General features: G+C 69.2%; 91 protein-coding genes and 1 pseudogene. 54 read left to right on the plus strand and 38 right to left on the minus strand.

Features of this window, described 5'->3' with window-relative positions; translation table 11 throughout:
• Positions 1-1866, plus strand: a 1866-nt coding sequence (locus tag KY661_RS28935; protein ID WP_225413297.1) for a HEAT repeat domain-containing protein, incomplete at its 5' end; no start/stop codon positions are given.
• 30 nt (positions 1867-1896) lie between these two features.
• Here KY661_RS28935 and KY661_RS28940 read toward each other — a convergent pair.
• Entirely contained in the window at positions 1897-3084 is a 1188-nt protein-coding gene (locus tag KY661_RS28940; RefSeq protein ID WP_225413298.1) for an arabinose transporter, read from the minus strand.
• 293 nt (positions 3085-3377) lie between these two features.
• On the opposite strand from KY661_RS28940, the gene KY661_RS28945 reads away from it, so the two are divergent.
• Both KY661_RS28945 and KY661_RS28950 read left to right on the plus strand, forming a co-directional pair.
• Complete coding sequence (locus KY661_RS28945; RefSeq protein WP_225413299.1) at positions 3378-4904, plus strand: sensor histidine kinase; 1527 nt, start codon at positions 3378-3380, stop codon at positions 4902-4904.
• The gene (locus KY661_RS28950) at positions 4901-6283 is read left to right on the plus strand and encodes a sigma-54-dependent transcriptional regulator (RefSeq protein WP_225413300.1); all 1383 of its coding nucleotides are present in this window, start codon (positions 4901-4903) and stop codon (positions 6281-6283) included. The genes KY661_RS28945 and KY661_RS28950 overlap by 4 nt, the downstream gene beginning before the upstream one ends.
• A 4-nt stretch (positions 6284-6287) precedes the next feature.
• Here KY661_RS28950 and KY661_RS28955 read toward each other — a convergent pair whose 3' ends face one another.
• The 3 genes from KY661_RS28955 to KY661_RS28965 all read right to left on the minus strand — a co-directional run bounded on the left by KY661_RS28955 (position 6288) and on the right by KY661_RS28965 (position 11897).
• Positions 6288-9620: a hypothetical protein gene (locus tag KY661_RS28955; RefSeq protein WP_225413301.1), complete on the minus strand. Its 3333-nt coding sequence runs from the start codon at positions 9618-9620 to the stop codon at positions 6288-6290.
• Between the two features lie 99 nt (positions 9621-9719).
• Complete coding sequence (locus tag KY661_RS28960) at positions 9720-11105, minus strand: WS/DGAT/MGAT family O-acyltransferase (protein WP_225413302.1); 1386 nt, start codon at positions 11103-11105, stop codon at positions 9720-9722.
• Between the two features lie 39 nt (positions 11106-11144).
• Positions 11145-11897 carry a hypothetical protein gene (locus KY661_RS28965; protein ID WP_317987312.1) on the minus strand — a complete coding sequence of 251 codons (753 nt, stop codon included), beginning with the start codon at positions 11895-11897 and terminating at the stop codon, positions 11145-11147.
• A gap of 337 nt (positions 11898-12234) precedes the next feature.
• Here KY661_RS28965 and KY661_RS28970 point away from each other — a divergent pair, with 337 nt between their 5' ends.
• Positions 12235-12438, plus strand: coding sequence for a hypothetical protein (locus tag KY661_RS28970; protein ID WP_225413304.1), 204 nt, complete (start codon positions 12235-12237; stop codon positions 12436-12438).
• Between the two features lie 50 nt (positions 12439-12488).
• A complete protein-coding gene (locus tag KY661_RS28975) occupies positions 12489-12851 on the plus strand; it encodes a cupin domain-containing protein (RefSeq protein WP_225413305.1) in 363 nt (120 codons plus the stop codon).
• Here KY661_RS28975 and KY661_RS37795 read toward each other — a convergent pair.
• On the minus strand, positions 12848-12991 hold the full coding sequence (locus KY661_RS37795; protein ID WP_398577253.1) for a hypothetical protein: 144 nt from the start codon (positions 12989-12991) through the stop codon (positions 12848-12850). The two genes, KY661_RS28975 and KY661_RS37795, sit on opposite strands and share 4 nt — an antisense overlap.
• A gap of 472 nt (positions 12992-13463) precedes the next feature.
• Here KY661_RS37795 and KY661_RS28985 point away from each other — a divergent pair, with 472 nt between their 5' ends.
• Both KY661_RS28985 and KY661_RS28990 read left to right on the plus strand, forming a co-directional pair.
• The gene (locus KY661_RS28985) at positions 13464-14396 is read left to right on the plus strand and encodes a three-Cys-motif partner protein TcmP (RefSeq protein WP_225413306.1); all 933 of its coding nucleotides are present in this window, start codon (positions 13464-13466) and stop codon (positions 14394-14396) included.
• On the plus strand, positions 14396-15163 hold the full coding sequence (locus KY661_RS28990) for a DUF5131 family protein (RefSeq protein ID WP_225413307.1): 768 nt from the start codon (positions 14396-14398) through the stop codon (positions 15161-15163). The genes KY661_RS28985 and KY661_RS28990 overlap by 1 nt, the downstream gene beginning before the upstream one ends.
• A gap of 84 nt (positions 15164-15247) precedes the next feature.
• Here KY661_RS28990 and KY661_RS28995 read toward each other — a convergent pair whose 3' ends face one another.
• The 4 genes from KY661_RS28995 to KY661_RS29010 all read right to left on the minus strand — a co-directional run bounded on the left by KY661_RS28995 (position 15248) and on the right by KY661_RS29010 (position 20579).
• Complete coding sequence (locus KY661_RS28995; RefSeq protein ID WP_225413308.1) at positions 15248-16453, minus strand: polysaccharide deacetylase family protein; 1206 nt, start codon at positions 16451-16453, stop codon at positions 15248-15250.
• Between the two features lie 287 nt (positions 16454-16740).
• Positions 16741-17685, minus strand: a complete 945-nt coding sequence (locus KY661_RS29000) for a fatty acid desaturase (RefSeq protein ID WP_225413309.1) — start codon at positions 17683-17685, stop codon at positions 16741-16743.
• A gap of 198 nt (positions 17686-17883) precedes the next feature.
• Entirely contained in the window at positions 17884-18417 is a 534-nt protein-coding gene (locus KY661_RS29005; RefSeq protein ID WP_225413310.1) for a hypothetical protein, read from the minus strand.
• A 248-nt stretch (positions 18418-18665) separates the two neighbouring features.
• Positions 18666-20579: a PKD domain-containing protein gene (locus tag KY661_RS29010; RefSeq protein ID WP_225413311.1), complete on the minus strand. Its 1914-nt coding sequence runs from the start codon at positions 20577-20579 to the stop codon at positions 18666-18668.
• Between the two features lie 328 nt (positions 20580-20907).
• Between KY661_RS29010 and KY661_RS29015 the strand changes: the two genes are divergently transcribed.
• From KY661_RS29015 to KY661_RS29040, 6 genes and pseudogenes are all read left to right on the plus strand, one after another.
• The gene (locus tag KY661_RS29015) at positions 20908-21318 is read left to right on the plus strand and encodes a DUF932 domain-containing protein (RefSeq protein ID WP_225413312.1); all 411 of its coding nucleotides are present in this window, start codon (positions 20908-20910) and stop codon (positions 21316-21318) included.
• Between the two features lie 351 nt (positions 21319-21669).
• Complete coding sequence (locus KY661_RS37800; protein WP_225413313.1) at positions 21670-21882, plus strand: MerR family DNA-binding transcriptional regulator; 213 nt, start codon at positions 21670-21672, stop codon at positions 21880-21882.
• The gene (locus tag KY661_RS29025; protein ID WP_225413314.1) at positions 21879-22862 is read left to right on the plus strand and encodes an AAA family ATPase; all 984 of its coding nucleotides are present in this window, start codon (positions 21879-21881) and stop codon (positions 22860-22862) included. Before KY661_RS37800 ends, KY661_RS29025 begins: the two co-directional genes overlap by 4 nt.
• 4 nt (positions 22863-22866) lie before the next feature.
• Positions 22867-25386 carry a S8 family peptidase gene (locus tag KY661_RS29030; protein WP_225413315.1) on the plus strand — a complete coding sequence of 840 codons (2520 nt, stop codon included), beginning with the start codon at positions 22867-22869 and terminating at the stop codon, positions 25384-25386.
• A gap of 1004 nt (positions 25387-26390) precedes the next feature.
• Positions 26391-27053, plus strand: a pseudogene (locus tag KY661_RS29035) (AHH domain-containing protein); the annotation flags it as partial.
• A gap of 21 nt (positions 27054-27074) precedes the next feature.
• Positions 27075-27638 (plus strand): imm11 family protein, encoded by a 564-nt coding sequence (locus KY661_RS29040; protein ID WP_225413317.1) that lies wholly within the window; start codon positions 27075-27077, stop codon positions 27636-27638.
• 56 nt (positions 27639-27694) lie between these two features.
• Here KY661_RS29040 and map read toward each other — a convergent pair whose 3' ends face one another.
• Positions 27695-28462, minus strand: a complete 768-nt coding sequence (gene map, locus KY661_RS29045) for a type I methionyl aminopeptidase (RefSeq protein WP_225413318.1) — start codon at positions 28460-28462, stop codon at positions 27695-27697.
• An 89-nt stretch (positions 28463-28551) separates the two neighbouring features.
• Here map and KY661_RS29050 point away from each other — a divergent pair, with 89 nt between their 5' ends.
• On the plus strand, positions 28552-28821 hold the full coding sequence (locus tag KY661_RS29050; protein WP_225413319.1) for a LysR family transcriptional regulator: 270 nt from the start codon (positions 28552-28554) through the stop codon (positions 28819-28821).
• Positions 28822-28827: 6 nt separating this feature from the next.
• Here KY661_RS29050 and KY661_RS29055 read toward each other — a convergent pair whose 3' ends face one another.
• Positions 28828-30282, minus strand: coding sequence for an FAD-binding protein (locus KY661_RS29055; protein WP_225413320.1), 1455 nt, complete (start codon positions 30280-30282; stop codon positions 28828-28830).
• 135 nt (positions 30283-30417) lie between these two features.
• Entirely contained in the window at positions 30418-31326 is a 909-nt protein-coding gene (locus tag KY661_RS29060; RefSeq protein ID WP_225413321.1) for an ROK family protein, read from the minus strand.
• An 84-nt stretch (positions 31327-31410) separates the two neighbouring features.
• On the opposite strand from KY661_RS29060, the gene KY661_RS29065 reads away from it, so the two are divergent.
• From KY661_RS29065 to KY661_RS29080, 4 genes are all read left to right on the plus strand, one after another.
• Positions 31411-32802, plus strand: coding sequence for a hypothetical protein (locus KY661_RS29065; protein ID WP_225413322.1), 1392 nt, complete (start codon positions 31411-31413; stop codon positions 32800-32802).
• A 241-nt stretch (positions 32803-33043) separates the two neighbouring features.
• A complete protein-coding gene (locus tag KY661_RS29070) occupies positions 33044-34849 on the plus strand; it encodes a M4 family metallopeptidase (RefSeq protein ID WP_225413323.1) in 1806 nt (601 codons plus the stop codon).
• Positions 34850-34962: 113 nt separating this feature from the next.
• Entirely contained in the window at positions 34963-36525 is a 1563-nt protein-coding gene (locus KY661_RS29075; RefSeq protein ID WP_225413372.1) for an acyl-CoA carboxylase subunit beta, read from the plus strand.
• 99 nt (positions 36526-36624) lie between these two features.
• Complete coding sequence (locus KY661_RS29080) at positions 36625-37236, plus strand: hypothetical protein (protein WP_075007774.1); 612 nt, start codon at positions 36625-36627, stop codon at positions 37234-37236.
• Positions 37237-37297: 61 nt separating this feature from the next.
• Here the strand turns inward: KY661_RS29080 and KY661_RS29085 are convergent, their stop codons facing one another.
• Complete coding sequence (locus KY661_RS29085) at positions 37298-39883, minus strand: hypothetical protein (protein WP_225413324.1); 2586 nt, start codon at positions 39881-39883, stop codon at positions 37298-37300.
• Between the two features lie 162 nt (positions 39884-40045).
• Positions 40046-41194 (minus strand): aromatic ring-hydroxylating oxygenase subunit alpha, encoded by a 1149-nt coding sequence (locus tag KY661_RS29090; protein ID WP_225413325.1) that lies wholly within the window; start codon positions 41192-41194, stop codon positions 40046-40048.
• 145 nt (positions 41195-41339) lie between these two features.
• Here KY661_RS29090 and KY661_RS29095 point away from each other — a divergent pair, with 145 nt between their 5' ends.
• From KY661_RS29095 to KY661_RS29120, 5 genes are read left to right on the plus strand one after another with little or no spacing between them, the layout of a single operon-like run.
• Positions 41340-42203, plus strand: a complete 864-nt coding sequence (locus tag KY661_RS29095) for a TauD/TfdA dioxygenase family protein (protein WP_225413326.1) — start codon at positions 41340-41342, stop codon at positions 42201-42203.
• A complete protein-coding gene (locus tag KY661_RS29100; RefSeq protein ID WP_225413327.1) occupies positions 42200-42775 on the plus strand; it encodes an FcoT family thioesterase in 576 nt (191 codons plus the stop codon). The genes KY661_RS29095 and KY661_RS29100 overlap by 4 nt, the downstream gene beginning before the upstream one ends.
• A gap of 31 nt (positions 42776-42806) precedes the next feature.
• Positions 42807-43262 carry an acyl carrier protein gene (locus tag KY661_RS29105; RefSeq protein WP_225413328.1) on the plus strand — a complete coding sequence of 152 codons (456 nt, stop codon included), beginning with the start codon at positions 42807-42809 and terminating at the stop codon, positions 43260-43262.
• A gap of 15 nt (positions 43263-43277) precedes the next feature.
• Positions 43278-49847: a type I polyketide synthase gene (locus KY661_RS29115; protein ID WP_263437458.1), complete on the plus strand. Its 6570-nt coding sequence runs from the start codon at positions 43278-43280 to the stop codon at positions 49845-49847.
• 20 nt (positions 49848-49867) lie between these two features.
• Positions 49868-51445 carry a long-chain-fatty-acid--CoA ligase gene (locus KY661_RS29120; RefSeq protein ID WP_225413329.1) on the plus strand — a complete coding sequence of 526 codons (1578 nt, stop codon included), beginning with the start codon at positions 49868-49870 and terminating at the stop codon, positions 51443-51445.
• A gap of 6 nt (positions 51446-51451) precedes the next feature.
• Here KY661_RS29120 and KY661_RS29125 read toward each other — a convergent pair whose 3' ends face one another.
• From KY661_RS29125 to KY661_RS29135, 3 genes are all read right to left on the minus strand, one after another.
• Positions 51452-51877 carry a thiol-disulfide oxidoreductase DCC family protein gene (locus KY661_RS29125; RefSeq protein ID WP_075007768.1) on the minus strand — a complete coding sequence of 142 codons (426 nt, stop codon included), beginning with the start codon at positions 51875-51877 and terminating at the stop codon, positions 51452-51454.
• 137 nt (positions 51878-52014) lie between these two features.
• Positions 52015-53331, minus strand: a complete 1317-nt coding sequence (locus tag KY661_RS29130; protein ID WP_225413330.1) for a dicarboxylate/amino acid:cation symporter — start codon at positions 53329-53331, stop codon at positions 52015-52017.
• A gap of 1 nt (position 53332) precedes the next feature.
• On the minus strand, positions 53333-54484 hold the full coding sequence (locus KY661_RS29135; RefSeq protein ID WP_225413331.1) for a hypothetical protein: 1152 nt from the start codon (positions 54482-54484) through the stop codon (positions 53333-53335).
• Positions 54485-54609: 125 nt separating this feature from the next.
• Here KY661_RS29135 and accC point away from each other — a divergent pair, with 125 nt between their 5' ends.
• From accC to KY661_RS29160, 5 genes are all read left to right on the plus strand, one after another.
• Positions 54610-56115 (plus strand): acetyl-CoA carboxylase biotin carboxylase subunit, encoded by a 1506-nt coding sequence (gene accC, locus KY661_RS29140; protein ID WP_075007765.1) that lies wholly within the window; start codon positions 54610-54612, stop codon positions 56113-56115.
• A gap of 40 nt (positions 56116-56155) precedes the next feature.
• On the plus strand, positions 56156-56665 hold the full coding sequence (locus tag KY661_RS29145; protein ID WP_075007764.1) for a biotin/lipoyl-containing protein: 510 nt from the start codon (positions 56156-56158) through the stop codon (positions 56663-56665).
• 12 nt (positions 56666-56677) lie between these two features.
• Entirely contained in the window at positions 56678-58339 is a 1662-nt protein-coding gene (locus KY661_RS29150) for an acyl-CoA mutase large subunit family protein (protein ID WP_225413332.1), read from the plus strand.
• A 92-nt stretch (positions 58340-58431) separates the two neighbouring features.
• Positions 58432-59121: an MXAN_6652 family MXYO-CTERM-anchored protein gene (locus KY661_RS29155; RefSeq protein WP_225413333.1), complete on the plus strand. Its 690-nt coding sequence runs from the start codon at positions 58432-58434 to the stop codon at positions 59119-59121.
• Between the two features lie 78 nt (positions 59122-59199).
• The gene (locus KY661_RS29160; RefSeq protein WP_225413334.1) at positions 59200-59715 is read left to right on the plus strand and encodes a YfbM family protein; all 516 of its coding nucleotides are present in this window, start codon (positions 59200-59202) and stop codon (positions 59713-59715) included.
• 12 nt (positions 59716-59727) lie between these two features.
• Here the strand turns inward: KY661_RS29160 and KY661_RS29165 are convergent, their stop codons facing one another.
• Positions 59728-60495: a sulfite exporter TauE/SafE family protein gene (locus KY661_RS29165; protein WP_225413374.1), complete on the minus strand. Its 768-nt coding sequence runs from the start codon at positions 60493-60495 to the stop codon at positions 59728-59730.
• A gap of 118 nt (positions 60496-60613) precedes the next feature.
• Here KY661_RS29165 and KY661_RS29170 point away from each other — a divergent pair, with 118 nt between their 5' ends.
• The 3 genes from KY661_RS29170 to yhbY all read left to right on the plus strand — a co-directional run bounded on the left by KY661_RS29170 (position 60614) and on the right by yhbY (position 64375).
• Entirely contained in the window at positions 60614-61417 is an 804-nt protein-coding gene (locus tag KY661_RS29170) for a hypothetical protein (protein WP_225413335.1), read from the plus strand.
• Positions 61418-61489: 72 nt separating this feature from the next.
• Entirely contained in the window at positions 61490-64027 is a 2538-nt protein-coding gene (locus KY661_RS29175; protein WP_225413336.1) for a DnaJ domain-containing protein, read from the plus strand.
• Between the two features lie 57 nt (positions 64028-64084).
• Positions 64085-64375 (plus strand): ribosome assembly RNA-binding protein YhbY, encoded by a 291-nt coding sequence (gene yhbY, locus KY661_RS29180; RefSeq protein WP_075007758.1) that lies wholly within the window; start codon positions 64085-64087, stop codon positions 64373-64375.
• A 6-nt stretch (positions 64376-64381) separates the two neighbouring features.
• Here yhbY and KY661_RS29185 read toward each other — a convergent pair whose 3' ends face one another.
• On the minus strand, positions 64382-65692 hold the full coding sequence (locus tag KY661_RS29185; protein WP_225413337.1) for a hypothetical protein: 1311 nt from the start codon (positions 65690-65692) through the stop codon (positions 64382-64384).
• A 182-nt stretch (positions 65693-65874) separates the two neighbouring features.
• Between KY661_RS29185 and purF the strand changes: the two genes are divergently transcribed.
• Positions 65875-67323 carry an amidophosphoribosyltransferase gene (gene purF, locus KY661_RS29190; protein WP_225413338.1) on the plus strand — a complete coding sequence of 483 codons (1449 nt, stop codon included), beginning with the start codon at positions 65875-65877 and terminating at the stop codon, positions 67321-67323.
• A 5-nt stretch (positions 67324-67328) separates the two neighbouring features.
• Here the strand turns inward: purF and KY661_RS29195 are convergent, their stop codons facing one another.
• Positions 67329-68363, minus strand: a complete 1035-nt coding sequence (locus KY661_RS29195) for an RluA family pseudouridine synthase (RefSeq protein WP_225413339.1) — start codon at positions 68361-68363, stop codon at positions 67329-67331.
• Positions 68364-68493: 130 nt separating this feature from the next.
• Here KY661_RS29195 and KY661_RS29200 point away from each other — a divergent pair, with 130 nt between their 5' ends.
• The gene (locus KY661_RS29200) at positions 68494-70545 is read left to right on the plus strand and encodes a PAS domain-containing sensor histidine kinase (RefSeq protein WP_225413340.1); all 2052 of its coding nucleotides are present in this window, start codon (positions 68494-68496) and stop codon (positions 70543-70545) included.
• Between the two features lie 22 nt (positions 70546-70567).
• Here KY661_RS29200 and wecB read toward each other — a convergent pair whose 3' ends face one another.
• The gene (gene wecB / locus KY661_RS29205; protein WP_075007753.1) at positions 70568-71695 is read right to left on the minus strand and encodes a non-hydrolyzing UDP-N-acetylglucosamine 2-epimerase; all 1128 of its coding nucleotides are present in this window, start codon (positions 71693-71695) and stop codon (positions 70568-70570) included.
• A 93-nt stretch (positions 71696-71788) separates the two neighbouring features.
• Here wecB and kdsB point away from each other — a divergent pair, with 93 nt between their 5' ends.
• Entirely contained in the window at positions 71789-72541 is a 753-nt protein-coding gene (kdsB, locus tag KY661_RS29210; protein WP_225413375.1) for a 3-deoxy-manno-octulosonate cytidylyltransferase, read from the plus strand.
• Here kdsB and KY661_RS29215 read toward each other — a convergent pair.
• Positions 72531-74342, minus strand: coding sequence for a CBM96 family carbohydrate-binding protein (locus KY661_RS29215; protein WP_225413341.1), 1812 nt, complete (start codon positions 74340-74342; stop codon positions 72531-72533). The genes kdsB and KY661_RS29215 overlap by 11 nt on opposite strands.
• A 54-nt stretch (positions 74343-74396) precedes the next feature.
• On the opposite strand from KY661_RS29215, the gene KY661_RS29220 reads away from it, so the two are divergent.
• Genes KY661_RS29220 through KY661_RS29230 form a run of 3 tightly spaced genes read left to right on the plus strand, consistent with a single transcriptional unit; the run spans position 74397 to position 78537 of the window.
• Positions 74397-75116, plus strand: a complete 720-nt coding sequence (locus tag KY661_RS29220) for a dienelactone hydrolase family protein (RefSeq protein ID WP_225413342.1) — start codon at positions 74397-74399, stop codon at positions 75114-75116.
• Between the two features lie 41 nt (positions 75117-75157).
• Positions 75158-77368 (plus strand): TOMM precursor leader peptide-binding protein, encoded by a 2211-nt coding sequence (locus KY661_RS29225; RefSeq protein ID WP_225413343.1) that lies wholly within the window; start codon positions 75158-75160, stop codon positions 77366-77368.
• 11 nt (positions 77369-77379) lie between these two features.
• Positions 77380-78537, plus strand: coding sequence for an amidohydrolase family protein (locus tag KY661_RS29230; protein WP_225413344.1), 1158 nt, complete (start codon positions 77380-77382; stop codon positions 78535-78537).
• 13 nt (positions 78538-78550) lie between these two features.
• On the opposite strand, the gene KY661_RS29235 is transcribed toward KY661_RS29230, so the two are convergent.
• The 3 genes from KY661_RS29235 to KY661_RS29245 form a co-directional block, all read right to left on the minus strand.
• On the minus strand, positions 78551-78883 hold the full coding sequence (locus tag KY661_RS29235) for a hypothetical protein (RefSeq protein ID WP_225413345.1): 333 nt from the start codon (positions 78881-78883) through the stop codon (positions 78551-78553).
• A 113-nt stretch (positions 78884-78996) separates the two neighbouring features.
• Complete coding sequence (locus KY661_RS29240) at positions 78997-82995, minus strand: TOMM system kinase/cyclase fusion protein (RefSeq protein ID WP_225413346.1); 3999 nt, start codon at positions 82993-82995, stop codon at positions 78997-78999.
• 96 nt (positions 82996-83091) lie between these two features.
• Positions 83092-84540, minus strand: a complete 1449-nt coding sequence (locus tag KY661_RS29245) for an amidase (protein ID WP_225413347.1) — start codon at positions 84538-84540, stop codon at positions 83092-83094.
• A 207-nt stretch (positions 84541-84747) separates the two neighbouring features.
• Between KY661_RS29245 and KY661_RS29250 the strand changes: the two genes are divergently transcribed.
• Positions 84748-85614 carry an AAA family ATPase gene (locus KY661_RS29250; protein WP_225413348.1) on the plus strand — a complete coding sequence of 289 codons (867 nt, stop codon included), beginning with the start codon at positions 84748-84750 and terminating at the stop codon, positions 85612-85614.
• Between the two features lies 1 nt (position 85615).
• Here the strand turns inward: KY661_RS29250 and KY661_RS29255 are convergent, their stop codons facing one another.
• Positions 85616-86464: an aldo/keto reductase gene (locus KY661_RS29255; protein WP_225413349.1), complete on the minus strand. Its 849-nt coding sequence runs from the start codon at positions 86462-86464 to the stop codon at positions 85616-85618.
• Between the two features lie 115 nt (positions 86465-86579).
• Here KY661_RS29255 and KY661_RS29260 point away from each other — a divergent pair, with 115 nt between their 5' ends.
• The 6 genes from KY661_RS29260 to KY661_RS29285 all read left to right on the plus strand — a co-directional run bounded on the left by KY661_RS29260 (position 86580) and on the right by KY661_RS29285 (position 92715).
• On the plus strand, positions 86580-88343 hold the full coding sequence (locus KY661_RS29260; protein ID WP_225413350.1) for an ABC transporter ATP-binding protein: 1764 nt from the start codon (positions 86580-86582) through the stop codon (positions 88341-88343).
• Between the two features lie 354 nt (positions 88344-88697).
• On the plus strand, positions 88698-88931 hold the full coding sequence (locus KY661_RS29265; protein ID WP_075007741.1) for a hypothetical protein: 234 nt from the start codon (positions 88698-88700) through the stop codon (positions 88929-88931).
• A gap of 48 nt (positions 88932-88979) precedes the next feature.
• On the plus strand, positions 88980-90620 hold the full coding sequence (locus KY661_RS29270; RefSeq protein ID WP_225413351.1) for a CTP synthase: 1641 nt from the start codon (positions 88980-88982) through the stop codon (positions 90618-90620).
• Complete coding sequence (kdsA, locus tag KY661_RS29275) at positions 90617-91441, plus strand: 3-deoxy-8-phosphooctulonate synthase (protein ID WP_225413352.1); 825 nt, start codon at positions 90617-90619, stop codon at positions 91439-91441. Before KY661_RS29270 ends, kdsA begins: the two co-directional genes overlap by 4 nt.
• Positions 91442-91472: 31 nt before the next feature.
• Entirely contained in the window at positions 91473-92051 is a 579-nt protein-coding gene (locus tag KY661_RS29280; RefSeq protein ID WP_225413353.1) for a KdsC family phosphatase, read from the plus strand.
• 34 nt (positions 92052-92085) lie between these two features.
• Positions 92086-92715 carry a response regulator gene (locus tag KY661_RS29285; protein WP_075007738.1) on the plus strand — a complete coding sequence of 210 codons (630 nt, stop codon included), beginning with the start codon at positions 92086-92088 and terminating at the stop codon, positions 92713-92715.
• Positions 92716-92795: 80 nt separating this feature from the next.
• Here the strand turns inward: KY661_RS29285 and KY661_RS29290 are convergent, their stop codons facing one another.
• Together KY661_RS29290 and KY661_RS29295 are read right to left on the minus strand one after the other, a co-directional pair.
• Positions 92796-93245, minus strand: a complete 450-nt coding sequence (locus tag KY661_RS29290; protein ID WP_075007737.1) for an Hsp20/alpha crystallin family protein — start codon at positions 93243-93245, stop codon at positions 92796-92798.
• Between the two features lie 148 nt (positions 93246-93393).
• On the minus strand, positions 93394-93588 hold the full coding sequence (locus tag KY661_RS29295) for a CPXCG motif-containing cysteine-rich protein (protein ID WP_225413354.1): 195 nt from the start codon (positions 93586-93588) through the stop codon (positions 93394-93396).
• 164 nt (positions 93589-93752) lie between these two features.
• Between KY661_RS29295 and KY661_RS29300 the strand changes: the two genes are divergently transcribed.
• Positions 93753-94568, plus strand: coding sequence for a GspE/PulE/PilB domain-containing protein (locus tag KY661_RS29300; protein WP_225413355.1), 816 nt, complete (start codon positions 93753-93755; stop codon positions 94566-94568).
• A gap of 42 nt (positions 94569-94610) precedes the next feature.
• Here the strand turns inward: KY661_RS29300 and KY661_RS29305 are convergent, their stop codons facing one another.
• Together KY661_RS29305 and KY661_RS29310 are read right to left on the minus strand one after the other, a co-directional pair.
• Complete coding sequence (locus KY661_RS29305; RefSeq protein ID WP_225413356.1) at positions 94611-96170, minus strand: serine/threonine protein kinase; 1560 nt, start codon at positions 96168-96170, stop codon at positions 94611-94613.
• 60 nt (positions 96171-96230) lie between these two features.
• The gene (locus KY661_RS29310) at positions 96231-96683 is read right to left on the minus strand and encodes a response regulator (RefSeq protein WP_225413357.1); all 453 of its coding nucleotides are present in this window, start codon (positions 96681-96683) and stop codon (positions 96231-96233) included.
• A gap of 316 nt (positions 96684-96999) precedes the next feature.
• Between KY661_RS29310 and KY661_RS29315 the strand changes: the two genes are divergently transcribed.
• The 7 genes from KY661_RS29315 (at position 97000) to KY661_RS29345 (ending at position 104463) form a co-directional block, all read left to right on the plus strand.
• Positions 97000-97488: an NADH-quinone oxidoreductase subunit NuoE family protein gene (locus tag KY661_RS29315; RefSeq protein ID WP_075007733.1), complete on the plus strand. Its 489-nt coding sequence runs from the start codon at positions 97000-97002 to the stop codon at positions 97486-97488.
• A 37-nt stretch (positions 97489-97525) separates the two neighbouring features.
• Positions 97526-98863: an NADH-quinone oxidoreductase subunit NuoF gene (gene nuoF / locus KY661_RS29320; RefSeq protein WP_263437460.1), complete on the plus strand. Its 1338-nt coding sequence runs from the start codon at positions 97526-97528 to the stop codon at positions 98861-98863.
• The gene (locus KY661_RS29325) at positions 98860-99363 is read left to right on the plus strand and encodes an NADH-quinone oxidoreductase subunit J family protein (protein ID WP_075007731.1); all 504 of its coding nucleotides are present in this window, start codon (positions 98860-98862) and stop codon (positions 99361-99363) included. The genes nuoF and KY661_RS29325 overlap by 4 nt, the downstream gene beginning before the upstream one ends.
• Positions 99364-99387: 24 nt before the next feature.
• A complete protein-coding gene (gene nuoK, locus KY661_RS29330; RefSeq protein WP_075007730.1) occupies positions 99388-99690 on the plus strand; it encodes an NADH-quinone oxidoreductase subunit NuoK in 303 nt (100 codons plus the stop codon).
• Between the two features lie 29 nt (positions 99691-99719).
• Positions 99720-101948 carry an NADH-quinone oxidoreductase subunit L gene (locus KY661_RS29335; protein WP_225413358.1) on the plus strand — a complete coding sequence of 743 codons (2229 nt, stop codon included), beginning with the start codon at positions 99720-99722 and terminating at the stop codon, positions 101946-101948.
• Between the two features lie 52 nt (positions 101949-102000).
• The gene (locus KY661_RS29340) at positions 102001-103560 is read left to right on the plus strand and encodes an NADH-quinone oxidoreductase subunit N (protein WP_225413359.1); all 1560 of its coding nucleotides are present in this window, start codon (positions 102001-102003) and stop codon (positions 103558-103560) included.
• Between the two features lie 162 nt (positions 103561-103722).
• Positions 103723-104463 carry a hypothetical protein gene (locus KY661_RS29345; protein WP_225413360.1) on the plus strand — a complete coding sequence of 247 codons (741 nt, stop codon included), beginning with the start codon at positions 103723-103725 and terminating at the stop codon, positions 104461-104463.
• A 495-nt stretch (positions 104464-104958) separates the two neighbouring features.
• On the opposite strand, the gene KY661_RS29350 is transcribed toward KY661_RS29345, so the two are convergent.
• The 5 genes from KY661_RS29350 to hslO are packed head-to-tail and all read right to left on the minus strand — an operon-like array spanning position 104959 to position 112436.
• Positions 104959-106344 (minus strand): sigma-54-dependent transcriptional regulator, encoded by a 1386-nt coding sequence (locus KY661_RS29350; RefSeq protein WP_398577257.1) that lies wholly within the window; start codon positions 106342-106344, stop codon positions 104959-104961.
• Positions 106345-106385: 41 nt separating this feature from the next.
• Positions 106386-108896, minus strand: coding sequence for an ATP-binding protein (locus tag KY661_RS29355; protein ID WP_225413362.1), 2511 nt, complete (start codon positions 108894-108896; stop codon positions 106386-106388).
• Complete coding sequence (selB, locus tag KY661_RS29360; RefSeq protein WP_225413363.1) at positions 108893-110809, minus strand: selenocysteine-specific translation elongation factor; 1917 nt, start codon at positions 110807-110809, stop codon at positions 108893-108895. The genes KY661_RS29355 and selB overlap by 4 nt, the downstream gene beginning before the upstream one ends.
• A gap of 16 nt (positions 110810-110825) precedes the next feature.
• Complete coding sequence (locus tag KY661_RS29365; protein WP_225413364.1) at positions 110826-111485, minus strand: phosphoribosyltransferase; 660 nt, start codon at positions 111483-111485, stop codon at positions 110826-110828.
• Positions 111486-111542: 57 nt separating this feature from the next.
• Entirely contained in the window at positions 111543-112436 is an 894-nt protein-coding gene (hslO, locus tag KY661_RS29370) for an Hsp33 family molecular chaperone HslO (protein WP_225413365.1), read from the minus strand.
• A 235-nt stretch (positions 112437-112671) separates the two neighbouring features.
• Between hslO and KY661_RS29375 the strand changes: the two genes are divergently transcribed.
• Positions 112672-113343 (plus strand): succinate dehydrogenase, encoded by a 672-nt coding sequence (locus tag KY661_RS29375; protein WP_225413366.1) that lies wholly within the window; start codon positions 112672-112674, stop codon positions 113341-113343.
• Positions 113344-113365: 22 nt separating this feature from the next.
• Here the strand turns inward: KY661_RS29375 and KY661_RS29380 are convergent, their stop codons facing one another.
• Genes KY661_RS29380 through KY661_RS29390 form a run of 3 tightly spaced genes read right to left on the minus strand, consistent with a single transcriptional unit; the run spans position 113366 to position 113985 of the window.
• The gene (locus KY661_RS29380; RefSeq protein ID WP_225413367.1) at positions 113366-113530 is read right to left on the minus strand and encodes a type 2 periplasmic-binding domain-containing protein; all 165 of its coding nucleotides are present in this window, start codon (positions 113528-113530) and stop codon (positions 113366-113368) included.
• Positions 113527-113700, minus strand: a complete 174-nt coding sequence (locus KY661_RS29385) for a type 2 periplasmic-binding domain-containing protein (protein WP_225413368.1) — start codon at positions 113698-113700, stop codon at positions 113527-113529. Before KY661_RS29385 ends, KY661_RS29380 begins: the two co-directional genes overlap by 4 nt.
• Complete coding sequence (locus KY661_RS29390; protein ID WP_263437461.1) at positions 113701-113985, minus strand: LysR family transcriptional regulator; 285 nt, start codon at positions 113983-113985, stop codon at positions 113701-113703.
• On the opposite strand from KY661_RS29390, the gene KY661_RS29395 reads away from it, so the two are divergent.
• Positions 113977-114870, plus strand: a complete 894-nt coding sequence (locus tag KY661_RS29395; protein ID WP_225413369.1) for an SDR family NAD(P)-dependent oxidoreductase — start codon at positions 113977-113979, stop codon at positions 114868-114870. The two genes, KY661_RS29390 and KY661_RS29395, sit on opposite strands and share 9 nt — an antisense overlap.
• Positions 114871-115106: the final 236 nt, after the last annotated feature.

Consider the following 115106-nt stretch of genomic DNA (forward strand, 5'->3'; position numbering starts at 1 on the left):
GCCCCGCCGCCGGCGTACACGCGTGAGCCGCTGCGCCTCAACATGCCGGCCCACCCGGGCGTGGCCCCCACGCCGGCGCCCCGGCCCTCCGCGCCCCCGGCTCCCACGCCCACGGGCGGGCCCGGTCCCACGACGCTGGTGCCGCTGGCGTCCCCGCCGGCCACCCCGGTCCCCGCGCAGACGCTGCCCCGGCCCACCGAGCCCCAGTTCCTCGTCTTCAGCAACCCCACCCCCGCCGCGCCTGCGGGCCGCCCGCGGATGCTTCCCCCGGAGGCCCCCGCGGCCCCTGCCGCCGCCCCTGCGCAGCCCGGGGCCGTGGCGCAGGACGTGCCGGACTGGACGCTGGCCCAGGCCCGGGCGGCCCTGAAGGAAGCCACCCGGGAGCGGGAGAAGCTCATCGACGTGGCGCTGCGCTTTGGCCGCCGCACGTTCGACTACGTGGCCGCCTTCGCCGTGCTGCGGGGCACCGCCATGGGCTGGGAGTCCCGGGGCGACGGCCTGCAAGCCGAGGCGCTCTCGCAGGTGTCCATTCCGCTGGATGCGGGCAGCGTGTTCCGCACCATCGCCGTCACGCGCGGCAGCTATGCCGGTCCGCTGCCCCCGGACGCGCTGACGCGGCACTACCTGGAGCTGTTCGGGCGGCAGACGCCTCGCGCCGTGTTCCTCTACCCCGTGGAGGTGCGCGGCCGGCTCGTGGCGCTGCTGTACGGCGACTGCGGGCAGAAGCCCGTGAGCCAGCGGCGGCTCTCCGACTACATCCTCTTCTGCCAGGACCTGCCGAGCGCCTTCCAGGAGCTCATCCTCTTCCGCAAGCAGCGGCTCACGGAGCTGCGCGCCCCGGACACCGGCGGCGACGACCCCCTGCCCACGGGCGCCGCTGCGCCCGTGCCTGCCCCCGCGGTGGTGGCGGGGCTTGGCTGGAGCCCCTTCTTCGGCCGCGCGAGCGGCACCCTGGGCCGCGCGGCGACGATGCCACCGCGGGTAATGAGCGAGGAGCGTCCGCCGCCGGACTTCGCGCCGTTGCTGCGGCGCCTCACGGGCCCGGATGCCGCCCAGCGCGCCAACGCCATGGCGGAGCTGGCCCGCACGCCGGAGGCCAGCGCGCGGGTGCTCGCCGCGAGCTTCCCGGGCCCCTCGGCCTGGAGCCGCCTGCCCGTGGTGGAGCTGCCCGAGGCGGACGAGCTGGGGCCCATCCCCGCCGCGCTGTCGCGGCTCGGCCGGCCCGCGGCCCAGGCGCTCTCGCCGCTGCTGGACTCGCAGGACGCGGACACGCGCTACCTGGCGCTGCTCACGGCCGGCAACCTGCCCTACGTGGAGCTGGTGGACGGGGTGCTGCGGGGCCTGTTCGACCTCGAGCCGGACATCTCCAGCGCCGCGCGCGTGGCCGCCTCCGCCCTCAAGCACCTGCCCCGCTTCGACGGGGCGATGAAGGAGCTGCGCCAGGAGCTGAGCAACCGCGATCCGCTGCGGCGCTCGTTGGCGGCCCGGGCCCTGGGCGCGCTGCACGACCGGGATGCCATCGAGGGGCTCATCCACCTCACCGGGGGCGATGACGAGATGTGCGCCCAGGCGGCCGCCGAGGCACTGCGGGAAGTCACCCGCGCCACGTTCGGCCTCAACCCCCGCCAGTGGATGGCGTGGTGGGTGGAGAACCGCACCCGGCGCCGGGCGGACTGGCTCGTCGCGGCCCTGCGGCACCGGGAGCTGGACGTGCGGCTGGCCGCCATCGAGGAGCTGAGCCGCGCGCTCAACGACACGCTGGGCTACTACGCGGACGCGCCCGAGGCCGAGCGCGAGGCCGCCGTGCGCCGCTGGGAAGCCACGGCGGTGGATGCGGCGCGGGCCCGGCGGCTGGGCGTCCTCTAGCGGCTGGGCGTCCTCTAAAAGAGGGCCGCCTCAGGTGGTGGCGGGCGCGCGCACGCGCCCGAGCGCGACGGCCGCGGAGCAGAACACGGCCACCGTGCTGGCGAAGAACACCGCGCTCAGGCCGGCCTGGCTCGCCACCAGGCCCAGCACGGGGCTGGAGAGGCCGAGCGAGAGGTCGAGGAACGCGGTGTACGCGCCCATGGCGAGGCCCCGGCTCTGCGGCGGGGCGCGGCGCATGGCCTCCACACCGAAGCCCGGGAAGACGAGCGAGTAGCCGAGACCGGTGAGGGTGACACCGGCCAGCACCAGCGCGGACGAGTCCGCGAGCCAGATGAACGCCTGGCCCACCGCCTCGATGAGCACGCACACCAGCGCGACGCGGGCCCCGCCCAGCCGGTCCGGCAGGTGGCCGAAGAACAGGCGCCCGGCCATGAAGGAGGCACACAGGACGGTCAACGCGAGCCAGGCGGGGCTCCACCCCCGCTCCGCGAAGAGCAAGGCGATGAAGGTGGTGATGGCCCCAAAGCCGACGCCGCTCAGCGCGAGGCCAAAGCCCGGTCCCCAGACGATGCCGGCCACCTCCGTGAACGAAGCCCGGGCGCGGGCGGGGACGGGCTGAACGGCCCGGAGCGGCAACACCAGGGCCAGGGTGGCCAGGGGAAGCACCAGCGTCGCGAGCGCGATGGCCAGGAAGCCCTGGCGCGCGTAGAGGGCCGTGCCCGCCGGTGCACCGGCCGCGAACGCCGCGTAGAGCGCCGTGCCGATCCAGGCCATGACCTTGCCGGTGTGCTGCGGCCCGAGGATGGCGACTCCCCAGCTGAGCGCGCCCGTGACGATGAAGCTCCCCGCGACGCCCAGCAGGGCCCGGCCCAGCAGGAGAATCAAGACGGAGCGCTGCGGCTCATGGGCGAAGCGAAGCGAAAGCAGATGGAGCAGTCCTGAACCCGCGGCAAGCAGCAGGCCCGTGGCGACGGCGTGCTTGGGTCCCCGGCGGTCCGCGTGCTGGCCCGCGAACATCCGCGACAGGAGCGCCGCGGCGAATTGGATCCCGGCGACAAGGCCCACCACGAAGGTGCTCTGGTGCAGGCCTTCATGCACGTGAAGCGGGAGCACCGGCATCGCGAGGCCGATGACGAGGTAGGCGGTGAAGACCCCCGCGATGAGCGGCAACAGCACCACCGGGCCACGGGACGCTGCATCAGGCGGCGAGGAAGTCATAGACAGGGTCCATCCCTCTCGAACGAGGCCGTGGGACACCCAGAGGTAGGCCCCCGTGAGGCAGGGCACCAGCGGCCCAGCGGCTCAGGGGCTGTTCAGCAGCGTCCAACCGGATGTCCCTCCTTCCCCGGGCAGACAGGAGCCCTGCCCTGGAGCCCAGGGTGCGGCAGCGAGGGAAGGCCCCCAGGCGGTATATAGGGGCACGCCGCAACCCCTGGACCGATTGAGCTCCAAGACATGTCACCGCTCCCTTCCCTCCGAAGCGCGCCAGCCTCTGCCCGGGAGCACGGGACATGAGCGGATGGGCCTGGTTGAGCCTGGGGGCCTGCGCGGGGCAGCTCGCCCTGGCGGGGCTGGCGCTGGCCCGGGTGGGCCGAAGCCCGCTGGCCCTGCCGCTGTCGCTGCTGTCCATCGCCCTGTCCATGTGGAACTTCGCCAACTTCGCCTTCGCCGTCTCCGGCGAGGCCGGGTGGCGGCTCGTCAACCTCGGGGCCACCGTGCTGGCCGCTCCCTGCGCGGTGCACTTCATCCTGTCGTTCACCGGCCTGCGCCGCCGGTTCTCGGGCGGGCTCATCGCCGCGTACCTCGTCTACTGCGCCCTGGCCCTGCTGGCCTTCTCGGCGCTGGGCTCTGCCTGGGTTGCCTCGCGCGCCACCTCGCCCGCCTTCGCCCACCTCGCGCTGGCGCTCGTGGCCCTGTTGCTGGCCGCCGGGTGGGGGCTGCTGCTCTTGCACCTGCGGCGCGCGGTGCGGCTGGAGGAGCGCCTGCGCACGGGCCTCCTGCTGCTGGGCCTGGTGCTGCTGGTGGCCCTGCCCGGCACGGACCTGATGGCGGAGCTGGGGCTGAGCGTGCCCCGGCTGGGGACGCTGGGCACCCTGCTCGGCCTGCCGGTGATGGCCACCGTGGCCCTGCGCTTCCACCTCTTTGGCCGGGACATGTCCCTGAGCGCGGCCCTGTACGCGGCGGCACTCGCCGTCTTGGGAGTGCTCGCCTACCTCGTCGTCTTCCGCCTCTTCGCCGCCGAGCAGGGGGCGCTTATCGCGGCCACCACCGCCATCACCCTGGCGCTCCTGGCCGCCACGCGCCGGGCGGTGAGCACGTGGGTGCTCCAGCGCGAGCGCCTGGAGCAGCTCGCCACCCTGGGCCGCTTCTCGGCGCAGATGGCGCACGACCTGAAGAACCCCATCGCCGCGCTCAAGGGGGCCGCGCAGTTCCTCAAGGAGGAGCACGCGCAGGGCCACTCGTGGCAGGACAAGGGGGAGTTCCTGGACCTGCTGCTGGAGCAGGTGGAGCGGCTGGACCGGGTGGTGACCACCTACCAGCGGCTGGGCCGGGTGGAGCCGCTGAAGCACCCCCTGGACATGAACCGGCTGGTGGAGGATGTGCTGGGGCTCCAGGCCTTCGCGGGCTTCCCCCACGTGACGCTGGAGCGCGCCCTGGCGAGGGACTTGCCCCCATGCGAGGGGGACCACGACTTGCTGGCCAACGCGCTGGAGAACCTGGTGCGCAATGCGTACGAGGCCATGCCCCAGGGCGGCACCCTCACGGTGCGCACCCGGCGCGAGGAGCCCGGGGACCACAACGTGGTGCTGTGCGTGGAGGACACGGGCGAGGGCATGGACGCGCGCACGCGCGAGCGGGCCTTCGACGAGTTCTACACCACGAAGGCCTCGGGCAGCGGGCTGGGCCTGGCCTTCGTGCGCCGGGTGGTGGAGGCCCACGGCGGCGAGGTGTCCCTGGCGAGCCGCGAGGGGCACGGTACCATCATCCTCCTGCGCCTGCCCACGCGGCAGGAGTCCCCTGGAGCCAGAGCCCCGTGAGCGAGCCGCTGAAGGGAAACGTGTTGCTGGTGGATGACGACCGGGCCGTGGCCAAGGTGCTCGGGGCGCTGCTGGCGCAAGCGGGGCTCACGGTCCACACCGCCGGGAGCGGCGAGGAGGCGCTCACCCTGCTGCGGCGGATGCCCATCGACGTGGTGGTGAGCGACGTGCGGATGCCGGGCATGAGCGGCCTGGAGCTGCTCACCGAGGTGACGCGCCTGTGCCCGGAAGTCCCCGTCGTGCTGATGACGGCGCACGGCACGGTGCCCATGGCGGTGGAGGCCATGCGGGCGGGCGCGGCGGACTTCATCCTCAAGCCGTTCGACCGGCAGGAGATCCTCTTCACCCTGCGGAAGACCCTGCTGCGGACCCAGGATGAGCCGCTGCCCGTCCTGAGGACCGGGGCCTTCGTGGGCCGGAGCGCCGCGATGGCGCAGGTGGAGGCGCTGCTGACGCGCGCGGCGGCGGGCACCGCGACGGTGCTGCTCCGGGGCGAGTCCGGCACGGGCAAGGAGCTGGCGGCCCGGGCGCTGCACGACGCGAGCCCCCGCCGGAGCGGGCCCTTCGTGAAGCTGCACTGCGCGGCCCTGCCGGAGACGCTCCTGGAGAGCGAGCTGTTCGGCTACGAGAAGGGCGCCTTCACCGGCGCGGCGGCGCGCAAGCCCGGGCGGGTGGAGCTGGCCCAGGGCGGCACCCTCTTCCTGGACGAGATTGGCGACATCTCCCTCTCGGTGCAGGTGAAGCTCTTGCGGCTGCTCCAGGAGCGCGAGTTCGAACGGCTGGGCGGCACGCAGACGCTGAAGGTGGACGTGCGCTTCGTGGCGGCCACCCACCGCCCCCTGGAGGAGATGGTGAAGCGGGGCGAGTTCCGGGAGGACCTCTTCTACCGCCTCAACGTCGTGCCGGTGGGACTGCCCCCGCTCCGGGCACGCCCCGAGGACCTCGAACCGCTGGCGCGGCACTTCCTGGAGGTGCACGCCAAGACCAACGGACGGCCGCCCTTCACGCTGGCACCGGACGCGCTCCAGGCGCTCCAGGCGCAGCCCTGGCCGGGCAACGTGCGGCAGCTTCAGAACTTCATGGAGCGGCTGGTGGTGCTCTCGGATGGGCCGCTCCTCACGGCGGAGGACGTGGCGCGCGAGCTGGCACGCCAGACCGGGCTGATGCCCGCCCCAGCCCCGGTGAGTCCACCGCCTGCGCCCGCCGCGGCCCCCAGCGGCGAGCCCGGCACTCTGGACACGCAGCGCCGGGAAACCGAGCGGCAGGCCCTGCTGGATGCCCTCCAGCGAGCCGGGGACAACCGGACGCTCGCCGCGCGCCTGCTCGGCGTCAGCCGCCGCACCCTCTACAACAAGCTCGAGGAGCACGGCCTGCGCTGAGGGCCTACTCGTTCGCGGTGACGACGGAATGCGCGGCCGCCCGGACGGCGGCGGAGGGGTGCCGCCGCAAGGCGCGCAGGCGCAGCGCCGCGTCTTCCCGCCAGTGGAGGCGCTGGCCCGCGGCGGAGATGAGCTCCAGCGAGACCAGCGGAAGCGCGTTCCCCAATCGGTCCACGATGTCCAGCAGCAGCTCGGGCGTCCACTCCGCCTGAGGGTTGTTCACCGCCTCCGAAACCACGAAGGAAAAGCCGGAGGCGAACAGGGGCTCCGCGCGGATCTCCTCCCCCAGCGCGAGCAGCACTTCCGCGGCGCGGGGGGCCTCGTTCCACTCCAGGCTGGCCAGCCGGATCGAAGCACGCAGGGACCACAACGCGGCATCCTGGGACAGGACCTGGGCCACGTTCTCCAGCTCGGCCCGTAGCCGCAGGCGCACCGGCCGGGGCAGCTCGAGCAGCGCCTGAATGAGCCCCTTCAGCCGCTGGAGCGCGGGCACATCGCGCTCCGGCGTGGCGTCCTCCGCCACCGGGGCGGAGACGAGCTTCGAGACGCAGGCCACCACATGCTCGAAGGCCGTGCCCTCCCGGGTGGCCTCCACCAGCGCCTGGGTGGCCTCGCGCCACTCCGCCCCCGAGGCCAGGTCGAGAATCCTGCCCGAGGCCTCCCGCGCCACCGGCCCCTCCATCCCCACGGACCAGGCTGGGAGGGCCGTGAACGCCTGGCGGCGCACGGTGAGGTCCGGATGGCGGGAGACGTGCAACACGAGCGCCGCGTAGCGCGGCCGGAGCGTGACGGGAATCGCCGCGGAGTTCTGCTCGAGCAGGCTCGTGGCCACGGCGGTGTCGGGGCTCTGGGCCATCTCCTCCAGCAGCGTCCAGGCCTCCGGATCATCGAGCAGTTGGCGCGCGGCATGCCCCACGGCGATGCGCACATCCCGGTGCAGCTCGGGCCGGCGCCACTGCTGACGCAGCAGGGCCATGCTCTGGGGCGAGCGGAAGGCGCCCAGCAGCCGCAGGGCCTCCTTGGCGACCGTGACCTTGAGCCGCTCGCGCGACAGCAGCGAGCCGAGGGCCGCGGACAGCGTCTCCGGGGAGACGAACTTCGCCACCCGGGGAACGGCGTACATGGCCACCCGGGCCTGGTCCCCATCCAGGGACTCCAGGAGCAGCGGCAGGGAGGGCTCCGGACGGTCCAGCCACACCAGGGCGCCGAGCGCGGCCTCCCGGATGGGCACCTCGGGCGATTGGAGGAAGGGCCTCAAGGTCTCCACATCCACCACCTGAAGGGCGGGAAGGACGCGCAGCCCCCCCGCCCGCTCCCAGGCACTGCGGGAGGTGTCCTGGGCGATGTGCAGCAGCACGTCCCGGAAGGTGCGCTGCTGGCGCGGCAGCCAGCGGTGGAACCCGCGCTGGACCGGAGGCACCCAGCCCGTCTTGCCCGTGGTGAAGCGGCCCCGGAACGCCCGGCCCTGAATGTACGGGTCCAGCCACTCCTGCCTGCGCCGGTGCAGGTGCTCGAAGACCCACGGAAGCGTGACGGCGCTCTCGTCGCGGTCGAGCAGCTTGCGGACCCGCGCATCCCGGGTCCGGGGCGGGGCCAGCCAGAGCTGGAGGGCGGTCTGCGCGAGCCAGTCGGGCTTGGCCTCGGTGATGGGCTCCAGCATCTGCTGGAGCATGTCCATGTCCCACGCGCGCCGCCCCAGCGCCTTCGCCAGGGCGAGGATGAGGCCATACCCCTCGCGCTGGCCCGCGGCGCGGATCATCGGAAGCAGGGCCGCGAAGATGGAGTGCTCGGCGCCTCGCGGGAGGTCCTTCTCCAGGGACGGGATGACGAGCGTGCCGGACTGCCCCGCGAGCCGCTTCAGCGTGGCCAGGGCGAAGCGGAAGAAGGGCCCCTCGGGCTCCGTGGCATGGGCCTGGATGAACCGGAAGGCCAGTTGCTGGAACGCCCCCTGCGTCCCCATGGAGGTATCCCGGGCCTCGACGGCATAGGTCAACAGCGCTTCGAGGGCGGGCAGGTGCTCGGGCTTGAAGACGGCCACGGGCACCTGGACCAGGGCGTTCATCACCGCGAGGCGGACGGGGTCCTGCTCGTTCTTCAGCCGGGACAGGTGCGCGAGCGTCTCGGTCATGCCCCGGCGGGACAGCCCCGTGCAGGACACGAGCAGCACGAGCGCCCGGGCGCGATCCTCGGCCTTGCTGGCGAAGGCCGCCTTCTGGAGCGGCTCGCGCGCAGCGTCGATGGAGCGAAGGGCCTGCAGGGCGAGCTGTTGATTCCGGTCCTCCTGCACCTCGCGCAGCTCCAGCTGGCGCGACGCCTCGGCATCCCGCGCGGCGTGGGGCAGCGCGGAGACCAGCGCCCCGGGCAGCACCCGGGGCGAGGTGCCCACGAAGGCCACGGTGAAGAGCGGGCCCCGCTCGGAGGGCGCAAAGGCCTCCAGGAAGCGGGCCAGCTGGTACGGCGCCTCCGCCAGGGCCTGGGCCAGGGAGAGCCGCTGCTCCAAGGTGAAGACTTTGACTTGCCGCAACAGGCCGTTGGACAGCCCCTGGGCGTGCAGGTTCGCCCGGAAGGCCGGGCGCAGCAGGAGCGCGAGCACCGGGCCCGGATGGCGCCGCACGAGGCTCGGCAGGAACTGCACGAAGAAGCCCGGCAGGACCTCCGGCGCACTGAACTCCTGGACCAGCCGGAGCAGGGCATCGGGCCGCAGGGGCGTCAGCGCCGCCAGCGGGCTCGCATAGAGGGAAAAGAGCCAGGCGCGCTGGCGCTCCGGGGCCTGGAGAAACCGCGCGTGGAGGAACGCCAGCACCACATCCGGATGGCGATGCACCAGCGTGCGCCAGGAGCGCACGGCGTGCTCCAGCGCCGGAAGAAACCGGGCCACCCCGGCCGTATCGAGCGCGGACAGGAGCAGGGCGGCCTCCGCGGCCCCGTGGCGGGTGAACACGGTGGGCAGCAACCGGGCCGCGAGCGCGCCCCGCCGGGCCTTCGCCACGCTCTTGAGGACGAGGCGGCGCGTGGCGGGCGCCAGCCGGGGCAGCACTGCCTCGATGGCGCCGTCGTCCGGAACGAAGCGGCCCACGGCGGAGGCCGCGTGCCCGCGCACGAGCCCGGAGGGATGGGTCAGCCCCCGGAGGACGAGCTCCCCGGCCCCCGCGCCCTGGGCCAGCTCGATGGCCAGCAAGCCCTCGTACGCATCCCCGGCGAAGAGCGTGTCCATGAGCGGCCGCAGACCGGGCTGATCCCGTCCGCCCCGTCCCAGCGCCGCCGCCCGGGCCACGCGGGCCCCATACCCCAGGGGCTCCAGCTCCGAGAGGAACGCTTCGCGGGACGGTATCTTCATGAGGGCAGGCTCCAGGAGGGCGATGGCCGAGTGTGCAGGGGAAGGCCACGCCCGGCAACGGAGGCCGGGCGAATGTCCCCTGGGACGGCCTCCGCCGGCCTACCTGACAGCCGGGGGCACGTCCTCGCGGGCCAGCGCCCGGAGCTCGTCGTGGAAGGCCTCCACCATCCGGTGCGGGTCGGGCACGAGCGCCGCGTCCACGGACACCCCCACCGTCACCTGCCCCGCGTAGCTGAAGATGCTCACCCCCAGGCCCAGCTGGCCCGCCTGCGGCACCCAGAACATCAACCCCGCGAGCTGCGTGCCCGCCAGGAACACCGGGTGCCGGGGGCCCGGCACGTTCGTCATGACGAGCGTGGCCCGCCGCGTCACCACATCCATGGCCCGCCGCTCCACCGCGGAGGGCGCCATGCCCAGCACGTTCAGCGCGCCGAACGTCACCACCGCCTCGGGCGAGCGCTTCAGCACATCCATGCGCCGCTTGAGCTCCTGCAGCCGCCGCAGGGGCTCCTCCCGGCGCACCGGCAGCTCCAGGAACACGATCCCGAAGCGGTTGCCCAGCTCCCGGGGAAGCGGCTCGTCCATGGGCCGCAGGTTCACCGGCACCAGGGCCCGCAGGTCCTCCACGGGCCCGCCCCGCGACACCAGGTAGCGGCGCAGCGCGCCGGTGAGCGCCGTGAGCAACACATCGTTCACGGTGCTGCCGGTGGCCTCGCTGAGGGCCTTCACCTCGTCCAAGGGAATGGGCTTCGACCACACGGCCCGCTTCTGCGTGCCCAGCTCCCCGCGCAGCACCGTCGGCGGCTCGGAGGTCATCACCGTCAGCCGGCCCACGGCGCTCACCCCCCGCGCGCCCGCGCGCACCAGGTCTCCCACCTGGATGGGCTCGGAGATCAGCTCCGCGCCGCGCTTCAACGCCGCGCGCGAGCCCATCACCACGGCGCGAGCCCCCCGCAGCAGCCTCATCCACCCGGGAACCGCCCCGCCCGGGGAGGGCTCGGCCTCCGGCAGGAAGTGGTCCTCGGCGCCCTCGTCCATGAGCGAGAGCAGCACCCGCGCCAGCGAGATGCCATCCGCCAGCGAGTGGTGGATGCGCACCAGCAGCGCGCTGCCCTGGCCGAACCCCTCCAGCACGTGGAGCTGCCACAGCGGACGCGAGCGCTCCAGCGGCGTGCTCATCCACTGGCTCACCAGCGCCTCCAGCGCGGCGTGGTCCCCGGGTGCGCCAAGCACCAGGTGCCCCACGTGCGCCTCCAGGTCGAAGGCCGGGTCGTCCTGCCAGTGCAGCGAGGCCCACTCGCCACGAGGCTCCGCCACGCGCTGCCGGAAGCGCGGGAAGCGCTCCACCAGCCGCTCCCGCACCACCTGCCTCAGCCGGGCGGTGTCCAGCGGTGCGTCGAACCAGAGCACCGCCGTAATCATCATCAGGTTGGTGGGCGTCTCCATTCGGAGCCACGCCGCATCCACACTCGACATCCGTTCCATCGTCCCGCCCGGTGTAGCAGAGCCCTCCCCCGCCGGGGGCTATTCCTTCGGCGGCTCGGGGGTCTCCACGCGCTGGAACTGGAAGGCGCGCTTGGACGGGTCATCGAGCGTGAGGGTGAGCGTGTCGCCCTCCACCTGGTACTTGTAGCGCGGCCCGCGGAACTTCCCCTTGGACAGCGGAATGACGCGGGGCTTGCCGCAGACGGGGCCCGTGGCCTGCCCGTCCTTGGCCTGCAAGGTCACCTTGTCGTCCTTGGCCACCGCGAAGAGGCCCCAGGCGCGCACCTCCAACTGGTTGCCGCGCCCCAGCGTGGCGTCCTTGAGCTGCGTGGACAGCACGAAACAGCCGTTGGGTTGAACCTCCAGGCTCCGCACGAAGTCGGGCCGGGGCTGAGGGTCGGCCCGCGCGGGCGTGCCGGGGGGCTCCGGCTTCAAGGTGGCGGCGGCCAGCTCCCACCGGCCCACCACATCCTTGGGAACTTCGGCACCCGACGCCTGGACGCTCGCACAGGGATCCTGCTGTTCCTTCTCGGGACTGGGCGGCGCGGGCTCGAAGGCCTTCTGGCACACCTGTCCACAGGTGCGCGTGGGGCACGAGGTGTCGTCCGGAGCACACCCAGCCTTCTCCGTGCAGGACTGGAGCTTGTCAAGCGACGTCTCACAGCCCTGCCGGAGACATTGGTCCACGCACGCCGCGTCGATGCACTCGGCGACACAGACCCAGTTGGCCGCCCCACACACGCCCGCGACGGTGCGGGGACGGCGGGACGGCGCCTGGGCCGAGGCGGACAAGGCCCCCCCCAGGAGCATCACAGCGGCGAGAAGAGCACGAGAGGACATGGCCCGGCAGAAGTTAGTCCTCGTCCCCCGAAGCGCCAGCGCAGGCCACGCCAGCCGGGACCGTTGACAGTTCGATGACGCCCCCCTCCCCACACGGAGGGAGTGCATCCTCCCGATCACTCCCGAGCTTCCCTGAAATCACCGGTATTCATTGGATAAATCCAATCCCGTACCCAGGAGGCACCGATGCCGTCCCGCCTTCTATCGGTGCCCAGCGCGCGGGCTCGGGCGGGACGAGGGGGGCTGCCATGTCACTCCAGCTTCACGCAGGGTTGAAGAAGGGGCGGCGATGACGGCCCTCCTCCCGCCGGATTCGCAGCGGCCCCCGGCCGATGACGCCCTCCGCCCCAGCGGACTGCGGACCGTGAGCGAGCGGCCCCGGAGCCCCTGGGGACGCCCCCCAGGCATGCGCGTGCGGCACCGGCCGGCCCAGGAGCGGAAGGGCCCGCATGAGCGGCGGCTGCCGCGGTGGTTCATCCGCCGGGGCAAATGACGGGCGCGCTGCTAGCCTGAGGCCTCACCCTCGTTGCCGTGGAGCGCGCCATGCCGGTCCTCATCCCCACCCCCACCCGCGTGGAAGCCGCGGGGAACAAGCCGAAGCTCATCGACGAGTACGTGGGGAGGGTGAACTCGAAGACGGGGGAGCTCAGCGTGGCCCACATGCGCAGCCCCGGGGGCTGGGTCGAGCCCGGGCAGACGCCCGCCTTCCGCGAGTACACGGTGGTGCTCAAGGGATGGCTGCGCGTGGAGCACCACGGCGGCGCACTGGACGTTCGCGCGGGCCAGGGCGTGGTGTGCGAGCCCGGAGAATGGGTGCGCTACAGCACCCCCGGCGAGGAGGGAGCCGAATACATCGCCATCTGCCTGCCGGCCTTCTCCCCCGAGACAGTCCACCGCGATCCCTAAACGCGGCCCCCCCTCCACGTGGGCCAGTTCCTGGATGGCGGCGCCAATGTCCCCAGCTCCGCGCCATGGCGTACCACCGCCATGCCCGCGTCCCGGCACCGCCTCGCCACGTCCACCACGTGCCGGGCCTCCGGCGACACCTCGCCAATGAAGAACGTGGAGGAGGTGTCTCAATGGAGCCCATTCAGACACGTCGTCACGTCCACGTTGACGATGTCCCCGGGCGCTAGGCGCTCGTCCGGCAGGGGGATGCCGTGGCAGACCACCTGCTTGAGCTTCAACCCCCGCAGCCTGGGGGGGTCCTCGCGTCGGGGCCAGCCTTACACCCCACTCGCGGCGTCCTCTGCTTCATCGGTTCCTTGCTCGCCGCTGCCCTAATCCTCGCGCTCGCTTCCTCCGCACCCGCTTGGGGGAGCGTCCAGCTCGTGCAGGTTCGCGTCGAGCAAGATTCAGCCGTGCAGACGCTTCGTGTGCAATTACGCGAGCATCACGCTGACACCATTGTGGAAATCGCCCCACCCGACTTCTAGTGCGGTGTTCTCGTGGCCTCATGTACCCTGCGGCGAGGTTGGCGCTCTCGATTTTTGCTGAACAAGGGAGCAGTATTGGTGCATGGCACGTGAGCGAGCGACATCCAAGGGCAAGGCCCACCGCTTCGGAGGGGACTGGACCCAGAAGAAGCTGGACGTGCTCAAGGAATATCTTGCGGCATACACGAAGGCGCTTAAGGACAAGCCGTCTGCCGACAACACGTTCCGCAAGGCGTACATCGACGCGTTCGCGGGTACCGGCACGCGCACAGCGCGTGAGCGCGACACGAGCAGCGCGCCGGGCACGTTGCTCTTCCCCGACCTCAACGAGCCCGCGCCACGAAAGCTCCTCGAAGGTTCAGCGAAGCTAGCGCTGCAGGTCGAGCCTCGGTTTGAGAGGTACATCTTCATTGAGCGAAGCCCAGAGCGCTGTCAGCAACTCGAGTCCCTGAAGCAGGAGTTCCCCGCGCTCGCCGACGACATTGACGTTCGGCAGGGCGAAGCGAACGAAGTGATCCAAAAACTTTGCGCACCGCTCGACAAGTGGAAGTCGCGACGCGCGGTGCTGTTCCTCGATCCCTACGGCATGCAGGTCGAGTGGAAGACGATTGAGGCCGTCGCGGCGACAAAGGCCATCGATCTATGGCTGCTCGTACCGCTGGGCATGGGGATGAACCGGCTTGCGCCGAAGTCGGGCAAGCTCCCCGACTCGTGGCGCCAGCGCATGGACGCCTTCCTCGGCACGACGGACTGGTACGACGAGTTCTACAAGGTTGAGACAAAGCCTACGCTATTCGGTGACTCCCAAGTCCAGGTCAAGGCGTCGATGGACGTCATGGCCCGCTACTTCAACAACCGATTGAAGCAGGTATTCGCGGGCGTTGCGGAGGAACCGGGCGTGCTCTGGAACTCGGCGAACAATCCGCTGTACCTCCTCTGCTTCGCGGTCGGCAATGAGCGCGGCAAGGACATCGCGTTGCGCATTGCCAATCACCTACTCAAGGAGGTGCGCTGATGGCACTCGGATCCGGCATCGAGTGGACCGAGTCCACATGGAACCCTGTGACGGGGTGTAACAAGATCAGCCCCGGCTGCAAGTACTGCTACGCGGAGCGCATGGCAAAAAGGCTGCAAGCGATGGGGCAGCCAAACTACAAGGACGGATTCAAGCTCACGCTGCAACCGAAGATGCTGGAGCTGCCTCTCCGGTGGAAGAAGCCGCAAACGATCTTCGTGAACTCGATGAGCGACTTGTTCCACAAGGACGTGCCGATTGAGTACATCCAGCGCGTCTTCGACGTCATGCGCCGCGCCTACTGGCATCGCTTCCAGGTGCTCACAAAGCGTGCCGATCGCCTAGCGGAGCTGAGCCCAGAGATCGACTGGCCCAAGAACGTGTGGATGGGCGTGAGCGTCGAGAACGCGACTTATGTCGATCGCATCGACGACCTGCGCTCGACAGGAGCACATGTGAAGTTCCTGTCACTCGAACCGCTTCTTGGTCCGCTGCCGAAGCTGAAACTCAAGAACATCGATTGGGTCATCGTCGGCGGCGAGTCGGGCCAGAGCGCGCGTCCGATGGACCCAGCGTGGGCAATAGACATTCGCGACCAGTGCGCTCACGCGGATGTCGCGTTCTTCTTCAAGCAGTGGGGTGGCAAGAATAAGAAGAAGGCGGGGCGCATACTCGACGGTCGCACCTACGACGAGATGCCGGAGACGACTCCGCTTTCCGTTGTGCGAGTACCACGCGCCGCGCGCTCCTTACTAGTTATGGGCTGATACGACTCGGTCAGTTCCCCAGGGGCGCTGCGGATCTCCGAGGAGAAATCCTCCTCGGAGGGCGCCCGAAGTGACCGGGTGGAACTAGTGGCATTCCATCGCAGCGGGGCTGCGCATCCAGTCGAGGATCTCCTTGTGGGAGCGGACCCGGACTTCTGGCTTGCTGAGCGCGTAATCGAGGAACTCCTCGATCGCGGCCCGGCGCTCAGCGTTGGTGATGCGGGGCGCATACGTAAACTCGGGCGAGTAGTAGTCCGAGTGCAAGGTGATGAGGAAGGGCGCGCGGTTGCCCCGGAGCCTCTGATCCAGCGTGTATTTGAGCGTCGCCAGGAACTCTGCCTTGTTCATCTGGAACATGGCGTGGGTGAGCAGGTTGAAGTCGAAGCCAGTGATCTTTCCGCTCCTCTCGTCGAACCAGTTCACGCGGTATTTGAGCGCCGCCCGGATCTCCGGCGGGGTGATGACGGTGTAGACCGGCAGCTCCCAGAGGCCCGCATGCCGGGTGATGGGGGCCTTCGAGTCCTGGGCGCCCCGCGCCGCCAGGAACGCGTCCCCCGGAGAGCCGCTGTCCAGCGTGTAGGGCCAGAGGAAGTTGGTCCCGTCCTGGTCGTCCTGGAAGCCTTCCTCCAGGCTGGAGTCGTACCAGATCCCGTGGGCCTTCAGGACGGGCATGAGCAGATCGTTCGTCGCGAGCAACGGCGTGCGCCAGCCGACCAGCTGCTCTCTCGGGAGCCCCGGGCCGCTCTTCAGCGACGTGTCCCAGCGCTCCTCGTTCGCGTCGTAGGCCTTCGTGAGCGCGTCAAGGGTGCCGGTGAGCTCTTCGGTCCAGCGTTTCGTGTCCGCGCTCTTGCTCGTCTCGTGGGTCACGCTGTGGAGCGCCACCTCGTGGCCCGCGGCCAGGGCCTCGCGCCAGCTCTTCTTGAGCGCCCTCGGATCGGTGATGGCGTCCCAAGCGATGAACTTCGTGGTCATGAAGAACGTCATGTTCACGGGAGTCCCATCCCGGTTCTTCCGCGCCGCGGCCAGCTCGAGCGCCCACGCCATGCCATCCTCGCGGCTGTTGTCGTCCCAGCTGATGCCCACGAACTGTGGCACCTGGCTGGGCTGGAGCCCTCGCGGCGGGTTGGCGGAAGGTGCCACGTTGTCGGTGAAGGCATAGGCCGTGGTGGGAGGGGCGAGCGTGTTCCCGCACCGGGTGCCGTCTTGGGAGCCGCTGCTGCACGCCAGGAGCAGGGCGGGAGCCAGGAGGAACAGGGCAAGCGAGTACGGCGCTCCAGGGGTGGAGGTCATGGGACAGGGTCCTTGGGGGAGGCTGCGGGCCCACGCTGTTCGCGGGCGCAGCGGCAGGTGAGCGTCATCGATGCATCCAGTGGATGTGATGCTACCCGAGGGGAAGACGATCCAGGTTGGACGGGGAGGGGGAGCATGTTCCCACCGTCCACTCGCGGCGTCCTCTCCTGCCCGAGGGTGCTGGCGTATCGCGAGAGTGATGGCTCCCGGCGCGAGGGCGCCATGGCGAGGAGGCTCCACGCTTGCCAGGCCGCCCTCCCATCAGGTGAGCGGCAGGAGTCTAGGCGCTAGTCTCGCCGCCGCTCCACGCGCCGCTTGATGCGGCTGTAACCGCCCAGGCTGGGGCGCATGACGAAGTTCCAAAGCGTCGCCGTCCACGATCGGTGCGACATAAGACCGTCGTAAAATTCCGGCGCCATCGCTCGTAGCTTCGGCAGGCGCGAGCCAGGAACGTAGGGGAAGTCGTGGTGCTCGTTGTGGTAGCCGACATTGAACGCGAGCACGTTGAGCGGCCCGTAGTACGAGTAGGTCTCCTGCCCTTCGCGGAAGACGTAGTGCTCCGAGATGTAGTGTCCGGCAATGGGATGGAGCCCCATGACGATCAGTGAACTGATCGGCAGGTAGGCAAGCGCTTTGCCGCCCCAGAAATGGAACACGGCCACGCTGAACGCGACCTGCACGAGGAGGTTCGCGATCTCAGAAGCTGCCGGCTTCTTGGGATCCACGAACAGCGGGCGGAGCGCGTAGGCAAAGCCTTGGCAAGAGAGCCAGAGCAGTTTGCTGACGCGATGGCGCAGCAAGCGCGCCTCGAACTCCGTCGGTATATCCGTGTCGAGCCGCTCGTCACCCTGATGGCTGTGATGGCGCAGGTGGTAGTAGCGGAATGTTTCTGAGACCGGCACACCCACGGGCAGATTGATGAAGACGCCGAACACGCGATTGTGCCAGGGCTTGCGGAACGCAAGATTGTGAGAGATCTCGTGAATGGCCAGGAGTAGCGCCTGGTTGATCACTCCGCCCACCGCATAGGCGACCAGAACAATCAGCCACCAGGGCGCGTCACGCAGCAGGAAGGCGAGCGACAGCTGCAGCCCGACGAGCAGCGTGCAGACGTACTTCGTGCGCGAGCACGGGCCGTAGAGTTCCTTGATCTCGGGATGCGTGCGAAGCAGCTCGCGCCGCCGCGCGGCGTGCGGTTCGTCCGCGCTGGACCAGATGAAGCCGTTGGACATGGCGCCAACGGTACCTCAGCACCCAGGGGATAGGCACATATACCGCGCTGTGCGCTCGGGTGCGCTACCGCCGCCCCCTTGCCGACCGGGCGAAGTCCCGCTCCACGTACCGGGCAGGCCGCACCCCACCTCGCTCGCCTCCAAGCAGAATGAGCCGGTAACAGCGCGTCCTGGAAGGGGCCCCGTGGTCCGCGGGGCTCAGACCAGGGCGTAGGCGCCGCGCAGGGCCCTGCCGTAGCCTTCAATTTCCAGGCCGCTGCGCGTCGTGCTGGGCCGCTTCTTCCCGTAATGGTCGACGAACCCGTCCGAGGCGAAGACCGCGTGGCGGCTCGAGGCACCGACCACGGCCGTGTAGCGGTGGATGTCGTTGGGGTTGATCTTCCGGACGTGCTTCTGGAGCCCCAGCCAGCGAGGCCCCTCCAGGTAGCTCTCCCCATCATTCAAGGATTGGCACGCCCGCTCGAACGACATGTTCTTCCGGCCGTCGTTCCCTTCGAGCTGAGCGCGGTTGGCCATCGCCGCGTACATCAACACCGCATCGCGGACCAGCTTGGGGTCACGCCCGGAAATGCGAGAGAGGCGGCTGGCGGTGGCCAGTTCCGCGTCACTGACCCGCACCTTCACGCCATCGCGCATCGTGACGTCGTAGCCCTGACCGGAGCGCTTCACGCTCTTGAAGACCTGGTCAGGGCCGAACTTGGCCATCGCCGCCTTGATGGCGGCAACGCTCACGCAGTTGCCAGTTCCGCCTTGCTTGAAACCTGTGAAGTAGCGGTCGCGGGCAGGCAGGGACGGCGCAGGGCTGGGGGCGGCTCGGAGTGAACCCGGCGAAGCGCGGGTGACAGGCGGCATAGAGAGGGCTTCCCGTGGACGAAGGCACTCGGCGCGGAGGGCCGTGTCTTCATTCTCGGGAGTGTCCGGGAAATGTTTCGAGGGAGGAGGGGAAAGGTCCCCTCCTCACGCGCGTTTCCCTCCGAGGGTCACTCGGGCAGAGGGGACATCGGGGAGCGTCGCCGGCGGCTCAGCAGCGCGCCCCCCAGCAGCAGCAGCGGCATCAGCGGGCCCGCGGCCGAGCGCCCCGACGAGCAGCCACAGCCGCCCCCGGGGTCTTCTGGGTGCTGCTTCTCCGTCACCGTGATCGACACGGTGTCTTCGGCGCTCAGCGCCGTTGCCTCCATTCCCTGCGGCCTGGAGCGGCGGAACGACGCCGGGAAGGTTCCTTCCCCCTTCACGTCTGTCACCGTCAGCGTGAAGGTCAGCACGGTGTCCTGCCGCACGTGCGGCGCTTGGAACGAGGGCTTCTCGGCCGTGGCGCTGCTGAGTGCCACCGTGGGTCCCGCCGTCTGGGTCCACGCATAGGTCAGCGCATCTCCGTCTGGATCCGTCCCGCTGCCGTCCAGCACGACCGTCGAGTGCTCAGCCACCGTCTGGTCTTCACCCGCGTGGGCCGTGGGCTCCCGGTTCACGTCGCGGACAGTGACGTTCACCGTGCCCGAGGCGGCCCCCTCGTTGGCCACGGGCCCGAGATTCCGGTTCTTGACCGTGATGTTCATCGAGTCCGAGACGGTGTTGACACCGTCGCTCGCCGTGAGCATGAACGTGAACACCGTGGTCTCTGTGACCTCTGGCAGGAAGAAGATGTAAGGCTGTGGATGACCGGTGGGGTTGATCCGCGCAGGGGGCCCCACCGTCTGTGTCCACTGATACATCAACCGTGTTCCGTCCGGATCATACCCTCCTGAGTCAAACAGGAGGACGGTGCTGCCTTCCTCGACGAACAGGTCATTGCCCGCGCTGATGATCGGCGGCCGGTTCAGGCGCACGGTGATGCTCGTGATGGCCCCTTCGCTGAGGGTTGTCCCGTCGCTCACCGTGAGCTGGAAGCGGAGAAGCGTGAAGGGGGTGTAAGCCGTGGGAGCCGTGAAGGTGATCTGGGCCGTGTTGGCTCCGGTGAGTTCTTCCTGCGGGCCGGCTAACTGCACCCACGAGAACGTCAGCGGATCGCCATCCGGATCCATTGATTCGCTGCCGTCCAGCGTCACCAGTTGCCCCGCCGACACTTCCTCCGGTTCCGGATCCGCGATGATGGCGACAGGGGAGCCCGGGTGGTTCCGGACAATGACAGTCACTTTGTCCGAGGCAGTGAATTCGCCATCGCTCACCGTGACGGTATACACGACATACTGCTCATAGCTTGTACTCGGTGCATGGAGGATAGGCTTTGCGGTCGTGGCGCCGATCAGATCAAGGGATGAGTGATAGGTCTGCGTCCACAAGTATGTCAGCGCATCTCCGTCGGGATCCGAGGACAGCGTGCCGTCCAGTTCCAAAGAGGAGAGCTCGAGCACGGCCGCGTCCTCGCCCGCCTGGGCCACGGGCGGCTGGTTCACGGCTTTTTCCGTGATGCCCTCGAAGTGGAGCGCGTCGATGTCCCAGCCGCAGAGGGCCGTGTCATCCTCGGAGCTGACGCGGAAGCGCACCCACACGGTCTGCCCCTGGTACGCCGTCCCCAGGTCGACGGTCACGGGTATCCAAGAGGGATATCCCTCGCTCACGTCACCATAGGCGCGCCGGTCCTGCAGAGGGTTCGCTTCCCCTGCGGAGATCGTCGTGTTGTAGCCCGGCAACGCGGTGGCGCCGATGTCTTCCCACGTCTGGCCCCGGTCCGAGGAGAGCTCCATGACGCCGCCCTCCGGGCCGGAGGGGCCGCCAGGGGTGAGCGCCTGCTCGAAGGTGAAGCGGTGAAGGAAGGTGAAGCCAAAGCGCCCCGTGGGCGCCACCTGCACCACCGGCGTGTGGAGGCAGATGTTTTCCAGGGCGGGCGCGTTCTCTCCCGCCTCTGCCGCCGAGACGACCCCTACGAGACTTATAAAGACCCAGACCCATCGGTTCACGGTGCCCCCTCTATAGAGAAGACGGGGCGCCACCTTCCTCCCCCTCCCCGCCAAGCGGCCCGGCCTGGATGTCCAAGCGCTGGGACTCTACCTACACAAAGAGAGGTATTTCTGGGAGGAATTGAGACAAGACAGACCGATGGGCGTTGCCCACCGTGGCTGTCCCATGCTCACACCGCGAGCGTGGATGTCATTCCTTGACTACGCGCCCGGCTCTTCAGCCAGAGCGAATGTGGTGAGCGTATAGGCGAGGAGATAGAGGCCATGTGGAGGGTGAGGGCTGGAGCGGAGGTGCCGAGGAGGGCCGCCGACGGGGGCCGCCCGAGCCGTGAGCCAAGCGGGTGGAGAAGCCGCGCGCTACGAGCACTTCGCCGCACTGGCCAACCACCTGACGATGACGCGCTTCAGCGAGCACCAGTTGCGCAACGTGCTCAACCTCGTGCTGCCGCTTCCGCAGGACGACGCCGAGCACCCGAAGCTGCTCACGGCTCGCGGCAAGGTCATCGAACTGTTCCATTCCGGCACTGGCATCGAAGGGCCCATCCGCAGTACCGCCTGGGGAGCGCTCCAGGCGTTCAGCGAGTACGCCGACCACCACAAGGGTATCCGGGCCACCAAGGGCAAGTCCGCTGGCGCTGCCCGCCTTGAGTCCATCTGGATGGGTAGCGCGGCCAGCCTGAAGCACCTGGCACTCACCGCCATCGCGGACCAAGCCCAGGTGCAGCTGGCAGCGGCGTAGGGGGACTTCACCATGGACTGGTTCCTGAGGACCTTCCGTTCACGCGCCATCCAGGAAGCGCTGGCCGCCTTCCTGGCAGCATTGGCCGCAGTCCTGGGACGGCGTGAGCGCCACGCGCGCTGATTCCAAGAAGCGGGCGTCGCTACACGTGGCGTCCGCTTTTTTTTGAATGGTACTGTCTGAGGCCTCGCGGAGCTGACTTCTCCACAGGCACGGGTACCATTAGGTCAAAGATTCGAGTCTCCATTCCCGAGCTACTTGGGCCTGCGCGCGAGCATGCATCCGGCCGTACAGCTGAACGCCGACAGACAGAAGCTTGTCCCCATGATCAAGGTTGTCTAAGCTTGGCCAGTGGGCGCAACCGACAGTGGCGACGATGAGGTCCTGACCATCAAGGCGGCCGCCGAGGTCCTCCACGTGAGCGAGCAGACCCTCCGGCGGTGGGACAAGGCCGGCAAACTGCGGGCGAAACGTCACCCGATGAACGGCTACCGGCTGTACCCTCGCCGCCAAGTTCTGGAACTACGGAGGCAGATCTTCTCGGGATCCGAATCAGCGTCATGAAGGCCGACATCCTCAAGCTGCTGCTGCAGTCTCACGCCGAGGGCGACGAGTCGTCGTTCCGCAAGGCGGCGCTGCAGCTTGCGGCGGCCGAGAGCAGCGCCGGCCACGTGCGCGTCGCCGAGGAGATCCGGTCGATCATCGCGAAGATGCCGGCAACGAGCATTCGCAAGCAGGGACCCGTCGTCGACATCGCTACGCCCCGCGGCGAGCTCGCGGACATGCTTGAGGGTGGTCACCGCGACGAGCGCCTCCGCGACATCGTCTTGCGCCCCGAGACTCACGAGACGCTCTTGCGGGTGATCTCCGAGAACCGGTCGCGTGCACGGCTCGAGCGGTTCGGCGTTTCGCCGCGCCGTCGCTTGCTCTTCCACGGTCCGCCAGGATGCGGAAAAACCCTCGCTGCGGCTGTGCTCGCGGGCGAGATGGGGCTTCCGCTGATGACGGTGCGCTTCGACGCGCTCTTCTCGCGATTCCTTGGCGCGACGGCAGTGCAGCTCCGAGCGATCTTCTCGGAGATGCCTCGCCGGCCGGGCGTGTACTTGTTCGACGAGTTCGACTCGGTGGCAAAGGCGCGTGGCGACTCGCAGGACGTTGGCGAGATGAACCGCGTCGTCACGGCGTTCCTTCAGCTCGTCGACGCCGACATGAGCGGCAGCATCCTCGTCGCCGCGACGAATCACGTCGAGCTCTTGGACCGCGCCGTGTTCCGTCGCTTCGACGTGATCGTGCCGTTCGACAAGCCCTCGCGCGAGCAGCTCGCCGACCTCCTGAAGCTCCGGCTCTCAACCGTGGGGCTCATTTCGGAGGCCGCCGAGCAGCTCGCCGGGCATGCCGAGGGCTGGAGCTTTGCGGACGTGGCTCGCGCCTGTGATGATGCGGTGCGTACGATGGCGCTCGATGATCGCGAAGAGATCTCCGAGCGTGATGTTGTCCTGGCGTTGGAGGAGCTAAAGCGACGCAACGTACCGGTCAGGAGCTAATCAAATGGCCGACAAGCGGCTCCCCCTTCTCCGAGGACGAATCACCTCGGTGGACACCTACGAAGCGCCACAGGGCGGCGGCACGCCGCCCAAGATGCCGTCGCTCGATCCGAAGACGCACCGAACGACCCTCCTGCAACAGCTCGATGCCATCACGCAGCAGGTGAAGGCTCGCGCCGAAACTGCGCGTGACGAACTGGCGAAGCGCGAGATCGTCGCCGTGCGACCTGCCGCCAATGCGCAGCTTGCCCTAGACCAGCTCGACGACGCCCGTAGTGATGCTCGGCTTGTCGGCGTAATGCCAGAGGGCACTGTGGTTCTCGACGTTGCCAACGCGGATCTCGAGTACCTGCGGAAGAAGCTCGACGCGTTCGCTGACGACGCGAAGGTGGAGACGAAGACCACAAAGGATGGGACGGTCACAACCCACCGGGACAAGGAGCGAGCGATCGCACCGGTGGGGAGCATTGGCCTCGCGGAGCTCAAGGACCTCGGCGGTGCGCAGCTTCGTGCTGATGCGCTGCCCGACGATCGCCCGTTCTGGTTCGAGATCGGCTGCCGTGGCGGCTATCGCAACCCCGTCGACGACACAACCAGGAGTCGGGCACAGATTGCTCGGCAACTCCACCGCCTCGGAGTGAACCAGAAGCTCGACGAGTTCCTTGGCCCCGAGCAAGTCTACTTCTTTGTGCGCGTGACCCGCGCCCAGCTCGATGCGCTTCGCGCCGCGACCGACTGCATCTATGAGGTCGAGCTGGCTCCACAGCCGCTGCGCGATCTCAAGCTGCTCGACGACGTGTCGATGAAAGACCTCGCCGAATTTGCACTCGTCCAACCACACGAAGATGCGCCGTCAGTCGTGGTGCTGGACACGGGCATCGCCACCGGGCACCCGCTCCTCAAGTCGGCGATCCTTACCGCGACGACAGCCGGTCCTGAGATCCCGTCGCCTGAGGACACCTACGGCCACGGCACGAAGATGGCGGGCTTGGCGCTGTACCACGACGTCGGCGCAGCCATAGAACGCGGAAGCGCCGAGGCTCAGCACTGGCTGCAGAGCAGTCGCCTCCTGATCGCGCCGGGCTACGGCACCGCTGCCGATGAGAACTACGAGAAGTGGCCGGTGCTCACGGAGCGCGCTGTTCGCTCCGCAGAAGAAGCCGACGCTCGGATACGAAACCGCGCTTTCGTGCTCGCGATCACACGGACGATGCAGGACCCGCCGCTCGAAGGGCTCGCGCCGACGCTTTGGAGTCAGGCGGTTGACCAGCTCTCGTTCCGCGACGGGCACGGTCGACTGATGATCGTTTCGGCAGGCAACGCGCGTGATAACCAGTGGCTCAAGCTTGCGGAGCTACACCCGCAGCTACAGCTCTCGGAGAAGATTCACCAGCCTGCACAGGCCTCCAATGCGCTCACCGTTGGTGCGTTCACTGCGCGCGTCGAGTTGCCGAACGACAAGGACTACGCCGAGGCCCGTGTTGTTGCGACAAAGCTGGGCGGGATCTCGCCGTACACCAGCACCGGCCTCGTCGGGAACGAGTGGCCCATCAAGCCCGACGTGGTGCTCGAGGGGGGCAACCTGGCGATCTCCGGCACGCTCACCGACCCGACCGTGCCCACGTTGTCGGCGCTCACGACGAGCCATCGTCACGCGCATGGGCGCCCGATGGGGCTGATGTCGATGACCAGCGAGGCCAGCGCGCGCGCTGCGCATCTCGCCGCTCGCATTTGGACGCTTGAGCCGAAGCTTCATCCCGAGACCGTGCGCGGATTGATCGTCCACTCCGCAAGCTGGTCGAAAGCAATGCTCAAGGACTTCCCCGGCCTGAGCGACCGGCTCCAAGCCTGTGGCTATGGCGTACCGAACGAACGGCTCGCCTCGGAATGCGCGCAAGGTGTCGCGACGATCGTCGTCGAGGACAGGATGCCGAACGCGGTCATCGAGGAGGAGCCGAAGAAGACGCCGCCCAAGAAGGCCACGACGAAGGCGACGGAACCGAAGGTTCGCCGCAAGACGAAGCTCTACCGGCTGCCGCTGCCCGAGAGTCTACTGAGCGTCTTCGACCCCGACGTCGAGCTGCGCGTGACGCTCTCGTACTTTGCCGAGCCCAACAAGTTCGGCCGGCGCACGTACCACGGGCTCGATCTGAAGTGGGACATGCAGGGCCCGCAGGAGTCAAACGACGCGTTCCTTCAGCGCATCAACGTGCTGAAGCGCACGCTGGGCGCCGACGGCAAGCGCGTGAAGCCCAATAAGACCAAGTCGTTCGACTGGGACGTCGGCATCCAGGCTCGAAGCCGAGGTACCGTCCAGAGCGACCGCTGGCGCGGGAAGATGTCTGAGCTAGTCGGCGACAAGCTCATCGCGATCGTCCCGGTACTTGGCTGGTGGGACCAGCGCAAGCCGCTGCGGACGCAGGAAATGAATTTCTCGCTCGTCGTCTCCGTGTTTGGGCCGGGTGTCTACGCGGCCATCAAGCTGCGGGTCGAGGCCGAAGCGACGATCACGATCGACGTGTAAGCGTCCCCCACGCTGCCCGCTGCTCGACCCACGTCCCGGCGTGCGCAGCGGCGCGGAGCGTCCGATTGGCCATCGGTTCGGCGCCGACGGCGGCTTCGAGCGCCAGGACGGCAACTTGGAGGTCTAGCGCGAGCAGCAACAGGTCGAGCAACTGCGTCACCCGCTCTCGTGTCAGCCCAGCCGCCAAGCCACCATGGCTCGGTTCGGCACGAGCCCCGGTCGATGGCACCTTGGAGGTGGTGCGCCAAAGCGAGCATCCGGGCCATGTGCGCCAACCGAGAGATGGGGCCCAAGAGGGACTTGAGAAGTCTCGCGGCAGACCTTGCTACGATGCCGGCCCTACATCCCCCCTACGCAAGCTGAAGTCCGTCTACCGCAACAGAGACTATGCGATGGCCCGCTCACCGTCGCGGCCGGTTCGAATACCGATGGCTCAGTTCGTCGGCGACGTCCTTCTCGTACCTTCCATCAAGCCTGCCGCTCGTGTCCAAGTATGTAACGAGTTCGAAGAACGAACGTCGCGACTCGAGCCCAAGCAGTACCGCGGATTGGTGGTCATGGAACAACGCCTCCAGCTGGAGCTCCGCGCCATGTATTCGTTCGGAGAAATTTAACCCGTGCTCCAGTAACTCCGCACCCTCCTTCATCATCTGTTCTCGATCTGCACGATGAACGGGCGCCCATGCAGCGTCACACGCCTGGAGGTAGCGTCGGTGATAGCCACGGTGCTCGCGTGCTTCGTCTGGCTCATCCTTCGAATAATGAAAATCATATATTCGACAGCGCCCGTACCAGCTCGTGATTTCGATGAAATTGCTAGGCATGAGCGTCGCCTCCGTTAACTACTGGTGCCAGCTCAGTGCAATGCTTATTCCTGCCTCGCCAGCGCAGGCATTTAGAGCAGCCCCAGCCCAGCCACATCCCCACGCCGAGGGTGTTCACCCGTGCGCCACAGCCAAGCCGCGGGCAGCGGAAGAAGACGCGTTCTCCGCCATGGCAGGTAGGGCTGGGCCGAGTTGACTGGGACGGCGAAGGTCGCCACCACCTTCGAGGAGATCCGTGAGGCAGGCGAGCGCTTCGGGAGGACCATCGGGCGAGAGTCCGCGCGCGCATTCGCCCTACTGCTGGTGGCGGCCATTGGCGCGACGGTGCAACGGTTCGCGGCGAAGGTGCCGACGCTGCCCGGTTCAGCACAGGTGGCCATGCAGGCCGAGGGTGAGGCAGGAATCTGGCTGCCCGCGCTGGGGACGGTGGAGGAGATCGCAGTCAGTGCCGAGGGCGTCAGCATCACGCTTCCCGCAAACGCGGTGGCCATGGCGGCACGTCCCAGTCGCGGTAAAGGCCCCTGCGTCGAGACGCACCACATCGCCACCATCTGCAACGACAAGGACACCAAGCGCGGTGGCCCGTGGACGCCGAGGTTCCGGGAGATCTTCGCCAAGGCGGGCATGTCGATGGAGGACCCGGCGAACAAGATGCCTCTGCCGGGGCATTACGGACCACACCCAGAGCGGTATCACCAGATCGTCATGGACGCGCTCAGCGATGCAACGGCGACCTGTCGCAGCGTCGTCGAGTGCCGCGCGGCCCTGACCGACGAACTCCGCAGACTGGCCAAGCAGATCGCCACCCCGGGAACAAAACTGAACCAACTCGTCACCCGGTAGCAACCGCGCTAAGTGGAGTCCATGTCCCACCGTTTCTTCAGACTCTCCGACGATGTGAACGTCCCGCACCGCTGGCATCTGGCGATGCCCAGGGACCGCCAGGGCGTCAAAGTGGATGACGGGCAGTTCAGGCTTGGGCTTCCCGTCTCCACCACGGGCCGTTTGAGAATCCCCGTCGAGGTTGCGGGCAAGCCGCTGGACTACACGGAGGCCGGCATCATGATCCCGGTGGTCCATGTCCGGGTCGCGTCCATGTTCGCAGAACTGGCCCCGGATGATGCGCAACTCATCCCTATAGACGTGGAGGGCCAATCGGATCAGTACCTCATCCTCGTGGCCACACGCCTCATCAACTGCATCGACGAAAATGCTTCCCAGTTCGATCGTTGGACACCCGAGGAGGGAGTGCTTCACAGGCTCAGGCGGTATTCCATCATGTACGAACTGCACATCGACAAGGCCAAGGTGGGCAGCGCCAAAGTGTTGCGGTGCGAGGGATGGACGGGCCCGCTGATCATCTCCGGGGAAATCAAGGACGCATTGGAGCGCATGGGGGCCACAGGCACAAGATTCGAAGAGGTCTAGCGGGTGTCCGGCAACATCGAGCGGGAAACGTGGTGTGGAGCCCAGTTTGTGAGCGCCTAGACGACGGGCGGACACACGGGGGTAAGCACCTCACAGCCCTCGCGCGTGACGACCACGGTGTGCTCGAACTGGGCCGAGAGGCTGCCGTCTGCCGTCACCACCGTCCACCCATCCGGCAGGAGGCGGATCTCGGGGCGTCCCAGGTTCACCATGGGCTCGACGGTGAGCACCATGCCCGAGCGCAGGGTGATGCCCGTGCCCTTGCGCCCCACGTGGGGCACATGCGGCGGCCCGTGCATGCTGCGGCCGATGCCATGGCCTCCGAACTCCTCCACCACGCTGCACCCCTCCGCGTGGGCCAGTTCCTGGATGGCGGCGCCAATGTCCCCCAGCTTCGCGCCATGCCGCACCACCGCGATGCCCGCGTCCCTGCACCGCCGAGCCACGTCCACCACGTGCCGGGCCTCTGGCGACACCTCGCCAATGAAGAACGTGGCGGAGGTGTCCCCATGGAACCCATTCAGACACGTCGTCACGTCCACGTTGACGATGTCCCCGGGCGCCAGGCGCTCGTCCGGCCGGGGGATGCCGTGGCAGACCACCTGATTGCGGCTGGTGCACACCGTGGCGGGGAAGCCCTTGTAGCCCAGCTGGCTGGGCGTGCCCCCGCGCCGCGCCGTGTCCTCCCTCACCCACGCATCGATGTCCGCCGTGGAGATGCCCGCGGTCAGGCGCGAGGCGATGTGTGCCAGCGTGCCCGCCGCCGCCTGCCCCGCCAGGCGGAGGCGATCGATTTCGGTGCCCTTCAGCAATGGAATGCCCATGGCGGGCAAGGTGGCACCCGGGTTCGGGGAGCGTCCAATGCTGTCTTGGCATAACGCCCACCACACGGGATGCGGTAGACTCACGCACCGTGAGTCTCACGCACATCCAGTCCTTCGTCGCAGTGGCCGAGGAAGGCCACGTGGGCCGGGCCGCCCGCCGGCTGCACCTCACCCAACCGCCCTTGAGCCGCCACATCCTCGCGCTGGAGGATGAGCTCGGCACGCCGCTCTTCGAGCGGACGGCACGGGGCATGCGCCTGCTGCCCGCGGGCGAGGCCTTCCTGAGCCACGCCCGGCGCATCCTCGCCGAGGTGGACGCCGCGGTGCACACCGTGCGCGGCGTTACCCCCAGGCACTGAAGCCGCTCAGAAGATGCGCTGGCCCGGCGTGAGGACGTTGTCCGGGTCGAAGAGCACCTTGGCCGCCTGGAAGGCGGGCCACAGCGGCTCGAAGTGCTCGCGCCAGCCCCCAGGGCCCGGGGGCGCGGAGCCGATGGCATACCGCCGCCCGCCCACCCGCATGAGCTGCTCCACGAAGAGCTGATTCTTGGCCACCAGCGCCGCCACGTTCTCCTCGGTGGGAGGCACGGCGGTGCGCAGCAGCGAGAACAGGAACGCATGCCGGCCGGGGGGCACGCGCACGAACGGGGCCGTGAGCTTGTCGAGCCGGAAAGGGTACAAGAGGATGGGTCCGCCACCCGTCTCGGCCTCGGGCGTCTGGTCCAGCACCTGCTTCACGAACGGGGCCGCCGCGGTGCCCGGCACGAACATGTCCAGCCACGGGTGCGGGTACTCCCAGAGCCCACTGCTCTGCAGGAACGCGATCAGCGGGGCCAGCCGGTTGGTGAAGTCGTAGTAGCTGCTGTCCGCCACCTGCAGCGTGCCGGGCTGATACGACAGCCCCGCCAGCAGGGCCGCGTCGCTGGGCTCCGCGCCGGGCGTGAAATACTTCACCGCCTCGAGCTGGAAGCTCCGGCCCCCATTGGCGATGGAGACCGAGCCCTCGACATAATCGAACCGGCCACTCTCGATGAGCAGGATCTGATCCGCCAGGAAGCGGGGCAGATCCGTGTACACGGCCGTATAGGTCCGGGCCCGGGGCGGCACCGCCACGAGCCGGATCCGCGCGCGCACGATGATGCCGAACTGGCCCAGCCCGCCCCGGACGGCATCGAACAGCGGCCGGTGAATCAGGCGGGAGCACCGCACGAGCTCGCCCCGTCCGGTGACGACGTCCAGTTCCAGGACATTGTCCACCTGCAGGCCATGGCGGAACACCTGGCCGCCAATGCCTCCCACCGACAGCGTGCCGCCCACGCTCAAATCAATGTAGTCGGTGAGGGTCGGCGGGCTCTTGCCCAGCGGCACCGTGGCTTGCAGCAAGGCATTCCACCGCACGCCCGCATCCACCCAGACGCTCGCGGCGCCAATCTCGTGAATGGTGGACAGGGCGGACATGTCGATGACGATGCCGCCCTCCACCTGCGCCTGGCCGTGGGTGCTGTGGCTCTCGCCGATTCCGCGGGTGCCCGCCACCTTCAGGTGGTGCGCCCGCGCGAAGCGGACCCCCTTCACGATGTCCTCCACCGAGCCCGGGACGAGCACGGCCCAGGGGGTGCGGTGGACGATGTGGCCGAAGTCATCCGCCGCCGAGGCGCGCGTCCCGGCATCCAGCAGCAACTGCCCATCGAAGTCCGGAAGGTGCAACGTCCCCGGCTCGGCGGTGGCGGCCCAGCTCCGGCTCAGGGGATTGAACGCCACCGCGGCCACCGCCAACGCTCCCTGGAGCATCTTTCGGCGGGGGTGAACCGGGCTCGACATGGGCATCTCGCTTTCATGTGAACGGATGAGACATCTGTTCACTTTTTTGCAGAACTCTCGGCCAGCGCCGTTGCCCTTGTCGATGACCTTTCGTGAGAAAAAGATCAGGTCTGTTTTCACCCTTCAGGTCTGTTTTCACCCGCCCCCTTCCAGCGCGCGCTGCGCCAGGACCAGCGCGCCCGCGGCCCCGGACAAACCTCCCAGCGCCGGCGGAACGATGTACGCGTCCATCCGCTCCAGGATGGAGGGCGCCTGGATATAGCCATTGAGCAGGCGACGCACCTCGTCACGAACCAACGGGTAGAGGTGCTTTTGTTCCATCACCCCGCCGCCCAGGATGATCCGCTGAGGTGACAGCGTGGCGATGAAGTTGGAGATCGCCAGCGAGATGTAGTGCGCCTCCAGCGCCCAGGCCGGGTGGTGCTCGGGCAGGGTCTCGGCCTGCCCCCCCCAACGGCGGTGGAGCGCGGGCCCCGAGGCCAGGCCCTCGAAACACCCGCCGTGGTAGGGGCACACGCCCTGGAACGAGGGCACCTCGTCCGGACTGCGCGGCAGCCAGATGTGGCCCATCTCCGGGTGAATCAGGCCGTGCATCCGCTGGTGGTTGATGACGCCGCCCCCGCCGATGCCCGTGCCCACCGTGAGGTAGACGAACGTGTCCAGCCCCCGGGCCGCGCCCCAGCGCCCCTCGCCCAGGGCCGCCCCGTTCACGTCCGTGTCGAAACCTACGGGGATGTCCAGCGCCCGCCGGAACGCGCCCACCACATCCACGTTCTTCCAGCCCGGCTTGGCGGTGGTGGTGATGAAGCCATACGTGGGCGAGTCCGGGTGCAGGTCCAGGGGACCGAAGGACGCGATGCCCAGCGCCCCGAGCCGCCCGCCCTGGAGGCCCTGCTCCTGGAAGAACGCCTGGGCCGCGCCCAGCGTGGCCTCCGGCGTCGTGGTGGGGATGCGCACCTGGGCGTGGATGTCCTCCGGCCCGGTGCCCACCACGCAGACAAACTTGGTTCCTCCAGCCTCGATACCGCCCACCCGTGTCGTCATCGCGTCTTCCTGCCCGAACCCGCCCCAAAGCGGAAGCGGTCCGGCTTGACAGGGTATAGGAGACGGGCTGCTGTCTGGTGCCTCATGCTCCCGTTCCTTCTGGCCACCGCGCTCGCCGCAACCCCCGCCCCCCGTGCCGCGCCCAGCGCGGACACCGTTGTCCACATTCCCCGCCTGGATGCCCTCAAGGGCCTGTACGGCTTCATGGCCCGCGCGGGCATGCAGTCCGTCATGATGCGGCCCGCCAACTGGAACGCCGAGCTGCACCCCTTTCTCACCGTGGACCCCTCACGGCCCGAGACGCTCACCTCCGTGGGCATGGACCCGGCGGGCGCCGCCACCGTCTCCTTTGTCCGGCGGGGCAAGGTGTCCTGCACCCGGCTCGCCGAGCCCAAGGCCTTCCAGGCCCGGGCCGACGAGGCCCTGAAGACCGAGGGGGAGCTGAAGACCGCCACCACACAGGGCATGACGACGGTGATGGCCCCTCGCGGCCCCGGCCGGGCGGGCTATGTCCTCAAAGGCTCCGAGGCGTGTGCCTTCGCCTCGCTCTATGACGATGACGACCTGCTCAAGGCCACGGTGAAGCTGATGGCCAAGGCCCCCACGCCGGATGCGCGGCTGGGCAAGCTGCCCGGAGTGGTCTTCATCCTCCAGGGCGGAAACGTGGTGGGCCTGCAGGGCACGCACAACGGGCTCCAGGCCGAGGGCACCGCCGCGAAGCTGCCCCTGCCCCCCTTCAAGGCCGCGGGCACCAGCCCCTACGGCGCGATGAAGCCCGAGGGGCTCCTCTTCTCCCGGGCCCAGGTGGCGCCCGCGGGCCTGTCCCAGGCCGTGAACTCCGTGCGGAGCACTCTCCAGCAACTGTGCACCGGCTGTCCGCCCGCGCAGGTGGAGGCGGTGACCCGGGCCCTCACCCCGCAGCTCACCGGCCAGGTGGTGCTCCAGGTGGACAGCGTGAAGGTGACGGGCTCCCTGCGCACGCCCGAGGGGCGCTTCTTCGCGCCCCGCCAGGCGCTCGCCGCGGAGGTGAAAGATGCGGCGGCGGTGAAGGCCGCGCTCGCCCCCCTGGCCCAGTTCCCCGGCGCCCAGGTACTGCCGGATGGCCACGCGCTGACGCTCAAGGGCGGCCGTGTCTTCCTCCGCCAGAAGGGCTCGCAGCTCGTGGTGGGCAATGACGAGGCGGTGGTGCAGCACCTGCTCGCCGCGCTGCCCACGCAGGGCGCGAAGCTGCCGCGCGCGGTGGACTTCACGGCGGATCCGAAGCGGATGGCGGCGGCGCTCTCCCAGGTCTCGCTGATGGACATCGTGTCGGATCAGCAGCTCGCCGCCCTCTTCGCCGTGAGCACGGAGCTGGGCCCCCTGCTCGCGGGCAGCGAGCGCCTCACGGGGTGGCTCGACAGCGCCACGGGAGGCACCCACCGCTTCGCGCTCTCCTGGGAGCTACCCGCCATGGCCGAGAGCCCCCTGCCCCCGTAAGCCCGTCTGAAACACATGTTTCAGCTTCGCGCGGCTCTTGGTCTCCCTATTGTAATTTTCCAAAATCCCTTCAACACTTTGTCCCTCCAGGACTGGGCAACACCGCGTTCTCCCTTTCCCATCGAGTGAGACAACAGGAGTGCTGCACCTACCTCCACCTATTTAATCCCACGAAGCAACACCTTCACCTCCACCCCGATAATACATGTATCTCATCCCCCATTAATCACCGAGGCACCCCGTGAGCATTCGCCGCCTGGATGGCCAGCCCCCCGCTGCTTCCGCGTCCCGCACCGCCGCCACCCCCGCCGCTGCCCCGGCGGCCCCCAACACGCTGAAGACGCCCGTGGCGTCCGCGCGCCCGGGCGCCTCGGAACAGTCCTCCTTCACCCCCGCCCGCCGCGCCCCCACCGAGCTGACGGGAGCCTCCGCGCGCGAGACGCCCATCCCCGGCCCGGTCGCCGTGAACAGCCGCGAGGGCCAGGCCGCCGTCCAGTCCACGCTGAGCTTCATCTCCCAGCAGAAGAGCCCCCCGGGCGCGAGCCTCATCGGCCCCCGGTTCGACGCCTCCAAGGCCTTCACCCCTCGCGCCATCGAGCGCGACGAGCTGGGCATGACGCACGTGCGCATGGACCGCGTCCACGAGGGTGTGAAGGTCTTCGGCGAGCAGGTGATTGGCCACCTGGACGCAGACGGGAAGTTCGCGGGCCTCACCGGTGAGACGTCCTCCCTGCCCACGGGGCTCGGCACCACCCAGCCGAAGCTCACCGAGAAGGACGCGCTGGCCATCGCCCAGAAGCAGTTCGGCGGCCCGGCGGACCGCGCCCCCCAGGTGGAGCGCGTGCTCTACCAGGACGCCAAGGGCGAGTATCAGTCCGCGTACCGCGTGGAGCTGTCCAACCTCGGCGGCGACGCGCAGCCGCGCCGGATGAACTACCTGCTCGACGCGAACAGCGGCAAGCTCTTCGAGTCCTTCAACCAGCTCGGCGGCATCGAGCGTCCCCACGCCCAGCCCGGCACCTCCACGCCCAAGGCCGAGAAGCCCCAGCCCCCCGCCCCGCCCACGAGCGGCACGGTGGATGACACCACGCTCTACAGCGGCAAGGTGGACCTCGCCACGAAGAAGAACGCGGACGGCACCTACAGCCTGGAGGACAGCACGCGCGGCAAGGGCGTGGTGACGCTGGACGCCCAGGGCAAGGAGGAGGCGCAGAACCCCGTGGCCATCCAGGACAACAACAACGTCTGGGGCGAGGCCACGGACCCGTCGCGCAACAAGGCCGCGGTGGACGCGCACTACGGCGCGCAGATGACCTACGACATGCTCAAGAACGTCCTCGGCCGCGACTCGCTGGACGGCAAGGGCGAGAAGCTCATCTCCAACATCCACATCGGCAAGGACTTCGTGAACGCGTACTGGGACGGCACCCAGATGAACTACGGCGACGGAAACGGCAAGGACGCAGGCCCCCTCACCACGCTGGACATCGCCGGCCATGAAATCGCCCACGGCCTCACCGAGCGCACCGCGGGCCTGCTCTACCGCAACGAGTCCGGCGGCCTGAACGAGGCCTTCAGCGACATCATCGGCACCGGCGTGGAGTGGTACGCCTCGCAGCAGAACCAGGCGGTGCAGTTCGACTGGGCCGTGGGCGAGGACGCCTGGACGCCCACCAATGGCGACGCCACTGACGCGCTGCGCTACATGGACGACCCGACGAAGGACGGCTACTCGGTCGACCACTACAAGAACTACCCGAAGCAGACCGAGGTGCACGGCTCCAGCGGCATCGCCAACAACGCCTTCTACCTGCTGGCCAACGGAGGCACCAACCGCACCTCCAAGGCCACGGTGCAGGACGGCATCGGCATGGAGAAGGGCTTGAAGATCTACTACCGCGCCCTGGCCCACTACATGACGCCGAGCACCACCTTCGCCCAGGCCCGCGAGGCCACGGTGAAGGCGGCCACGGACCTGTACGGCGCAGGCTCCACCGAGGCCAAGAAGGTCGCCGAGAGCTGGGCGGCGGTGGGCGTGGGCAAGTAGCCCCGCTTCCCCCCGCCTGAAGGCGGGCGTCCACCGCTGGACGCCGGATGCCCGCCCCCGCACCGCGGCCCCCCGTCCCGCCCTCGATCGTGCTAGAGGGCGGCCCCATGTCCATGGACGGAACCTCCGAGAAAGATCCTTTGCGCGCACGGCTCCAGCAGATGGAAAAGCAGGCGGAGCTCGGTGGCGGCGCGGACCGCATCGCCAAGCAGCACGAGGCGGGCAAGCTCACCGCGCGCGAGCGCATCGACTTGCTGCTGGACCCCGGCTCCTTCTGCGAGCTGGACAAGTTCGTCACCCACCGCTCGAGCGACTTCGGCATGGGGGACAAGAAGATCCTCGGCGACGGCGTCGTCACCGGCTACGGCACCGTGGAGGGCCGGCAGGTGTTCGTCTTCGCCCAGGACTTCACCGTCTTCGGTGGCTCGCTGTCCGGCGCGTACGCGCAGAAGATCTGCAAGATCATGGACATGGCCACCCGCGTGGGCGCGCCCGTCATCGGCCTGAACGATTCGGGCGGCGCGCGCATCCAGGAGGGCGTGGAGAGCCTCGCCGGCTACGCGGACATCTTCCTGCGCAATACCCTGGCCTCGGGCGTGGTGCCCCAGCTGTCGCTCATCCTGGGCCCGTGCGCGGGCGGCGCCGTGTACTCGCCGGCCATCACCGACTTCATCCTCATGGTGAAGGACACCTCCTACATGTTCATCACCGGCCCGGACGTCATCAAGACGGTGACGCACGAGGAGGTGACGAAGGAGGCGCTGGGTGGCGCGCTCGCGCACAACCAGAAGTCCGGCGTGGCGCACTTCGCCGCGGACAACGAGCAGGCCGCCATCCTGATGACGCGCGAGCTGCTCTCGTTCCTGCCCTCCAACAACCAGGAGGATCCGCCCGCCCAGCCGTGTGAAGACGACGTGTTCCGCGCCGAGGAGAGCCTCAAGACGCTCGTCCCCAGCAACCCCAACAAGCCCTACGACATCAAGGAAATCATCCGGGCCATCGTCGACCACAAGCACTTCTTCGAGGTGCAGGAGCACTTCGCCCGGAACATCGTCATCGGCTTCGCGCGCATGAACGGCCGGCCCGTGGGCATCGTCGCCAACCAGCCCGCGGTGCTCGCCGGCTGCCTGGACATCGACGCCTCGGTGAAGGCGGCGCGCTTCGTGCGCTTCTGCGACTGCTTCAACATCCCGCTCGTCACGCTGGTGGACGTGCCCGGCTTCCTGCCCGGCACCGAGCAGGAGTGGGGCGGCATCATCACCCACGGCGCCAAGCTGCTCTACGCCTTCGCCGAGGCCACGGTACCCAAGGTGACGCTCATCACCCGCAAGGCGTACGGCGGGGCGTATGACGTCATGGCCTCCAAGCACATCCGCGCGGACATCAACTACGCCTACCCCACCGCGGAGATCGCCGTGATGGGCCCCGAGGGCGCGGTGAACATCATCTTCCGCAACGAGCTGGCCAAGGCATCGGACGCCAACGCCGAGCGCACCCGCCAGGTGAACGAGTACCGCGAGAAGTTCGCCAACCCCTTCAAGGCGGCGGAGCTGGGCTACATCGACGAGGTGATCCGCCCCGAGGAGACGCGCGCCAAGGTCATCCGGGCGCTGGAGATGCTCAAGAACAAGCGGCAGGAGAACCCGCCCCGCAAGCACGGGAACATCCCCCTGTAAGGCCGGCTGCTCTCCAGCGGGACAGGCAGGCGCGCGGCGAAACGGAAATTATGGATCGCCGCGCGGCCTTTGAAAGAGGCTCACTTTTAGGAGACCTGCTTGTCCCACCCGCGCCTCATCCTCTTCCTCTCCGACGTCGAAGGAAACCTCACCGCGCTGCGCCAGACGCTGCGTCGCGTCTGTGAGGAGGTAGGTCAGCCCACGCCAGAAGTGAAGTGGTCGCAGTCCGCCAGCGCGCTGACCGACGCGGGCTGGCATGTCGCCGAGGTGCAGGGAATGCAGCCCTCCGCGGGCCGCAAGGGCAAGGAGGGCCTGCTGGAGGAGCACCTGGACAAGGTGGTGCAGGCGCTCGCGCAGGACTTCCGGGACCGCGTGCTGGGCCTCTTCGCGGACCGGGACAACAGCTATGCCCGCGTCTGCTTCAGCGGCCCGGGCCGCCCCCCCAAGGCGCTGGAGGGTGAGTTCCTCGATGTGCTGCGCCAGTCGGCGAAGTGGCTCGAGGTGGAGACCACGGTGCTGGCCCGCCTGCTGGGCAACAACCCCGCGCGCAACCTGCTGGCCGCCGCGGTGGACTTCGGTGACGAGGTGGGCAAGGGCACCGAGAAGCCCGCCCCCCCGCCGGAGCCGGACGAGGATGACCGCTTCGTCGAGGCCAAGCTCAGCGAGGCGCGCGCGCTGATGCAGCAGTACCTCAGCCTCCAGCGCAAGTAAGCCCCCCGAAGGCAGAGGCCCCCCGAGGGGCCTCCCACCCCGGGCGAGCGGGCCCGGGGGCTCAGCCGATCTGCAGCTCGGCGATCTTGTGCTTCTTGTCGCTGATGAGGTCCATCAGCTTGCCGAAGCCGAAGGTCAACAGCCCCACCCCGAGCCCTACCGCCATGCCCAGGGGGCCGCCGATGGCACCCGCCGCGATGGCGCCGCCGAGGCTGCCCGCGACCCCCACGGCGCCCTTGGCGATCTGCGCGCCGTCCTTGCTCTGGGCGCCGCCGACGATGTCCATGATGCCCAGGCCCGTGCCCACCGCCGCGCCGGCCACGTTCATGAAGCCGCCCATGCTCTTGAGCGCGCTCAGCCCCTTGGCGCCCAGCTCCGCCGCGGCGCCGGCCACCTTGCCCAGGCCGCCCATGCCCTTCACGGAGTTGAGCACGGTGGAGCTCACCGCCCCGGCCACCTTCGCGTTGCCCAGCACGCTGGCCCAGTTGCCCATGCCCTTGGCCACGGTGCCCGACGCGTCCGCGGCCGTGTCCGTGACGCCCTTGATGGCATCGAAGAAGGCCTTGCCGCCCTGGTACATGTTGGTGAGGCCCATGCCGGTGTCGAACAGGCCCTTGAAGATGTCCGGCACGTTCTTCTTGCGGATGCCCTCGGCCAGCTCCATGCCGCCGGCCACCGCGCCCGCCACGCCTCCCAGCGCGGCCATGCCCCCGCGCGCGCCCTCCAGCCCCTTCAGGAGCGTATCGTTGCCGAGCACCTTCGAGGCCAGCGCCGGCAGCCGGTGCGCGTCCTGGCCCAGGTTGCTCAGCATCTCCAGCGAGCGGGCCCCGCCGTTGTTCAGGTACGAGCTGACGGTGCTGGAGGTGGAGATGCCCGCCTGGAGCAGCAGTTCCTTGCCGGTGGGGTCATCGCCGAGCGTCTCTGGATCCGCGATGTCGCGCGGGTCCGCGCCCCCGGGGCCGGAGAGCGACATCCGCTCGCCACCCTGGCCCAGCTCGTGGACGGCCTGGCGCCCGTCGGCGTCGGTCACGGTGTTGCGGGAGTTGACGAGCTGCGCGCCCTGGCCGGACAGCAGCGAGATGTCCTCGCGCAGCGATGCGCTCGTCTTGCCGTCCACGGTGCGCTGGGTCTCCAGGGACTCGCTCAGCTCCAGCCCCGCGCCGGTGGCCTGGCGGCTGCTGTTGTAGTGCTGCTCCGTCGTGGAGCCGTCCGCCTCGGTGCTCGTGGCGTCCATCTTCTCCAGGGAGCCATCCTGCGCGTACGTGCGGGCGGACTCGCCCTTCACGTCCGCCAGCTTCCCCGACTCGTCGGGCTTGAAGGTCTTCCCCTCGTAGCTCTCGCGCACGGTGCTGCCCTCGCGCGACTTCGTCGTCTTGATGGTGGCCGCAGGCGTGCCCTCGATGAAGGTCTGCGACTGCATCTGATCCGGGCCCTTCTGGATCTCCATCAACCAGCGCTTGGGCGGCTTGCCCTCGTTGGCGTCATAGTCCTCGCCGCCGTGCTTGCCGTACTCATCCCGCACGCGGTCCGCGTCCTCGCGGTTGTGGGGCCCCTCTCCCGCGTACTGCGTGTGCCCGTCCAGCTCACGGTCCACGTAGGAGGTGGCCTGCACGCCGTCCTGGGAGAACGTCTGCGTGCGGTTGTACTGGGGGTGGCCCTGGGAGCCATCCTCGCCCGGGGGCGGAATCTTGTACGTATAGGTATCGGTCCGCTCCACCGGCTTGTCGTAGTCAAAGGGCTTGTCCAGCTTGTTGTCGATGCCCTTGTCGCCCTTCTGCTCGTAGAAGCTCGTGCGGCTGCCGGTAATCCCGCCATCGGCCTGGGCGTACTCGTCCACCTTGAGCCGGCCGTCCTCGTAGCGCACGTCATTGCTCGTGTAGGTGAGGTTGCGGTCGCGCGCCTTCTCGATGTCCTCGAAGGACTTGGGCTGGGCCACCTCGTTCGTCTCGGACGCCCACTCGGCGCGCTGCACGCGCGAGCTGCCATCGGGCTTGGTGGCCACCCGGTCCCGCCGGTTGACGCCATCCTCATAAGAGGACGTGTCCAGGGCCACCGCCCCATCCGCGCCCCGGCTGGCCACGGTGCGCTCGACCATGCCGCCGTTGTCATCGCGGCGCACCAGCTCCGCCTCGGAGTCGGAGAGCTTGTTCACCTCGGTGTTCAAGTCCACCGGCGCCGTGCCCTCGGCCTGGGCGAAGAGCTCCTCCGTCTTCTTCGTGGTCTCCTCGTGCAGCTTGCGCTGCGTGTCCTCGATGTCCTTGCGGCGGTCCCCCACCGTCTTCACGTCCACTTCCTGCTTCGCGAACTCCTCCCCGGAGACGCTCTCCGGCTGGACCGGCTGAGGAGGAGGGTTTGCGCGGGTGGCCTCCAACAGCTCCGCCCCGGCGGCCATCGTCCCCTGGATGCGCTCGACGTCCGCCGCGGGGGTGTCCTTGGGAAGGACGATCATACTGTGCGCCTTCGCCGCTACCGCCCCCGCCGGCTCGAACGCGTCCCCCGCCGGATTCAGCGGGGCCTGGGCCTGCTTCGGCGCGGGAGGGGGAACCACCGGCTCCAGCTTCTTCTCGTTCTTCTCGACAGCGCTCGCGCGCTCAACGGGGGGCTGAGGGACAACCGGCTTCCGGGACGAGATGGGGGCAAGGGCCATGAAAGCCCCTTCCTGCGATGGCCGTGCCATGTACGCAGAAATCAAGAAACGTGCGTGCCCCTCGGTTTTCAGGGGTTTATCTCCCCCTCAAACCTTCAGTGCCCTTCATCTCCGGGGGGCGAGGGGTGGTGACCGTGGTCACCAGGATGACAACAGTTGTCATCACCCCTGGCGCAGCAGGCGCTCCAGCACCGCGTGGAAGTGCGTGTCCGCCACGGACTCGAATCCTCCCAGGAGCAGTTCCCGGTTGGCGCCCGAACCGAATCCCGCCTGGATGCTCTCGGTGACCGAGATGTCCTCCAGGATGGTGGCCCAGTACTGGCCGTACTCCTGCTGGAGCGCGGCTTGGGCCTCCGCGTCGACGGGGCCGTCCAACCGGAGCGAGGCGCCCTGGACCCGGCAGTGGCCCTCGTCCAGGGGGAACATCGACAGGAAGTGAGCGAACGCGCCCGAGAAGAGAATCACGCTGTTGGGGAACATCCAGTAGAGCGGGCTCGCGTACTGAAGGAGGCTGCCCGGCGCCACCTCCTCCGGCCGCTGGAGGCCTCGCAGCGGCAGCACGAAGCGGCCGTGGGGAGGCGTGGACTCATCGAACAGCACCAGGTTCTCCTCGAAGGCGAGCCCCCCGGTTTTCCGGTGCAACACCGAGATGTGGTACGCCTCAAGCACCGTCTCCACCATCAGCTTCCAGTTGCAGGCCACGGTCCGCACCGAGGACTCGAAGACCACGCGGCGCGAGAAGCCATACGACTCCAGCTCCTCGAACACCGGCCCCAGGAACGCTTCCAGCTCCAGCGGCTCCCCGGGCGTGGGCCGGACGAAGACGAGGCCATGCCGCTCGGCCACCGGAAGCGGCACGAGCCCCCGCTCCTCCCGGTTGAGGTCCGGGAAACTCTTCAGGCCCGGCACGGCGCGCAGCTTGCCATCCAGCCCGTAGCGCCAGCCGTGATACCGGCACGCGAGCACGGTGCGGCCCGAGCCGCACGCCTCCCCGGCCAGCTTCGCGCCCCGGTGCCTGCACACGTTGAGGAAGGCCCGGAGGACCCCCGAGGTATCGCGCGTCACCACGATGGGGACACCCGAGGCGTCGTGGGTGAAGAAGCTCCCGGGCTCACGGACCTGGGTGCTGAAACCGGCCACCAGGGGGAAGCGCTCGAACACGTGGCGCCGCTCCAATTCCAATCGTTCGCGCGAGCGGTAGTGCTCCACCGGGATGGGCGCCATGCGCGCGGCCAGGGGCTGAGCGCGGGTCTCCACCAGGGTCACGAGCCGCTCAACGACATCCTTCTCCCAGCCGTTTCGATTGCTCATGTCATCAAGACATAGCGCGGACGTCTGACAGACCTGTGCCGCCTGTCTGGTTTTTCGAGCATGTCAGACCCCTCCCTCACAGTGCTCGAATCACAACACAGACACCATTCCCGGGGGGCATTGCCTCCCACGCGAGGCTTGCCCCATGAAAATCCAACCCCTCTCACCGGGTCAGATTGGCGCGGAGATCTCTCAATTGGATCTCCGGGCCACGACCGCCGAGGATGCCAAGCGCATCCGCCAGGCGATCTACGAACACAAGCTCGTCATCTTCCATGGGCAGAGCCCCTCGCCCGAGGAATACATCGAGTTCTCCCGGAAGATCGGCAGGCCCCAGGTCTATTTTCAGCAGAACTACCACCACCCCAAGTACCCCGAACTCTTCGTCTCCTCCAACGTGCTTGAGGATGGCAAGAAGGTGGGCGTCTCGGGAACGGGCCGCTACTGGCACACGGACTACCAGTTCTTCCAGGAGCCGCTGCCGCTCGTCATGGTCTATCCGCAGGTCCTGCCCAAGGCGAAGCGGGAGACCTACTTCATCGACATGCAGCGCGTGTACGAAGCGCTGCCCGCCGAACTGAGAAACCTGGTGGAGGGCCGCCGCGCCATCCAGGAGGGCAAGTGGCGCTACAAAATCACGCCCGAGGACATCGACAAGGCGCTCGTCGACATCGTCGCCGCGGTGGAGAAGCAGGTGCCCGCCATCACCCACCCGGCGGTCATCGAGCACCCGCTGACGGGCCGCAAGAGCCTCTATGTGAGCAGTGGTTTCACCACGGGCCTCGAAGGCCTGTCTCACGAGGAGAACCGCGCGCTGATGGCGAAACTGTTTGCCTTCATCGAGCAGGATGCCCACGTGCAGAGTTATTCCTACCAGCCCGGTGACGTCCTGCTCTGGGAGAACCGGGCCTTGTTGCACAAGGCCTCCGACAACCCGCTGGGGGAGCCGAGCAAGAGCTACCGCATCGGCATCTACGACGAGCTGCCCTTCTACAAGAGCCAACCATGAGCGCCATCGAGCCCAAGGCCTCCCCCCTCATCGTGGAAGATCCGGCCCTGCTCCAGCAGGTGCTGCTCCCCTACAAAACACACTGCCGCTACCTGCTGCGCGCGCACCTGGAGCACGAAGGTGCGCTGCCGCCGGAGAGCCGCTCCCGGGCCGTCCGGGCGGCGGCCGTGGGAGAGTTCTCCATTCCGGAGTCCTGCTACATCGCGGACACGGGGCACTTCAACGCCGTTGAATTCAACATTTGTTACAACCAGCTCGCCTACTACCTGCTGGCCACCTGCGCGCACCGCCAGCTGGAGCCCCTGGCCTCCTGGAACATCGAGGAGTACCGCCGCCGGCAGCTCTCGGACTTCCTCATCGTCCAGTTCTCCAGCTCGTTCCGCCGGCAGATGAAGTCCGCGCACTTCACCGGGCGGGTGGAGATCAGCAAGGTGATGAGCCGGGGCAAGTCCATGTTCCTCAAGACGTACTGCCGCTTCGAGGATGACCACGGGGGCATGAGCGAAGGCGAGCCGCTGATTGCCATCACGGGCGAGTCCGACGCCCCGCCCGCCGCTTCCCCCGGGGCCTGAGCGCCCGCCGTTCCCCTTCAAGGAGAATCCCGTGACACACCCACAAGGCCTGCCCCCCGGGGCAGGCAAGGAACGTCTCATTGCCTCGCTGCGGGCCGCCTCCCCCCAGCGCCGGGCCCGGCTGCTCATGGACTTCCTCCAGGAGCAGCTCGGTCCCCGGCTGGGCATGGAGCCCGCGGAGATTGGCCCGCGCGACAACCTCATGGAGCTGGGCGTGGACTCGCTCAAGGCCGTCGAACTCAAGGGCCTGCTGGAGCAGGAGCTGGAGCTGGAGCTCAACAGCTCCCTCGCCTTTGATCAGCCCAACCTCGAGGCCCTGACGGGCTTCCTGCTGGAAGCCGCGCGGCTCAAGGCCCCCGGGCCCGCGGCGCCCCCGCCCCCGGCGCCCCGCCCTCCCCCTCCCCCCTCCGGCGAAGAGCCAGCCCTGTCCGAGGAGCAGCTCGCGGAGCTGCTCGCGGCGGAGCTGCAGGCGCTGAAAAACCCTTAATCCCGAGAACCGGCCATGCCCCCCCCCTCCCCGCCCAACTATCCCAAGCTGCTCAACGAGGCGCTCCTCGCCCTCAAGGCCATGCGCCTCAAACTGGAGGCGGCGGAGGCCGCGAAGACGGCGAACGGCGAGCCCATCGCCGTGGTGGGCATGGCGTGCCGCTTGCCCGGAGGCATCCAGACGCCGGAGGAGTTCTGGGCGCTGCTGGAGTCCGGCCGCGACGCCATCTCCCCCATCCCCGGGGACCGCTGGGATTCGGACAAGTACTATGATCCGGATCCCGACGCGCCCGGGAAGATCTGCACCCGCGAGGGCGGCTTCATGAGCGGGCACACGGTCTTCGACGCGCAGTTCTTCCGCATCTCGCCGCGCGAGGCCATGTACATGGACCCGCAGCAGCGGCTGATTCTGGAAGTGGCGTGGGAGGCGCTGGAGCGGGCCTGCATTCCGCCCAGCTCGCTGTACGGCAGCGAGACGGGCGTCTACGTGGGGCTCACCTGCACGGACTACGCGGCGCTCATGGCCCAGTGCGTGCCGGAAGAGGAGGCCGACCCCACCGCCAGCACGGGCAGCGCCCACAGCCCCGCCTCGGGGCGGCTGTCCTATGTGCTGGGCCTGCATGGCCCCAGCATGACGCTCGACACGGCGTGCTCGTCCGCGCTCGTCGCCGTGCACCTGGCCTGCGAGAGCCTGCGGCGGCGGGAGACGGACGCGGCGCTGGCCGGCGGCGTCAACCTCATGCTCGCGCCGCTGGGCCACGTGCTGCTGTCGCGTGCGCACATGCTCTCGCCCGAGGGCCGCTGCAAGACCTTCGATGATTCCGCCAATGGGTACGTGCGCAGCGAGGGCGTGGGCATGGTCGTCCTCAAGCGCCTGGCCGACGCGAAGCGGGACAAGGACCCCATCCTCGCGGTCATCCGCGGCAGCGCCGTCAACCAGGACGGGCCGAGCGGCGGGCTGACCGCGCCCAGCGGGCCCGCCCAGCGCCAGGTCATCCGCAAGGCCCTGGAGAACGCCGGCCTGGAGCCCTCCGCCGTGGACTACATCGAGGCGCACGGCACCGGGACCGCCCTGGGAGACCCCATCGAGATGAACGCCCTGGGCGAAGTCTTCGCCGGCAACCACGGCGCGGACCGGCCGCTGTGGGTGGGCTCGGCCAAGACGAACATCGGGCACATGGAGTCCGCGGCCGGCATCGGCGGGCTCATCAAGGTCATCCTGCAGCTCACCCACGGCGCCATCGCGCCAAACCTGCACCTGCAGAAGCCCAGCTCCCGCATCCCCTGGAACAAGCTGCCCTTCCGGGTGCCCACAAGCCTCACGCCGTGGCCGGCGTCCGAGCGCAAGCGCGTGGCCGGCGTCAGCTCCTTCGGCTTCAGCGGGACCAACTCGCACCTGGTGGTGGAAGAGCCGCCCCGGCAGGAGCCGGCTTCCCAGCCGGTGGAGCGGCCCCGGCACCTGCTCGCGCTCTCGGCGAAGACCGAAGGCGCGCTGGAGGCGCTGGTGGAGGCCTATGTGGCGCTGCTGGAGAAGCACCCGGAACTGCCGCTGGCGGACGTGTGCCACTCGGCGAACGCGGGGCGCTCGCACTTCTCGCACCGGTTGGCCCTTCAGGCGGGCTCACAGCAGGAGCTGCTCGCGCGGCTGAAGGCCGCACGCCAGGGCCAGACGCCGCCTGGAAGCTCGCGGGGGCTGGTGCGCAACCGTCCCCCCAGCGTGGGCTTCCTCTTCACCGGCCAGGGCTCCCAGCTCCTGGGCATGGGGCGAGAGCTGTACGCCACCCAACCCACTTTCCAGAAGACCCTGGACGCGTGCGACGCCCTCCTCGCCGCCGAGGTGGGCTGGTCTTTGAAGGAGGTGCTGTATGGCCCGGAGGCCGAGGCCGCGCGGATCCACCGGACGGAGTACGCGCAGCCCTTGCTCTTCGCGCTCGAGTACGCGCTGGCCATGCTCTGGCAGTCCTGGGGCGTGCAGCCCGCGGCCGTGATGGGCCACAGCCTGGGCGAGTATGTCGCGGCGTGTATCGCCGGTGTCTTCAGCCTGGAGGATGGGCTGAAGCTCGTCGCGGCGCGGGGCCGGTTGATGGGCGTCCTCCCGGAGGGCGGGGCCATGATGGCCTTCGCGGCCGATGAGGAGATCGTCCGGCAGCTCATCGCCCCCTTCCCGGACGAGGTCTCCCTGGCCGCCGTCAACGGTCCCCGGCAGGTGATCCTCTCGGGCTCCCGGCAGCGGCTGCAGGCGCTGGCCGCGGCGTTCGCCCAGAACAGCCCCGCCCCGAAGGCGCTGGAAGTCTCCCACGCCTTCCACTCGCCCCTGATGCGGCCGATGCTGGAGGCCTTTGCCCAGGTGGCCCAGCGGGTGCACTACGCCCCGCCGAAGCTGGAGTTCATCTCCAACCTCACCGGCACCTCGCTCTCGGAGGAGGTGGCCCAGGCGGACTATTGGGTCCGCCACGTGAGCGAGCCGGTGCGCTTCCACGCCGGCCTCGAGGCGATGCACCGCCTGGGTTGCCGCCACTTCCTGGAGATCGGCCCCCGGCCTACGCTGGTGGCCCTGGGCCGCCACGGCCTTTCGGATCCCGAGCTGAAGTGGTTGCCCAGCCTCACCGCGGTGCCGCGCGACTGGGAGCAGATGCTGGCCAGCCTGGCCGAGCTGTACACTGCGGGAGCCCCCGTGGACTGGGTGGCGGTGGACCGGGATTACCCCGGGCGCAAGCTGGACGTGCTGCCCACCTATCCCTTCCAGCGGGAGCACTACTGGTTCCCGGCCTACGCCGTCGCGCAGCCGGGCGCGCAGCCCTCGGCGGCCCCCGTTCACCCGCTGCTCGGGCGCCGCGTGGCGGCCCGAAGCTCCCGGGATGAGGCCTATGTCTTCGAGGCCGAGCTGGATGAGGCCCACCCCGGCTACCTCACGGATCACCGGGTGTTTGGCCACGCGCTCGTCCCGGCCGCGGGCTTCCTGGAACTGGCTCTCGCCGCGGGGACGATTGCCCTGCCGAACGCCCGGCCCACCGTGAAGAACGTGGCCATCCGCGCCGCCCTGGCCTTGTCCGCGGACACGAAGACGCGCGTCCGCACCACCCTCAAACCGCACACCTCCGGCGGGTTCGCGTTTCAGATCACCAGTCAGAGCGCCGCGAGCGAAGGCGACTCGGTTCCCTGGAAGCTCCACGTGCAGGGACTGATCGCCGGGGAGCCACTGGACGCCCCGGTGCCGCCGCTCCCCGAGTCCTTCTCGCAGGAGCTGCCCCTGGGTCTGGAGCCCCAGGCGTTCTACGAGCGCATGCGCCAGCGCGGGCTGGCCTATGGGCCCACCTTCCAGGGGCTGAAGGAACTCCGGGCCCGTGACGGGCAGGTGCTCGGCCGCGTGGAGCTGACCGAGGCCCTCCGCGACGCGAGCGCCCCGTATTGCCTGCACCCCGCGCTCCTGGACTCGGCCTTCCAGGCGATGGCGCTCGCGTTCCTCGACGGCAACACCACCTACCTGCCCACGGGCATCGAGGCACTGCACTGGTGGAAGAAGCCCGAGGGCCGGTGCCAGGCCTATATCGTCCGGCGTCCCTCCGAGGGCGAGGACTCCCGGGTCGCCCGGGCCGATGTCCACCTGCTGGACGGCACCGGCCAGCGCATCGCGCTCGTCCTGGGCTTGCAGGTGCTGCAAACCCATGAAGCCTCCCTGCGGCGCATCCTCGAAGGCGACCCGGCGGAGTTCCTCTATTCCTTCCTGTGGCCCCAGCGAGCCCTCGGGACGGGAGGCGCCGCCGTCTCCAACGCCTCCACCGCCCCGAACCGGTGGCTGATCTTCGCGGACCAGGCGGGCGTGGGGCTCGCGGTGGCGCGCGCCCTGGAAGAGGCCCAGGCCGGGTGCATCCTCGTGCATCCCGCCCCGGGCAGCCAGGCGCTGCGCCAGGACAGCGGGCACTACCATCTGGACCCCGCCCACCCCGAGCACTTCACCGCCTTGATGGAAGCGGTGTGTGCCCCGGCCGCCCCCGGCGCGGCACGCCGCGACCCGCCCGGGGTGCTCTACTTCTGGGGGTTGGATCTCGTGGGGGACACCCCCGAGCCCGCCCAGGCGTTGGAGTCCGCGCAAGCGCTCGGCTGCGGCCCGCTGCTGCGCCTCATCCAGGCCCTGGGCCCGTTCCGGGAGCTGACGGTGCACCTCGTCACCCGGGGCGCCTTCTCGCCCGGTGAGCGCCCCGCCCCCGTCCACGTCGAGCAGTCCGCCCTGCTGGGCCTGTTCAACACGTTCCGGATGGAGCGCCCCGCCTTCCGCTGCCTCCACATGGACCTGGAGCCCGGCGTCCGGCGCGCTCCGCTGGAGCTGGAGGTGCGGCAGCTCGCGCAAGAGGTGCTCGCCCACGAGGCCGAGGAGCAGGTCGCCTTCCGGCGGGGCCTGCGGTTCATCGCCCGCTGGGAGCGGATGAAGGACGCGCTGCCTTCCGGCGAGCCCTCCCAGGCCCCGTCCTTCCAGTTGACCTTGGATCCCTCCGGGGCCCTGGAGCGCCTGAGCCAAGCCCCGGTGGAGCGCCGCCCGCCCGGACCCGGAGAGGCCGAGGTGGAGGTGCGAGCCTCCGCCCTCAACTTCAAGGACGTGCTCTTCGCCCTGGCCATGCTGAAGAAACCCGACGGCTCGCGGACGCTGGGCCTGGAGTGCGCGGGCACCATCACCCGCGTGGGCCCGGGCGTCCCGGCGTCGCGGATCGGCGAGCGCGTGGTGGCCATCGGCGACGCGTGTCTGGCCAGCCACGTCACGCTTCCCATCGAGGATCTCATTCCGATGCCGGAAGGGCTGAGCTTCCTGGATGCCTCGGCGGCACCCTCGGTGTTCATGACCGCGTGGCACTCGCTCGTCTCGCTGGCGCGAATCCGCCCGGGAGACCGGGTGCTGATCCACGCGGCGGCGGGGGGCGTGGGCCAGGCGGCGCTGCGGCTCTGCCAGCGCCTGGGCGCCGAGGTGCTGGCCACCGCCAGTCCTCCCAAGTGGTCCTTCCTCCAGGCCCAGGGCGTGCGCCACGTCATGAACTCGCGCTCGCTGCACTTCCAGGAGCAGGTGCTGGAAGCCACCGGAGGGCGCGGCGTCGACGTGGTGCTCAACTCGCTCAACGGTGACTTCATCCCCGCGAACCTGAAGGTCCTCGCCCAGGGGGGGCGCTTCATCGAGATTGGCAAGCTGGGCATCTGGACGCCCGAGCAGGTCGCCGCCGTGCGGCCGGACATCACCTACCACGCGTTCGACCTGAGCGAGGCCTCCGCCGAGGTCCGCAGTGGGCTGAGGAAGTCGCTGGCCGAGGTGCTCGGGTGGATGGCCCTGGGAAGCGTGGAGCCCCTGCCCGTCGAGCGCTACCCGCTGAGCAATGTGCAGACGGCGTTCCGGCACCTTTCGCAGGCGAAGAACATCGGAAAGGTCGTCATCGAGCTGCCGCGCCGGGAGGCGGCGGACGAGCGGCCGGTGATTCGCCCCGAGGGCACCTACCTGCTCACGGGCGGACTGGGCGCGCTTGGCCTGGAAGTCACACAGTGGCTCGTGAGGCAGGGCGCGCGCTCGCTGATCCTGCTGGGCCGCCGGGGCCCAGGCGCCGAGGCCCAGGCCCTCTTGGAGCGCCTGCGCGCCACGGGGGTGCGCGTGGAGGTGCTCCAGGCGGATGTCACCGAGCTGGCGCAGCTCACCCAGGTGATGGAGCACCTCCGCACCGCGGGCTTCGCCCCACTCGCGGGCGTCATCCACGCCGCGGGACTGCTGGATGACGGAACCCTGCAGGAGCTGACCGAAGAGCGCTTCCGGAAGGTGATGAAGCCCAAGGTGCAGGGGACGTGGAACCTGCACCTCGTGACGAAGGACCTGCCCCTGGACTTCTTCGTCTGCTTCTCCTCCATGTCCTCCGCGCTGGGCTCGCTGGGCCAGGCCAACTACGCGGCGGCCAACGCCTTCATGGATGCGCTCATGCACCAGCGCAGGGCCCAGGGCCTGCCGGGCCTGAGCATCAACTGGGGCTCCTGGGCCTCGGTGGGCATGGCGGCCACCTTGGATCCGCAGCAGCGCAAGCAGGCCGCGGCGCGTGGCATCCACACGCTGCCCACCCCGCTGGCGCTGGCGGCCCTGGGCCTCCTGCTGCGCGGGGACCTGCCCCAGGCGGGCGTGGCGGCCATCGACTGGGAGCGGTTCATCCGCCAGGTGCGCCTGGGCACGCCCCTGAAGCTCGTCGAGTCCCTGATGACCGGCGCCGCACGCGGGAAGAGCACCACCCCCGCCGAGCCCCCCGAGCTCTTCCGGGCCCGGCTGCGCGAGGCCTCGCCCCTCCAGCGCCGGGAGCTGCTGCTGGGCTTCTCGCGTGGCCTGCTGGCACGCATGCTGGGCTTCTCCTCACCCGAGAAGATCGATCCCCACCACCGGCTGGTGGAGCTGGGCATCGACTCGCTCTCGTCCGTCGAGCTGAAGAACCACCTGGAAATCACCCTCGGCTGCTCCCTGCCCGCGGCGCTGCTGTTCGACTTCCCCACCCTGGACGCCCTCACCCAGCACCTGCACGACGAGGTGCTGGGCTACGGGCGGGCGGACGTGGGGCCCACGAAGGCCACGGGATGAGCGGCCAGGAGATGAACGCCATGAGCGGGATTCGCGAAGTCACCACGCTCGCCACGCTGCCGGCCCTCCGCAGCCAGCGCCTGGGGCCGAAGGCCGCCCTCATCGTGAGGAACGAGCCCTTGAGCTACGACGCGCTGGAGCGCCGCTCCAACCAGGCGGCGCATGCCCTGCGCCGGGAGGGCATCCACCCGGGAGCACGGGTGGCGGTGCTTGGCCGGGAGTCGCTCGACTCGCTCGTGCTGCTGTTCGGGGTGGCCAAGGCCCGCGCCGTCTACGTGGGCCTGAACTGGCGGCTCGCCCCGGAGGAGCTGGCCTACATCCTCGAGGATTCGGGGGCCCAGCTGCTCTTCGTGGACGAGGAGTCTGCGGCCCTGGTGCCGCGGGTGTTCGAGAAGATGCGAGGCCCGCTGCCCGTGGTCCGGGTGGGCGCGCCCCTGAGCGCCCCGGGAGCGTTCGCCCGCTGGTGCGAAGGGGCGGCCCCCACGCCCCTGGACATGGCCTATGACCCGGAGGAGGTCGTGGTGCAGCTCTACACCAGCGGCACCACGGGCAGGCCCAAGGGGGTGCTGCTGCCCCACCGCAGCTTCCTGGCCATCTCCCACGCGCTGGAGGCCCACGGCGAGTGCTGGATTGGCTGGACGGAGGCCAGCGTCAGCATGCTCTTCGTGCCCACCTTCCACATCGGAGGCCTGTGGTGGCTGGTGCGGGGGCTGGCCCTGGGCAGCACGCAAGTCGTCCTCCGGGGCTTCGAGCCCGCCACGATTCTCTCCAGCCTTGCCCGCTACCGCGTTACCCACACGTGCATGGTGCCCGCGATGATGCAGATCCTCCTGGGCGAGCCGGGCATCCACCAGGCGGACCTGTCGTCCCTGAAGGCCGTCGTGTACGGGGGCGCGCCCATCTCCACGGCGCTGCTGGAGAAGGGGCGGCGCCTGCTGGGCTGCGACTTCGCGCAGATCTACGGCATGACCGAGACGGGCAACTGCGCCGTCTGTCTGCGGCCCGAGGACCACCAGAACGCCCCAGCCTCCCGGCTGCGCGCCGCGGGCCGCCCCTTTCCCGGGGTGCAGGTGCGCGTCCTGAACGAGCAGGGGCACGAGGTGCCCCCGGGAACCATCGGGCAGATCTGCCTGAACTCCCCTGCCCGGATGGCCGGCTACTGGCACCAGCCGGAGGAGACCCAGAAGACGCTCGTGGGCGAGTGGGTGATGACGGGAGACGCCGGGTACGTGGATGCGGAGGGCTTCGTCTACATCTGCGACCGGGTGAAGGACATGATCATCTCCGCGGGGGAGAACATCTACCCGGCGGAGATCGAAAACGTCATCCGCAGCCACCCCGAGGTGGCGGACGTGGCCGTCATCGGGGTGCCGGACGAGCTGTGGGGCGAGGCCGTCAAGGCGCTGGTGGTGAAGCAGCCCGGCTCCACGCTGCGGGCCGGGGACATCCTGCGCCACACACGCGGGGCGCTCGCGGAGTTCAAGGTCCCCAAGTCCGTGGAGTTCACCGAGGGGCTCCCGCGCAACGCCGCCGGCAAGTTGCTCAAGGGCGTGCTGCGCGAGCCGTACTGGAAGGGGCGTGAGCGCCGCGTGAACTGATGGGGGCTAGAGAAACCGCTCCCGCAGCTCCGGGGTGGGCATGCGGCAGGCGTCCGACTTGCCGAACCAGCGGTACCGGTGGCTCGCGATGAAGCGGTAGACGGCATCGCGCACCGGCGCCGGCACCACGATGAAGGCATAGAGCCCCTTCCAGGCCCCGCCCATGCGCCGGGCAATCTTCAGCGCCGCCGTGGACCGCTCGTAGAGCTTCCCGTCCTCGAGCAGGAAGATGCTCTGGGGCTCCCCCTGGGGCACGCGCCCCAGCGGGGCCAGCAGCTCCGCAGCCTGGGGGGACTGCAGGGCGGCAAAGCGGAAGTGGGCGCTGGGGTCCCGGTCGATGATGAAATTGACGGTGCTGTTGCAGAGGTTGCAGACCCCGTCGAAGAGCACCACGGCACGGCCCTCTCCGGCGGCCTTCGTCTTCGTGTCCATCGCGAACCTCCCTCCTAAAGATACTTGCCTCCTGCCCAAGCGCTTTCCAGTGGCGCGGGGGGGGGGCCCGCCCGGAGGGCGGTGGATGTGTCCACCCGTGTACCCCTCCCGGGCCGGCCCGGCGACACCGGCCCGGCTCAGGACTTCTCGGTGGAGAGCGGCGCCGGGGACGGGCTCTGCAGGGCCTCGGCGAACCGCACACGGTCGATGCCCCCCTCCCAGTTGGCGACGACGATGGTCGCCACGGCGTTGCCGATGACGTTGGTGAGGGCGCGGCACTCCGACATGAAGCGGTCCACGCCGAGAATCAACGCGATGCCAGCCACGGGCACGGTGGGAACGACGGACAGCGTGGCCGCCAGGGTGATGAACCCGGCCCCCGTCACCCCCGCCGCCCCCTTGGAGCTGAGCATGGCCACGAGCAACAGGAGGATCTGGTTGCCCACGGACACGTGCGTGTCGGTGGCCTGGGCGATGAACAGCGCCGCCAGCGTCATATAGATGTTGGTGCCATCCAGGTTGAAGGAGTAGCCGGTGGGCACTACCAGGCCGACGATCTGCTTCGCGCAGCCTGCGCGCTCCAGCTTCTCCATGAGGCTGGGCAGCGCAGCCTCGGACGAGCTGGTGCCCAGCACGAGGAACAGCTCCGCCTTCAGGTAGCGCAGCAGGCGCAGGATGGAGAAGCCGTTCAAGCGGGCCACCGCCCCCAGCACCACGAGCACGAAGAGCAACGATGTCACATAGAAGGTCGCGACGAGCTCCGCCAGGTTGATGATGGAGCCCACGCCGTACCGGCCGATGGTGAAGGCGAACGCCCCGAAGGCGCCGATGGGGGCGGCCTTCATCAGGATGCCCACCAGGCGGAAGAAGGCGGCGCTGAGCGACTGGAGCAGCTCCAGCACCGGCCGGCCCCGCTCGCCCACGAGCGCCAGGGCGATGCCGAACAGGATGGAGACGAACAGCACCTGCAGAATCTCGCCGTCGGCGAAGGCGCTCACCACCGTCATGGGGATGATGCCCAGCAGGAAGCCCACGAGGCTCTGGTCGTGCGCCTTGGAGGCGTAGATGGAGACGGTGCCCGCATCGAGCGTCTTCGGATCGATGTGCATGCCGTCACCCGGCCGCACCACGTTGGCGACGATGAGCCCGATGATGAGCGCGGCCGTCGAGAACGTGAGGAAGTAGGCGAACGCCTTGAGGGCGATGCGGCCCACCTTGTCGAGATCCTTCGAGCCCGCGAGGCCCGTCACCACGGTGAGGAAGATGACCGGCGCGATGATCATCTTGACGAGCTTGATGAAGGCATCGCCCAGGGGCTTCATGGACTCGCCCAGGCTGGGAAAGAAGTGGCCGAGCAGGGCCCCGGCGGCAATGGCCACCAGCACCTGCACATAGAGCAGGCGGTGCAGGCCGGGCTTGGCCGGGGGAGCGCCCGTGTCGATGGGGGCGGCCATGTCAGGGCGTACGGGCCTGGGGCCAGAAGGCGGCGGCCACGGCGTCCTCGAGGGTCAACAGGCGCTCCTTCGTCCGCGTGTCCCAGATCTGGGCCGCGCGGGCGTTCGCGTGGATGCCCACCAGCAGGAAGCCGTCCTGGAGCCGCAGGTCCAGGAAGTCCCCGTTCTTGGCCAGCAGCCCCTCCAGGTCCACCAGCTTCCCGTCCTGCTCGAAGCCCACCGGCGGCGAGGGATAGAGGAACTCCCCCCCCTGCTCCCCCCGGTAGTAGAACGGGCCCCCCGGCGTGGGCATCGCCCGCCACTCGCCCGAGTCGTCCAGGCCCGGGAAGGCGGCGTTCAGCTTCGCCACTTCGCCCTCTGGGGCGCTGTCTCCGGGCATCTCGTGCGACGGAGAGGCCTTGACGAGGGACGACAGCGTCCGCACGGCGTCCAGGGCATCCGTGCCCTGGGAGATGTCCGTGTCGAAGGTGCTGGCCTTCGTCTCGATGCGCTTCCAGCCCCCGTCCTCCAGCCGGTAGGCCAGGGCGAGCCCGGGCACCCCTTCCCCTTCCGCCACGGGGTACCGGTCCTTCTCGAAGAGGAGGAACGCCTTGCCGTCCGCCCCCTTCTTCGGCGTCCGCGAGACATAGACATCGGAGATGATCGCCACCGGGCGGCCCTGCGCATCGAAGCCAATCGCCTCGATGGAGGGCTTGTCCGGAGCGCCCGCGCCCGTGCCCCCCGGCAGCCCCTTCAAGTCCAACGGCTTGCCGCTGTGCGCCACGAAGTCCACCCGCCACGCCCGGGGCACCTCTCCCTCGCCCGAGGGCCAGGTGAAGACGAGCCCCTCCTTCGCCCCGGGGCCCCAGGACACCATGGACCGGTCACACGGGGCGTTGAAGGTGAAGAGCGCGGTGGGCTCGCCCTCGGGCAGCGTACGACGCACCCAGTCACAGCGCTCGGGGTCCTGCGGCAGGAGGTACGCCACCATCGTCCCGGGCGCCGCGGCCGCGGGGGCCTCCGGGGGCGCCGGGGCCGGGGTGGGCGGCGCGGGGCGGGCCTGGCCGGCGGGGGGCGCCGCGGGGATGGGGGGCGCCGCGGCGGGTTCTTCCTTCTTGCAGGCGGTCAGGGCCAGGAGGGCAAGCAACGCACGGTTCCAGCGACGCAAGGGCATGGGGGAGCGCTCGGGTGTCCAGGTGAGAACAGGTGCGGACTATCCTCTCATGAGCGGGGAAGAGTCACTCTCCTCGTAGAAAGGGCCTTCACCGGAGCACCGCCTGCCTGTGCTAAAGGGCGCCCATGCCCAAGATCCGCAAGATCCTTATTGCCAACCGGGGAGAGATCGCCATCCGGGTGATGCGTACCTGCAAGGAGCTCGGCATCGCCACCGTGGCGGTCTACTCGGAGGCGGACCGCTCCGCGCTGCACGTGCGCATGGCGGACCAGGCCTACTTCGTGGGCCCGCCCCCCTCGCGTGAGAGCTACCTCGTCCAGGAGCGCATCCTGGAGGCCGCCAAGCAGTCGGGCGCGGACGCCATCCACCCGGGCTATGGCTTCCTGTCGGAGAACGCCTCCTTCGTGCGCGCGTGCGAGAAGGCGGGCATCACCTTCATCGGCCCGCCCGCCTCGGCCATGGACGCCATGGGCGAGAAGACGCGGGCCCGTCAGAACATGATCAAGGCCGGGGTGCCCGTGGTGCCCGGCTCCACCGAGCCCATCGCCACCCAGGAGGAGGCCCGGGCGTACGCGGAGAAGATCGGCTTCCCCGTCATGCTCAAGGCGGCCGGCGGCGGCGGTGGCAAGGGCATGCGCAAGGTGGAGCAGGGCGCCGAGTTCGACTCCGCGTGGCGCTCGGCCAAGAGCGAGGCGCTCAACGCCTTCGGCAATGACGCCGTCTACATCGAGAAGTACCTGGAGAAGCCCCACCACGTGGAGATCCAGGTGTTCGCCGACCAGCACGGCACGACGGTGCACCTGGGCGAGCGCGAGTGCTCGGCGCAGCGGCGGCACCAGAAGGTGGTGGAGGAGACGCCCAGCCCCATCCTCACCCCGGAGCTGCGCGCGCAGATGGGCGAGGTGGCGGTGAAGGCGGCCAAGGCGGTGAACTACGTGGGCGCCGGGACGGTGGAGTTCCTGGTGGACGCGCACCGCAACTTCTACTTCCTGGAGATGAACACGCGCCTGCAGGTGGAGCACCCGGTGACCGAGTGGGTGACGGGGCTGGACCTGGTGGCGCTGCAAATCAAGGTCGCCGAGGGCGAGAAGCTGCCCTTCACGGACACGGTGCCCCCGCGGGGCCACGCCATCGAGGTGCGCATCTACGCGGAGGACCCGGCGCGCAACTTCATGCCCAGCCCCGGCAAGATTCAGTACCTGCGCGTGCCGGGCGGCCCCAGCGTCCGGGACGACTCGGGCGTGTTCGCGGGCTACACGGTGCCCAACTTCTACGACCCCATGATTTCCAAGCTGTCGGTGTGGGCCCCCACGCGGGCGGAGGCCATCGCGCGGGCGCAGCGGGCGCTGAGCGAGTACGTGGTGAAGGGCATCACGACGAACACGCGCTACCTGAAGGCCATCCTGGCGCACCCGGAGTTCACCGGCGGCGACTACGACACGAGCTTCCTCACCCGCGAGCACACGGCGCTGCTGGGCGGGGAGGACCCGAAGCTGCAGGAGGTGGCGCTGCTGGCGAGCGCGGTGTTCGCGCACCAGCGGGACCAGAAGCGGGCCAAGGCGCTGCCGCAGCAGGCGGGCCCGGGCACGGGGGGCGTGTCGGCCTGGCGGTTGGGCCTGCGCACCCGGTAAGCGCCGGCCACGGCTCCTCTCACGAGTTCAAAAGGGACCCATGCGTTACTTCGCGAAGCTGCAAGGGCAGAAGGAAGCAGTGCCGGTGGACATCGAGCCGCTGGAGGGCTCGCGCTACCGGCTGACGCTCAACGGGCAGACGCACACGGTGGACGCGCTGACGCTGGACCACGGGGCGGTGTCCCTGCTGGTGGACGGCGACTCGTACCACGTCGAGTTCGAGGAGAACGGCGACGAGGTAGGCGTGATGGTGCGCGGCCAGGTGAGCCGGGTGGACGTGGCGGACGAGCGGCGGCTGCGCCTGCGGGTGGGCACGGCGGGCTTCTCGGTGGAGGGCAAGCAGGTCATCACCGCCCCCATGCCCGGCAAGGTGGTGAAGGTGCTGGTGAAGGTGGGCGAGGAGGTGAAGGAGGGCCAGGGCCTCGTGGTGGTGGAGGCGATGAAGATGGAGAACGAGCTGAAGAGCCCCAAGGCCGGCAAGGTGACAGAGCTGCTCGCCAAGGAGGGCACGGCCGTGGAGAACAACGCCAAGCTGGTGGTGGTGGAATAGGGAGGCACGCCCATGGCAGACCTCAAGGACGAGAAGGCCCGCTGGCGCAAGCAGGTGTACGAGAAGGCCAAGGGCAAGGGCGGCGAGCGCCACCCGGCCTTCGCCACCTCCAGCGGCATCGACGTGAAGCCCGTGTACACGCCGGATGACGTGCGGGACGACTACCTGGCGAAGCTGGGCTTTCCCGGCGAGTACCCCTTCACCCGCGGCGTGCAGCCCACCATGTACCGGGGCCGCTTCTGGACGATGCGCCAGTACGCGGGCTTCGGCACGGCGGAGGATGCCAACCAGCGCTACCACTACCTGCTGAAGTCCGGGCAGACGGGGCTCTCGGTGGCGTTTGACTTGCCCACGCAGATGGGGCGCGACGCGGACCATGCGCGCGCCAAGGGCGAGGTGGGCAAGGTGGGCGTCTCCATCTCCTCCTTGAAGGACATGGAGGTGCTGCTCCAGGGCATTCCCCTGGGGGAGGTGTCCACCTCCATGACGATCAACGCCACGGCCCCCATCCTGCTGTGCCTCTACGCGGCGGTGGGCGAGAAGAACGGCGTGGCGCTGGAGCAGTTGTCGGGCACGGTGCAGAACGACATCCTCAAGGAGTACATGGCGCGCGGCACGTACATCTACCCGCCCGCCCCCTCGCTGCGCCTCATCACGAACATGTTCGCGTTCTGCGCGAAGCACGTGCCCAAGTGGAACCCCATCTCCATCAGCGGCTACCACATCCGCGAGGCGGGCTCGACGGCGGCCCAGGAGATTGGCTTCACGCTGGCCGACGGCATCGCCTACGTGGAGGCGGCGCTGAAGGCGGGCCTGCAGGTGGACGAGTTCGCCGGGCGGCTGTCGTTCTTCTTCAACGTGCACAACCACTTCCTGGAGGAGGTGGCGAAGTTCCGCGCCGCGCGCAGGCTCTGGGCCCGCATCATGAAGGAGCGCTTCCACGCGAAGGATCCGCGCTCGATGATGCTGCGCTTCCACGCGCAGACGGCCGGCAGCACGCTCACGGCGCAGCAGGTGGACAACAACGTGGTGCGCGTGGCGCTGCAGGCCCTGGCCTCGGTGATGGGCGGCGCGCAGTCGCTGCACACCAACAGCCGGGACGAGGCGCTGGCGCTGCCCACCGAGGAGGCCGCCCGGCTGGCGCTGCGCACCCAGCAGGTGATTGCCTACGAGTCCGGCGTCGCGGACATCATTGACCCGTTGGGCGGCGCCTACGCCATCGAGGCGATGACGGACGAGCTGGAGGCCAAGGCGGAGGACTACATCCGGCGCATCGATGACATGGGGGGCATGGTGGCGGCCATCGCCAAGGGCTACCCCCAGGGCGAGATTCAGGAAGCGGCGTACCAGGCCCAGCGGGACATGGAGCAGAACCGGCAGGTGGTGGTGGGCGTGAACCAGTTCGCCATCAAGGAGCCGCCCCCCTCCGGCCTGCTCCGGGTGGACGAGAGGGTGGAGCGGGTCCAGGTCGAGCGCATGAAGCAGCTCCGGGCGGAGCGCGGCAACGCGGCGGCCACGCGCGCGGTCGACACGCTCCGCAAGGCCGCCGCGACGGAGGACGAGAACCTCATTCCGCTCATCCTCGAGGCCGTGAAGGCCTACGCGACGCTGGGTGAAATCTCCGACGCCATGCGTGACGTCTTCGGGGAGCACAAGGAACATGTGGTGCTTTGACGCACCGCACAAACCCTTGGCGGGAACCGCTGAAGCATGTCATGAGCCTTTGTTATCAACCGGTCATCCGGTGATTCCTTTGGGAGGGGTGCATGAGCTTCTCGTCGTTGCGTGCCGTGGGGATGTGGTCGTTGTTCCTTCTGTCGACGCCTGTGCTCGCCAACAGCACGGGCATCAGCGGACAGTCGGGCAAGCAGAACACCACGTGCGTCTCGTGCCACGTGGATGGCACGGCGGGCGCGACCGTGGAGATCTCCGGCCCGGCCTCGCTCGCCGCGGGGGAGACTGGCCAGTACAAGCTCATCATCCGCGGCGGCCCCGCGGTGGTCGGTGGCTACAACGTAGCCGTCAACAGCACTTCGGCGGTGCTCCAGCCCAGCGAGGGCTCGCGGAAGGTCGGCGACGAGCTCACCCACTCGGCCCCCAAGGCCTTCGTGGCCAGTGAGGTCAGCTTCGACTTCTCGCTGGTGGCCCCCTCGACGCCCTCCACCCTGACGATCTACGGCGCGGGCAACTCCGCCAACGGCGACAAGAACTCCACGCTGGACCGGGCCGTGGCCTCCACGTTCACGGTGACCGTCGCCGGGGGCACGGGCACGCCGGACGCGGGAACTCCCGACGCGGGCACGCCGGACGCGGGTACCCCGGACGCGGGCAATGGGGATGAGCCCGGAGACGATGAGGATGACAAGGGGGGCTGCTCCGCCGGTGGTGGCACGGCAGTGCTGTCCTTCGCTGTGACCGCCGCGGGCCTGCTCCTGTCGCGCCGCCGCCGCCGCTAAGCCTTCCAACGGCCCTCCCCGCTCACCGCGGGGAGGGCTGTGACGCTCCGCTCCAGGAGCCCGTTCGAGGTCGACACCATGGAGATGCTCTGTACCCTGCGCAGCGCGACGGAAGCCCAGCGGAAGGCCCTGCTGAGCGCCCCGGAGCGCCTGGAGGACTTCCTGGATGACGAGGAGGACTTCGGGGATACGGACGGCACCCGGTTCCAGGAGCTGGACATCGGAGAGAGCTGGCACGGGCTCCAGTACCTGCTGACGGGCTCGGCCTGGGAAGGCCAGGCGCCCCTGGACTTCCTGGTGCGGGGCGGCGAGGACGTGGGCCACATCCCGTCCGATGAGGGCACCGCGCGCATCTTCACGCCCGCCCAGGTGAAGCAGCTCGCGGAGGCCTTGCAGGCACTGAGCCCGGACACGCCCCGGAACCGCTTCGATGCCGCGGCCATGCAGCAGCTCGACATCTACCCGGGCCTGTGGGACGAGCCGCCGGATGACGTGGACCCCCTGGACGAGCTGCTGAGCTACTTCGAGGAGCTGCGCAAGTTCGTGCGGCAGGTGGCCAAGCGCGGCCACGCCCTGCTCGTCCACATCGGCTGAGCGCGCCCCGGCCTACCGCCGCAACAAGTCCCACGCGAGCTTCAGCACGAGCGCCACCACCACGGCGAGCACCACCTTGCGCACGAGCCGATCCCCGCCCTTCACCGTGAGGTGAACGCCAATCCACCCGCCGGCGAACTGGGCCACGGCCATGGGCAGCACCACCTGCCACATCACCGCGCCGCGCGAGGCGAAGAGCGCCACCGCGGCCAGGTTGGAGGCGAAGTTGACCACCTTGGCATCCGCGGACGCGCGCAGCAGGCCATGCCCCAGCAGGCTGGAGAAGGCCACGATGAGGAAGGTGCCCGTGCCCGGGCCGAAGAACCCGTCATAGGCGCCGATGAAGAAGGCGGCGAGGCCCCCCAGGAGCCGCAGCCGGGCCAGGGGCGGCTCGGGCCGGTCCCCCGGGGGCGGCCCCCGGCGGAAGGCCAGGAAGACGGCCACCGCCACCAGCAGCACGAGCACCATCGGCTTGAGCACCTCGGGCTTCAGCCACAACACCAGCCGCGCCCCCGCGAGCGCGCCCAGCAGCCCAAGCGGAAACGTCACCACCGCCAGGTGCCCCTTCACCAGCCCCGCCCGGGAGAAGCGGAAGAGCGCCGCGCCCGAGCCAAACATGGACTGGCCCTTGTTGGTCCCCAGCGCCACGTGCGGCGGCATGCCGGTGGCCAGCAAGGCGGGCAACGTGAGCAGCCCTCCGCCCCCCGCGATGGCGTCCACGCCTCCCGCACACAGGGCCACGAGGCACAGCAACGCGATATCGAAGCCGCTCATCTCCATGCCGGATCCCCCTTCCACGCGGGCGCCCCTCCCCTACCACGCCTGCCTGGCCGGCGCTGGACTTGCGCCCCGCCCACTCCTGAGCGTCAATCCCGGGACGCTTCCACCGAGGTCCTCCGTGCTCGCTCCGCTCGTTTCCCTGATGCTCGTGTTGTTGACCCAGGAGCCCAGCGCCGCGGGGCCCACCTGCCGCTCCGTCGACACCCACGTGGCCTGCGGCTACGCCTGTAAGTCCGATGGACGCACGGTGAAGTGCGCGCAGACACCCCAGGGGCGCTGCCAGCTGGTGGACGGCCGGGCCATGTGCTTCGACCCGCCCGCCTACGTCGTCCGGGCCTATGGCGGCTCCCCCCCGGAGTCCGAGTGCAAGACGCTCGAAGGGGAATCGGCCTGCGGCTACAACTGCGCCACCTACTTCGGGAAGGTGCAGTGCGCCAAGACGCCCGCCGGGGTCTGCCGGGGCCGCGGCGGGGAGGTGGAGTGCTTTGATCCGCCCGCCTCGGTGTTCGCCGTGCTCGGCAAGGAGACCCCCAAGGCCGAGTGCCGGACCCAGGGCATGGACTTCGCGTGCGGCTACCGCTGCCAGGCCAGCTCTGAAGGGGTGAAGTGCGCCTCCACGCCCATGGGCATCTGCAAGACCGAGAGCGGCCGGGTGACGTGCTTCGATCCGTCGCCCGGGGCCATGTGCGCCTACGGCCGCGCCCTGCCCGCCGCCCAGTGCCGCAGCAACGAGGGCTCCGCCGTCTGCGGCTATGCGTGCGCGACGGCCTTCTCCCGGTCCGCCTGTGCTTCGACCCCCAAGGGAATCTGCAAAGTCTTTGACAGCCAGGTGTATTGCTTCGACCCACCCACCACCCTCGAGGCCGAGACGGCCTGCCTGTCCCTGCTGGGCCTGGCCGCGCTCGAAGGGGCCCGGCCCTGAGCTGGGCCGTCACCTTGTTTGGCGCATCCCGGGGTTGGCGGTAGGGTGTTCTCTCAAGGAGAGAGCACGCGCATGGCGGAGGGAGAAGTCCGGCAGTACTTCGTCCGCAACGACAAGGGCATGATCTGGGGCCCCCTGGCCCTGCCGACGATCGAGTTGCTCATCGACAACGGCGCCATCCAGGGACGGCTGCAAGTGTCTGAGGATGGGATTCACTTCGCCTTCCCGGGGCGCTTTCCGCACATCCGGGACGCCTTCCCCCGCGAGCTGTGGGGGGACGTGGTGACCCCGGCCACGGCTGCACCGGCGGCTCCGGCCCCCAGCGCGGCCCCGGCTCCGGCCCGGGTCTCGAGCGCTCCCGTGCTGACGCCCGCGGGCCCCCCTGGTGCGCCCGCGGCTCCGGTGGCCACGCCCGGTGCCGCCTCCAGCACGGGGATTCCCGCGGTGGGCGGTGTTCCCCTGACGCCCCTGTCCGTGCCCGAGGCGCCTCCCGCGCAGGGCACGCTGGAGCAGCTGTCCCCCATCTCCCTCTACGGCCGGATCGCCGCCGGGGGACTCACGGGACTGCTCACGCTGGGGCTCGCCGATCGCACCCTGCAGATCCACTTCCGCAAGGGCAACCCCGAGTTCGTGGACTCCTCGCACGCCGAGGATGCACTGGGCACGGTGCTCGTCCAGGCCCGGCTGCTGTCCGCCGAGCAGATTCAGCAGGCCGAGGCCGCCCGTCCCCGCTTCGGGGGAGACCTGCTCGTCGCCCTCTTCAGCCTGGGCCTGCTCCAGCCCGCGACCGCCTTCACCCAGCTGTCCCAGCGCGCCCTGTCCATCCTCCACAAGGGCCTGAGCGCGGAGTCGGGCACCTTCACCTATGTGACCAAGGACCTGCCCGCCTCCCAGGCCATGCCGCTGGGGAACCGCTGGGCGGTGCTGAGCGACCAGGTCCGCCGCATCCCCTCGGTGGAGCTCAAGCGGCGGCTTCAGCCGGCCTTGAACCTGCCCATCATGAAGTCCGTGGGGATGGTGGCCGCTGGCGACCTTCGCCTCACGCCGCACGAGGTGCGCGTCCTCGCCACCATTGATGGGGTCCGCTCGCTCGCGCAGCTGCTCACGGACTTTCCGCAGGACGCGGACCACATCCTGCGGCTCGCGTTCCTCCTGAAAGGGCTGGACGCGGTCTCCTTCGCAGCCCCCGCGCCGCGCGTGCCGCCCTCCGCCACGGCCCCTCGGCCGGGAGCCACTGCGGCCCCGGCCTCGCCCACCGCCGCGAACCCGGCTCCGGCCGCGGCGCCCCGGCCCACGGGTTCCCACCCCGCCGCTGCCGCCCCAGCCACTGCCCCCCGGCCCGCTGGACCGCCCCCGGCCGCCGCGGCCCCTGCGGCTGCGGCCCGGCCCACGGGCTCCCACCCGGCGGCCCCCGCACCGGCCACTGCGGCCCGGCCCACGGGCTCTCACCCGGCGGCCGCTGCACCGGCCGCTGCGGCCCGGCCCACGGGCTCTCACCCGGCGGCCGCTCCCGCCTCGGCTGCTGCGCCAAGGCCTACGGGCTCCCACCCGGCCGCGCCTGCCCCGGCTGCGGCCCGGCCTACGGGCTCCCATCCGGCGGCTCCCGCCCCGGCCACTGCGGCCCGGCCCACGGGTTCCCATCCGGCGGCTCCCGCCCCGGCCGCGGCTCCTGCCGCTGCGCCCCGGCCCACGGGCTCCCACCCTACAGCCGCTCCTGCTGCCACCGCCCCTCGGCCCGCCGCGCCCAGCCCGGCCGCCGCCGCCCCGAGACCCGCCGCTCCCGCCGCCCCAGGGCCTGCCGTGCCTGGAAAGCCCGCAGCGCCAGTGCTCAAACCCTCCGCTCCTGCCGCCCCAGTGGCCCCCGCCGCCCCGGCCGCCGCAGCACCGCCGAGCGCGTCCGCCGCCCCCGCGGCAAATCCCTCGGGGACCGATGAGCTCGCCCAGCTCCGGCAGCTGGCCCCGGTCATGAAGGCGCAAAACTTCTTCGAGCGGCTGGGCCTCACCGAGCAAGCCGACGCCGGCGCGGCGAAGATCGCCTACATCAAGCTCGCCCGGCTGTACCACCCGGACACGCTGCCGCCCGGGGCGCCTCCGGAGCTGGAGAAGCTCAAGGCCGAGGTGTTCGGCTACATCGGCGACGCCTACCGCACGCTCACGGATGACAAGGCCCGCCAGCAGTACCTGGAGGAGCTCAAGGCCGGGGATGCCGGGAAGGAGGAGGTGGACGTGGTGGCCATCCTCCAGGCCGAGGAGCGCTTCCGCAAAGGGTGCATCTTCGTGAAGTCCCGCAAGTACGCCGAGGCGGTGGCCATCTTCGACGAGGCCATCCAGCTCAACGCGGCGGAAGCCGAGTTCCACGCCTGGCGCGCCTATGCCCGCTTCTGCGCCGCCCCGGACAAGAAGGCCATCCAACCCGAGATATTCCGGGAACTTCAGGGGGCCATCAAACAGAACGAGCGCTGCGCCCCGGCGCACTACTTCCTGGGCGTCGTAGCGAAGACCCTGGGAGATGCCTCCGGGGCCCTGAAGCACTTCAAACGGACCGTGGAGCTTCAGCCAGACCACATCGACGCGCAGCGAGAGGTCCGCATGGCGGCCCAGAAGAAGTAGGGTGCGCCTCCCGCCCGGGGAGCCCTGAAGGCCCCCCTGCCATTTCGAGGAGAAACCGTGCCGCTCACTGGGAAGCAACGCCGCGCCCTGCGCGCCGAAGGACACCACCTGGAGCCGGTGGTCATCGTGGGACAATCCGGCGTCACCGAGGGCATCCTGGGCGCCATCACCGAGGCGCTGAACGACCACGAGCTCATCAAGGTCAAGATCAACGAGGGCCCGGGCACGCGCCAGGAGGCCGCCACGAGCCTGGCGGAGGGCACCGGCTCCGAGCTCGTCCAGCTCCTGGGGCGCACCGTGCTGCTCTTCAAGAAGCGCAAAGAGGACTCGAAGTACGAGAAGCTGTGAGGCGCGTCAGGGCCCGCGGGTGAACCCCGCGGACTCGGCGGCCACCTGCGCCGCGGCCCCCAGCCGGTCGAGCAACGTGGGGCCGTAGTACTGGCGCCGAGCCTCCCCCGCGGGCTGCGCCACCAGCGACGGAATCTCCACGTAGCCCAGGTAGTCCGCTGACAGCCCCAGCACGCGGGAGGCCCCCGTGCGCTGGCTCAGCACCTGGCCCGCGCCCACCGAGGGCTCTCCAGGAAGGGTGAGCAGCTGCAGCGGCCCCAGCGCGAGCGCGCTCACCTCGGCCACGTGCGCGGCCGACTGGCACAGGAAGTTGTCCCCGGCGGCCCGGGTCAGCCGGGGCACCAGCCGCGAGGCATCCGGCCGCGGCAGCGCCACCTCCGCGCGCGCCAGCGCCAGCCGCACCGTGCCGGGAACGGCCACGGGCGAGGCCCGGTCCACCAACCCGGACAGGGCCTGGGCGAAGGCCGCGGCCCGCTCCTCGCCCTTGCCCGCCTTGAACGCCACCGAGGCATTGCCCCCGGCGCCCTGGAGGAAGAGCGTCACCCCGCCCTGTGCCTCCCGCAGCTCGCTCAACCGGCCGGGGTAGTCCGGATCCACATAGGCGCGCTGCCGGCCCACCATCGTGGGGTGCGCGGCGAAGATGAGCAGTTCGGCGACGGGGCCCACCGCCCCCTGGAGCACCACGCGGGTCAACGCCCCGTCCGGGGGCTCGCCCGCCGAGCGCGAGTAGACGAAGTCCGGCTCGCGCGCCTCTCCCAGCGCCAGCGTCACCTCCGCCAGGGAGCCTGCGGCCTTGTGCAGCGCATCGCTGGCGGCGGAGACCACCGCGTTCACGGCGGCCTCCCGGTAGCGCCCGGTTCCCACGAGCTGGGCCACCATGCGCGTGTCATACCCTCCAAAGGACGAATGGGTGTGGGTAGCGAACACCAGCACGGCGCCCAGGCCCAGGTCCGCGGCGCGCTCGCGAATCTGCCGCACCAGGGGCTCCGTCACCGACATCAGCTCCAGCGAGACGAGCCCTACCCGGGCCTCGCCCGCCTGCAACACGAGCGCGCGGGCATGAACCGGCGGGTTGGCCTGCGCCGCCTCCGGGCGGGGCGGTGGATAACCGGCCACCACCACGGGGAAGGGGGGATGGAGGGGCACCTTCGCAGCCCCTGCCCGCAAGGGGCCCTCGCCCTGGAACTGCTCCCGCAGCACCGGGGCGCGCTCCTCCCAGCGCCCGCACCAGTTCCAGGAGGCCAGGGCGTAGGCCGCGCCCACGGTCAAAACAATGAAGGGAAGAAAGGAGCGTAAAAGCTGGCGTCGCGTCGCCATGGGCAGGCCAGACTAACCCCTCCCCCACCCCAACGGGGGCCGCCCGTCACGGGAATCGACACGGGCCCGGCTGTCTGCCCGCCTGCCCACAGAGGCCGGCTTTGGCGCCGGGTGGAATACCTGGAAACGCGGCGTGCGTTCGTGATTCCTCTGAGTGCTCAAAAAGGGGTAAGGCCCGTTCCATGTGCGGCATCTTCGGAATCATCGGTCATCCTGAGGCCTCCAACCTGGCCTACCTGGGCCTGCATGCGCTGCAGCACCGCGGGCAGGAGTCGGCGGGCATCGTCTCCTCGGACGGGGACAAGCTGCGCTTCCACCGCGAGATGGGGCTGGTGGCGGACATCTTCACCGCGCCCACCCTGGAGAAGCTCGTGGGCAGCGCGGCCATCGGCCACGTGCGCTACTCCACCGCGGGCGGCAGCCAGCTGAAGAACGCGCAGCCCCTGTGCGTGGAGTACGCGGACGGGCAGATGTCCGTCGCCCACAACGGCAACCTGGTGAACGCGCACGAGCTGCGCCAGCAGCTCGTGGCCGAGGGCGCCATCTTCCAGTCGGACGCGGACACGGAGATCGTCATCCACCTCATCGCCCGCTCGCGGCAGCCCACCTTCGAGAAGAAGGTGACGGAGGCGCTGAGCAAGGTGAAGGGGGCCTTCAGCCTGCTGTTCCTCACCCAGAACCAGCTCGTGGCGGTGAGGGATCCGTACGGCTTCCGGCCCCTGGTGCTGGGGCGGCTGCGCAACAGCTACGTGCTGGCCAGCGAGACGACGGCGTTGGATCTCATCGAGGCGGAGTTCATCCGGGAGATCGAAGCCGGCGAGATGGTCGTCATCGACGAGCAGGGCCTGCGCACCAGCCAGCCCTTCGCGCCCACGCGGCTGGGCCGCTGCATCTTCGAGCAGGTGTACTTCGCCAAGCCGGACTCGGTGCTGTTCGGCATGAGCGTGTACGAGGCGCGCAAGGAGCTGGGCCGGCAACTGGCGCGCGAGCAGCCCGCGGTGGGGGCGGACCTGGTCATCGCGGTGCCAGACTCCGGCGTGCCGGCGGCGATCGGCTTCTCGCAGGTGAGCGGGATTCCCTATGACGTGGGGCTCATCCGCAGCCACTACGTGGGGCGCACGTTCATCGAGCCCCAGCAGTCCATCCGCCACTTCGGCGTGAAGCTGAAGCTGTCCGCGGTGCGCCAGGTGCTCAAGGGCAAGCGCGTGGTGGTGGTGGATGACTCCATCGTGCGCGGCACCACGAGCCGGAAGATCGTCAAGATGCTGAAGGCGGCCGGCGCGGTGGAGGTCCACCTGCGCATCTCGTCTCCGCCGACGGCGTGGCCCTGCTACTACGGCATCGACACGCCGAGCCGGCAGGAGCTCATCGCCTCCAGCCACACGACGGAGGAGATCGCCCGCTACGTGACGGCGGACTCGCTGGGCTACCTCTCCCAGGAAGGGCTGGGGGCGGCGGTCGGGGACCGGGAGCGCAACACCTTCTGCACCGCGTGCTTCTCGGGCAAGTACCTCACCGGAGACCTGACCGCCCAGGTGGCCGCGGCCGAGGCCTCCGCGCAGCACACCAACCCCGGCATCACCCTGCTCTCCACACCGGAAGAGCTGCCGGGCAAGCAGCTCCTGGCCTGAGCCCCTCACGCCGCGCTCGCGGCGTCCTCCGGGCCCGGCGCCAGCGGCTTGCCGGCCATGAAGTCCACGAGGTCCGCCGGCAGCGGTGAGTCGAACGACACCGGCTGCCGGGTTCCCGGGTGCGGAAAGGCGATGTGGGCGGCGTGGAGCGCGTGGCGGGGCAGCCGCAAGCGCGCCCAGGCCTCGGGCTCCAGCGCGTGCTTGCTGAAGCGGTCGAAGTAGCCCGGATCCGGGCCGTACATCTTGTCGCCCACCAGGGGAAAGCCCGCCTCGTGCAGGTGGATGCGGATCTGGTGCTGGCGGCCCGTCTCCGGGTAGCAGCGCAGCAGGGCGAACGGGGCCCCGTCCCGGACGAAGCGCTGGAGCACCTGGAACCGGGTGCGGCTCTCCTTGCCCTCGGTCCGGTCGATGCGCACGGCGATCCGGATAAGCGCCGTGCCCTCGGCGATGGGCGCATCCACGGTGAAGGTGTCCTCGGGCGGGTGCCCCTCGCACACGGCGAGGTACTCCTTGTGCACATCGCGGGAGAGGAAGAGCCGGCCCAGCACGCGGCAGGCCTCCGTGGTGCGCCCGCAGACGACCAGGCCACTGGTCTCCCGGTCCAGCCGGTGGGCCGGCTCGGCGAAACGCTCTCCGAAGCGCTCCCGCAGCAACGAGACGAGGGTGCCTTTCTGGTAGCGCGCCGTGGGGTGGATGGGCAGCCCCGCGGGCTTGTCGAGCACCAGCAGCCAGTCATCCTGGAAGACGGTGGGCAGCTCCGTCGGGGTCTCCGGCTCGGCGCTCATGTTGCGGCGGATGCGGAAGGTCAGCCCCGGATACACCAGCGTGGAGGGCTTGAGCCGGTGCTCACAGAAGAGCCCCCGCTGGATGATGCGCTGGATCCGGGCGTGCGACAGGCGGCGGAGCTTCTCTCCCAGGTAGCGGTCCAGCCTCCAACCTGCATAGTTGGGTTCGACGGTGTATTCGATCTCGACATACCTCTCGGGGAGCCCGGAGGCGGGAGGAGGATCCAAGGGGCTTTCGGCGCTCTTCTCGTTCATGCGTCCCGCGGGGCATGTTTCATTCAGGGGATTTCGGAATTCCGTGAGGGACTGCCCCACCCTGAATCTCACTCATGGATGCCCTCTCGGGCAACTGGCCCTGCCGGGCCAGGAGTGGCTTGATAGGGAGGTGAGTGTTCAGGAGAACGAGAAGTCCCCGGCCCATCCGTCCTTGATCCAAGCACTCCTCGACGTCCACCTGGACTTCACCCGGAGCCGCGACTCACAGCGGCTTCTCGAAGGGCTGCTGGGCGTCCTGCTGGCGCAGACGGGCAGTGAGTACGGCTTCATTGGCGAGGTGTTTCCCACGGCGCCCGCGCCGCAGCGGGTGCAGGTCCTCGTCAGCCATCCTCCCGCCTGGAAGGAAGCCCTTCCCGTGAGGGAGCTGCTGGACTCGGCGCTCGTGACGGGGGAGCCCACCGTGGGCCAGAGCACCCCGGGCGCGGTCCTCGACGCGGTTCCCCCCGTCCAGGCGTTCCTGGCGCTGCCCCTGCGCGTGGGGCCGGACACCGTGGGCATGGTGGGCATCGCCAACCGCCCCGGGGGCTACGACGCCGGGCTTGCCTGCTTCCTGCAACCCGTGCGGGCCGCCCTCGAGAGCTTCCTGATGGGCGAGCAGGACACGCGCCGGAAGAACCAGGCCCTGCCCGAGGATCCGGAGCTGCGGCGGATGCTGCTGGGCGTGGAGCAGAGCGTCTGGAGCCTGCACATCCCCTCGCGCGAGCTGCACATGAGCCGCCGCCTGCTGGAGATTCTCGGCTATGCCGAGAGCGAGGTGGAGCCGACGGCCAACGCCTGGTGGTCGATGTGCCATCCCGACGACCGGTCCCGGCTCCAGCGGCTCTTCGCGGACATCTCCGTGAACCCCGCCACCCCGCTCATCGAGTTCGAGTACCGCGCACGGCGCAAGGACGGCTCCTGGGCGCACATCCTCAACCGGGCCCGGGCGGGCTCCCCGGACGAGCGTGGCCGGCCCACGCGGGTGATGGGCATCGACGTGGACATCACCACCACCAAGCGGGGCGAGGAGCGCATGAGCGCGCTGCTCCGGGCGCTCCCGGACCTCATCTTCCGCATGCGCAGCGACGGCACCTACCTCGACTTCTCCTGCAGCACCCCGGAGGAGACCCTCGTCCCGGCGGAGTACTTCCTCGGCCGGAACATCCGGGACCTGCAGATGCCCCGGGAAATCATCGACCTGACGATGGCGCACCTGGAGCACGCCATCCGGGAGGGCGGGCTGGACATCTACGAGTACGAGATGGACATGCCCCGGGGCCGGCAGAGCTACGAGACGCGCCTGGTCCGCAGCGGCCCGGACGAGGCCGTGGCCATCGTGCGCAACGTCACCGAGCGCAAGCTCGCCGAGCACCGCCAGACCCAGCTCATCCGCGCCGAGAAGCTGGCCTCCCTGGGGCAGCTCGCCGCGGGCGTGGCGCACGAGGTCACCAACCCCGTCAGCTACGTCATCAGCAACCTCTCCACCCTGAGCCAGTACGTCTCGACCCTCATGCCGGTGCTGCGGCTCCAGGAAGAGCTCTCCCGGGAGCACGCGCCGGATGCGGCCCTGCTCTCCAGCCAGTTCGCGCGCCTGCGCGAGCTGTGGAGCCACGAGGACCTGGAGTACCTCCTCCAGGACATGCCCGAGATGATCGAGGAGTCCCTGGTGGGGGCCCAGCGCATCAAGGAGATCATCCAGTCCCTGCGTACCTTCTCCCGCGCGGACGACGCGAAGCCCCAGCGGGCGGACCTCAACGAGGAACTCGAGTCCAGCCTGCGCATGGTGTGGAGCGAGCTCAAGTACAAGTGCGAGGTGAAGCGTGACTTCGCGCCCCTGCCCCCGGTCACCTGCTACCCCACCCAGCTCAACCAGGTCTTCACCAACCTGCTGGTCAACGCCGCCCACGCCATCGAGTCGCGGGGAGAAATCCGTGTGCGGACCTGGCAGGAGGGGGACGAGGTGGTGGTGCAGATCTCCGACACGGGCCGGGGCATGTCGGCCGACACGCTCGCGCGCATCTTCACGCCCTTCTTCACCACCAAGCCCCGCGGCCAGGGCACCGGCCTGGGGCTGTCCATCAGCTACGACATCATCAGCCGCCACGAGGGGCGCATCGACGTGAAGAGCGAGGTGAACCGGGGCACCACGTTCACCATCCACCTGCCCATCTCGCCCCCGTGAGGCCTCCCGGAGCCCCTCCGCCTCAGGCGGAGGCGCGCAGGGCGCCCGTGTCCACGCCGAGCACCCGGGCGTACAGGTCCGCGATGCGCTCGGCGGAGCGCCCGTCCCACAGCTCCGGCACCCGGCCCTTCTTGCCCTGGCCGTTGAGGATGGCCGTGGCGGCCTCGCGGATGCGCTCCGGATCCACGCCCACCACGAGGTTGGTGCCCTGCTCCACGGTGATGGGACGCTCGGTGTTCTCGCGCAGGGTGAGGCATGGCACGCCCAGCGCGGTGGACTCCTCCTGGAGGCCGCCCGAGTCGGTGAGGATGAGCTTCGCCTGGGACGTGAGCGCCAGGAACTCCAGGTAGCCCATGGGCTCCACGAGGCGCAGCCCCGGGGCCTTCTCCAGCAGGCCGCCCAGCCCCTTGTCCGCGAGCATCTTCCGCGTGCGCGGGTGCACCGGGAAGATGATGGGCAGGCGCGTGGAGACGTGGGCCAGCGCGGAAATCAGCCCGCCCAGTATCTTCGCGTCATCCACGTTGGAGGCGCGGTGCAGCGTGCACACCGCGTAGCCCTGCGGGGTGAGCCCCAGGTCCTTGAGCGTGGGGAGCGTGTCGGCGCGGGCCTTGGAGGCCAGCAGCGAGTCGATCATCACGTTGCCCACGAAGTGGATGCGCGAGGCGGCGGCGCCCTCCTTCTGGAGGTTGACGTCCGCGTCGGGCGAGGGCGTGAGCAGCAGGTCGGCGATCCGGTCGGTGACGATGCGGTTGATCTCCTCCGGCATGCGGTTGTCGAAGCTGCGCAGGCCCGCTTCGACGTGGGAGATGAGGATGCCCATCTTCGAGGCCACCAGCGCGGCAGCCAGCGTGCTGTTCACGTCGCCCACCACGGAGACGAGGTCCGGCTTCTCGCTCAGGAAGACCTTCTCCAGTTCCAGCATGACGCGGGCGGTCTGCTCCGCGTGGCTGCCCGAGCCGATGCCCAGGTGGATGTCCGGAGCGGGCATGCCCAGGTCCGTGAAGAACACGTCACTCATCTTCACGTCGTAGTGCTGGCCGGTGTGGACGAGCACCTGCGAGAGCTGACCGCGGGCGGCGATGGCCTTGTGAATGGGCGCCACCTTCATGAAGTTGGGGCGCGCGCCGACAATGTGGAGAACCTTCTTCATGGCTCGGCAAGCTAGGCACGCTTCGTCCCATGGCCAGGGGAAGCGGCCCCGCTGGACCCAGGAGGCGTTGTGAATCTGATAGACGGGCACGCCATGCCCTTGCCCCGCACCGCCGCCGTCATCCCCGCCCGCTACGCCAGCACCCGCTTTCCCGGAAAACCGCTTGCCCGGATCGCAGGCAAGACCATGGTGGAGCACGTGTGGCGTCGCTGCCAGGAAGCCCAGGTCTTCTCCGAGGTGCTGGTGGCCACCGAGGACGTCCGCATCCAGGAGGAAGTGGCCCGCTTCGGGGGCACGGCGGTGATGACCAGTCCCACCTGCCCCACCGGCACGGACCGGGTGGCCGAGGTGGCACGGGGCCGCTCAGGTGTGGAGGTGTGGGTGAACGTCCAGGGGGACGAGCCGCTGCTGGACCCGGAAGCGCTGAAGGTGCTGGCGGGGCTGTTCGAGGACCCATCGGTACGGATGGGGACGCTGGTGCGCCCGCTGGAGGCGGCGGAGGTGCCCAGCCCCCACGTGGTGAAGGCGGTGCTGGCGCGCAACGGGGATGCGCTCTACTTCAGCCGGGCCGCCCTGCCCTTCATCCGGGAGGCGGGCCACGAGGGCAGCGTGCAGCGCTGGGCCCACATCGGCCTGTACGGCTACCGGCACGAGACGCTGCTGGAGCTGGCCACGCTGCCGCCCACGCCGCTGGAAGAGGCCGAGAAGCTGGAGCAGCTCCGGGCGCTGGAGCACGGCCTGCGCATCCGCTGCGGCCAGGTGAAGGGCAGGACGGTGGCGGTGGACGTGCCCGAGGACGTGGCCCGGGTGGAAGAGGTGCTGCGCGCCCGGGGCCTCAGTCGTTGACGTTGCTGCTGTAGAGCTTGCCGCCGCCCACACGGACATCGTCGTAAGCCGTGGTCCCCTGGGTCGCGCTGGTGGCGAACACCACATACCCCGTGGAGGCATCCAGGTTCACGGTGTTGCCGTAGAAGGTGTTGTTGACGCCCGTCGCGTACCCGGTGCCGTGGGTGCGCACCTGGAAGGCATCGAGGACAAGGGTGTTGCCGTTCCGGAACCCCTGGTTGTAACGGACGGTGGTGTTGACGCCCTTGACGTCCACGAAGCTGTCGGCGCTGTTCTGTCCCGAGATGCCCGTGCCGTTGAAGGTGCAGTACTCCACGAGGGTCCCGTCCGCGCCTTCCTTGATGTCGAGGTGCTCGGCGGTGATGCCCCCGTCGAAGTTCGTGTAGCGAATCACGTTGCCAATCACGACATGCTCATAGGGCGAGCTGGCATCGGAGCCGACGTAAGCGCCTTCCCCGTACCCCGGCTGATACTTGCCCGTGTTGTAGATCTTCGAGTGCTCCAGCGTGTTGTAGGAGCTGCCGTCGCGGAAGTGCACCCCTTCATCGCCCACGTTGTGCACCGTGACGTTGCTCAGCACGTTGCGGTTGCCATGGTCGATGATGATGCCCTTCTGCGCGGTGGTGACGATGAGGTCGCGCACCTGCCAGTAATCCCCGGTGAGGTGGAGGCCATACGAGCCGTCGTTGACCGCCGTTCCGCGCAGGGTGGCCGGGTTGCTGGGGTCACAGCTCTTCAGGACGATGGGACTGGACGCGGTGCCACTCGCGCCCGCGTAGAACAGTCCCTGGCCACCGGGGTCCCCGCTGGTGGAGCGGCTCCCCGTATAGGTGCCGGGCGCGAGGAGCAGGGTGGCGCCCGGGGCGGCGCTCTTCAGGGCGTTCTGGATGGCGGCGGTGGTCGCCAGCGCGCCCGAACAGGAGCCCGAGCCACCCCCGGAGGTGGTGGCGCTGACCGTGCTGCTGCCCGTGGAGGCATTGCCCGCCGCGTCCTTGGCCTTCACGAAGTACGCATAGGCCGTCGCGGCCGCCAGCCCCGTATCGCTCGCCGACGTGCCGGTGACGCTCTTCAGGAAGGCGCCATTCCGGTAGACGTCGTAGCCCGTGACCCCGACGTTGTCGGACGAGGCGCTCCAGCTCAGGTTGATCTGACTGCTGGACGCCGCGGTGGCCGTGAGGTTCGTGGGCACCGACGGGGCCTGGGTGTCCCCGCCCCCGGAGCCGCTCGCGGTGACTTCCAGCTGCGGCGGGTTGGAGGCGTTCTCGCTGCTATTCAGCGTGGTGTACTTGCCGACGCTCTCCTGCAGCACGAACGAGACCGTGCCATCCCCGGCCGCCTGAGCGCTCACATAGGCCGTCACATCGATGTCGTTGTACTTCGCCGTGGTGTTGATGGGCACGCTGCCGGCCAGGCTCCCCACGGCGGGCTTGTTGCTCCAGGTGAGGGAGGACTCCGACCAGGCATCCCCCGTCTGGTAGGCCATCAGGGCCGTGTTCGACGACGCACTGCCATACACCCGCAGCCTGGCGCTCGTGACCCCGGACAGGCCGCTGACATTGAACTTCAAATAGGCATACCGGCTCACCCCCGATTCATTCTTCACATAAATCGACGTGCTGGAGCCGTAATTGGAAGAGGCATTGCCCTCGTGCGCATAGGAATCCTCCGAGGCACTCAGGACGGAGAGTGCCCGGGGCGCCTCGCCCCACCGCTCCTGCGGCTCCTCGACGTCCCCACCACAGGCCGCCAGCGTGGTGGCCAGGCCCGCCAGGGCCCATGAACGGCGTGTCTTCCTTCGCATTGGATTCGCTCCCATTACCTGGTTTTTCACCATTATTCGGTTAAAACCGTTTCCATGACCATTGAATCTCGCAAGCTCGTCTATGACGGCCCCGGGGGGCCCTTCGAGGGCGTCGTGGCGTGGGATACGGCCAGCCCCCAGCGGCGGCCTGGCATCCTGGTGGCGCCCTCGTGGCACGGCCAATCCGAGTACGAGGCGCAGAAGGCGGTGGCACTGGCGGAGCTGGGCTACGTCGGGTTCGCGATCGACATCTACGGCCAGGGCCGGCGCGGCGACACCACCGAGCGGGCCCGGGCGCTCATGCTGGAGCTCGACAGCGACCGGAAGGTGCTCCAGGCGCGCATGGCCTCGGCGTTGGCCTTGCTGCGCACGTTCGACACGGTTGACCCGGCCCGGACGGGCGCCATCGGTTTCTGTCTGGGTGGCAAATGTGTGCTGGATCTCGCGCGCATGGGCGCGGATGTTTCAGGCGTTGTCAGCTTTCACGGTGTTTTCGACCCGCCGCCCTATCCGAACGCGGAGCGCATCCCCGCCAAAGTGCTCGTATGTCACGGCTGGGATGACGGGTTCGCCAAACCCGAACACGTGATGGCGCTGGCCCAGGAGCTGACACGCTCCCAGGTGGACTGGCAGCTCCATGCATATGGAAATACGAAGCATGCCTTCACGGTGCCGGGTCTTAATGATCCCAGCCTGGGTCTTGCTTACCACCCCGATGCAGACCGGAGATCCTGGCAAGCCATGCAAGACTTCTTCCGGGAATTGTTTGGCTGATTCACCGGCGGCGGGAAAGGGTTTAAGCTCATGGGGCCACCATGAGCGACTTTCTCCGCCGCGTTCTTCAATTCAAACCGCACCTGCGCGCGGAATGGCTCGACACGGACCGGTTCTTCCTGATCGGCGAGCGCGAGCAATTCATGCTGACCGGCAAGGTCCAGGTGCTCGTGGCCTCGCTGCTCGATGGACGCCGCGCCGTGGGCGACATCGTCTCCGCGCTCGACGGGCAAGCCTCAGCGCCCGAGGTCCTCTACACCCTCTCCCTGCTGGAGAAGCGGGGCCATGCCGTGGACGCGGCGCCCGGGCTGGCCCCGGAGATGGCGGCCTTCTGGCAGTCCCTGGGCGTGGCCCCCGCCGATGCGGCCGCACGGCTTGGCGCCTCGCCCGTGTCCGTGCGCGCCCTGGATGGCCTGGAGACAGCCCCCTTTATCGAGGCCCTGAGGGGCATGGGCCTGACCGTTCAGGACGAGGGCGCACTCCAGGCCGTCCTGGTCCGTGACTACCTCTCGCCCGGGCTGGAGGCGTTCAATCAGCAGGCGCTGACGCAGCGCACGTCCTGGCTCCTGGTGAAGCCCACGGGCGCCTCGCCCTGGGTGGGCCCCGTGGTCCGGCCCGGGGAAGGGCCGTGCTGGGCCTGCCTCGCCCACCGGCTGCGGTGGAACCGTCCCGTGGAGGCCTATCTGAATGGGCGCACGGGCCACACGGGCCCCCGGCTGCCACCGCGCGCGGAGCTGCCCACGAGCCTTCAGGCGGGCCTCCACCTGGCGGCGACGGCCCTGGCCCGGTGGATCGTCACCGGCAAGAAGGGCCCCCTGGGCCAGTCGCTGCTGGCGCTGGAGTATCCCCAGTTCCAGTTCACCGAGCACACGGTGGTGCGCAGGCCCCAGTGTCCGGCGTGTGGCGACCCCGAGCTGCTGAAGACCCGGGGCGCCCAGCCCGTGGTGCTGGAGGCCCGGCCCCGGGGGTTCACCGAGGACAACGGGTTCCGCAGCGTCTCGCCCGAGGAGACCTTCGCGCGCCTCCGGCACCAGATCAGCCCCCTCACCGGGGTGCTCAGCAACCTGGGCCCTCTCGAATCACGCAACCACCCGCTGCGGCCCACCTTCGCGGCCTCGTACTTCACGCCCGTGAGGAGCGAGTCGCCCGACTTCAGCGAGTTCCACGCGCTGAGCCTCGGCAAGGGCCGCACCCCGCTCCAGTCCCGCGCCAGCGCCCTCGGCGAGGGCATCGAGCGCTGGAGCGCGCTCTTCCAGGGAGACGAGCCCCGCCACCGCGCGCCCTGGGCCGCCATGAGCGCCGAGGCCTTTCACCCCAAGGAGCTCTTGCTGTTCAGCGACGCCCAGTACCGCGACCGCGCCGCGCTCAACGCGAAGTACGCCTTTCCCCGGGGCGAGGTGCCGGTGCCGTTCAACGAGGCGCTGGAGGTGGACTGGACGCCCGTCTGGTCGCTCACGCACGAGCGCCGCCGCTACCTTCCCACCTCCTATTGCTACACCCGCTACCCGGCCCCGCCGGAGGCCCGCTTCAGCCCCGCGGACTCCAACGGCCACGCGGCGGGCAATTGCGTGGAAGAGGCCATCCTCCAGGGCTTCCTGGAGCTGGCCGAGCGCGATGCCACGGCCATCTGGTGGTACAACCGCCTGCGCCGCCCCGGCGTGGATCTCTCCAGCTTCCAGGAGCCCTACTTCGACGCGCTCCGGGAGCACCACCGCGCCCACGGCTGGCGGCTCTGGGCGTTGGACCTCACGCACGACTTGGGCATCCCCACCTTCGTCGCGCTGGGGCACAACGCGCGGGGGGACCGGCACTGCGTGGGGTTCGGGGCCCACCTCGACGCGCGCATCGCGCTCCAGCGCGCGCTCACGGAGTTCAACCAGATCTTCGATCCCCAGGAGAAGCTCCCCCCGCCCTGGAACGTGGCCGGGCTGGAGGACCCCTCCTTCCTCTTCCCGGATGAGACCCAGCCCTTGCGGACCCCCGGCGACTACCCCGTCCCGTCCCAGGAGGACATCCGCGAGGACGTGCGCACGTGCGTCGCGCGCGCGGCCCGCGCGGGCCTGGAGACCCTGGTCCTGGATCTGACGCGGCCCGATGTGGGCCTGAACGTGGTGAAGGTGGTGGTGCCCGGTCTGCGCCACTTCTGGCCGCGCTTCGCCGCGGGCCGCCTCTATGACGTGCCGGTGCGCCTGGGCTGGCGGGAGCACCCGCTGGACGAAACCCAGCTCAACCCGGTTCCCCTCTTCGTCTAAAGGAGCACCCCATGCGCGAAGGACTCCGGCTGATGGATGCGGACCGACATGTCCTGGAGCCCCCCGGGCTGTGGCGGGACTACCTGCCCCCCGAGTACCGGGAGGGCGCGCCGTACTACCAGGTACTCGCCCCCCAAGAGTCCCTGGAGCAGCGCGTGGCACGGCTGGGCCCCAAGGGGCTGCTGCCGCCCATGCAGACGCTGATGCTCGACGGCCAGCCCGTGTGGAACAAGCTCTCGGAGCGGGCCATGGTGGAGGTGGCCTGGAGCCTCTCCCAGCGCCCCGGAGGCGCCGCCATGGGGGCCACCGCCGCCAACCACCTACGCTCCATGGACGGCTCGGGCGTGGACCTGGCCTTCCTCTACCCCACCTCCGCCTCGTTCCTGCTGCGCATCGATGGGATGGCGCCCGCGCGGGCCGCGGCGTTCGCCCACGCCTACAACAGCTGGCTGCGCGACTTCTGCCAGCCGGACCCCGCGCGCCTGCGCGGCGTGGGCGTGCTCAGCCTGCATGAGCCCTCGGGAATGGTGGCCGAGCTGGAGCGCGTGGCGGGCTTCGGCTGGAAGGCCGTGGTGCTTCCTCCCAATCCGGTGGGAAACCGGACGCTGTCCCATCCGGACTACGAGCCGTTCTGGTCCGCCTGCGAGCGCCTGTCCATGGCGGTCACCCTCCACGAGGGAAGCCATGCCCGGCTGCCCACGGCCGGCGCGGACCGCTTCCACACCCGCTTCGCGCTCAATGCCTCCTCGCACCCGCTGGAGCAGATGCTCGCCCTGCTGAGCCTCATCGAGGGCGGCGTGCTGGAGCGGCACCCGCGCTTGCGCGTGGGCATCCTGGAGGCGGGCTGCGGGTGGCTGCCTTACTGGCTCTGGCGCATGGATGCCACATGGCAATACATGGCCGGCGAGGTGGCGGAGAATGTCCGGATGAAGCCCTCGGAGTACTTCCGGCGCCAGTGTTTCGCGTCCATCGAACCGGAGGAGCCTGGCATCGCGGAGGTGGTCCGGTTCCTGGGCACGGACAACCTCATGTTTGGCAGCGATTACCCTCACGCCGACCACGGCGAGGACATCGTGGACCACCTCATGAAGCTACGGGCGGTGTTGTCCGAGGAAGCCATACACAAGCTTCTGTGGGACAACGCCGCCCGCTTCTACGGCATGACGTGAACGGCGGGGTGCGTCAGCAGAAACACGCCATGGGCAGCGTCCGGGGCTCCTCGGAGCCCGCGTGCGCCTCGGCGCCCACCAGCGCCACTTCGCGCATGTCCAGCGACGGCGCGGGGGGGATGACCATGCGCAGGGTCTGCGCCTTCATCTCGCGCGGGGCGTCATCGCTCTCGATGACCTGGAGTTCCACGCCGGCCGGCAGGGTGAACTGATACGACTCGAGCAGGGTGGCCGCCGGGTCCTGCTTCAAGGCCGCGCGGAATTGTGCATCTTGCCAAGCACGCGCCACGCACTGCGGCCACACCGATCCAAACTGCTGAATGTCAGAAGCGTTGGCATTATTCATGGAGTGTCTCCCTGGGAATGCAGTGGCGATGCGGGTGAGCCGTGAATGCCTCACATCCGCATTCTCAGTTTAACAAAACGCTTTCCTGCTCGCTTGCCTGCTTTTGAAAAAGATTACGTGGCAAGTTGGTCCAAAAGGACCCGGGCGCGCATGACATCAGGGGACTGGAAACCCTCGGTGAACCATCCCAGCAGCGGCGCGAGCAGGGCTTGGGCCTGAGGGGCCTGCCCGCGCTCCTGCAACAGCTCACACAGCGCATGGGCTGCCTTCAATTCCAGCATTTTCGCGGCTTGCTGCTGGGCCACCGCCATGGCCTCCCGGAAACACCGCTCTGCCGCCGCAATGTCTCCCTGGGCCCGGAGACAGCGGCCTTTAAGACAGAGCAAGTCTGCCACGTAATAGCGCTCTCCCGGGCTTTTCTCGCCGCTCAGGAAGGTGTCGATTAGGGTCAGCGCCGCCTCATACTGCTGAGCGTCAAACTCCAGCTCCGCCAGCAGATAGTTGTAATAGGTCATCGCGAGCCCCACTCCCAGTTTCTCCTGGAGCTCGTTGATTTCATGTTTCAAACCCTGGCGGTCCCTCACGGCCCAGTTGCGCACCATGCGGCAATACACCGCATTGGCGGGCAGGCCATAGCGCTGGGTGATGTCCAGTGCCTTGTCCGCCAGGGTGATGACCTGGGCCCGGTCCCCCTGGGCTTGCAGGAAGGTGAGGTGGAAGAAATACGCCAGCGCGAGGCTGCCGGGGTGCTTCGTCTCCTCGGCCCAGGCCAGGGCGGAGTGGGCATAGGTGGCCGCCAGGTCCGCGTAGCCCATCATCCACCCCAGGAAGCCCATCGCCATCTGGGCATAGGCGCGCGGATCCAACCCGAGGTAGACGCCCAGCGTCGCGTGGCGTGAGGCGTCATAGAGCGAGAGCCCCCGCTCGAAGCACGCCCGGGCCTCGGGCATCTGCCCATCGACCGTGAGGCAATGGCCCAGCCCGCACAGCGCCATGACCACCAGCGAGTCGTTTCCGGAGTGCTCGCCCATGGCCAGCAACCGCTCCATCACGGCCCGGGCCGCCGGGCGGTGGCCCCGGTTGTGGTGGTAGAGCCCCAGCGCCCACAGGCTGGGGGCCACCTGGGGGCTGTCTCCCAGCTCATCGATGAGCTGCTGGGACCGGTCGGTGCGCAGCTTGATGTGCTCGTCCGCCCAGCCATGGGTGCTCATGCGGGCCGGAATGAGGATGCCGTTGAGCCCCAGCTCGAGCTGCGCGCGTTCCCGTGTGTCCTCCACCACCTCCAACCACTCCAGCGCCTCGGTGACATGGGCCACGGCCTCGGCGTTGGCCGAGCGCATCAGCGCCCCGAGCGCCGCCTTCTGGGCATAGTCCAACGCCTGGCGCTTCTGGTCCGCCGCGGCATGGTGCAGGGCAAGCAGGTCCGCGCGCGTGGCCACCATCTCCGGAAAGTGCTGCTCCAGCGTGGCCGCGATGCGCGCATGCACCTCCCGGCGCAGGGGCCGGAGCATGGACTCATAGGCCGTGTCCCGGATGAGCGCGTGCTTGAAGAGATAGGTGGGGCTGCGCACGCCCCGCCGGCGGTGAACGAGGTCCGCGTCCGCCAGCGCCCGCAAGTCCCGCTGCAGCTCCGCGTCCGGACGGGAGGAGACGGCCTTGAGCACCTCGTAGCTGAACTCCCGGCCCAGCGCGGCGGCCAGCTGCGCCGTCTCCCGCGCGGCCCCCAGCCGGTCCAGCCGCGCCATCAGGGAGTCGCGCAGGGTGCTGGGAATGGCCAGCCGCGTGGGCGTCCAGGTCCGGTCGCCGGCGCGCGCGGGCAGCGCGTCCATCACCATGCGCGTCAGCTCTTCCAGGAAGAGCGGCACCCCGTCCGTGCGGCTCACCAGCTGCTCCAAGAGCTCGCGCGGCAGCGAGACCTGCTGGGTGAGCCCCTTCACCATCTCCTCCGCGCGCTGCCGGTCCAGCCGGCTCAGCTGCACCTGGAGCACCCGCGCCATGGCCCCCTGGGGGACGAACTCCGAGCGCGCGGTGAGCACCAGGCACAGCCGCGTGGTGGAGCAGTCCGCCACGAGCTGCGCGAGCAGCTCCAGCGTCGTTGGATCCGCCCAGTGCAGATCCTCGACGAGCAGCAACAGGGGCTGCTGATGGGCCATCTCGAAGAAGAGCGACACCAGCAGCTCCAGCGTCAGCTCCTTGGCGCGCTGGGGAGACACCTCCGGGACCGGGTACTGGCCCGAGCTGCCCCGCACCGCCAGCAGGCCCGCGAACAGCGGCATCGCCTCGGCGAGCACGAAGCCATGCTGGGTTAGCAGCGCCTCGATCGCCGCCAGGGCCTGCCCGGGCTCCGAGTGGCGGCCGACGCCCAGCAGCACCTCCAGCAGATCCACCACCGGGGACAGGGCGTTGTTGCGGCCCTCCGGCGCGCAGCGGCACTCCAGGAAGGCGTGCGGCGTGCCGCGCACCTTGCGGACCAGCTCATGCACCAGCCGGGACTTGCCGATGCCCGGCTCGCCGGACAGCAGGATGCTCTGGCCGGTCCCCTGCACCGTCTGCGCCCAGCGCTGCCGCAGCAGATCCAGCTCCTCGGCGCGGCCATACAGCGGCAGGGTGATGACCCCATCGAGGCTGGTGGGGGAGATGCGGTTCTCGTGCAGCAACCGGAAGGCCCCCTCCTCCCGGCGGCCCTGCTCGTCGAGCGTGAAGTGCCCGCGCAGCAGCTTGGAGGTGGCGTCGCTGACCAGGATGGTGCCCGGCTCGGCCCGCGCCTGCATCCGCACCGCCCGGTTGGGCGTGGTGCCCACCAGGGAGGGCAGGTCCACGCGCTGGTGCGAGTACGGGTCCTGGCTGATGACGAGGCCCGTGTGGATGCCCGCCCGGAACTCCAGGCGGCGCGGCCCTTCGGCCTTCAGCTCCGCGCCCTTGCGCTCCATCTGCGCGGCCATCTCCAGCGCGGCCCGGGCCGCCCGGCGCGCATCGTCCTCCTCCGCCCGGGGATAGCCGAAGTAGAACAGCATCCACTCGCCGAGCACGCTGCCCACATGGGCGCCATGGCGGCGGGCGATGTACGAGCACGAGGCGTGCAAGGCGCGCAGCGACAGGTCCAGATCCTCGTCGTCCTCTTCGCCGGGGGAGAAGAGGCCCACGTGGCAGCAGACGGCGGTGAGCTGGCGGCGCTCCCCGCGTGCCTGGCCCTCGAGGAGGCCCGGGGCCTGCAGCGGCGCGGAGCCGGGCTCCATGCCCTTGCCCCCCTCCATCGGCCAGCCTTCCAGGACGCACAGCTCCAGCTCCCGCACCACGCGCTGGGCGGAGAGCTCGCGCGCCTTCACGTCCTTGCTCGTCACCTTGCGCAGGAGCTGTCCCAGCCGGTGGTTTTCGAGCCATTCCGGAATGGCGATCGGGTCCGGGCCGAGCTGCTTGAAAATCACCTGCTGCACGGTGGCGCCGTCCACCATGCGCTGCCCGGTGAGGCACTCCAGGAAGATGAGCCCCCAGGAGTAGAGGTCCGAGCCCGCGGTGACGGGCTCGCCCCGAAGCTGCTCGGGCGCCGCGTAGGTGGGCGTCCCCAGCATCTCGTGGGTCCGGGTGATGCGCGCCAGGTCCTCCTTCACGCCCGTGGCCAGGGTGCCCAGCCCGAAGTCGAGCACCATCGCGTTGCGGCGCGCCCCCGTGTGGGAGAGCATGATGTTCTGGGGCTTGAGGTCCCGGTGGATGACGCCCTGGTTGTGCGCGCAGCTCAGCGCGTCGAGCACCTGGAGCATCAGGTGCACGGACTCCGCGGGGGACAGGGCTCCTTCGGCGGCCAGCACCTCGGCCAGGGTGCGGCCCGGCACGTATTCGAAGACGGTGTAGAGCAGATCCGGCTCGGCCTTCCCCGAGTCGATCAGCCGCACGATGTTGGGGTGATGGAGCTGGGCACACACCTGCATCTCGCGCTGGAAGCGCGCGACCTGGTGCTCCTCCGAGGAGTGGAAGGTCCGCAGGACCTTGATGGCCACCTCGTGCTGCGTCACCTGCTGACGCGCCCGGTAGACCTCGCCAAATCCCCCTTCGCCCAGCTTCGAGAGAATCTCGTAGCGATCCTGGAAAACCATGCCCGCTGAGATCGAAGCCAAGATAGAAACCCTTCAGCCGCCGCGTGAGAGCCGTCCGGAAAGATTCAAACCCACGGGCGGGGACCTGTCGAGACACGTGCCGCCAACAGGGCTTCCCTAGACCTGGGACGTGGCGGCGTGATGGGGAGGCCGGCGGTGGGCCCAGGGCTGGGCCCGCTCGAGCTGGCCGGCCAGCCGCAACAGCGTGGCCTCATCGCCCCAGCGGCCGACGAAGTGGGCCCCGACGGGAAACCCTTGCGCGCTCCAGAAGAGCGGCACGCTCATGGCGGGCTGTCCGGTGGCATTGGCCTGGGTGGTGAACGGACAGACGGACTGGAGCTGCCGCATCCACTGGGGGAAGGTCAGCGGCGCGTTGGCATCCAACAGGCCGAGCGGCAGGGCGGGCAGCGCATAGGTGGGGGTGAGCAGCAAGTCATGGTCCACGAAGAAGCGCCCTGACTCACGGCTGAACTGGTTGAGCATCGCCAGGCCCGCCTGGACCTCCCCCCCCGTGACGCGGCGCCCATACTCCAGCGTCGCCCAGGTCGTCCGCTCGAAGTTCTCCTCCAGGAGGGGCCGCCCGCTCATGGCGGCCAGCCCGTTGGCCCAGCCCAGCAGGGCGGTGCTCCAGAGCGGCAGGAGGATCTGCTCCAGCAACGCGCCATTGAAGGGCGGGGACACCTCGACGAGCTCGTGCCCCAGGGAGGCGCACAGCCGGACCGCCTCGTCCAGGGCCTGCAGACACTCGGGGCTGACCGGGTCTCCCTTGGGCGCCGCCCGGCACACGCCGATGCGCAACCGCCCGGGCTCCCGCTCCACTTCCTCCAGAAACGGCCGCACAGGGGGGGGAATCCCATAGGGGTCCCCCACCTCGGACCCGGCGGAGACATCCAGCATCGCCGCGCTGTCGCGCACCGAACGGGTCAGGACGTGCTCGGTCCCGAAGCCGTTCAGGAGTTCCCCGGCCCCGGGCCCGGAGCTGATGCGGCCCCGGGTGGGCTTCAACCCAAAGAGGCCACACAGCCCGGCCGGCACGCGGATGGAGCCGCCCCCATCGTTGCCGTAGGCCATGGGCACCATGCCGGCGCTCACCGCCGCCGCCGAGCCGCCGCTGGAGCCCCCGGGGCTGAACGCCAGGTGCCAGGGATTGCGGGACGGCCCCCAGGCCAGGGGCTCGGTGGAGATGTTCAGCCCCAGCTCGGGCGCATTGGTCCTGCCCACGAGCACCAGGCCCGCGCGGCGGTAGCGCGCCATCAGGGCGCTGTCGTGGGGAAACACCAAGTCCTTGAAGGTCCGGGTTCCCTGAGAGGACGGAATCTGGGCCGCATGCACTCCCAGATCCTTGATGAGGAAAGGCACCCCGGTGAACGGCCCAGCGGGCAAGCCTCGCTTCAGGGCGGCCTGGGCCTCCTCCTCCAGCGTGGCGATGACGGCGTTGAGCGAGGGATTCACAGCCGCGATGGCCTGGAAGGCCACCCGGACCAGCTCGGCGGGGGACACCTCCTTGCGCTGAACCAGAGAGGCCAGTCCCATGCCATCGAACCGGATGTATTCGCCCAGGTGCATGATCCCCTCTTGGTGTCGAGGTGCGCGATGTCCTACAATTGGGACAAACATCAAACATCACCTGTGACCAGAATCAAAACCTGTGTCCATCCGGAGGGCGGTGGGACACACCGCCCTGGCCAGATGCACATCATTTCCGGGCACGGGCACATGTCACGAGGCGATACAACGCTCGCCCGTGACGCACTCCCGGCAGGATGAACGGCCATGATCCGCTCGGTCCATTTCGAGAATTTCCGGTGTCTCAAAGACGTGGAGTTGCAACTCCAGCCCCTCACGGTCCTGGTGGGCTCCAGCTCTTCCGGCAAGACGTCGGTGCTGGAGGGCATGCACTACCGGCTGGCCTGCGAACCGTCGGACTACTGGCGCATGGACACGACGCTGCGCATGTCGCTCCAGTGGACGTTCGAGGACGGAAAGCAGGTGCGCCGCATCTTCCCGCTGTCGGCGTTCGATTCCATGTCCCTGCATGGACACTCGGTCCAGAGCCTGGCGCTGGACATTGGCGCACTGCGCAATGACAGCCTCATGGGGCGCGTCACGATGCTGCACCCCACCGGGGAGAACCTCGCCAGCGTCTTCGCCTCGCTCGAGCCCGCCCAGCGCGAGGCGGTGGTGAGCCAGCTGAGCCTGCTGGTCCCCTCCATCAAGGCGGTGAGCCTGCACCAGACGGGGCCGCGCACCCACCAGCTGCGCTTCCAGGACCGCTGGCAGCCGGGCCTCTGGTTCACCCCGGCCCAGGTGGCCGAGAGCGTGATGTACCTCATGGCCTTCCTGGTGCTGCCGTACCAGAAGCCGCTGCCGGATGTGCTCACGCTGGACGAGCCCGAGCGCGGACTGCACTCGCGCCTGCTGCGGCAAGTGGTGGCGATGCTGCGCCGGATGACCGTGGGCTCGCCGGGCGTCCGGCCCGTCCAGGTCGTCATCGCCACGCACTCGTTCGACCTGCTCGAGCACATCCCGCCGGAGGATTTGCGCCTGCTGTCGCGCTCCCTCGAGGACGGCTCCGTGCAGGTCAGCTACCCGAAGCAGCACCTCCAGGAGTGGAAGAGCCGCTCCATCGAGCCGCTCTGAATCAGATGACGGGCAGTTCCCCCGTGTCGGGTCCCCGCGGGAACGCGGCATCGAGCCGGGCCAGCTCCTCCGGGGAGAGCCGCAGCCCGGCCGCGGCGGCATTGTCGCGGACATGCGGCTCGCGGCTGGCCTTGGGGATGGTGAACAGGCCGGGGCGGCGCACCAGGAACTGAAGGGCCACCTGGTAGGGGGAAGCCCCATGCGCCTGGGCCACCGAGGCCAGCACCCTGCCGCCCGCGCTGTCCGGCCGGGGAAAGCGGCCGTTGCCAAAGGGGCTGTAGCCCACCACGGCGATGTTCGCGCGCTCGCACCAGGGCAGGACCTTGTGCTCGATGGCGCGCTCCTCCAGGTGGTAGAGCACCTGGTTGCAGGCAATGCGGCCCGGGCCCGCGATGCGCACCGCCTCCTCCAGCTCCTCGACGCCGAAGTTGCTCACCCCCCAGGAGCGGATCTTCCCATCTCGTACCAGCACCTCGAAGGCACGCACGGTGTGCTCCAGGGGGTGGGAGCCCGGCCAGTGCAGCAGGTAGCAGTCCAGCCGGTCGGTCTTCAGGCGTTGGAGGCTGCGCTCGCACGCCTTCACGGTGCCCTCATAGGTTGCGTTCGAGGGCATCACCTTGGAGACGAGGAACACCGAGTCGCGCCGTCCGGCGATGGCCGGGGCCACGATGGCCTCCTCCACCCGGCCACGCCCGTACAGCTCCGCCGTGTCCAGGTGGATGAGCCCCAGGTCCATGCCTGCCTGGAGGGCCCGGATGGCCCCATCCCGGTCGTCGTTCTCCATCTGCCAAGTCCCCTGCCCGATGACCGGCACCGACACTCCCGCCGTTCCAAAGACGCGCCGTTCCATGGTTCCCACCTCGTGAGAAAGGGCTCCTGACTTAGCACCCTGCCAGGCAGGAGCCAGCAGAGGGTGTTCATCGATGGACGCTGCGTCTGGGGCATACCCGCGTTAGGCTGGGCCGGTGGAAAAGCCTCCCTTGAAACCCCGCCTTCCCTCCCGGCTGACGCTGCGCCGGCTCGCCAGCCTGGCCCGTCCGGAAACCCGGACCCTGCTGGCGGGCACCTTCTTCCTCGCCGTGGGCAGCGGCATGAGCCTGCTGTACCCCCAGGCGATGCGCCTCATCATCGACGAGGCGCTGGGCTCACGGGACCGGTCCCTGATTGACCGGGCCGCGCTGGGGATGACGTTCATCCTCGCCATCCAGGCCTTGGCGGTGGCGCTGCGCTACTACCTCTTCACCACCGCGGGCGAGCGCGTGGTGACGCGCCTGCGGCAGAAGCTCTTCGCCAACATCATGGGCCAGGAGGTGGCCTTCTTCGACGAGCGCAAGACGGGCGAACTCACCAACCGCCTCGCCTCGGACACCACCGTGCTCCAGAACACCGTGAGCTCGAACGTGTCCATGGTGCTGCGCAACCTGGCCACCGCGGTGGGCGGCGTGGCGCTGCTCTTCTACACCTCTCCCACCCTCACGCTGCTGATGCTCTCGGTGGTGCCCGCGGTGGCGGTGAGCGCGGTGGTGTACGGGCGGCGGGTGCGCAAGCTCTCCAAGGAAGTGCAGGACGCGCTGGCCGCCTCCAACGAGGTGGCCGAGGAGAGCCTGTCGGGCGTGCGCACCGTGCGCGCCTTCGCGGCGGAGAAGCACGAGGTGGCACGCTACCGCAGCGCCATGGACAAGGCGTTCGAGCTGGCGCGCCGCCGCATCCGCCACTCCTCCACCTTCATGGCCGTGGCCTCCTTCGGAGGCTTCGCGGCCGCCGTGGTGGTGCTCTGGTACGGCGGACGGTTGGTGGTGGAGGACAAGCTGTCGGTGGGCGGCCTCACCTCCTTTCTCGTCTACTCGCTCTTCGTGGCCTTCTCGCTGGGCGCCCTGGCGGAGCTGTGGGCGGACTTCATGCGCGCCTCGGGGGCCGCCGAGCGCGTCTTCGAGCTGATGGACCGCCTGCCTACCATCCCCACCTCCGGGGGCGAGCGGCCCGCCCGCATCGAGGGCCGCATCGAGCTGCGCGAGGTGAACTTCGCCTACCCCACGCGCCCGGACACCCAGGTGCTGCAGGGCATCGATCTCACCATCGCCCCGGGCGAAATCGTCGCCATCGTCGGCCCCTCGGGGGCGGGCAAGTCCACCATCGCGAGCCTGCTGACGCGGCTCTATGATCCGCAGGAAGGCCGCATCCTGCTGGATGGCCAGGACCTGAGGACGCTGGACCCGGAGTGGCTCCGGCAGCAGATCGGCGTGGTGGCGCAGGAGCCGCTGCTGTTCTCCTCCTCCATCGCGGAGAACATCCGCTACGGCCGGATGGATGCCAGCGACGCGGAGGTGGAGGCGGCCGCGCGTGCCGCCAACGCGCACGACTTCATCAGCCGGTTCCCGGAGGGCTACCGGACCCCGGTGGGCGAGCGCGGCGTGCAGCTCTCCGGAGGCCAGAAGCAGCGCGTGGCCATCGCCCGGGCGGTGCTGAAGGATCCGCGCCTGCTCATCCTGGACGAGGCCACGAGCGCGCTGGACGCGGAGAGCGAGCACCTGGTGAAGGACGCGCTGGAGCGGCTCATGCAGGGGCGCACCACGCTCATCATCGCCCACCGCCTCTCCACGGTGATGGGCGCCAACCGGGTGCTGGTGCTGGAGGGCGGCAACGTAGTGCAGAGCGGAAGCCACGCGGCGCTGATGAGCCAGGAGGGCCTCTACCGCCGGCTGGTGGAAAAGCAGTTCGTGGCGGCCTGAGGAGCAGCCAGGCAGTCCGCTGGCCTACACCGCGCCCACCGGCCGCTGGCGCGAAAAACCCCTCCCGGTTAATACTGAGGCCGCAGACGAAAGGAGGTGATGCCTTGAACGACAGTAAGCGTCAGGCATCCACCTCCGTCGGCATGGCTCTTTAGCCACCCGGCGGAAGTGTGATGCCAGCGGTTTGGAGCCTGCTCTCCTCGCGCGTGCCGTACCCGAAAGGGACACGCGGGGAAGGCAGGCTCTTTTTTTGTCCCAGAGGGCCCCACCCGGGGCTCGGGAATGCGTGGACCCTCTCCCTGTTGCAGGCCCTCAGGGGGGGGAGCCGTTTCGTTTTCTGGGAGAAGCCCTGACGTGTCCATCACACCCTGCCCCACGCCCTTGCCCTGCGCCCTCCGTGAGGAGGAGGCGGTCGAATCCCAGCGCAACCTGTTTTGTCTTCATTACGATGGCTGCCTGCACCAGGCCGTGAGGCGCGGCTGGGACGGCTGGAGCTGCCGCCAGTGTCCGCTGCGGAACTGGCGTGCCGGCAAGCCCGTGGCCAAGGACTACGCCCACGCCCGGCCAGGAAGCCCTGACGGCACCTGAGCCCGTCAGAAACGTTGACGCACCCCCTCCTCCTTGGCAGGAAGGGTCATGCGCTCCAAGAAGACCAAGTACATCTTCGTGACCGGCGGCGTGGTCAGCTCTCTGGGCAAGGGGCTCGCATCGGCGTCCATTGGCGCCCTGCTGGAGAACCGCGGGCTCAACATCACGCTGCTCAAGCTGGATCCGTACATCAACGTGGATCCCGGCACGATGAGCCCCTTCCAGCACGGCGAGGTCTACGTCACCGAGGATGGCGGCGAGACCGACATGGATCTCGGCCACTACGAGCGGTTCACCCACGCGCGGATGAGCCGCACGAACAACTTCACCACCGGCCGCATCTACCACTCCGTCATCATGAAGGAGCGGCGCGGCGAGTACCTGGGCAAGACGGTCCAGGTGATTCCCCACATCACCGATGAAATCAAGGCCAACATCCGCCAGGCCTCCCAGGACGTGGACGTCGTCATCGTGGAGGTGGGCGGCACGGTGGGCGACATCGAGTCCCTGCCGTTCCTCGAGGCCATCCGGCAGATGCGCTACGACGTGGGCAGCCAGAACGCCGTCTACGTGCACCTGACGCTGCTGCCCTACATCGGCGCGGCCGGCGAGGTGAAGACCAAGCCCACCCAGCACTCGGTGATGAAGCTGCGGGAGATTGGCATCCAGCCGGACTTCCTCCTGTGCCGCACGGACCGGGAAATCTCCCGGGAGCTGAAGGACAAGATCGCCATGTTCTGCAACGTGGACACGGGCAACGTGTTCACCTCGCCGGACGTGCGGAGCGTGTACGAGCTGCCGCTGGAGCTGCACCGCCAGGGGCTCGACGAGCGGCTGGCGGAGGTGCTCAACATCTGGAGCCGCGCGCCGCACCTGGAGCGCTGGGAGACCATCACCCGCCGCATCTACGAGCCTGCGCGCGGCGAGGTGAAGATCGGCATCGTCGGCAAGTACGTGGACCTGAAGGAGAGCTACAAGAGCCTCAACGAGGCCCTGCTCCATGGCGGCATCGCCAACGACGTGCGGGTGAACCTGCACTTCGTGGACTCCCAGGAAGTGGAGGCCCAGGGGCCCGAGAAACTTCTGGCCGGGGTGGACGCCATCCTGGTGCCGGGCGGCTTCGGGGTGCGCGGCACGGAGGGCAAGATTGCCGCCGTGCGCCATGCCCGCGAGAAGAAGATCCCCTTCTTTGGCATCTGCCTGGGCCTGCAGATGGCGGTGGTGGAGTTCAGCCGCGGCGTGCTGGGCATCAAGGACGCCGACTCGCTGGAGTTCAACGCGCACACCCCGAACCCGGTGGTGACGCTCATGGAGAGCCAGGTCCACGTGCAGGACAAGGGCGGCACCATGCGCCTGGGCAGCTACGCGTGCGCCCTCCAGCCGGGAACCCTGGCCCACAAGCTCTACGGCCAGGAGCTCATCCAGGAGCGCCACCGCCACCGCTACGAGGTGAACAACACCTACCGCGGGCGGCTCCAGGAGGCCGGGCTCATCATCTCCGGCCACAATCCCGACCTGAATCTGGTGGAGATGATCGAACTGAAGGAACATCCCTACTTCGTCGGCTGCCAGTTCCACCCCGAGTTCAAGAGCAAGCCTTTCGCCCCCCATCCCCTCTTCTCCGGCTTCATCAAGGCGGCGCTCACCCAGCGTGACACCCCCCGTGGAGCCTCGCAGGTGCAGGCATGATCACCCTCGCGGGCCACTCCGTGGGCCCTGGCCAGAAGCTGTTCGTCATCGCCGGACCGGATGTCATCGAGTCCGAGGAGCTGGCGCTGCGCCATGCGCACCTGCTCAAGGGCATCACCGCCCGGCTCGGGGTGCCCTATGCCTTCAAGTGCTCCTACGACAAGGCCAACCGCACCAGCGGCAAGTCCTTCCGCGGCCCGGGCCTGAAGGAAGGCCTGCGGGTGCTGCGGCGCATCCGCGAGGAGGTGGGCGTGCCCATCCTCACGGACGTCCACGAAATCAGTCACGTGGCCCCCGCCGCCGAGGTGGTGGACATCATCCAGATTCCCGCCTTCCTGTGCCGGCAGACGGACCTGGTGGAGGCCGTGGCCCGCTCCGGCCGGGGCGTCAACCTCAAGAAGGGCCAGTTCGTGGCCCCCAAGGACATCGTCCACTCGGCGCGCAAGGCCATGGAGTGTGGCAATCCCAACGTGCTGGTGACCGAGCGCGGGGCCTCCTTCGGCTACAACAACCTCGTGGTGGACATGCGCGGCTTCCTCCAGATGCGCGAGGCGGGCCTGTCCGTGTGCTTCGACGCCACGCACTCGGTGCAGCTGCCCTCGGCCGGCAACGGCGAGACGGCCGGGGAGCGCAAGTTCGTGCCGCTGCTGTCCCGCTCCGCGGCCGCGGCCGGCATTGACGCACTGTTCACCGAAGTGCACGAGGACCCGGACCGTGCCCTGTGTGACGGTCCGTGCTCACTCACACCCCAGATGTTTGAAGACGTGGTACAAAGTGTGCTGTCGATTCGCCGGGCCCTGGGCCACGAACCGGCGGTGTGACGTGCTGTCTCGGGAGGGGAGCAGCCAGGCCATGACGGAGACACAGCCCAAGCCGACCAAGGAGGAGTTGTCCGCCCGGGCCGCGCGGGTGCGCCTGCTTGTGTTCGACGTGGATGGCGTGCTCACTGACGGCGGGCTGTACTACGGCGGCGACGGCGAGCTGATGAAGCGCTTCGACGTGAAGGACGGCCACGCGCTGGTGATGGCCCGGCTGATGGGCCTGCCCGCGGCCCTGCTCACGGCCCGGACCTCCACCATTGTCGAAGTCCGCGGGCGGGAACTCGGGCTTGCCGCTATCCTCCAGGGGAAGAAGGAAAAAACCCCTGCCCTCGAAGAACTGCTCACCCAGTTCTCCATACCTCCTGAGTCCTGTGCTTATATGGGGGACGACCTGAACGATCTGGGTCCGATGTCACACGTAGGACTTTCATCCTGTCCTGCGGACGCCGTACCCGAAGTGCGCCAAGAAGCCCACTTCGTGGCCCAGAACCGCGGAGGACATGGCGCCGCCAGGGAGTTGGTGGAGCTGTGTCTCAAGGCCAGTGGACGGTGGGAAGAGGCGGTAGGTTTGATGAGACGGTCGGAGAAGAAGAGCGGTCGAGTAGGTTGAAGTCACCTCGGTTTCAAGGTAGGTGTTGAATTCCATGAGCACCGGATCTGGTCAGCAAAAAGAAGAGTTGCTGCCGTCGGGAACGACGGACCAGCTGTACACCACCCACGACATCAGCCGTCTGCTGCAGGTGGATCCCTCGACCGTCAGCAAGTGGATTGACCGGGGTATCCTGATGGCGTTCCGCACGCCCGGAGGACACCGCCGCGTCCGCTCGACGGACCTGCGCTCCTTCCTCATCGCCCACCAGATGCCGGTGCCGGATGAGCTGGGCAGTGGGACGGTGAAGCTGCTGGTGGTGGACGACGAGCGCCCCGTGCTGGACGCCATCAAGCGCGCGTTCAAGCCCTACACGGCCCAGGTGGAGCTGCAGAGCACCAGCAGCGGCGTGGAAGCGCTGCTGCTCGTCTCCGAGCAGAAGCCCCACGGCATGCTCATCGACCTGAACATGCCGGACATCGACGGTCTGGAAGTATGCCGTCGCATCCGCGCCCGCAAGCAGATGGAGAGCGTGCGGCTCATCACCATGACGTCCAACCACTCGCCTGACGTGGTGGAGCAGTCGAAGCAGGCCGGCGCCATCGCCTGCCTGGCCAAGCCGCTGGACGTGCAGCAGGTGCTGGAGCTGTTCCGCATCCCGCTGGCGCTCGGCGTCAAGAAGTAGCACCGGGGCCCCGCCTCCCGGCGGAGCCCCGTGTGTTTCAACCCCTCTCGGTTGGAGAGGGGCAGGCGAGAGGTGTCTCTTCAGCCCTGCACCTTCACCTCGATGACGCGGGGCTTGGACTCTTCCTTGCGCGGCAGCGTCAAGGTGAGTACGCCGTGCTCGTAGCGCGCCTCCACCTGGGTGGCGTCCACGGTGTCCGGCAGCGAGAACGAGCGGGTGTACACCCCGAACCCGCGCTCCAGCCGGCGGGCGTTCTCCTTCGCGTTGGGGTCGGCCTTGCGCTCGGAGCGGAACGTCAGCACGCCCTGCTCCACCTTCACCTCGATGGACTTCGCGTCATGCCCTGGCAGGTCGACCTGCAGGGTGAGCCCCGCCTCGGTCTCGAAGATGTCGGTGGGAGGCGCGAAGCTGGTGCCGCGGCGTGCCGTGGGGCCCGCCGAGTCCTGGAACAGGAAGTCGAAGTCCCTCATCAGGGGGCTCACGACGGTGGCCCCATTGCGCAACGTGAACGGATTGAAACGGGTCTGCATGGTCTTCTCCCTTCCGTGCCGCTGAACGCAGCGGACGGCACTCGAGTCATGGAAAGTGTTTCGTGTCGTGAACGGTCCCCCGTGGCCCCGGGGCTCACCGGCTCACAGACTCAAGAGAACCATGGTTCGAGACGTGTCAAGCACGGGCTCAATCATCGTCCCGGCCCAGGCTCACCCAGACGTCCTCCCCCTCCCGGGTGACGGAGACGGCCCAGGGGCGGCAGCACACGGAGCAGTCCTCCACGTACCGCTCCGAGGAGGGCCCGGCCACGTCCACCTGCACCTCCACCTCTTCACCGCAGTAGGGACAGCTCAGCACCTGGGCGTCCGCGAAGGGCTGCATGGCTCACGCCTCCTCGGGGAGCAGGCGGGCAACCGGAGGACAGGCCGTGGGGCGAGGGCCCGGGCGGCCTGGGAGCGCGCTGGCGCGGTCCGGCTTGCCGGGGAGCCCTCCAATGTGGAAGCCAGAATGCATCGCTCTCCCCCTCCTGACGGTACACTGTCCTCATGGCCGCCCCTCAACGCAACCGCATTGGAGAACTCCTCATCAAGGCCCGCGTCATCGACGAGCTGCAGCTGCGCAGCGCGCTCGCCCAGCATGATCAATGGGGCGGCCGCCTGTCGCGCATCATCGCGGACATGGGCATCGCCAACGAGGAGACCATCATCAACGCCATCTGCCAGGGCATGGGCATCCAGCGCATGCACCTGGGCAACGTCACGAGGGATCCGGGCGCCCTGGCCAAGGTGGATGTCGTCATGGCCGAGCAGAAGGGCATCTTCCCGGTCGCCCTCAAGGACAATGGCAAGACGCTGGTGCTCGCCATGGCCGATCCCACGGACCTGAACACCGTGGATCAGGTGGTGGCCAGGAGCCGCACCCGCGTCACGGTGGTGATTGCCGGCGACAAGGAAATCCAGAACGCCATCCTGCGCCACTACCGCGGCCAGGAGCCCAACGTCTCCACGCGCTACACCGAGGCCGACACGGCCGCCCCGGACAGCTCCGGCGAGGAGGAGTTCAAGGTCGTCGACATGAGCGGCAAGACGGTGGTGAAGCGCATCGCCGACGTCGCCCCGTCCCAGGCCGCGCCCTCCTCCAGTGGAGGGGGAAGCAGCGGCGCCAGTGCCGCGGACCTCCTCGATGAGATTCTCTCCGGGGGGGCTCCGTCCACGAGCCTGACGCCCGAGGAGATGCAGCGGCTCCAAGCGGTGCAGCAGAACCAGGAGAAGAGCTCGAAGATCCTCCGGGCCCTGCTCGAGCTGCTCCTGGAGAAGGGCGCCCTCTCCCAGAAGGAGCTGGCGTCCCGGATGCGCTCCTGAGGCCGCGGGCGGGGGCATCCCCCGCCGGGCCCTTGGGCCGCGCTAGCCCTCGTGCGGCTCCGAGGAGAGCACGAGGTCCCCCTTCTCGAGGAACTCGCGCTCCGGGAAGGCCTTGTAGAGGTCCTCCAGCATCGCGTCGATGTCCGGGTAGCGCTGCTCCTTCTTGTCCTGCGTCATCTTGTCGAAGATGGCGTCCAGCCCCGAGGGCACCTCGGCGTTGACCTCGGAGGGCAGCGGCGAGCGGCGGCCGGGAATCTGCCCGGTGAACATCTCGTACATGAGGATGCCCAGCCCGTACACGTCCGCCGAGGCGCCCGGATCCTTCGTGCGGTGGATGAGCTCCGGCGCCATGTAGACCATGCCCCCGGTGCCCATGAAGAACTGGGGCATGCCCTTGGTGGCGTCCATCTCGATGACCCGCCCCATGCCGAAGTCCGCCAGCCGCGCGTTGCCGCAGCCGTCGAACAGGACGTTCTCCGGCTTGAGGTTGTGGTGGAACAGCCCCGCGGCGTGGGAGGCGCGCAGCCCGTAGGCCAGCTGCAGGAAGCAGCGCAGCGCCAGGGGCACGGCGATCCCCTTGCCGCCCCCCGCCTCCAGCTTCTCCCGGAGGCTGGTGCGCATCAGCTCCAGGACGAAGTAGGGCCGGGCCGAGTCCACGTTTTGATCCAGGACGCCCACGATGGAGGGGTGGCGCACCTGGGCCTGGGCGCACAGCTCCTTCTTCAGCCGCTTGAGCACCTCGCCCCGCTGCAGGAAGGAGAAGTAGCCGAAGATGTCCTTCAGCTCCTTGATGCAGACATCCAGCCCGAGCGCGTTGAAGCGTCCCTTGAAGACCGTGCCCAGGGGGCCGGAGCCGAGGGGATCGAACTTCTGGTAGCGCATGTCCAGATCGGAGCCCTTGGACGCGGCCGCCGGGGGTGCGGAAGACGAGGCAGGAGGAGGCATGGGGCTCGCGAAGGAGGAGGCCGCGGGGACGGAGGGAGGCGGAAGCGGGGCCACGGGCACCGGGGACGCTTCGCGGCGGGCCTCCGGCACGGGCGGCTCGGTGCGGGGGCCCACCGGGGCGGCGTAGGACGGCAGGGGAGCATCCACCGAGGGCAGCGCCGTGCGCGACGCCCGGACCGGGGGCAAGGGCACCGCGGCGGGCGGCAGCGGCACCGCCGCTTGCTGCGGGGGCAGCGGCGGCGGGGTGCCGGTGCGCTCCACTTCCGAGTCATCCAGCGTGAGCTCCGGCGGGGGCGGGGGCACCAGCATCCCCAGGTCGTCGGGGTTCACGGACATGGTGGACTCTTCTTCGCCCGCGAGCTGATCGGCGAAGAACTCGCCCACCTCCAGGGTGAACCGGTCCTGCAGCTCCCCACTCACCACCCGCTCCCCTTGCTCGGTGAGCTTGAGCTGGGCCTCGCGGTCCATGGCGATGTAGTGAAACTTGCGCAGGAAGAAGAAGTAGCTGTCGAACTCGAGCGAGACGGACGGTTCGAGCGCGGCCTTCACATCGGCCAGCTTGTTCGAGCGTCCCAAGCGCCCGTTCTCCCTCAGGTTCCGAAGGATGAACAGCGCTTCGCCGCTGACGATGTCGCGGTTGATAGCGGGCTTGAGCATGGGTGGACGACTTTAAGACCGTCTCGCGCCCCGCCGTCAATTTTCGTGGACGCGGGCAGCCTACTTCCCGATGCGCAGCAGCTGCTTCACCGTCTCCAGCACTTCCACGAAGCGCACCGGCTTGCGCAGGAAGATGTCCACGCCCAGCTGCATGGCCCGGTCCTGCGCCTCCTTGCCGCCCGCGGAGATGGCGATGATGGGGATGTTGCGCAGTTCTTCTTCGGCGCGGATGCGCTCCACCAGCGCGAACCCATCCATCACCGGCATGTACAGGTCCGTCATCACCAGGCTGAAGCGGCGCTCGCGCAGGAGGGTCAGCGCGTGGTGCCCGTCCGGAGCGAAGTGCACCTCCAGGGGCACCTTGCCCGCCAGGTCTCCGCTCGCCAGCTTCTTGAGGACGTAGGCGTACATCTCGATGATGTGCGGATTGTCCTCGACGATGAGCACACGGTAGCCCTCGGGATCGACGCCCGGGGGGTTCTGCGCGTCGCTGTGAGGTCCTGCCGCACTCAAGAGTTCACCATCGCCGCCAGGCCCGCGAGGGTCTGTCCACAGGACATGGCCCCCCAGGCAAAACCGGGCCTGCCTGACCGCCCAGGCCCGCGCCCGGCCGATTCTGTACCGGATCCGCAAGTCCTGGAAAAGAAAGTGCCAGCCTTATCGGCCCCGGGACAGATTCCGCAAGCCGCTTCCGGCCGTCCGCCAGGTGCCCTGTGGCCCCCCATAACCGGGGCTTGGAATCGCTCGGACTAACGCTGATGAAGGTTCCAAGGAACTTCGGGGGTTTATGTTGACAAGGCAGCCATGGGGGCCATACGAACCGCCCGCCATGGCGGAGCCCCTGTTCACCCCTGAAGAGCAGAAGAAGTTCGACGCGGGGATCTCAGAAATCCTCTCGCATTACCCGCCCGACCGGAAAAGCGCCGGCATGCTGCCCGCGCTCCGGCTCCTGCAGGACTTGAAGGGCTGGTGTCCCCCCGAGGGCATCCGCCTGGTGGCCAAGAATCTGGAGGTCACCCCCGAGCGCGCCTATGAGGTGGCGAGCTTCTACGTCATGTACCACCTGAAGAAGCCAGGGAAGTACACCGTCGACGTGTGCACCAACCTCTCCTGCTCGCTGCGGGGCGCCGAGAAGATGCTCGCCTACCTGGAGGACAAGCTGGGCCTGAAGGCGGGCGAGGCCAACGAGAAGTTCACCCTGCGGGAGACCGAGTGTCTGGCGTCCTGCGGCACCGCGCCATGCCTCCAGGTGAATGAAGACCACCACGAGAACCTGACGAAGGCCCGGGTGGACGAGCTGCTCGCCAAGCTGACCTGATCCGCGGCCCCTCTTTCAACGAAAGCGTCTTTCCATCATGACGACCGCATCCGCCTTTGAACCGCTCATCTCCTCGGCGTGGGGGCAGCCTCAGTCGTGGACGATGGAGCACTACCGCAAGCGCGGGGGCTATGAATCGCTGAAGAAGGTGCTGGAGATGGCGCCCGCGGCGATCATCGACGAGGTGAAGAAGTCCAACCTGCGCGGCCGCGGCGGCGCGGGCTTCCCCACCGGGCTCAAGTGGAGCTTCGTCCCCAAGGACAACCCCAAGCCCAAGTACCTGGCCGTCAACGCGGACGAGTCCGAGCCGGGCACCTTCAAGGACCGCTACGTCCTGTCGCTGGATCCGCACATGCTGCTGGAGGGCATCGCCATCGCGGCGTACGCGCTGGGGGTACACACCTGCTACATCTACATGCGCGGCGAGTTCAAACACCCGGCCCAGCGCACCCAGGCCGCGATCGATGAGGCCTACCAGGCGGGCATCTTCGGCAAGACGCTCCTGGGCAAGGACTACGAGCTGAACTGCTACCTGGTGCGCGGCGCGGGCGCGTACATCTGCGGCGAGGAGACGGCGCTGCTCGAGAGCCTGGAGGGCAAGAAGGGCTGGCCCCGGCTCAAGCCGCCCTTCCCCGCGGTGGTGGGCCTGTTCGGCTCCCCCACGGTCATCAACAACGTGGAGACGCTGGCCAACGTCCCGCACATCTTCGCGCGCGGCGCGGACTGGTACTCGAAGCTGGGCACCGAGAAGTCCGGCGGCACGCGCCTGGTGTGCCTGTCGGGCACGGTGAACAAGCCGGGCGTCTACGAAATCCCGCTGCAGACGACGGTCTCCGAGCTCATCTTCGGCGACAAGTACGGCCAGGGGCTGCCCGCGGGGCGCTCGGTGAAGGCCGTCATCCCCGGCGGCTCCTCGGCGCCGGTGCTCAGCCCCAACGAGCTGGACGTGGCGCTGGAGTTCGAGGCGCTGCGCATGAAGCAGACGATGGCCGGCTCTGGCGGCGTCATCGTCATGGACGACACCTCGTGCATGGTGCGCTGCCTGTGGCGCGTGGCGCGCTTCTACGCCGAGGAGTCCTGCGGCCAGTGCACCCCGTGCCGCGAGGGCACGCCGTGGCAGACGCGGCTGCTGCGCAAAATCGAGGAGGGCCGCGGCGAGATGGCGGACATCGAAATGCTCAGCCACGTGGCCTCGTCCATCGCGCCCTACCCGCCCATGGGCCTGGGCAACACCATCTGCGCGCTGGGCGACGCGGCCGCGCTGCCCACGCATTCGTTCCTCATGCGGTTCCGCGCCGAGTTCGAGGCGCACATCCACGAGAAGCGCTGCCCGTTCGGCGACAAGCCCTGGGGCGCGTTCGGAGACTGGTCGTGAACATCGAGCAGGCCCTCTTCGGAGCGTTCGCGTTCCTGACGCTGTTTTCCGCAGGCGTGGTCATCTTCGCCAAGAGCCCCATCAACTCGGCCATGGCGCTGGTCTCCACGTTCTTCTTCCTGGCCGGCATCTACGTGCTGCTCTGGGCGCACACCCTGGCCGCCATGCAGGTGCTGGTGTACGCGGGCGCCATCATGGTGCTCTTCCTGTTCGTCATCATGCTGCTGAACCTGGGCGAGGAATCCCAGGGCGTGCGGCTGACGTTCACACGCATCATCGGCGGCGCCACGGCGCTGGGGCTGTTCGCGGCCCTAGTGGTGGTGCTCTTGCGGCTGCCCAACACGGTGGCGGACCTGGGGCCTCAGACCGAGAGCTTCGGGACGCTGAAGACGATTGGCCAGGCCATCTTCAGCACCTGGCTGTTCCCCTTCGAAGCGGTGAGCCTGCTGCTGCTGGTGTCGATGGTCGGCTCAGTGGTCGTCGCCAAGTCACGGATCTGAAGCCGCGCCGCGGCAAAGGGCACCATGGTTCCCATCTCGTACTACCTCATCCTCGCCGCGGCCCTGTTCTGCCTGGGCATGTTCGGCGTGCTGGTGCGCCGCAACGCGCTCGTCGTCTTCATGTGCGTGGAGTTGATGCTCAACGCGGCGAACCTGACGTTCCTGGCGTTCGCGCGGATGCGCGGTGACAGCATCGGCCACGTGTCGGCCTTCTTCGTCATCGCGGTGGCGGCGGCGGAGGCGGCCATGGGGCTGGCCATCGTCATCGCCGTCTTCCGCAGCCGAGGCAGCGTCAACATCGACGAAATCAAGACGATGAAGCACTGACGCGGTCCCCTCCCGCCGAAAGCTTTCGCATGGCTCTCAACGACTTCTTCAGCAGTGCTCCCATCGCCCCGGCGCTCCTGGCGCCCTCCCTGTGGATGATCATCGCGCTGCCCCTGCTGGGCGCGCTGGTGTGCGGCCTGTTCGGCCGGCGGCTGGGCCGCGAGAACGTGCACCTGGTGGCGTGTGCCTCGGTGGCGGGCTCCTTCGTGCTGTCGGTGCTGGCCTTCTGGGCCACGAGCAGCGGCGCGCCCTCGGTGCCGGACACCTTTGGCGGCTTCCGCACCAGCCACGCCATCTGGACGGACCTGGGCACGTGGTTCAGCGCGGGCAGCTTCCGGGTGAACTTCGGGCTCCTGGTGGACCACCTGTCCGGCACGCTGATGCTGGTCATCACCGGGGTGGGCTTCCTCATCCACCTCTACTCCACCGCGTACATGGCGCACGATGACGGGTACTGGCGGTACTTCGCGTACCTCAACCTGTTCGTCGCGATGATGCTGACGCTGGTGATGGCCGACAACCTCGTGCTGCTGTTCGTGGGCTGGGAGGGCGTGGGCATGGCCAGCTACCTGCTCATCGGCTTCTGGTACACGGATTCGGCCAAGGCGTGGGCCGGGCGCAAGGCCTTCATCACCAACCGCATCGGCGATTTCGCGTTCCTCATCGCCACCTTCCTGCTCGTGACGCTGGTGAGCGCCTTCTCCCAGCAGGCCTCGGCGGAGGACTTCCGCTTCGTGCGCACCTTCCGCAACGGCCAGAGCACGGAGACGGGCCGGGGAGACCCCGCCCGGTTCCAGGCGGGCGTGGCCATGCGGGGCCCCGTCACCTTCCAGGGCCTGGAGACGCTGGCCCGGGCCCTGCCGGAGCAGCAGAGCAACGGCGCGGTGACGCTGACGACGCCCATCGCCGAGGGGCCGCTGAAGGGCCGCACCTTCGGTGGGGTGCTCACGGTGGCGCTGCTGCTGTTCCTCCTGGGCGCCGCGGGCAAGAGCGCCCAGCTGCCGCTGTACGTGTGGCTGCCGGACGCCATGGCGGGCCCGACGCCCGTCTCCGCCCTCATCCACGCGGCGACGATGGTCACCGCGGGCATCTACCTGTTCGCGCGCATGAGCTCGCTGCTGGTACTCAGCCCCGTGGTGATGGCGACCATCGCCTGCATCGGCGCGGCGACGGCGCTGCTCGCGGCGCTCATCGCCTTCGCGCAGGACGACATCAAGAAGGTGCTCGCCTACTCCACCGTGTCCCAGCTGGGCATCATGTTCATGGGCCTGGGCACGGGCATCTTCTGGGCGGCGGTGCTGCACCTGGTCACCCACGCCTTCTTCAAGGCGTGCCTGTTCCTGGGCGCCGGCAGCGTGATGCACGGCAACGGGGACGAGACAGACATCAAGAAGCTGGGCGGGCTGCGCCACGAGATGCGCTGGACGTGGGTGACCTTCGCCATCGCCACGCTGGCCATCACAGGCATCGTCCCGCTGTCGGGCTTCTTCTCCAAGGACGCCATCTTCCACGGCGTCCACCACAACCTCCTCACGGGCTACGCCTGGGTCAACCACCTGCTCTACCCCGTGGGCCTGCTCATCACCGCGTGCACGGCCTTCTACATGTCGCGCCTGTACCTGCTGACGTTCGAGGGCAAGCGTTCGTCCGAGGCGAAGCTCGCGCACGCGCACGAGAGCTCCTGGGCCATGACGCTGCCGCTGGTGCTGCTCGCGGTGCTCAGCGTCGTGTCCGCGGTGTATGCCTTCCCCCTGCTGAAGGGACGTCCCGAGGCGCTGATGGACAACTTCCTCAGCTCGGTGTTCGGCCCCACGCGGGACATCGTGCGCAGCGCCGGCACCCTTGTCCTCGATGACAGCCAGCCCAAGATGGTGGACTACCTGGTGGCCTGGGTGGTGTCGCTGGTGGGTGGCGGCGCGGCGGCCTTCCTGTACCTGTCGTTCTTCCCGGCGCGCCGCGGCCAGCCGGTCCCCGCCTTCGCGCTGCAGACCCGCCGGGTGGCGCAGAACAAGTTCTACGTGGATGAGCTGTACGAGCTGACCATCATCCGCCCGGTGAAGTTCCTCAGCTTCCTGCTGTACCGCGTGGTGGACTCGTTCCTCATCGACACGGTGCTGGTGCGCGGCTCCGCCTGGCTCACCGTGCGCGCCGGCAGCGCGCTGCGCTACCTGCAGACCGGGGATGCGCAGGCCTATGCTGCGGTCATGGCCCTGGCGCTGCTGGGCGGCGTCGTCTACGCGCTCTTCCAGGTGCTCTGATGGGCTTCTCCGACACTCTTGCCTCCCCCTGCCGTAAGGGCCCGCTCCTGCCATGACTCCCAATCTCACCTCGGCAGACTTCCTCCCGGTGCTGCCCGCCATCATCCTGGTGGTGGGAGCCTGCGTCCTGCTGCTGTCGGAGGTCTTCCTCTCCGCCAACTCCTCGCGCGGCTACCAGACGGTGCTGGCCACGGCGACGGCGGTGGTGGCCGCCGCCGTCTCCATCGCGCTGATGTTCCAGCCCCCGCAGCAGGTGTTCCTCGGCTACGCGGTGCTGGACCCCTTCTCCAGCTTCCTGTCCTTCGTCGTGTGCGTGGCCCTGGCGCTGGCGGCGCTGAGCGCGGCGGGCTTCCTGCGCCGGCGCGGCGCGGAGCGCGGTGAGTTCTACGCGCTGATGCTCTTCGCCTCGGCGGGCATGAGCCTGCTGGCCGTGTCGGCCGAGCTCATCACCATCTTCGTCAACATCGAGGTACTCTCTATCGGCACCTACGCCCTCACCTCCTATCTGCGCCGGGGCACGCGGCCGAGCGAGGCGGGCTTCAAGTACTTCATCCTGGGGGCCTTCTCCTCGGCGGTGCTGCTGTACGGCGCGGCGCTGCTGTACGGGGCCACCGGGCACACCCGGCTGTCGGAGCTGAGCGCGGCGCTGCCGGGCGCGCTCGTGGACCACCGGGCGCTCGTCTACAGCGGCGTCATCCTGGTGGCGGCCGGCTTTGCCTTCAAGGTGGCCGCGGTGCCCTTCCACATGTGGACCCCGGACGTGTACGAGGGCGCGCCCACCCCCGTCACCGCGCTGATGAGCGCGGGCGTGAAGGCGGCTGCCTTCGCGGCGCTGGTGCGCGTGTTCCTGTCAGTGTCCCAGGGCATGGATCCGCAGCTGCCCTTCGTCATCTTCTCCGTGCTCGCGTTCCTGTCGATGATCATCGGCAACCTGCTGGCCCTGCCCCAGCGCAACGTGAAGCGCATGCTGGCGTACTCGTCCATCGCCCACGCCGGGTACCTGCTGGTGGGCGTGGCGTCGCTGTTCGTCAACCGGCCGGGGGAGCAGTTCCGGCTGCTGGCCCCGACCCTGCTGGGGGCGGGCTCGCCGCTGGAGATCGCCCGCGCGGACGCGCTGCGCGGCATCCTCTTCTACCTGCTGGCCTACACCGTCACCGCGGTGGGCGCCTTCGCGCTCGTCTCCTCGCTGGAGCGCCGCGAGGACGAGGAGAAGGGAACCGCGTGGGACCTGGACCGCTTCAGCGGCCTGGCCCAGCGGCGGCCGGGCTGGGCCGTGGCGATGGCGGTGTTCATGCTGTCGCTGAGTGGCATCCCGCCCACCATCGGCTTCATGGGCAAGCTGCTCCTCTTCCGCAGCGCGGTGGACACGGGCCTCATCGGCCTGGCCATCGTGGGCATGCTGACCAGCGCCGTGGGCGTGTACTACTACCTGCGCGTCATCGTTTACATGTTCATGCGGCCGGTGCCCGAGGGCGCGCACACGCTGGAGCGCACCTGGACCACCGAGCTCACCCTGGTGCTGTCCACCGCCGCCGTGGTGGTGCTGGGCATTCTGCCGGGGCCCGTGACGGGCTGGCTCGCGCAGGCCGGGACGATCCTCATCGGCCCGTAGTGCCTTCATGTGCGGCCGTGGTGCACGCCCGTCCTGGCTTCGCCGGGGCGGGCGTTTCCATGTGAGGGGGATTTCTCCCCAGCAAGCGGCCAGTCAGGCCCCGGGCACGGCCTCTTCTCTCCCCACCCCTCCCGCTCCACCTTTGGGCTCGGAGGGAATCACATGTCGCTGTCGGAAAACCTGGGCCGTTTCGTCGGCGCGCTGTGGGGCCCCGCCGTACGCGTGGGGGCGAAGATCCGTCACGCCCGCCTGCTCCACCCAGAGGGCATCACCTTCCGGGGCGAGGTGAAGGCGCTCGATACGCACGCAGGCCTCCAGCCCCTGGCCGTGAACCTGCCCGGCCCGGCCCTCGTGCGGCTGTCGGCCGCGCTGTGGCGTGGCCACCGGGAGTGGCCGGATGTGCTCGGGCTCGCGGTGCGCTTGCGCGCCACGGGGACCGTCACCGAGGCGCCCGCCGAGGGGGACCAGGATCTCCTCTTCGCCACCCTGCGTTCGGCCTGGACGTTGGGGCTGGCGCCCCTCACCACGGACACCCACGACTGGCGGAAGAACGATTACTACGCCGTCTCCCCGTTCGAAGTGACGGGGCTGGGCCGGGTGAAGCTGCGCCTCGTCTCCCACCGGGACGAGGTTCCGGGCAAAAGCCGCGTGGAGCGAATCCAGGCCGCCGTCCAGGCGGGACGCGCCCTGTTCACCTTCGAGGCGCGGCCCCTGCGCGGTGAGCTCGCGGGACAGTGGTGGCCGCTCGCGGAGCTGCGGCTGGTGGAGGAAGTCACCCTGGAGCCCGCGCTCTTGCGCTTCTGGCCCTTCCGCACCGGCCGGGGCATCCAGCCCGTGGGCTTCCTTCACTCCACGCGCATTCCCACGTACCGGCAGAGTCAAAAGGCACGGGCGCCGCACTGATCCATGGGCTAGAAAAGAAGGCGGCCCGATACCCCAAGAGGGTACCGGGCCGCGGGTTCTTCTAAAGGTGACTCACCGGAAGTGCTGAAGGGGTGGGGGGGAACCACCTTCAGCCTCGCTTCGATGCGTCCCGGGTATCTCTATAGCAGTCCTCGTGCCAGCCGCCCCAAAGGGCTAAATCTCAATCTTTTCAAGGGGTTGAGTCTTGGCACCGCTTGCAGCCCCCCGGGAACTCCATTTCACCTCTGAAATCGGTTTCAGATCTGAAATGACTCCGAGATTGTCCTCAGGTACCAAGAAAAAAACCCCAATCATTTCAACCAGTTGGGCTTTTAGCGGTGTCCGTTCCCGGCTTTTCCATCCACTGTGGCCGGAAATCGACTTTCAACTCTGAAAAATTCCAGCCATTTCAGGCCCTTGGTATTTCCATCACCGAACGCTCTCCCTGCCGGAGAGGGAGGGGTTCCGGCCCTGTGACGGCGAGCCCCGGGGAGATCATTCGCGGCCCACATCTCCGGGCGGCCGGAGGTTGAGGCGCTTCATCTTGCGCCACAGGGTGGTGGAGGAGATGCCCAGCTCCTCCGCGACCTGGGCCAGGTCCGTCCCGTTGCGTTCCAAGGATTGGGCGATGGCCCGGCGCTCGGCGTCATCGACCGTCTCGGCCAGGGTGGGAATCCGCGCCCCGGGGGACTCCACCACGGAGAGGGGGCCATTGCCCGCCGGGGGGGCCGCCCGGGTCTGAGGACGGATCGGAAAGTCCTCCGCTTGCAGCTCATCGCCCTCGGCCAGGGCCGCGGCCTGTTCGATGAGGTTCTCCAACTCGCGGACGTTGCCCGGGAACGCGTAGCCCATCAGGTGCGCCACCGCCGAGGCCGAGAGCTGCCGGGGCCGGTGGCTCCGCGCATTGGAGCGCTCCAGGAAGTGCTTGGCGAGCGCGGGCACATCCTCCAGCCGCTCCCTCAGGGGCGGCACCCGCAGCGTCACCACGTTGAGCCGGTAGTACAGGTCCTGCCGGAAGCGCTTCTCCTGCACCTCCAGCTCGATGTCCCGGTTGGTGGCGGCCGCGGTGCGCACATCCACGCGCAGCGAGGTGGACTCGCCCACCCGGCGCACTTCTCCCTCCTGGAGCGTGCGCAGCAGCTTGGACTGGAAGGCGGGGCTCGTCTCCGTCACCTCGTCGATGAAGAGCGTGCCCCCATCGGCCTCCTCGAACAGGCCTCGCCGGGTCTTCACCGCGCCGGTGAAGGCGCCCTTGGCATGGCCGAACAGCTCGCTCTCCAGCAGCGTCTCGGAGATGGCGGCGCAGTTGACGGGAACGAAGGGCTTGGTACTGCGGCGGCTCTGGGCGTGCAGCGCCCGGGCCACCAGCTCCTTGCCGGTGCCGCTCTCGCCCTGGATGAGGACGGTGGCGTCGCTCTGCGCCACGCGCACCAGCCGCGTCTTCAGCTCCAGCATCGCCGGGCTGCTGCCCACCAGCGCGGACAGGCCGTGGCGCTGGTTGAACTCGCCGGAGAACATGTTCACCGCGGACAGCAGCCCCGCGCGCTCCAGGGCCCGCTCCACGCGGTAGCGGACCTCGCTCTCCTTGAAGGGCTTCGTCACATAGTCGTACGCGCCCAGCCGCATGGCCTCCACGGCGCTCTCGATGGAGCCGAAGGCCGTCATCAAGATGACCTGAAGCCGCGGCGCCACCTCCAGGGCCCGCTTGAGCAGCGTGAGCCCATCCATGGGCTCCATCTTGAGGTCGGTGAGGAGCAGGTCCACGCCGCCGCCCGCCAGCAGGCCCAGGGCCTCCTCGCCGGTGGCGGCCTCGGACACGGTGTGGCCTGCGGCGCGCAGGAGAAGCGCGGTGGTGGCGCGCATGTTGCGCTGGTCATCCACCACGAGGATGCGTCCACGAAGGGGAAGAGAGCTGGCGTCGTTCACGGGAGCGTCGGCGGTTGGAAGGGAAGCCGGAGGGTGAAGGTGGTGCCCTGGCCCTGGGTGCCTTCCACGGCAATCTCCCCGCGGTGCTCTTCCAGGATGCGCTTCACCACGGCCAGGCCCAGGCCGGTGCCCTGGGCCTTGGTGGTGAAGAAGGGTTCGAAGACACGGTGCAAGAGTTCCGCGGGAATGCCCATGCCCTGGTCCGTCACGTCGATGCGCAGGGACTCACGGCCCGCGTGGGGTTCGCGGCGGGCATTCACCCGCACCACGCCCCCCTGGGGCATGGCCTGGATGGCGTTGACGAAGATGTTGATGAGCGCCTGGCGGATGAGCCGCCGGTCCATGGGCACCGGCGGCAGCGCGGGCTCCACCTCCATCTGCACGGAGACCGTCTGGCCGCCAGGGCCGCCCTGAAGCCGGGCCGCGTCCAGCGCATCCTGAATCACGCGGTCCAGGTGCTCCGGATGGAGGATGGGCTCTCGAGGCCGTGTGTAGTCCAGCAAGTCCGCCACCATGCGATTGAGGCGATCGCTCTCCTCGGCCAGGATGTCCAGCAACATGGAGGCGTCCCCCTGGGGAGGAACCAGGCGGCGCAGCGATGCCACGGCGTTGAAGATGACCCCCAGGGGATTGCGGACCTCGTGGGCGACGATGGCGGACAGCTCGCCCAGGGCCGCGAGCCGCTCCCGTTTGACCATCTCCGCGCGCGTGGCCGCCAGCTCCGCGTACGAGGCCCAGAGCGACTCGTAGAGCCGCGCGTTGGCGATGGCCATGGAGAGCTGGCCACAGGTGGCCTCCGCCAGCTCGATGAGCGAGGGGCCGAAGACGCGCGGCCCCTGGGTGTCATCCACCAGCACCACGCCGATGAGCTCGTCACGCGAGGTGAGGGGCAGGGCCAGCAGCGCCTTCTCTCCCAGGGTCTGGACGAACGCGGGAATGCCATCCCCCGCGGCCTTCTCCACGTCCTCCACGGCGATGGACCGGCGCTCGCGGGCCGCGCGGGCCGCCACGTCATCGCTGGTGAGCGGGAGCGTCACCTCGCGGAAGAAGTCCCGGTGGGCCGACGAGGCCGCCGCGCCGCGCAGCACCTTGGCCTGGTCGTCGTAGAGCAGGATGGCGCAGTTGGACACCCCCAGCAGGCGCACGAGGAAGTCCGCCGCCAGGTCCAGGATGCTGGCCGTGTCGAGCACCGCCGAGGTGGTGCGGGCCAGGTCCAGCAGCAGGCGCGTCTCGGAGAGCTGCCGCGCGGACTCGGCGCGAAGGCGGTGCTGCTCCAGCAGCGTCACCAGCAGCTCGGCCACCGTGCCCAGCAGCCGCAGGTCCGCGCGCTGAAAGGGGCGGTCCGGCCCGCGCAGCACCTGGAGCGTGCCGTACACCGCGCCTCCCCGCGTGAGGCGCACCGCGGCCCCACAGCCCAGCTTCCCGCCCGAGGCCTCCCGCAGGGCCTGGCCCTCGGCCTCGCCCGACAGGACGCCCGGCTCACTTCCCAGCACCGCCTCGCTCAACACGCGGCCCAGGCGCCCCAGGTCCCGGGAGGGGTCCACCGCCGTCAGCCCCACGCTGGCCTTGGGCACCGGCGGCGCGCCCTCCTCTTCCCGGACATGCAGCAGGACGGCGTCGGCGGACAGCAGCCCCTGAAGCCGCTCGAGGAACGCCCCGGCGCTGGGAGGCTCCACCCGCGCCACGAAGCGCGCCACCTCCGCCAGGGCCTCCATCTCCCACTTGCCCCGGGCGCTCTCGGCCTGCAGGCGCGCCTCGGACAGCGCCGCCCCCACCATCTTGGCGAAGAGCATCAGCACCGAGCCATGCGTCAGCGCCAGCTCCGAGCCCCCCACCCACAACACCTCCTGAAGCGCCTCGCCCAGGGGCACATAGACGTGGAACGCGGTGCCATGCCCCGTGGCCCCGAAGACGGGGTGCCCCTGGGAGAGCGCCTCCTTCACCCGCGGCCCATCCTCCGGCAGCGGCCGCTCCTCACTGGGCCCCACGCACTCCCCGTCGCGCGAGAGGAACCGCGCCAGGAAGCCCGCCGAGGCCAGCATCTCCAGGGTCACCTGGCGCACCGCCTGCTCCGAGCGCGCCGTCACCAGCCGGGCCGAGCGCTCCATCAAACGCTCGGCCACGCTCAACAGCGGCATCAGCTCCGTCAGCGGGATGAGGTTGAGCAGCCAGCCCTTGGAGCCGTCCTCCAGCGCCACCTCCTGGGGCTGAATGGCCATCTTGAGCATCCGCCCCCCCGCCGCGGGGACCAGGTGCCGGACGGAGCCGGTGGGCGGCGGTGCCCCCTCCAGGAGCCGTTGCAGCGAGGCGCCCAGCAGGCTGCGCTCGTGCGGGCTGATGAACCTCAGGGCCGACTCGCCTTCGACTTCCTCACGCGGCAAGCCCAGCATGCGCAGGTAGGCCTCGTTCACCAGCCACAGCGAATGCTCCTTGAGCACCACCATCGGGTTCTCGAGGGCTTCGATCAAGGCGCGCAGTTGCGCCGGGCTGTAACGCGTCGTGCTCATCCTCGCCGCAGTACCCGCTTGTCGCCCACCCGCAGCGTGACCCGCTCCCGGTCGAAATACTCCGAGAGCGGGATGACGAACTTGCGGCTCTGGCCGACCATGTCCTTGAACGCCTGCGTGGAGATCTCCTTGTGCTCTCGCAGATACGCCACCAGCTGCTCGCGAAGCCCCGCCAACGCTTCCGCATCGAAGTGTAGCGCTTCGTTCACACGCACCAGAAGTCCCTCCCTGACCATCACCGCCAGTAACTCCTGCAGCCGGGCGGGGGGGAGCTGGAGTTTCCCGGCGAGTTCGCCGAGCGTGGGGGGCGCCAGGGCCGCCTGAGACAGCTCCGCCGCCAGCCGGGCACGCGCGCCCTCGTCCGCCAAGGTGAGCACCCGGCCCCGGCCCTGGAGCCGGATGGTGTCCTTGTCCAGCGTGGCCTGGCCCTGCTCCACCAAGGCCTGTGTCACCTTCTGGAAGATGCGCGGGTCCAGCTCGGGGGACAGCCGCTGGCGAAGCTCCTCCCGGGAGAGCCCCTCGCGCATGGGCTCGCGCTCGTGAAAGGCGGCCAGCATCGCCACCGTGCGCCGCTGCAGCGCCTCGAAGACTTCTCCCGCGAGGTAGAGCCGCCGGTCGCGGTCCACCAGCAGCGCCCCTCCCCGGCTCCCCAGCAGCTCCAGGGCCCGGGTGAGGGTTTTCGGCGGAAGACCCGCACGGCCGAACAGCTCCGCCTGGGTCAGCCCCCGGTAGCCGGCCTGCCGCAGCAGCCACGCGGCCTGTCCGCCCGCGTCGGCCTCCAGCAATTGCCCCACCACGGCGGAGGCGCCCTTGCGGCGGCGCGGTGGGGTGAGCGAGAGCACCCGTCCCCCAGCCACCGTGGCCCCCCGGCCCGGCAGGGCCCGCGAGCCGCGAAGGATGAACCGCTGCCCCACCAGCGCGGCCACGGGGGCATCCAGACGCAACTGGGCCAGCCCCGCCGCCCCGGGCTCCAGGCGCTCCTGATCCAGCAGGGCCACCGTGGCCTCCACCTGCGCGGTGCCCAGGTGCAGCAGCAGCTTGCGGCGCCGGGGGAGCGCCTGCTCCACGGCGGGCAACAGGCTCAGCTCCACATCCAGCATCCGCGTCTCGGGCAGCTCCCCGGCGCGCACCAGCACCATGCCCCGGTGGAGCTGTCCGGCCTCGACGCCCGCGAGGTTCACCGCCGTCCGCTGCCCCGCGAGCACCTTCTTCCGGGCCTCGCCATGCACCTGGAGCCCCCGCACGCGGAGGGGTCCCGGCAGGCCCGGCAGCAGCGAGACGCTCTCCTCTTCCTCCAGCGCCCCCGACAGCAGCGTGCCCGTCACCACCGTGCCGAAGCCCTTGAGCGAAAAGACGCGGTCCACCGGCAGGAAGGCGGGGCCCTCCGCGGGGCGCGCGGGCGACGCCCGGGCCGCCTGGGACAGGGCCGCGCGCAGCTCCGGGAGCCCCGCACCGGTCCTCGCGGAGCACGGCACCACCGGGGCTCCCTCCAGGAAGGTCCCCACGGTGAGCGCCACCAGGTCCGCCTTCACCAGCGAGAGCCACTCCTCGCCCAGGTCCGCCAGCAGGTCCGCCTTGGTGAGCGCGATGACCCCGGCCTTCACGCCCAGCAAGCGGCAGATGTCCAGGTGCTCGCGCGTCTGGGGCATGACGCCCTCGTCCGCGGCCACCACCAGCACCGCCAGGTCCACGCCCCCCGCGCCCGCGGCCATCGCCTTGATGAAGCGCTCGTGGCCGGGCACATCCACCACGCCCGCCACGGCGCCACCTTCCAGCGCCAGGTGGGCAAAGCCCAACTCCAGGGTGATGCCCCGGCGCTTCTCTTCCTTGAGCCGGTCCGTGTCGATGCCGGTCAGGGCCTTCACCAGGGACGTCTTGCCGTGGTCGATGTGGCCCGCCGTCCCGATGATCATCGTACCGGCCCGCGCTTTACGCGCCCGCCTTGTCCGGGTCCACGTCGTCCCCGGTGGACGAAGCGCCCGCCAGCGCGGGCTCATAGTCCCAGGGGAAGACCACCACCTCGGAGCTCTTCAGCGAGCAGAAGCTGGGCACGTACCCTTCCGGGCGGGACACCAGGGCGGCGGTCTTCACGTCCTTGGCCCCGACCTCGCGCGCCCGCGTGGAGGCCAGCTCCAGCGTGTCGCCACTGGAGGCCACGTCATCGACGATGAGCACGCGCAGCCCCTTCAGCTCGCGCGGCATCTCCCCGAACATCTGGGGCTTGGCGCCGCCCTGCCGGTCCCGGCTCCGGCGGCTGATGCGCACGGGGAAGAACTCGCAGTTGAGCGCGCTGGCCAGCGCCCCGCCCACGAACACCCCGCCGTGGGCCACGCCCACGATGGCCTGCGGCGCGTACGCCTTGCGGATGGCGCGCGCCAGGCCCTGCACCGCGCGGTCGAAGTCCGCCCACGACAGCTCCCGCACCGCGGAGCGCTGCCGGGACAGGTCCCGTCCCGCCTGCTGCCGCGGCGCTTCAACCTGAGGGGCCAGGACGACATCATCGGGAATGGAGACGAGCTTCTCGACCTTCCGCTTGGAAGGCACGTTCGAGGGCTTGGCGTTCCGGGGAGCTGCCCGCTTCGTAGCCACGGTTTCGAACTCCGGCTGAGGTGCGTGCCGCGTCTTACTACGCGGCCCCTCTCTGCGTTAGTTCGACGCGGCCGTTAGCAACTCCCGGATTTCCGGTCCGGGGATAACGTAGTGTGTCGTACAAAATTGGCACGTCGCCTCGGCCTGTCCGTCCTTTTCCAGAAGGTCCATCAGCTCCTCCTTGCCCATGGCCAGCAGGGCGCGCTTCACCCGGTCCCGGCTGCACGAGCAGCCGAAGCTCAGGGGGTAGCGGGACATGATTTCCAGCGAGGGCTGGTCGGGCAGCAGGGCCTTGAGCACCGCGGGGGCCCCTTCCGTCCCATGGGCCTCCAGCACCTCGCGGAACCGCTGCCGGAGCTGGCCGCCAATGGCCAGGAAGGCGTCCCGGTCCCCGTCGGGCAACGGTTGGAGAATCAAACCCGCCACCGTGCCCAGCGGCTCGGAGGTGCCCCCCTCCTCGCGGGGGACCTGCTCCAGCAGGAACTGGGTGGCCACCTGGTCGGAGATGCCGAAGTAGCGCTCCAGGTCTTCCGTGAAATCGAAGCGCTCCAGCTCCACCGAGGAGCGGTAGTGCTCGCCCCCGCCGATGTCGCGCAGCACGGAGATGTAGCCCTTGTTGCCGAACACCGGACGCCAGCGGTACCGGCCCTCGGCGCCCACGTGGGCCACGTAGGGGTTCTTGACGTAGCCGCGCACCAGCCCCGAGGCGTCCCCGTCCACGAAGAAGCCGCGCAGCGGCCCATCGCACTCGAGCTGGATGTTGATGCGCGACTCGCTCTTCTGGAGGGCCCCCATCAGGGCCGCGGCCGTGAGCCCCTGGGACAGCAGGGCGGCGGAGGCGGGCTCACTCTTGTGCGTGGTGCGGGCCTGGCGCGACAGCCCCGAGGTGAGGGCGAGCACCACCCGGAGATCCACGTCCTTCAACAGGGCACTGACGAGTTCGTCGGACATAAGGTGTGGCTGTAGCGTGCCCAAGGACGGGGCGCTCGCCAATGGAAAGAAGGGCCTGGCCCCCCGCCCCCCCTCGAAGGCAGGGGCCGGGGGAGGCATCGGCCCGGCTTATGCTTCCGAGCGCACCGGCTGGCTTGTCCCCCCCAAAGGATTCCTCGCGGTCCGCCGGGGACAGGCTATAAACCCCGGCCCGACCCACCCTGCGGGCGCCCGCCCGCGCGTTGCCGGAGTCCCGATGAGCACCGAAGCCGCAGCCCTGCCTCGCAAGACGCCGCTCTTTCAGTCCCGCCTGGGCTCGTTCCTCGCGGTGGTTCCCCTGACTTTCTGGGTCGTCAACCACCTCTGGGACAACCTCGCCGCCTTCGCCGGCGCCGAAGCCTGGCAGACGGCCGTCACCGGGCAGAGAGACCCCTTCACGCAGGCCCTCACCTTCCTCTTCGTCCTGGTGCCGCTGCTGATGCACACCGGGTGGGGCATCGTCCGGTTGTTCAGCTTCAAGCCCAACAACCTGGCCTACAACAACTACGGCAACCTCAAGTACATCCTGCAGCGCATCACCGCCGCGGGCGTGCTGGCCTTCCTCGGCGCCCACCTGTGGCTGGCCTTCCTGCGCCCCCACCTGTTCCACGGTGGCCCGGAGCCCTTCGCGGACATCGCCCGGGAGATGCGCTTCCACGGCCCCACGCTCGTCGTCTACATCCTGGGCACCCTGGGCACCGCGTACCACCTGGCCAACGGCCTGCAGAACTTCGGCATGTCCTGGGGCATCTTCGCCAGCGAGCGCTCCATGCGCCGCTTCGAGCCCTTCGTCATCATCATCTTCCTGGTGCTCCTGGCCATGGCCTGGGGCAGCCTCTACGCGCTCTACCAGGCGGGCGGCGCGCTCGGCCCCGCCCCCACCCCGTAGGCACCTGCCGCCCTCCCCCACGTCACGAAGGCTTGGGGGAGCGCAGGGCCTGAAGCAGGCGCACCAACCGGCCACTGGCCAGGTACGGGGCGGCCTGATCCTCCCAGATGTAGGCGATGCCTTGGCCGCTCACGGCCGCCGCCTCGATCAAGTCACCCTCGTTGAACACCGCGGCGGCCCTGTTCACGGCGCGGGCCGCTGGGCCAGATAGGCCGGGGAGGCGACCACCGCCGCCCGGAGGTCCGGGCCCACGCGGACCGAGACCATGTCCTTGGCCACCTTCTGGCCAAAGCGGATGCCCGCGTCGAACCGGCCCGTGACGATGTCGGTGAAGCGATCATCGACAAAGAGCTCCACCTAGATGTCGGGATAGGCGGCCAGAAAGCCGGGCAGCATCGGTTGAATCACGGACCGGGCGGCCTGCTTGATCATGGTGAGGCGGACCTTCCCCGCGGGCACGGCCCGCTTCGTGCCCAGCTGGGCCAGGCCCGCGTCAATGCCCTCGAAGGAGGGGCGCAGCGTCTTGAGCAGCTCCTCCCCCGCTTCCGTGGCCGCCACGCTCCGGGTGGTCCGTGACAGCAGCCGCACGCCGAGCCGCTGCTCCAGCGCCTTCATGGCGTGGCTGAGCGCGGATTGGGACATGCCCAGCTTGATGGCCGCCCGCGTGAAGCTGCCCTCAGCTCGAAAGTCTGGTTCATCACGGGCGCCACGCGCGGCATTGGCGCCGAGCTCGCCCGGGCGGCACTCGCGGCCGGTGACTCGGTCGTCGCCACGGGCCGCAAGGCCGAAGCCGTCGTGAAGGCCCTTGGTACCTCCGGGCGGCTGCTCGCCACCGCGCTCGATGTCACGCAGCCAGGGCAACCCGAGGCAGCCGCGCGGGCCGCTGTCGAGAAGTTCGGCCGCCGCATCGATGTCCTCGCCAACAACGCCGAGTACGGGCTGGTGGGCGCGCTGGAGGAATGCAGCGCCGAGGAGCTCGCCGCGCAGTTCGCGACCAACGTGCTCGGCCTTGCCGCAGTAACGCGGGCAGTGCTGCCGGTGATGCGCGCACAGAAGTCAGGCCACATCTTCAACGTGTCCTCGGCGGCGGGCTTTGCCGGCTACCCCGGTGCCTCGAGCTATTGCGCGACCAAGTTCGCCGTGGAGGGCTTGAGCGAAGGCCTCGCGCACGAAGTCGCCCCGCTGGGAGTCAAGGTGACGATCGTCGAGCCAGGCTACTTCCGCACCGGGTTCCTGACGGACAACTCCGCCGTCTACGCGAAGACGGTCATCGGCGACTACGACGCGACGGCGGGTACGATGCGCCGGGGCTCCCAGGCCATGAATGGCAACCAGGAGGGAGACCCCCGCAAGCTGGCCCAGGCGTTTGCTGCCGCACCGAAGCCTCCCCTTCGCTTCACCGCTGGAAGGGACGCCGTGGAGCAGTTGGAGCAAACCCTCGCAACCAGGCGTGAGGAGATGAAGCCCTGGCACGAGCTTGCGGTCTCGCTTGCCCACGACGGCTCGCAAAAAGGCTCACTCCGGTAACAGGCGCTTCACCTCGGCCACAAAGCGGTGAGCCACGACGTCTGTCGGCATTTGCTTGAATTGTGCATAACTCGACCTCAGGGGGTCTCTTGGGGGCTGTATGGGCTTGTCATTTCCCAAGCAGCTCAAAGGAGGCCCTGTGCGGCTGGCCGAGAGAAGAAACACGTGGGCACTGATTACGGCGCTGTCAGCCTTTTCCATCTCTTGCGGAAACGGGGCCAGTGAGCCGCCGAAGG

The organism is Allostigmatella hybrida (genome assembly GCF_020103775.1).
Classification (GTDB): domain Bacteria; phylum Myxococcota; class Myxococcia; order Myxococcales; family Myxococcaceae; genus Hyalangium; species Hyalangium aurantiaca.

Bases quoted from the DNA above. Each gene is read 5' to 3' on its own strand.
- KY661_RS28940 (WP_225413298.1), bottom strand. From the start codon at position 3,084: ATGACTTCCTCGCCGCCTGATGCAGCGTCCCGTGGCCCGGTGGTGCTG.
- KY661_RS28945 (WP_225413299.1), top strand. From the start codon at position 3,378: ATGAGCGGATGGGCCTGGTTGAGCCTGGGGGCCTGCGCGGGGCAGCTC.
- KY661_RS28955 (WP_225413301.1), bottom strand. From the start codon at position 9,620: ATGAAGATACCGTCCCGCGAAGCGTTCCTCTCGGAGCTGGAGCCCCTG.
- KY661_RS28960 (WP_225413302.1), bottom strand. From the start codon at position 11,105: ATGGAACGGATGTCGAGTGTGGATGCGGCGTGGCTCCGAATGGAGACG.
- KY661_RS28970 (WP_225413304.1), top strand. From the start codon at position 12,235: ATGACGGCCCTCCTCCCGCCGGATTCGCAGCGGCCCCCGGCCGATGAC.
- KY661_RS28975 (WP_225413305.1), top strand. From the start codon at position 12,489: ATGCCGGTCCTCATCCCCACCCCCACCCGCGTGGAAGCCGCGGGGAAC.
- KY661_RS28985 (WP_225413306.1), top strand. From the start codon at position 13,464: ATGGCACGTGAGCGAGCGACATCCAAGGGCAAGGCCCACCGCTTCGGA.
- KY661_RS28990 (WP_225413307.1), top strand. From the start codon at position 14,396: ATGGCACTCGGATCCGGCATCGAGTGGACCGAGTCCACATGGAACCCT.
- KY661_RS28995 (WP_225413308.1), bottom strand. From the start codon at position 16,453: ATGACCTCCACCCCTGGAGCGCCGTACTCGCTTGCCCTGTTCCTCCTG.
- KY661_RS29000 (WP_225413309.1), bottom strand. From the start codon at position 17,685: ATGTCCAACGGCTTCATCTGGTCCAGCGCGGACGAACCGCACGCCGCG.
- KY661_RS29025 (WP_225413314.1), top strand. From the start codon at position 21,879: ATGAAGGCCGACATCCTCAAGCTGCTGCTGCAGTCTCACGCCGAGGGC.
- KY661_RS29030 (WP_225413315.1), top strand. From the start codon at position 22,867: ATGGCCGACAAGCGGCTCCCCCTTCTCCGAGGACGAATCACCTCGGTG.
- KY661_RS29040 (WP_225413317.1), top strand. From the start codon at position 27,075: ATGTCCCACCGTTTCTTCAGACTCTCCGACGATGTGAACGTCCCGCAC.
- map (WP_225413318.1), bottom strand. From the start codon at position 28,462: ATGGGCATTCCATTGCTGAAGGGCACCGAAATCGATCGCCTCCGCCTG.
- KY661_RS29055 (WP_225413320.1), bottom strand. From the start codon at position 30,282: ATGTCGAGCCCGGTTCACCCCCGCCGAAAGATGCTCCAGGGAGCGTTG.
- KY661_RS29060 (WP_225413321.1), bottom strand. From the start codon at position 31,326: ATGACGACACGGGTGGGCGGTATCGAGGCTGGAGGAACCAAGTTTGTC.
- KY661_RS29065 (WP_225413322.1), top strand. From the start codon at position 31,411: ATGCTCCCGTTCCTTCTGGCCACCGCGCTCGCCGCAACCCCCGCCCCC.
- KY661_RS29075 (WP_225413372.1), top strand. From the start codon at position 34,963: ATGGACGGAACCTCCGAGAAAGATCCTTTGCGCGCACGGCTCCAGCAG.
- KY661_RS29085 (WP_225413324.1), bottom strand. From the start codon at position 39,883: ATGGCCCTTGCCCCCATCTCGTCCCGGAAGCCGGTTGTCCCTCAGCCC.
- KY661_RS29090 (WP_225413325.1), bottom strand. From the start codon at position 41,194: ATGAGCAATCGAAACGGCTGGGAGAAGGATGTCGTTGAGCGGCTCGTG.
- KY661_RS29095 (WP_225413326.1), top strand. From the start codon at position 41,340: ATGAAAATCCAACCCCTCTCACCGGGTCAGATTGGCGCGGAGATCTCT.
- KY661_RS29100 (WP_225413327.1), top strand. From the start codon at position 42,200: ATGAGCGCCATCGAGCCCAAGGCCTCCCCCCTCATCGTGGAAGATCCG.
- KY661_RS29115 (WP_263437458.1), top strand. From the start codon at position 43,278: ATGCCCCCCCCCTCCCCGCCCAACTATCCCAAGCTGCTCAACGAGGCG.
- KY661_RS29120 (WP_225413329.1), top strand. From the start codon at position 49,868: ATGAGCGGGATTCGCGAAGTCACCACGCTCGCCACGCTGCCGGCCCTC.
- KY661_RS29125 (WP_075007768.1), bottom strand. From the start codon at position 51,877: ATGGACACGAAGACGAAGGCCGCCGGAGAGGGCCGTGCCGTGGTGCTC.
- KY661_RS29130 (WP_225413330.1), bottom strand. From the start codon at position 53,331: ATGGCCGCCCCCATCGACACGGGCGCTCCCCCGGCCAAGCCCGGCCTG.
- KY661_RS29135 (WP_225413331.1), bottom strand. From the start codon at position 54,484: ATGCCCTTGCGTCGCTGGAACCGTGCGTTGCTTGCCCTCCTGGCCCTG.
- accC (WP_075007765.1), top strand. From the start codon at position 54,610: ATGCCCAAGATCCGCAAGATCCTTATTGCCAACCGGGGAGAGATCGCC.
- KY661_RS29145 (WP_075007764.1), top strand. From the start codon at position 56,156: ATGCGTTACTTCGCGAAGCTGCAAGGGCAGAAGGAAGCAGTGCCGGTG.
- KY661_RS29150 (WP_225413332.1), top strand. From the start codon at position 56,678: ATGGCAGACCTCAAGGACGAGAAGGCCCGCTGGCGCAAGCAGGTGTAC.
- KY661_RS29155 (WP_225413333.1), top strand. From the start codon at position 58,432: ATGAGCTTCTCGTCGTTGCGTGCCGTGGGGATGTGGTCGTTGTTCCTT.
- KY661_RS29160 (WP_225413334.1), top strand. From the start codon at position 59,200: ATGGAGATGCTCTGTACCCTGCGCAGCGCGACGGAAGCCCAGCGGAAG.
- KY661_RS29165 (WP_225413374.1), bottom strand. From the start codon at position 60,495: ATGGAGATGAGCGGCTTCGATATCGCGTTGCTGTGCCTCGTGGCCCTG.
- KY661_RS29175 (WP_225413336.1), top strand. From the start codon at position 61,490: ATGGCGGAGGGAGAAGTCCGGCAGTACTTCGTCCGCAACGACAAGGGC.
- KY661_RS29185 (WP_225413337.1), bottom strand. From the start codon at position 65,692: ATGGCGACGCGACGCCAGCTTTTACGCTCCTTTCTTCCCTTCATTGTT.
- purF (WP_225413338.1), top strand. From the start codon at position 65,875: ATGTGCGGCATCTTCGGAATCATCGGTCATCCTGAGGCCTCCAACCTG.
- KY661_RS29195 (WP_225413339.1), bottom strand. From the start codon at position 68,363: ATGAACGAGAAGAGCGCCGAAAGCCCCTTGGATCCTCCTCCCGCCTCC.
- wecB (WP_075007753.1), bottom strand. From the start codon at position 71,695: ATGAAGAAGGTTCTCCACATTGTCGGCGCGCGCCCCAACTTCATGAAG.
- kdsB (WP_225413375.1), top strand. From the start codon at position 71,789: ATGCCCTTGCCCCGCACCGCCGCCGTCATCCCCGCCCGCTACGCCAGC.
- KY661_RS29215 (WP_225413341.1), bottom strand. From the start codon at position 74,342: ATGCGAAGGAAGACACGCCGTTCATGGGCCCTGGCGGGCCTGGCCACC.
- KY661_RS29220 (WP_225413342.1), top strand. From the start codon at position 74,397: ATGACCATTGAATCTCGCAAGCTCGTCTATGACGGCCCCGGGGGGCCC.
- KY661_RS29225 (WP_225413343.1), top strand. From the start codon at position 75,158: ATGAGCGACTTTCTCCGCCGCGTTCTTCAATTCAAACCGCACCTGCGC.
- KY661_RS29230 (WP_225413344.1), top strand. From the start codon at position 77,380: ATGCGCGAAGGACTCCGGCTGATGGATGCGGACCGACATGTCCTGGAG.
- KY661_RS29235 (WP_225413345.1), bottom strand. From the start codon at position 78,883: ATGAATAATGCCAACGCTTCTGACATTCAGCAGTTTGGATCGGTGTGG.
- KY661_RS29245 (WP_225413347.1), bottom strand. From the start codon at position 84,540: ATGCACCTGGGCGAATACATCCGGTTCGATGGCATGGGACTGGCCTCT.
- KY661_RS29250 (WP_225413348.1), top strand. From the start codon at position 84,748: ATGATCCGCTCGGTCCATTTCGAGAATTTCCGGTGTCTCAAAGACGTG.
- KY661_RS29255 (WP_225413349.1), bottom strand. From the start codon at position 86,464: ATGGAACGGCGCGTCTTTGGAACGGCGGGAGTGTCGGTGCCGGTCATC.
- KY661_RS29270 (WP_225413351.1), top strand. From the start codon at position 88,980: ATGCGCTCCAAGAAGACCAAGTACATCTTCGTGACCGGCGGCGTGGTC.
- kdsA (WP_225413352.1), top strand. From the start codon at position 90,617: ATGATCACCCTCGCGGGCCACTCCGTGGGCCCTGGCCAGAAGCTGTTC.
- KY661_RS29280 (WP_225413353.1), top strand. From the start codon at position 91,473: ATGACGGAGACACAGCCCAAGCCGACCAAGGAGGAGTTGTCCGCCCGG.
- KY661_RS29285 (WP_075007738.1), top strand. From the start codon at position 92,086: ATGAGCACCGGATCTGGTCAGCAAAAAGAAGAGTTGCTGCCGTCGGGA.
- KY661_RS29290 (WP_075007737.1), bottom strand. From the start codon at position 93,245: ATGCAGACCCGTTTCAATCCGTTCACGTTGCGCAATGGGGCCACCGTC.
- KY661_RS29295 (WP_225413354.1), bottom strand. From the start codon at position 93,588: ATGCAGCCCTTCGCGGACGCCCAGGTGCTGAGCTGTCCCTACTGCGGT.
- KY661_RS29300 (WP_225413355.1), top strand. From the start codon at position 93,753: ATGGCCGCCCCTCAACGCAACCGCATTGGAGAACTCCTCATCAAGGCC.
- KY661_RS29305 (WP_225413356.1), bottom strand. From the start codon at position 96,170: ATGCTCAAGCCCGCTATCAACCGCGACATCGTCAGCGGCGAAGCGCTG.
- KY661_RS29315 (WP_075007733.1), top strand. From the start codon at position 97,000: ATGGCGGAGCCCCTGTTCACCCCTGAAGAGCAGAAGAAGTTCGACGCG.
- nuoF (WP_263437460.1), top strand. From the start codon at position 97,526: ATGACGACCGCATCCGCCTTTGAACCGCTCATCTCCTCGGCGTGGGGG.
- nuoK (WP_075007730.1), top strand. From the start codon at position 99,388: ATGGTTCCCATCTCGTACTACCTCATCCTCGCCGCGGCCCTGTTCTGC.
- KY661_RS29335 (WP_225413358.1), top strand. From the start codon at position 99,720: ATGGCTCTCAACGACTTCTTCAGCAGTGCTCCCATCGCCCCGGCGCTC.
- KY661_RS29340 (WP_225413359.1), top strand. From the start codon at position 102,001: ATGACTCCCAATCTCACCTCGGCAGACTTCCTCCCGGTGCTGCCCGCC.
- KY661_RS29345 (WP_225413360.1), top strand. From the start codon at position 103,723: ATGTCGCTGTCGGAAAACCTGGGCCGTTTCGTCGGCGCGCTGTGGGGC.
- KY661_RS29355 (WP_225413362.1), bottom strand. From the start codon at position 108,896: ATGAGCACGACGCGTTACAGCCCGGCGCAACTGCGCGCCTTGATCGAA.
- selB (WP_225413363.1), bottom strand. From the start codon at position 110,809: ATGATCATCGGGACGGCGGGCCACATCGACCACGGCAAGACGTCCCTG.
- hslO (WP_225413365.1), bottom strand. From the start codon at position 112,436: ATGTCCGACGAACTCGTCAGTGCCCTGTTGAAGGACGTGGATCTCCGG.
- KY661_RS29375 (WP_225413366.1), top strand. From the start codon at position 112,672: ATGAGCACCGAAGCCGCAGCCCTGCCTCGCAAGACGCCGCTCTTTCAG.
- KY661_RS29390 (WP_263437461.1), bottom strand. From the start codon at position 113,985: ATGTCCCAATCCGCGCTCAGCCACGCCATGAAGGCGCTGGAGCAGCGG.